Origin of the sequence: Methylorubrum populi (assembly GCA_036946625.1) — a bacterium.
Classification (GTDB): domain Bacteria; phylum Pseudomonadota; class Alphaproteobacteria; order Rhizobiales; family Beijerinckiaceae; genus Methylobacterium; species Methylobacterium populi_C.
On the sequence record JAQIIU010000002.1, the window covers coordinates 785001 to 892954 of the forward strand.

Genomic DNA, 107954 nt, shown 5'->3' on the forward strand with positions numbered 1-107954 from the left:
GGATGCGGCGGCGGGAGCCCTCCTCGATCCGGCGGGCGGATTCCCGTGTCCGGTCGGCCGAGACACGCAGGTCGCGCGCGGCCCGCGCGGTCTCCTCGCTCGCGTCGAGGGCGCCGCTCACCGCGGCGTCGAGCCGGCGCTGCGCGGCGGTGGGGTCGGCGTGCGGCAACAGCCACGACATGAGGCGCCTCCATCCGGTCATGCACGCCCCCGGATCAGTTCCCTGAGCGCCTCCGCCACCGCGTTGACGGAGGTTTGAAGCCCGGCGATGCCGTGCCGATCGGGACCGAACAGGATCACGAGAGAGCTCCCACGGTCAGGGTGAACGCGGCCGGCAGATAGGGGAACGCCTCCACCGTCACGGTGTAGGTGCCCGGGACGGTCCAACCCACCACGAGATCGCCGCCCTCGTGCTCGTGTCGCCCCCTCACCGGCCCCTCGAACGTCACCACGGCCGCCGGCAGGTCGGTCAGCGTCGCCGCCTCCCGCACGGCGATCCCGGTCTTGTCGAAGCGACCGGTGCCGGACATCTCGGTCATCAGGTTGGCGCGCGGGAAGATCGGGCCGACCACCGGGACGATCGCCATGCCCTCGCGGGTGAGCATGGCGTAGCGCGCGCCCTCCAGGCGCTGTGCGGTCGGGCCCGCCGCAGCGGCGAGGTCGAGCCGGAACCAGTCCTCGCCCTCGGCGGAGCGGCGATCGGCGCGGCCGTCGCGGTCGAGGCTCGCGAGCGAGGCCATGAAGTGCAGGTAGTCGGGACGGATCGCCCACGGCTCGGCCGTCAGGGCGCGCAGGGCGCTGGTCATTGCGGCTCCTTCGGGGGGGGCGGCTTCATCTTGCCTTCGACGTCCTGCACCGGGTGGATGTAGGCCCAGGCCTGCGGCACCCACTCGACCGCGTAGGCCTGCTGCCGGGTCATGCCGGTGGGCAGTTTCAGCGCGCCGGAGAGCAGGGCGAGGTCGATCCAGCGGCGCCAAACCGGCCGGCAGAACTGGAACACGACGAGGTGGTGCTGCCAGCGCTCGACGGAGCGGCGGAAGCCGTTGAGGGCGGCGCGCAGCGTGCGGTCGTCCATCTGGTTGTAGTCGCCGCTCAGTTCCTCGTAGAGCAGCCCCACCGCCGCCGCGACGCTGCGCTTGGCCTCGCGCACGAACGGCTCGAAGTTCGCCCCGACGTCGGTGGGCGCGCACATCTCGACGTCTTCGCCGTCGGCGAGCACCTGCACCGTGCCGGGCTCCATCTCGACGACGGCCACGCCCTCGTCGTCGGCCGGGTCGGAGCCCATCGGCCCGCCGCCGGGTTCGTCGTCGCCCTCGTCGTCGAGCTTCTTCTTGATGAAGGCGACGAGGCGGGCGGCGTTCTTCTTCCGCACCAGTTCGGCGTCGAAATACTGGTCGAGGTCGTAGAGGGTGCGCATCGCCCGCGCGAGCCATGGCTCGCCCCGGTCCTGGCCGGGCCGGCGGGGCCGGTAGAGGTGGCAGATGTCGCCGGCCGGCACGAGGGTTTCCTCGAAGCCGGTGTCGGTGATGATGCCGTCACCGGGGTGCTCGCGACGCATCCAGTAGCCGGTGCGCGCGCCGATCGCGTTGAACTGGATGCCCTGACGGATGCGGTTGGTGGCGTCCGTCTTCAGATGGTCGCAGTGGTCGCCTTCCAGCACCTGCAGCTTGATAGAACGACCGTAAGTTACTGCCTGATAAGTGCTATTTGGGGGGTGCTCTGTTCATGTCGCGTCTGTGTCGCAAGGAGCGACGCCGCAACTTCGTCGGCTGCCTTTTTGATGGCTCCGTCTGCGGGGAAAAGGTGCCCGTAGACATCGAGCGTTGTGGTCACCGACGCGTGCCCCATCATGGTCTTGATGTGCAGCGGCGAAAGGCCTTGGTCAATCAGCAGACTTGCCGCTGTGTGCCGGAGATCGTGCAGCCGGTAGAGCGGCTTGCCGTCCGGTTTCACGAGACCGGCACGCAAGATCAGCGGATGCCAATAGTCGGAGTATACCGAGCACCCCTGAAGCCCAAGGCCGGTGCCCGTGCGGATCACGAAGGCGTCTGGGGTGCGCTCGTGCTGGACGTAGCTGGGCAAGCCGCGCAGCGCCTCGGCAATTGGCAGAACAAGGGGCACCTCGCGTACGCCCGCGGCCGTTTTCGTACTCTTGATCCCGTCGAGGCGGGAGACGCTGCGGCGGATGCGCATTGTGCCACGCTCGAAATCGACGTCACCCCGCTTCAGTCCTGCGATCTCACCGCGCCGCAATCCGCCGAAGAGTGCGAGCGTCGCGATGGCGACCCGAATGCGTCGGGCCGCTTCCTTCTCGTGCGGTGCCCGTTTGCAGGCGACCTGTAGCAGGTGGCGCAGCTCGTCCTTCGACGGGATGTGGACGATCTTGCGTGCCGGTGGCAGCACAAGCTTCTTCGTATCAATTGGATTGAGCCTGAGCCATTGGCGCTCGATTGCAAAATCGAACACCATCCGGGTAGTGCGGATCGTGTGGCGCACGCTCGCGCCCGACAAGCCGGCGGTGCACAGCGCGTCGGTCACCGCCTGGATATCGGCGAGCCTGACTTTGGTGATGAGCTTTTGCCCGATGTGCGGCAAAGCGCGCCGGATTGCGATGTCGTACATTTCGACGCCAGAGCGTGAGAGTCCCGCCATCCGCTCGGCTCGCTTGCGGCAGTGCTCCAGCCAGTCAGCGGTCGCAGCCTCGAAGATGACGGAGTTGCCATCCGCGACGAACGTGCCAACTTCGATTTGCTGCTGCGTCTTCTGAAGGAATGCGTCGGCCGCCTTCTTCATGGTGAAGGTCTTGAGTGCGCGCTTCCCCCGCTCGTCCTTAAAGTCAACGACCCAAGCGCTCTTCTTTTTGCCGTCCCGCGTCCATTCTCTCTTGCGCACGCTCGCCATGAGTTAGGTTCCTCTTCCTGTCGATAGGATAGCACACCCGGCCGAGACGATCCCGGCCGGGACGGTGGGTCAGGCGGGGCCGGAGCCCGGCGGGCGGGGCGGGGTCGGGATCGCGGTGTAGGTGAAGCCGAAATCGCCCTGCGGCGGCGGGGCGTGCATCTCGGGCACGATCGGCAGGCCGAGCGCGAACCAGAGGCGCCCGGCGGCGCGCTCGCCGAAGACGTGCCGCGCCTCGGTCACAAGCTGCCGGCGGACGCGGACAGGCTCCTCCCGCGCGGCGTTCGGCAGGGGGCCGCCCATCATGGTCGGCCCCTCGGCGGTGGGGGCGCCGTAGAAGTGCCGGAACAGCACCTCGAAGCACTCGCGCTTGTAGGCGAGCACCCGGTCGCGGGCCTCCGGCTTCACGCGGGACTCGTCGATCCCGAACAGCCAGCCAGGGAGAAGCTGAAGCCGGAGGATGGTCGTCTCTTGCGGACCGCCGGGCGAAGGCATCACCATCATGGTGATACCTTCCGACAGCACCGGGTCGCGCTTCATCCGCTCATGCTGCTTGCGCCACTCGATGCCGAGCGCGTCGCAGATGGGCTTGGGGGCGACGAAGATCCCGTCCGGCCGTTCGGCCGCAAACAGGGTGTCGTCGTGGAACTCGACGGTGACGAGCTTGGTCATGGATGCACCTCACGAAATGGGCCGCCCGCACGGGATTGCGCGGGCGGCGGTCGTGAGGCTCGGCCGGGCCGTAGCGCTCTGACCGCACGGGGCGGCCGGGCCGGGTGTCAGGTGGCGGCGAAGCCCGCGCGCGTGGCGGCGGCGGTCGAGTGCTCCCGGTGGGCGTGCGCCCGGTCGAGAGCCGCGTCCGCCTCGCGCTGGTAGAAGTCGCTGCGCGCGACTTCCCAGGCGGCCCACCGCAGATGCGCCAAGGCGAGGAGTCCGAAGATCACGCGCATAGCGTGCCCTCCTCGGCCATCTCGCAGTAGCGGACCAACAGGGCGGTGCGCATCGCGGCGGGCACTTCGATACAGACCTCCCGCACCATGGCGCGGGTCAGCGTCGGGTCGCCCTGGTGTGTCACCCGCATGAGCGACTGCAACAACGCCTCGATCTGTCGTGCTCGATCGTCTGCCTTCTCCGCCTCGGCCCGAATGCTGGTGATGCAACGCCGGAGCCGGGCAATCTCCATGTCCGGCCGGGCCGCCGCCCGCCGCACCTTCGACAGCCTCGACCGCTTCGTGACGGCCTTGCCGTTCTCGGTGATGAGGGTCGGCTTCATCGGCCGCCCTCCCGCCAGTCGCAGCCGACCGCGCTCAGGACGAGGGCGGCGCGGGTCGAGGGGTTGGTGTGGATGTCGTGGAAGCTTCCGGCCGGCCCCAAGAGGGAGACCTGATCGCATCGCTGGCCAGTGAGGCGATCCGTGAGCAGGAAGCGGTCATCGCACCCGAGGTCGGCGCCAGTTGAGGTGTTGAACCGCTCGTAGCGCAGGAACCGCCGCTCGTAGAACAGCCACGTGTCATAGGCGGCAAGCAGGTCGGGGGTGACGGGTGCTGCCACAGCGGACGGCGCGCCGATGAGGGCCACGCCGCCGCCGATGAGCGGAAGCGTGGTGAGGCCGCGGAGGAAGCCGCGGCGGGAGGCGGGGATGGTCATCGGCCCGCCTCCGCGTTGGCGACGGCGTGCGACGCAATGGCAACGGCCAGCCGATCCAGCGCGAGATGCGCCAAGTCGGAGTAGGCGCGCAACGTGTCGCCGGTGCTGGCCATCGCCTCCGCAATGTCGCGGAGGGTTCCATCATCAAGGCCGGCGACTGCCTCTACGAGGTCCGGCTTTCCGAGCCGAAGTATTCCAGCCGCGATGCGGAGAGACACCAGCGGGCTTTTCCGCCCGGCCCAATCAGTGTCGGCCGGCACGAGGTTGAGCACGTCGATGGGCTCGAAGCCCATGCCAGCCATCTCCCGCACCTCGGCGTCATCCGCGCCGGCATCGCTCCCGCATTGCAGGAGCGGCGTCGGCATGGTCGGATGCATCGGCGGCTCGATCGGGCCGCGGAGGATGCGCGCGAAGACGCTGCCGTCGAGTGTGGGCCGGGTCATGCCGCGCCTCCCTCGATCCCGGCCCAGCGGGACTGCGACTCGCCGCCGACGAGCGCGGCCATCGCCGGCTCGGCGTCGCCGCCGTCCTCGAAATCGGGATCGCCGTCGATCGCGTCGAGCAAGGCGAGATCCGCCTCGATCCGGTCGGAGATGGCCTTCCGCAGTTCGAGGAGGCGCGTGTAGTCGCTGGCCGGCTCGTCGGCGCGCATGGCGCGGATCGCGGCGGATACAGGCCCGCCGGGCGCGACGAGGCGCGCGGGCGGCAACAGTTTGTGGGGTCGCATTTCGGTTCTCTGTGTTCGAACCGGCTTTCGAGGGCCGGGGCCGTCAGCCTTTCGAGGGGCCTTCAGCCATGCCAGCGGACGGCGCTGGCACCGGGAGTCTCGAAACACGCCACAGAGAACGTGCGCCGCAGCCTTCACCCGAAGGTTGTTGTATCGCCGCCCTGCGTTGCCGCTTGACGGTGCTACGGCACTCCCGGCATAGTGAGCCGGTCGCGCTCACCGGGAGGTGAGCACGCTCATTACGGGGCCGATCACCCGGCAAGGTGTTGGGCTTCCGTCTGTGGCTGTGACGCTATCCCCGGCAAGGGACCGTCACGGGAGTTTCGAGGCTCCACAGAAATCATGACACGCGAACCCCGCGCCCGGCAAGGTGTTCGGGGTTTTTGCGTTTCCGTCCTGTTCTGGTCAATTCGGTCGCACATGCGCTGTCGATGCTGACGCATCGCCCGGCCTGCGCTATCATCACCGCCTCGGGCCGCCGCCGTGCCCACCTTGCCCCGGATTTGGGGGGATTGGGGGGATGTTTCAAGCGCATGCGCGATCGTTCGGGTGATGCGTCTAGCAGTTCAAAAATCCCCCCCAATCCCCCCCAATGAAATCGGCCGCGCCCCACCTGCCCCACCTCGGTTCGAAGGTGGGGCGCCGGTAAGTCCCTGATTTCAAAGGGCGCGCCCCACCTGCCCCACCTTTCGCGCGCGTATGGAAAAATCCGCGCGGTCTCGGCGCGCCCCGCATGTGCTTCGAAATTACTCTAACCCTCGAAAAAGGTGGGGCAGGTGGGGCAGGTGGGGCAACAACAATAAAATCAGACACTTACACGCGCCCCACCTCGACTTGCAGGTGGGGCAAGGTGGGGCGCAGCGCCGTTTGCAATCCGGCCCGCGCGCCGCATATCATCCGGCATGGCCGACCGGCTCCTCACCCTCTGGCGCGATGATCGCCAATCCGCTCAGCGCGGCCCGACGCTTGCGGAGTTCCGCGAGCTTGATCGCGTGCGTGTGACGGAGGAGATCGAGGGCGAGGACGGCGAGCGCGTTCCGGCCGGGAGTGAGGGCACCGTCGTCGCGATATGGGGCAACGGCGCGGCGTTCGAGGTCGAGTTCATGCGCCCCGTCGAGACCCTGGCCGCGATTCGGCCGGACGCGCTGCGGCTTGTCGAGCGCGCCGCCGATTGACCGGCTTCATCAGCTACCCGGCGCAGTTCCGAATCGATGACGACAAGGTGCGCAAGTACCTGCTCGATCCGCACCATCGGGAGGGCGGGCCGAAATGCGCCTTCCTGCTCAGCGTCGGCTTCAGCGTGTCCGACCCGGTGACGCTGATGGCGGCACTCGCGCAGCATCCGGCTCCCGAGCGGTTGACGCGGGCCGTGCCGGTGCCGTTCGGCCTCCGCTACCACTTCGAAGGGCTGCTGCTGTGCCCCGGCGGGCGCCTCGCCAACGTCCGCACCGTCTGGCAGATGGACAGCGAGCCGGGGCTTCACGCCGCACGGTTCATCACCCTCAAGCCGCTGCCAAGGCTGCGGCTCGGCGTGTAGCCGCAACCGGCACGTCCTGCCGGTTGATCCCGAAACGCGAAAAGCCCCGCCCAGCCGAGGCCGGGCGGGGCGGTGCATTTCAAGGCATGTGCTTCAGGATGCCGGACTGCCCCGCTCCGGCGGCGGGGCGGCCGGCTCAGTCGTCGTCTTCGTCGTCGGGCGCGGCTTCGGACGGATCGCTTCCGCCATCCGCTCGTAGAGCCGCGCCGCATTTTTCGATGCCGTTGGCCACTGCGTGGAAGGCGTCATCGATCTTCTCCTGGAGCTTATCGCGCACATCAAGTTCCCGCGAGAAGCGCGCTGGGACGTTGTTGAATTCGAGGCGGATGAGGCCGACGAGTTCTGAGATAAGAAACTCGGCATCTTCTAGCGGAAGGAGCTTGCGTACCTCCACGTCGTTCTTCCGGCGCTCTCGCTGGATGCGGAGCCGCTTGAGTTCATCGTCGGCGCTGCGTGTGGCGCTACGCTCTTCAGCCCGCATGAACTGAAGGTAGCCATGGAGCAGCGGCAGGGCCGGGTAGCGGCCCCGTTCCGGCTTCGGCGCGTGCCCGCCCTTGGTCAGTTGCTGAAGGCGCCGCGGTGACAGCATGAACGCTGCGGCGGCCTCTTCCAGTGAGAGCGTGATGTCATCCAGGGGGTTCGGCATGATGCCTCCAAAGCGAAACGAAATGAGGTTTTGAAAAACCGAAAAATGCTCGAAACCCGGGGTCTCCCGCCCGCACCGGGCCTCCCCCCGGGGAAGGACCCGCCGGGTTCCATTCGTTGCCTGAATGCAACATTCGACCTCGGCCCCTCTCCGGCCTTGCTCGTCCACCCGGACAAACCGGACAAACCGGACACCTGTCCGGGTCGTCCACCCGTCCGCCGCCGGACGGACAGGACAAGGACACTAGGAGTGTCCTGTCTGTCCGGTCCCGGATGTCCGCTCAGTCCGCGTCCGGCTTGAGCCAGATGTGATCCAGGCCGTGAAGCTCGACGGAGCCGATGAGGTCTCGAGCCGTGACGGCGCGGACGAACGCCTTACGCTTGGCGTCGGCGCGCTTGGCCTCGTCCTCGCCCTCGGCGGGATAGAGGTCCGCGAACCGGGTCCGCACGCTGGCGAGCCGAACGGCGCGCACCTCGGCGCCCTCGGTGCCGAACGGCCACGCCCGAATGCCGTCGGCTTCCAGGCCGTCGAACAGCACTTGCCGGAAGACGCGGAGCGAGGCGGGCCAGCCCTGGCGCTTCAGGGCAGCGGGCTGCGCCTCACGGTCCGTTTCCCACCGGACCACGCACGTCGTGATCGGGTCACCGTAGCGGTCCTCTCCGATCTCCACCACGTCGAGGCTGTAGGGCGTCTGCATACCGATCCGCCCGCCCCGGAGCTTGCGCAGCGCCATGCGGGTGTTGCTGATGGCGCCGGCCGCATCACGATCGGCAAGCATGGCGAGCACTACGTCGGCGGCGGCCTCCTTCGCAGAGGAGCCGCGTGTGCCAGTGTCCGCCGCCTTGCCGAAATGATCCACGCCCAGGACGAAGGCGCCCGTGCGATGGCTCAAGGTCTCAAGCGCGTTCATGGCCTTCTGCGTCTCGGCCGCGCTGTTCTCGTCATCAAAGCCCGCGCCCGCCGCGATGGTGTCGATGACGATGAGGGCGAGCGGCAGGCCGTAGAGGTCGCGCATGTCGGCGGCGGCCTGCTCCGCGACGGCGGCGAGCACTTCGACGGCGCCGGACTCCACCAGCCGCGGGCACTCCTCGATCCAGGCGAAGGGGAGGTCCGCCGGATCAACCGCGGGGCCTTCCTCAGGTGCGATCGGCACGCCGCCGGGCGCCACCTTGCCGGCGACGATGCCGCGCAGGCGAATGGGGATCTCGAATGCGCCCTCGGGGGCGACGAAGAGGATGCCACCCCGCCGCATCACGCGCCGTCCGGCGAAGGGCTGGCCGGTGACGACGGAGGCAGCGAGGTCGAGGGCGCCGAAGGTCTTGCCTGCGCCCCACTGGCCGGAGAGGAGCCCCTTGCCGGTCTCGAAGATCAGGTCTCGCACCAGCCACGCGCGATCGGCGCTGGGGTCCGCGTCGCGATGCCATCGCAGGCGAATCGGCTGGCGCGTCGCCGTGGGCTCGCCCTCGCCCTCGCCCTCGCCGTCGTCGGGCCAGCGTCCGGGCCGGTCTTGCTCGGCGAGCGTCATTCGGCGAGCGCCCGCGCCGCGGCGCGCATGGCCGCATCTTGCCGCGCAGCCTCGGCGAGCATCGGCAACGTCTCGGCGGCCTTCACCGCGCAAACCGTCATCATCCGCACGGCGCGGTGCAAGCCGGTGTCGTCGCCGAGTTGAGCGTAGCTCGCGACGTGCTCGGCGTAGGCTGCGGCTCGCTCGGCTGTCTCGGCAATGAAGGAGCGGAAATCGTCGGGCGATCCGCTGGCCGGTGGCACGTTCATGTCGCGGTTCCCCGGAGAAAGGCGGTGCGGGCCGGGGCATCCCCGGCCCGGCTTCCCTCTGGCGAGGGCGTCAGGCTTCGTCGCTGCGCTCGGGCTCGCCGGGAGGCACGCGGCCCCACGCCTGGGCGTTGCCGATGGCGGCGCCGAGCTGGGCTTGGAGGCGCACGGCCTGCCGGTAGGGGATGCGCAGGCGCATGGTCGGGACGTTGCCGCCCGGCTGGCCGGGGCACAGCTCTATCCCGACTTCGATCACCGGGGGCGAGCCCGGCCCGCCGCCCAGCACGCGCGCGAAGAACGGCCGGGCATCCGGCCCGCCTCGCGGCGGGCGCGGCGGCCGGGCCTCGCCGAGATCGGGGGAGGCGCCGCGATCCCGCGACGCCTCCTGCTCTGGCGCGGCCATCAGCCGGGGCTCTTCCAGGCGCCGCGATAGTCCACCGCGCCGGCACCGCAGTGCCAGGTGACGCGGTAGCTCGTCCCGATCTTCCTGAATTCCTGCTCCACCTCGAGGCGCGGCCCCTCGAAGCCCTGAAGCGTGAGGAAGCGGATCACGGGGTAGAGCGCCGGGTCGGCGAACAGATATCAGGGCGCTACCTCCGACAGCCGGGGCTCCACCAGCACCTCCAGCTTGCCGGCGAACGGGTTGGTGTCCTCGCCCCGCGTCGGGGAGATCGGCGCGACGAGCCGGTCCGCTGCGGTCTCCAACTCGTTCGGGACGAGGATGAATTTCGGCGAGATGCCGAGCTTCGTCCGCTTGTCCAGGGCGGTCTGGTTGCGCATGGCGAGGCGGCCGGCGCCGGCCGCATCGATGGAGATCGGGCCGGTGAGCCCGAGATTGCCGTGGTCGGCATGGAAGACGGTCTTGCCGTCCGACAGCTTGGCCGCGAGCGCCGCGAGGATGAGCTTGGACTTCAACTCGCCGGTCGCGAAGCCGATGTCGCGGATGGAGCGGTCCACCGCGCCCAGATCGTCGTTGACCAGGACCTGGAACGTGACGCCGATGCCCTTGCCGTAGCTGGCGATGGCGATGGACTCGCCGCTCTCGTCCAGCGTGCCGAACTTGATCTCGCCGTGCTCGTTCACCTTTTCCAGTTCGGGGAAAGACGACAGCCGGCCCTCGTTCTGCGGCCGGAAGTCCTTCGCCGTGCCCGGTGCAGCGATGCGGGCGGCGCCGCCCTCCGCGGCCTTGAACAGGTCGAGCAGGCGCCGGTTCATGACGTTGCCGAGCATCAGCGGGAAGTCGCCCGTGCCGTGCATCCCGCCGCGCTCCATCATGCCGGTGGCGATGCGGTCGGGCCGGGCGAGGTCCACACGCTCCCCGCGCGCGCGGAGCAGGTCAGCGCCGATGTCGAGCAGGCGCTTGCCCATGAACTCGCGGGCCGCGCCCTCGGGCGCCGCCCCGCTCATGCGGGAGAACAGGGCGCCCTCGATGGACCGGGCCATGAAGTCGGGGTTGTCCAGGCTCTCGTTCTGGAAGTGGCTGCGGGCCGTGGCGCCGGTCGGGGTGCCCTCGGCGCGGCGGGCCATCGCGTCCAATGCCTGGGCCCGGAAGTCCTCGACGCTCGTGCCGCCGTCGATGGCCGCCTGAAGCACGGCCGGTCCGAGCCGGCCGCGCGTGGCGATGTCCGTGATGGTGCCGACGCGGAGCCGCTCGGCGCGGGTCTGCACGTCGAGCGCCGGGCGGTTCGCGGGCGGGTCCTGCGGGGCGCTGCGGGTCTGGATGTCGTCGTTCTCGGGTTCCATGTGTCCTCCTGCGGAGCGGATGAAGGCGTTGGGATCGGCGGGCATGGGGACGAGGCTCAGCTCGTAGGGCTCCCAATCCACGTGGGTGACGGTCCGGCGGCCCTTCGCCGGGGTCTTCTCGTCGGAGGCGTAGGCGCGGTAGCCCACGGAGACGTTGCGGATGACGCCGGCCGCGAGGTCGGCGCCGATCGACGCGACCTCGGCGCGCTCGGAGAACTGGCCGGTGACGATGAGCTCGCCGCCCTCGATCCTGGCTCCGGTCACCACGCCGATCTGGTCGGCGAGCGTGCCGGACCGGTGCGCGTTGAGGATCGGGGCGCGGCCGGAGGCGAAGCGGGCGAGCCGGATCGCCTGGGCCGAGATGGAGAGGCATTCGTCGTAGGTGCCGCCCTCGAAATAGTCGGGGCGAGAGACCGGCGTGCCGGTCGCGGCGACGGCGGTGAAGGTTCGCGTCTCGGGGTCGTATGAGCCGGCCGAGACGCTGGCGCGGCGGGTCACAAGGTCGGGGGGCATGTTACTTTCGCCTCCTGGCGAGCGAATGCTGCAAACACCTCTCCAGCAATTGATATTGCGGAGAATGCATCGCGGATGCATTGTTCATGTCGATCAAGACCTGCAAATAAAAGCAGGGATCAACAAAAGGGGTGCAAGGTGGCCGAAGCTCTTCCTTCGCTGCCGATCAGCGCGCGAGCGCGGCGTAGCTCGCCAAGACGCGGCGGCGGTCGAGTGGTTCGAGGCGCATCAGGGCGGCCAGCGCGTCACCGGCCCGGCCGGCGTCGCCTTCGGCCGCGCGGAGTTCCGCTTCCGCCGCTCGGCCTCGATCCCCGCAGCACAGCCGAAGGATAGCCCGCAAGCCGCGGAGCCGGGCGACGCGTTCGGTCTCGGCGAGGCCGGGGGCGAAGGGGCCCCACTGGTCCACCGACGCGAGGCCGGACACGTCAGGCCGCCGGGCGATGGATCGCGGCGGCCTCGGCGGCAGCGAGCCACGAAGTCAACGAGGACTCGCGCGCGCAGACGGTACGCCCGATCTTGAAGGTCGGAATTTCACCTGTCAGGGCGCGGTGCCGCACCTGCCTCGGCGTCATCCGGAGATACTTCGCGATGGCTTCGACGCCGTTCAGAAGGTCGGTTGTCGTTGTGTCGCTCACTGGTTTTCCCTGTCGCTCATGTTGCAGCCATGTTGCATGCGCGCGCCGGTCCGCTTTGTCGGTCTGTGTAAAATCAATGGCTTGGCGCGGCGGGGACGGCTCTCGGACCGCCACATGAAAAAGCCGCCCGAAGGCGGCTTTCGCATTTGAAGACAATGACTTACGCGGTGGCCGCGATTTCCCTATTAAGCACCTGCAACTGCAGCGGCACGGTGAGGCCGTCGGACAGGAGGCGGGTGCGCAGGCGGGTGAAGCTCTCGCCGCCCTCGACCATGCCGGTGACCGCGATGGCCTGCAGCCCGTAGAAGTCGTGCGCCCCGACCGAATCGGCCTCATCGGTCCAGGCCAGGAACAGGCTCTGCAGGGCGGCGCGGAACGCCGCGTCCTCCTGCCGAACCCGCTTGGCCTGCTCCTCGCTTAAGCCCGCGACCGGGCGTGCCGCGATCGAGCGCGGCACGATGCCGGTGCCGATGCGCCCGAAGCCCCAGATCGAGACCTCAAGGCGATCCTTCTGCACGTTGACACCGGCGAACAGGATCAGCGCGCCGTGCGAGACCGTGCCGGACAGGTAGTCGTCGCGCCGGGCGTAGACGTCCTTCCACTCAGGGACGTCGACACCCTCTTTCCACGTCCGGGCAAGCTGCGTGTTGAAGAACGCCCGCAATGCTTCCGGTCCCCGCTTCAGCGCCCGCGCGAACTTCGCGACCGTCTCCCTGATGGTCTGCTTCGGGGCGTAGAGCTTGGACGCCTGCCCGCCCGCGTGCTCGTTCGACACCGCCAGGGTGCCGCAGCACCGGCACAGCGCCCGCCGCACCCCGTGCGCCAGGGGCGCCCACTGCTCCGGCACCTGCTTCTCACCGCAGCAGGTGAACGGCCTGGTCTGGCGCCACTCGATCCGGCGGAGCGCCGCGAGCCGCTGCGCCGGGCTCCACGGCCGCTCGCAGGCGACGCACTCGTAGCGCGCCGAGGCGGTGATGATCTTGCCGTCCTCGTCCTTGTCGAACCTGACCTGCTCCCACTCCATCGCCTGCCACGCCGAGCAGTGCGGACAGCAGACGAAGGGCTTGCGCTGGTCGCTTTCCTCATAGCTCGCCTCGATCGCCGAGCGCCCGGCCACGGTCGGCGAGCACGCGAGCACGGTCAGGCTGTTGGCCTTGAACTCGGCCTGCCGCTCCTCGGCGAGGTCGATCGGCGGGCCCTCGCCGCCGGCCGAGAGCGGATACTTGTCGATCTCGTCGCAGACGAAATCAGTATCGTTTCAGAGCAATGACTTAGGTCGCTATGTCGCGCCCTTGTCGCGCAGGATCACCCCGCCAAGTCGCGTCCGATCTTCGTCATGGCGTTCTGCACGGCTTCCGGATCTTCGAAGAGATGACCGTAGCGGTCGAACGTCATGCTGATCGAGGCGTGGCCCATGATGGCCTGAATGCGCTTGGGTGGAAGCCCGGCCTTGATGAGGAGGCTGGCGCAGACGTGCCGCAAGGCATGGAAGTGGTAGCGCTCGCGCGGCTGCACGGTCTGGCCCTTCCCAGCGGTGAGGATGCGCCGCTGGAGCCGGTGCCAACTGCGATCGATGGCAGCCGGCTGCACCATCGTTCCGCGCTCCCCGGCGAACACGAGGTTGCCAGAGTTTGCCCGGGAAGCCAGCTTCCACGTCTTCAGTTCGACGGCGAGGCGCGGCGCCAGGGGGACGTCGCGGATACCGGCGGCCGACTTGGGCTCATCGACGTGCCCGAGGTTGTCGGCGGCAACGCGGACGCGGATGACACCCGACTCGAAGTCGATATGGTCCCACCGCAGGGCGCGCAGTTCGCCCTGGCGCAGCCCGGCAAACACCGCCGTGTGCAGCATGGCGCGGAGGTACTTGGCGACGCCGCCCCGGCCGGTCACGGTGCCGCTGGCGTCGAGCATCCTCCGGATCTCGATCTTCGACGGGATGTCGATGCGCACCGTCTTGCGGCCAGGGATGTGCAGATCCTCGTCCCTCAGCACGTTCTTGCCGACGAGCCCCTTATGCACCGCGTGTTTCAGGGTGAGGCTCAGGCATCCCGCAGCGTTGCGCAGGGTTTGGAAACCACGCGGAGCCTCCTTGTCAAAGGCCAGTTCATCGACCCACGCTTGGAGCGACCGGAAGGTCAGATCGGTCAGCCTGCGCTTGCCAAGTTGCGGCCGAACATGGTTCTCGACGGTGCATCGGAAGTTCCGCACCGTCCGCGCGCGGATGCGATCCCTGGCCTGAACCCGCGCATCGCAGTTCGTCAGCCAGAGGTCCAGGGCCTCGCCGACCGTGACGCTCTGCGAGGCGGCGACGTGGGTGCCGGCCTCTATCTCGGTTTCCACCTTGGTCCGGTAGCGGTCGGCATCCTTCTTCTTGTCGAAGGTCTTGAGCCGCCGCTTTCCGCCCTGGTCGGTGTAGCGGACCACCCATGCGACCTTCGTTTCGTTCTTGTGGGTCCATTCGCGCTTTGCGACGCTCGCCATGGTCAGGCACTCCTCTCGGGGGCGGCGGGGACGGCGGTGTAGGTGAAGCCGAATGCGCCCTGGCGCCCGCCGTCGCGCATCTCGGGGACGATCGGCAGGCCGAGGGCGAACCAGAGCGAGCCGGCCGCGCGGGTGCCGAAGGTCTGGCGGGCTTCCTTGACGAGGCCGTGCCGCACGGAGACGGACTCCTCGCGGACGGGGCTGGCGGGCAGGGTGTGGTCGTGATGACCATCCCTTTCGCCGGGCGCTCCGAAGAACCGCCGGAACAGGGTGGCGTGGCACTCACGCTGGTAGGTGAGCACCAGGGGGCGGGCCTCCGGCTTCACCTGATTGGCCGAGATGCCGAACAGCCAGCCGGGCAGGAGGTCGAGTTGCAGGCAGGTGGCATCCTGCGAGCCGCCCGGCGAAGGCATTGCCATTATGGCAATACCCTCAGCCAGAATGGCGTCGCGCTTGGTCCGGCGGTACTGCGCCGACCAATCGAGGCCGAGCCGGTCGGTGATGGGCTTGAGCGCGACGCGGACCTCGGCGCCGTCGCGGACAGCGAACAGCGTGTCCCCGTGGAAGGGGACGGTGACGAGTTGGGACATGAAGGGATTCCTCACGGGAGGGGCCGCGTTGAGGGCGTCGCGGATAACGTCGGATTTTCCGATGTTTCGGAGCGGCGGCAGTGAGGCCCGGCCGGGCGGGGCGAGCGTTCCAGGCAGGAACGGTGGGCCGACGCGGCGGCCGGGCCGAGAGGATCAGCGGGAAAGGACGACGCGGCCGGTGGCGATGTCGGTCTCGATGCGATCCAGGCAGGCCGTCACGCGCCGGCTGTGGGCTTCTGAGGCCAGCCATAGGCGGCGGGCTTCCTCGGCGTGATGGCAAGCCCGCCAGAGCAGGGCGCGGGTGCGGAGGTAGGTCAGCAGGGTCATGACCGCTCCTCCAGGGTGAACCGCAGCAGGTCGGCCCGGATGCCGGCCAGCATCACCAGCTCGCGGTTGTCGGTCCAGTTCGTGCCGTCGTCGCCAAGGTAGTGCTCCAGCACCTGCAGCTTGTAGAGGACCATCCACGGCACGGCCGCCGGTGTTGTGGTGATGAGGCGAGCCAGTTCGTCCTCACGGTCGCTGTGCGTGAACGGGATCTCCTCGTCATCGACGCCGAGCAAGGACTGCGCGCGGCTGCGCAGCCACTCGGCGAACAGAGCCGTGAACCGGTCGTATGCGGCGTCCTTGCGCGCTTTCCTCTCGGCCGCGATCGTGTCACCGATCGCCTTGATCTGCGCGGGGGAGGCCGGCGCTCCCGGCTCGGGCGTGAACGGCGCGCCGCGATGGATGCCGGGACGCGGGCCGAAGGGCGGGGTGGTGTCGAGACGTGCCATGGTTCCCTCCTTCACGCGGCGCGGGCGACGACGGTGCCGGTCTCGGCATCGGTCGCGGTGGTGGCGGGGAGCGGCGCGTCGAAATCGACGGTCAGGCCCATCTCGGCGAAGTGCCGTTCCAGCGCGGCGCGCAGGGCGGCGATGGGATCGGCGGTTCCGCACAGGGGCGGGTTCGTGGTATGCTGGTTTCCAACCTGAGACATGGGTGACCTCTCACGCTTCGGGTGAGGCCCCGGCCGGCGCTGTAACGCCTGTCGGGGCCGTTTTGTTTGTGTTCCTCTGGGAGGCCATGGCCTGCTCAAGATGAAACACGATTTCGCTGTTCATGGAGCGGCGGTTTGACTTCGCCATTTCCGCGATAGTCGAGCGCATACCTTCGGGAAGACGGACGACGAACTTGTCGGGCTCCCGCAAGGGGTGGGGTTGCATTGGCGATTTGTCCCTGAACGGTGATCGCAGGATCAAAGTGGCACTGTGCCATCTGCCTGTCAACGATAAAAGTGGCATCGTGCCACCATTCAAGAAGTGGCTCCGTGCCAGTATGGATGCGGCATGGCCGACGAAACACCCGCCCGAGAACAAGACAAGTTCGTCCTCCGCCTGCCGGATGGCATGCGCGACCGCCTCAAGGCCGAAGCCGAGGCGAACGGTCGATCCATGAACGCGGAGATTATTGCGAGACTTCAGGTAAGTCTCAGCACGCAACACTATTTTGATTATAGCCTAGATACACTTCATAAGTTCGCAAACAATATGAACCCAGGCGAGCTACCAAGAGAAGAGTGGCAAAGGCAATTCGATAGTTTTGCTGGATTTTTTCGGCGGTTGGCCGGAGATATTGAGAAAATTGCGGAAAAGGTTGAAGCTCATTACGGCGAAAACGGAAAAGACAGCAAAAAATAACCGAAGTAGTCCCTTGTCTCGCCAAATGCCCTCTACAAGGGGATTTTATAAGAAAGCGCCGGCCGCGCCCGCCTGAGAGGTTGGGCCGCCGGGCTTCGTGGATCGCCTTGCGGGTCAGACCGAGGTTGGCGACCGTGGCCTTGGCGTTCCCATTGGAAACGCCAGCACCAGGGCCGTCACGACCCGAGGCGACCTCGCCCCGATCTTGTGCCGCGTCGTACTCGTCTGCGAGGCGGCGCTTGGCCCGTTTCCCATCTATTTTTGGCACGCCATTTATTCATTGACGCCTCTGTTTTCTGGCGTTACGAAAAACCCATGGCGATCACCTTTCACCCCGCGAAGCGAGACCAGACCCTCCGGGAGCGGGGTATCGACTTCGCGAGCGCGGCGCTCGTGTTCGCCGGCCCGTGCGTCACCATCGAGGATGATCGCCACGACTACGGCGAGACCCGCCTCCTGACGGTCGGGTTCCTCGCGGGCCGCATGGTCATCGTGTGCTGGACGCCGCGCGGGGATGATCGCCACGTTATTTCGATGAGGAAGGCCAATGACCGCGAGCAAAAGAAGTATGGACCGGCCCTCGACTGAGGGCCTTGGCGAGACTGATCTTGCCAAGATGGACGCCCACGAGATCACGACTGAAGAATACGAGGAAATCCCCGAACTGACCGATGAGATGATGGCGCGCGCGGTGCCGGGCGACGGGGCGGAACTCGCGCGCCGCAGCCGCGGACGGCCTCGTGCGGACAGCCCGAAGCAGCAGGTGACGTTGCGGCTCGATGCCGACGTGATCGACGCCATGCGGGCGAGCGGCCCCGGCTGGCAGGTGCGGGCGAACGAGGCGCTGCGGGACCGGTTCAAGCGGTGAGCCGGCCCCGCCATTCGGCGTAGGCGCGTCAGGCCGCGACCCGCACCTGCAGCACCGCCTCGGGGCTGGCGTCCGGCCGGCGCTCGACCGGGATGCCGTCCTCGGCGACGGCGCGGATGATGGCCTCCTCCTCGCGCTCGATCGCCAGCATCTCGGCGGCCAGGGCTTCCAGGCGCTCGGCGCGGCCCTCGGTCGGGATGGCGCGGTCGTCCTTCGCCTCGGCGTCGATCTGCGCTTCCAGGGCCTTCAGCATGGCCGGGCCGTGCAGCCACGCCGTGAGGCCGACGGCATCGAAGTTGAAGCCCGCCGCCGCGACCTGATGGTGGCCTCCATCCGTCCACACGGGGTGTTGCGAGTGGTAGGCGAGGTGCGGCCAATCGGGCTTGTTCTCGCCCCGCAGCAGCGGCGCCACGTCGGGGCGGCCGGCAAACGCCATGTGCTCGATGAACGCCTTCGCGGCGGCCTTCGCCTCGGCGGCCGGGATCGGGGCGCGCTCGATGCGGCCCGCCTCCTGCCGGATCTCGGCGACCCTCTTGCGCAGGCGGCCGATGGCGTCGAGCGGCTTCTCGTTGCGGGCGAGCTTCGGCGCCGGGCCGGCGAACGGCTCGATCATGTCGCCCGCGTGATCGACGCGCCATTTGGCGATGCTGGTGACGAGACCGTTCAGCGGTTGCCAACGGGCCTGCACCCGGCCGTGGCGCTCTTGAAGCGCGGCTACACGCTCCCGCGATGCCTGCAACTGCTTCTGCGCGACGACGTACACTTTGTCGTCTCGCCGCAGTTGCGGGTGACGCTCCATCTCTTGAATGTGCGCGCGGATACGGTCGCGCTCGACCCTCTCATCCAGAAACGACTCATGCGATGCGTTGACCGCCGCGTTGAGTTCGTCGTTCGTCATCTCCAATTCGTCGATGAATTGGGCGACGTGCTTCGGAAGCTGGCCGGGAAGCTGTCCGCGATCCTCGTAGGGCTGCTCGAATGCATGGGCCAACCCGCCGCCCGATCCGGTGGCGTCGTGAAATCCGCTCGTCATGGCGATGCTCCGGTGTGCGTTGGCCAGCGAGGCGGGCGTGTGCGACGGCGCTGGCGGGTGGGGGCGGTCAGGGCCACCGGCCCGGCCGGTTCGAGGCCCGCATGGCGGTCAGCACGGCGTCGCGGGGGTCGGCGGTGCGAGGTGCCGCCGCCTCGATGGGCTCGGCCGGCTCGGGGAAGACGGCTGAGAGCCCGATGGAGCGGCGGCGGCGGTTGTCGTCTCGGTAGTGCGCCACGCGGACCTTGGCTTGCTCATCGCCGGCCCGCGCCTGGCGATAGTCGAACGCGAAGATCTCGTTGAAACGGGCATCGACTTCCTGCTCGGCGGCAGGGGTTTCGGACCAGTGGCCGCCGCCCCGGATGGTGTGCATCAGCGTGTCGATGCGCGCGCGATGCGGTGCGCTCCGCCTCGGTGCGAACCTCGTAGCTCATCGTCCGGTCCTCGATACGGGCTCCAGGCCCTTGGCGCGCAGCTCGCGTTCCATGCTCGCCCGCGACGCCGTCCGCTGATGGTCCGCCTCGCTCATGGGCAACGGCGTGTGGCTGTTGATCTCGCCGACCGCATCCTCGGCAGCGACGATGTATTCGAACAATGCCGTGCGGATCTGCTCGATGTTCTTGCCCTGAGCCAGCATGTCCGTTGCCAGCCCGGCGGGAATGCTTGGGTCTTTCCGGCGCGCGATGGCCATGATCTCCATGGCGGTGCCGACGATGCTGATGCGGGTCTTGGCCACGTCCAGGCTCACGCCCTCGGCGAGAAGGCTGGCCGCCATGTGCGGCACCCCGCAATCGGTGCAGAGCGCGGCGATGGCTGCGGCTTCGTCGGCGTCGTAGTCGGCCACGGCTCAGTGCTCCCCGATCCGGGTGTTGCGGTCGCGGGCGAGGTCGAGCGGCGCCGTGCCTTCCGCACCATCGAGGCGGAGCCGGTCGCCGAGGGCGCGGAGCGCGTCGCCGGCCGCGGACACGCGCGGGTCGGGGGAGCGACGGGCGGCATCGGCCAGGGCTTGCGGCAGGTAGGCGAGCGAGCGGGCAGCGGGGGGAAGATCGTCGAACATCCCCAGAGGATGCGCCTACCGGCCGGCGCGGGGGAGTGGACAAAACCGGACACCGGGGGTGGACAAACCGGACACCTCCGCGCCGGCCGGGGCTCAGACGGGCGATTCCGGCTCGTCAGTCTCGAGCCTGCGGTCGCGCGGGGCGGGTGGCGCGTCGTTGTCCCGATCCGGCATGAGGCCCCGGCGCCATGCGGCGCGCAGGCTGGTCGTATCGAGGCACGATGCGGGCACCGCGGCGGTCGCGGAAGTCTTCGCGGGAGCCTTGGTGTCAGCAGACTTTTGTGTCGTCATAGTCAGTCTCCCGTCAAGCAATCGAGATCGATTGTCCTGTCTACGTGATGTTCAGGCTGGCGATTTCCAATCAGGCTCGTCCGGCTCGCCCATCTCGTCAAGATGTTCGCGGACGTACTTGGCGAGCACGCTGGTTAGAACGCGCTCGTCGGCCTTGCCGGTGGCAGGGTCAATCCGGATCTCCTCCGCCATCAGGATCGACACGCGCGCCGGCCAAGCGATCCAGGCATCGCGATGGACGCGGCCTTGCTCGAAGAAGTCCCGATGGGCCTCGGCCCGGTCGATCACCTTCCCGCGCTTGATGTCCAGTTGGAGTTCGGCTGCCAGCGCGAGGCAGGTTTCCTTCAGCGTCAGCGCCTCGGCCCTCGTCATGGTCCGGCCATCAACGGTGACCGTGTTGGGCGCCTCATCGGCCTCCACGTCCGCGGTTTCGCCTGCATCAGCATTTCGTGCATCAGACCGTGCATCAACTGATGCACGACTTGATGCACGGGGTGATGCACGCTGCGGCGTCCGGGCCTTCTGAGCGGGCTCCGATTGCCCCTTGCTGCGGCCGGAGCGGGTCAGGTCGATGTTGGCGGCGCGGTCCGCTAACACCTCGGAAAACCTCACTTTTCCGCGATAGCTGCGGACCGCGCCGCTCTTGGCCTGCCGGGACAGCACGCTGCGGTCAATGCCAAGCCGGGTGGCCGCTTCGGCGATCGAAATCAGGGGGTCGGACGGGGAATCGTGCATCAAGTCGTGCATCAGTTTTGAACCCTGGCGCTAGAAATGAACGGGGCCCCGCCCACCCGTATAGGTCCGACGGTCCCAGGGGCTCTGACGGTTCAGGGGCGGGGTCAGGGTGCCGCCCCCGGCACATCGGGGGAGATCCGATCCCGGTACTCGTCGATCACCAGGAAGGCCCGATGTGCCTCCTTCGGGTCGATGCCGTCGCGGACCACCAGCGTGTTGAAGTCGATGAACAGCATGGCGAGGCGCTGCCACTCGGGCATGTCGTGCAGTTCGCTGAAGCAAGCGCCGACGTGGGAACTGTAGCGACGGCTCCAACCGGTCCTGTCCGGCCACGGTCCGACCTCCACCCGACCCCGCGTCTCCGAGTGCTCGTATCCAGCGGGCGTCCAAGCGATCATGCATTCAAGCTGCCTCATCGCTGTCATCCTCTCAACGCTTGGTCGATGAAATGTCGCCGAGCGCCGTTCTCGTCTTTTAGTTCGGGACCATCCGGCCAAGACCACTTACCATCCGGTGACACAAGATAAGTGTCGCCGCCGTTGATGATTCCGTCCGGCGTGACCGGGTACGTTGTGGCTCCAAGTACGGACAGACCATCGGCAGTATCCTCGCCATATGGCTGAACGATCCATGCGATGACAGGATCGAAGCCTATCCAAAGCTCTTCTGGCTTGGTGTCCGCGGTGACTGGCCTATCGTCCGGAGGAGAAATGTAGCCCACCCGATATCCGAGCGGTGCCGCGACGACGGTGGGCTCCAGCGTCCGGATCGTGTTCTTGGTCGGAGGCATTCGGCGGCTCCTGTAAGGGTGACGGATGACGCATGGTGACGGACTTTTCCATATAGGTCGCTGTCCATGTGCGCAGGCGCGCGATCATGTGTGCGCGATCATGTGTGTCTGCGCGCGCGTTGCGCCCTCGTTAGGGAAATGCGTCACCATGCGTCATCCGTCACCCTTTTTGGACCGATCACTCGGCGGCCGCCGCCCGTCCGAAGTCGCCGTAATCGTCTTGCACAACTCTGATGTAGGGTCGTTCATTCTTCCTCCTCTTGCCGGCTTCCCAGCCCAACCGTTGCAGAGACGCGATGATGCGACGTTGTTCCGAAACACCGATCTTCGGAAGATCGATGTGAAGTCCTTCGCGAGCTACCTCCGTCACCGTCACGCGGCTCTTTCCGATCAGATAGACTGAAATCGCCTCCTCCCAGGCGTCCGCCTCGAACCTGGCGTCCTGCTCCGGCCGGATATGGCGTTCCTCGAACGCGGCATCCGGCCACCAGCGCGTGCCCTCGCGGTAATGCGCCACCGCCTCCGCGAAGAGCTGGTCCCTGTCACGGGTGAGCGCATCGGTGTCGATCCGGCTGACCTTCACGGGCCAGTACCGACGCCCGCCGGTCTCGTCGCGCAGGTAAGCCGATTTGTTGGTCGTGCCGATGAAGACGCATTGGCGCGGCTGGATGACCTCTTTGCGCCCGTAGCTTGGTCGGTAGCGCTCCACCGGGCGGCTGATGAAAGCCTTCAGCGCGGCGTCCTCGACCTTGGACATGGCGCTCATCTCGGCGATCTCGATCAACCACTTGCCCGGCAGGTGCTGCGCCACGTCCTTCCCGGTCGTCACGTCCGGCAGGTTGTCGGAGAACCACTGCCCGCCGAGGATGGCGCACGCGGTCGACTTGCGAGCGCCCTGCGGCCCCTCCAGCACCATCATGTAGTCGGCCTTGCAGCCGGGCTCGAAGATGCGGGCCACCATGGCAATCAAGAACATCTCGCCGATGCCCGACGTGTAGGCGGTAGCCTCGGCGCCGAGATAGGTCGTGAGCCACGACCCCAACCGCTCGCGGGCATCCCAGCGCAGGCTGTCGAGGTAGTCACGCAGGGGATGGAACGCGCGCTCGTGGGCCCGCATGTCTACTGCCTGATGCGCCACATCCTTGCCGAGACGCTGCAAGCCGCCCCGCTGCAACCATTCCTGCGCTCGGCCGACGTCGTTGTCCGTGGCGGGCCGGATTGCGATGGGCTCGGTGACGCTGCCGCCGGGGTCATGGCGTCGGCGAAGTCGCGCCGGATCTCGTCGCCGCCGATGGCGTGAGCATAGACGCGCAGGGTCATATCGACCTTGCTGTGGCCGATCCGCTTGGCGACCTCGGGCAGCGGCATCTGTAGAGCGATCCACGCGCTGGCACAGAAGTGCCGGAGCGAGTGGAAGTGCGGCACCTCGGCGTCGCCCTCCACGAGCCCGGCGCGGCGCAGCAGGGGGCGCCAGGACTGATAGTGGAACGGCGCCGCCTGGACCCGCCCGCCGGCCGTGGTGGTGAAGAAGAAGCCGTCCGGGTTCGGGCGCCGATGGTGCTCGGCGTAGTCCCGCAGCAGGTCCACGAGATGGCGAGGAAGGGCCACCTTCCGAACGCCGGCCTTCGTCTTAGGTCGCTTCACCTCGCCGAGCACGGTGACGCTCTGGTCCACCGTCAGCACGCCGGCGTCGAGGTCGAGGCGCAAGGCCGCGATCTCCCCGAACCGCAGGCCGCAGAATGCCGCAAGGTGGACGAAGCATCGGAGCATCGCGTGAGTCTGCGTCCGGAAGCCGTGAGGGCGGGCCTCGATCGCCTTCAGCAGTTCGCCGATCTCGGCCGTCGAGAGCACCCGCACCGGCTCGCTCTCGACCGTCTTCATCTCGGCGATGTAGGGGCGGAAGACGGGCTTCATCGCGTTGCCGCGGCGGAGGCACAGGTCTTCGATCTGTCGATAGTACTTGAGGTACTTCCGTCGGGACACAGGGCCGAGCTTTGCTCGCTTCATCCCGTCATGTACCCGGTCGATGTCCGCCCATTTCAGATCGGCGAATATCAGACTGCCGATCGTGGGGACCAGATATTTATCGACCGCGATCTTGACGGAGCGGATGTGCATGCGGCCGCACACCCCTTCGCGCGCGCCATCCTCCAACGTCTTGAGGTAGTGGGTCGCGGCCTGGGCGACCGTGACCCTCGCGTCGGGGCTTATGGCGGTGCCGTCGTCGAGCTCGCGCTCGATCCGGCGGCGGAAGGCGTCGGCGTCCTTCTGCCGCGCACGAGGGCGCGCAGCAGGTCGGGCTCGGTGCGGTTGACCTTGTCGTAGAGGGCGGGCAGCGAGACGGTCAGGTCTTCGGCTTCGCGCGCAGCGGCGTGCAACGACGAGCGCAGGCCGAGAGCGACGAGCATCGTCAGCCTGACGACAGTGGAGAACAGCAACTCCCGCGTGTATTGCCGCTGGCGATGCTGCTCGAACACCTCGTCGATCCAGCCGGCCGGCAGCGCGTGTTCCAAGGCCGTGCGGGCCATCAGGCTCGTCGGCGCATAGTTCTCGAACCGTTCAATGACGGCAGACCAGACTGGATCGGATCCTTGCAATGCTTCGCTCATTGCAAGGATATAGTTAATATAAACGAACCTTAAAAGGCATACGTCTATAAGCTCTACGTCGTCGAGCACTCCGGCGACACGCGCGGGATCGAATTCTACAGCGACTTCATCGGCATCGCGAACGGCGATCCGATCTCCAAGGCCCTCGCGTCGCGCGGCATCACGGACGCGGAGCCGAGGCCGCAATCCGGCGGGATCACGGCCGACCAGTTCAACGACCGCTTCAGCGCCGCGCCGCCGAACAGCCAGTGAGTAGGATCGAGCGCAATGGCTGATGATGTGCTCAAGGCGTTCGTCGTGTCCCTCGGCTGGAAGGTCGACCGGGAGGGCGAGCGGCGCGTTACGGAGACGATCAAGGGCGTCACCCTCCAGGCCGGGCATCTCGCGACTGCGTTCGGGGCTATGGCCCTGGCCGTGTCCGTCGCCGTCGCGAAGGTCGCGAAGAGCTTCGATACGCTGGAATTCGTGAGCCGGCGGACCGGAGCGTCGGTTCAGAACCTTCGCAGCCTGCAGTATGCCTTCTCACAGATCGGTGGTTCGTCGGAGCAAGCGACTGGCGCCATCGAGAGCTTCAGTCGGTCGCTGCGCACGAACCCCGGCATCCGGAAGTTCATCACCGACCTAGGCGTAGCCACGACCGAGGGGGGCAAGGCCCGCGACAGCGTGGACGTGCTGGTCGATAGCATCGACGCCATCCGCAAAAAAAATCCGCATTATGTCGGAAGCCAGTATGCGGAGTTGCTCGGCATCGACGAGGGCACCTACGAGATGCTCTCGCGGCAGCTCGAAGAGTTCAAAGCCTATCAGGCCGAGTACGGGCGGATCGCGGCATCCATCGGCCTTGACAACGAGAAGGCGGGAAAGGCCGGCGCGAGCTTCCAACGCTCGCTGACATCCCTGACGACGCTGGCGACCACGTTCGCGCAAAAGCTCCTGATCGACCTCGCGCCGGCCCTGGAACGCGTCGCGAAGGGGTTGCTCGGCTGGATCGAGGCACGCCCGCAGGAAATCGCGGAGTTCTTCGCCAGCGTCGGCCGCGGGATCGACACCTTCACCAAGAGCGTCGAGAGCGGCGATCTCGCCAAGACACTGGAGAACATCGGCAACAAGCTCTTCCTCGTCGGGAAGGCCATCGAGCGCGTCATCTCCCTGCTGGCGAAGCTCGGGTTGATCGGTAGCGGCGACAGCGTGCTCGGGCGCGTCTTCAACCACATGTTCGGCACCGACAAGGACGTGACGCAGCAGGTCGAGCGGGATCTGAACTGGGAGCGAGAAGCCGAGAGGCCCGGGTTGCTTCGGCGCGGATACGACGCGATCCGGCGCAAGATTGGGCTCAGCACCAGTGAGAGCGGCGCGTCGGGCGCATCAGGCGCCCGACAGTCTGGAGGGGCGCCGGATGCCGAGATGACGTCAGCCGGCCCAATCCTTGACCTGATTGCAAGGGCTGAGGGGACGACCAAGCGAGGCTACAACGACTCGTTCAATCATCAGGTCGGCGGCACTCTTACTGACAAGACGCTTGATGAAATCGACAGTATCCAGTCCGGCATGAAGGGCTCGTCGGCGATCGGCCGATATCAGTTCATGCGCAAGACGCTCAACGGGCTCCGAAAAGAAATGGGCCTCACCGGCCAAGAAAAATTCGATGGCGCTCTACAAGACCGTCTCGCGACGCGCCTTTATCAGCGCCGCATGGCCCAGGCCAAACGAGAGGGAAGCACGCGCGGCGCCATCCTGAAGGCCTTGGCACAGGAATGGGCCTCGTTCCCAACGGAAAGCGGTCAGGGTTATTATCCGGGCCAGCGGGCGTCTATCACCCCTGAGCAGGTTATGGGCGCTGTGGAGACTCAGCAGCAACAGGCCGTGCAGCCGAAGGGCACGAGCAGTGTGCCTGCCTATAAGCCGCAGAGCTTCCCCAAGATGGAAATGCCCGGCGGTGCAATGACGGCGGACCGGTTTAACTCGATTTTCAATAACTCTGCCCCGATGGGTCACTCGACATCGAACGCCACGACCAACGACAATCGCAGCATCAGCATCAGCAATACTGTGAACCAGCAGGGCGGCGACGGCCGATCGGACACGCAGCGGTGGGAGCGGGCAATGGACCGTTACTCGGGAACCGCACTACGGGATGCTCAGACCGCCATTCGCTAGCGACAACCGGATCGACACCGGACGCCCACAACCACGGGGCTCGTTTCGCCGACCGTGCCAACCGCAACCAGGGTGTCGCCGCGCCTCCATGTGAACGAGCAGTTTCCCATGCCGGTGCCTGCGCACGCCTCCATCTCGGGCCGACCGCGGCACCGGTCGTCATCTTGCTCGCATCTATCCGCGCCGGGCATCGTCACGGGAGACCATCCGAGCGCAATCAAGCTGCGACGGGCCTCTTCGTAGCCGGTGTTTTTTGGGAACGTTGGAGCCCTCTCTGCTCCGAGGCAGGGCGATACGGCCAGAATGGCGGCGAGGGCGAGAGCGGCGCGCATCATAGTGTCCTAATCAGGAATGATCGGTTCAACGTAACAGCGGCAGTACCCCTGCGGGCAGGCCGTGCAGATACCCGCATGACCGTAGGGCGGTTCCCTGCGGTACGAGAACCGCTTTCCGTTCCGTTCGGCACAGACCTCGCAGACATCTCCGTCCCCGACCGTTCGCCAGATGTAGAACTTGCAGCCGACGTACTCGGCACGGTCACGGTTGAAATTGAAGATCTTCAGGCTCTTGTCGCGCATCAGCGCGACCGCGCCCTCAGGATCGTCCTTCCAGAGCTTTCGGGGTATGCGATCGAAGGCGGTCGGATCGATGCCCTCGGGCATCGGGATCGCAACGGAGTAGCGCACCGGTTGCGCCTGCCCCTTCTCTTGCGGCTCAGGCTTTCGGCGGAAGGGCCACCACATCTCAGAGACCGTCCTTCAGGCGGCAGAGTTAAATGTCGAGCAAGCGAGCTTAGGGGTCGAGATCCGTGCCCCTCTTACGCGCCTTGCCAGCAAGAATTGATTTGTTTTCATCCCGATGAAAACTTCTCTGCTTCTCTATCTTGGGCTTGTGGCGCATCAGCTCCTCATACAGATCGGAGCGAAGCTTGGGGAGATTCGAACCCTCAAGAGCATTCAAGTAATAAAGAACAGTCTCCGCAACCTCTTGCTCCGTTGGTTCAGGAGGAAAGTGCTTTTCTAATACTTGCACGATTTCAGTGTTCATAGACCGCCCGCTATACATCGCGGCACGAGCGATCCTCTCTCGCAGGCCGGGCGGCATGCGAACTTGAAAGCGGTCGGCAAGCTGGCTCGGGTATTTGTCCTCGTCGTCCATGTGCCGCTGATACCAACTTGCACCCAAAAATCGATGGGTGCCACTTGCACTCACGCGAGCGCCGTGTCACACAATGAGGGCAACTTGCACCCACGGAGGTCGGATGTACCCGAGCCAAGTGGCCGACCGGTTCAGCGTGAGAATGCCCGATGGCATGCGCGACCGGATCGCGGCGGCGGCCAAAGCAAACAGACGTTCAATGAATTCCGAAATCGTCCATCACCTCGCGCAGGCGTTTGGTGAAGGCGAAACACCGACGACGGGGCAAAGCTGCCAGGCGACCCCCGCCGTCGGTTCCTCCGATCCCGCCTGCCAGGGCGGTTCCGAAATCCACGGATGAGGAAGATCCGCAGATGACCGACAATAGCATGGGAAGGGGACTAACGCCCTTCGTTTTTGAGGACCGCACGTTGCGCGCCCTCAACCGCAACGGTGAGCCGTGGTTCATCGCTGGCGATGCTGCAACGTTCCTCGGGCACGCGACCGCCAGGATCTCATCCGCTCGCTCGACGACGACGAAAAGGGTAGGCACTCAGTGCCCACCCTTGGCGGAGAGCAGGATGTCTCGGTGATTTCCGAGGCGGGCCTTTACCGGGCTATCCTACAGCGCCGGGCCACTTCCACGGTCCCGGCCGAGACGCGAGAGTTCATCGCCCGCTTCCAGCGGTGGGTGTTCCACGATGTGCTCCCGGCCATCAGAAAGACCGGCAGCTATTCGGTCCCGTCCGCTCCGGCGATCGACGTCCGCGACATCGGGCAGCTTTCCAAGATCGCCCTCCAACTGATCGAAGTGAACCAGGAGTTGGAGCACCGAGCCGTCGCGGCGGAGGAAAAGGCGGCGCAGGCCGAGGCAAAGATCGAGGCCGACAAGCCCAAGACCAGCTTCTTCGACCGCTTCATGAATGCCGATGGTGTCTACGGCCTCCAGAATGCGGGCCGCATCCTGATCGAGCCGCCGAACAAATTCATCGGCTGGCTCAAACAGCAGTTCCTCTTCTATCAGGGCGGCGATCTCGTGCCGCGGGCGCAGTACCGCACCATGGGCATCTTCGAGGTCAAGGTGACGATGGTGGACGACAAGGCGCGTCACCGCACCTACGTCACGCCAAAGGGACTCAAGTACCTCGCGAAGAAGCTCGGCAAGGACATCCCCGGCCTGGAAGGCGCGTGATGGCCGACCCGCACCTTGTTGATGTCGATGCTAACGGCGTGGATGCCGAGGGCAACGACTACCGCTATCGGGTTCAGCCGCACGTCCTCGCGGCCGGGTTGATGGTGGAGCAGCCGGTGATGCTCCGCTTCCCGGATGGTCGAATCGCCTCAGGCATGAGGCCGATGTTCACCGAAAAGGGCATCGCTTACGCCCGCGACGGACTGGCAGCGGAGCGTGCTGGGCACAAGCCCGGCCAAGCCTGAATCAAAACGGCCCGGCGGGAAGGTAGGAGCTTTCGCCGGGCCTCAACCCTCAAGATCGATGGAGCCGATCCCGATGGCCTACAACGCCAATAGCACAGTCGTGTCCGAAACTCACGGCCCCGTGACCGCTGCAATCCGCGCGATGCGCGTGGAGCCCGAGCCGGCCCCGCCCGCTCGGCGCCTCTTCCTCCGCGCCCTCGCGGCCCTGCCGGTAATCGGTATGGCGGTTGGGGTGGCGGCTCCGGCCATGGCCGCGCCGGTCCTCTCCGATCACGAGACCCGCTTCCTCGGCCTCATCCCGTGGTTCGCCCGAGTCGTCCCGGAGGGAGCGCGACCCGACTGGCCCCGGTGATGACCGCGGCGGGCACCGGCCATCCGAGCCTGCCGGGCTACGCACTGCGCGTGCTGGACGGCAACCATCTGCCCGGCAGCGACAAGCGCCTGAAGCCTCTGCGCGCGCATCGCGGCGCCGCCCTGCCGGGGCAGACCCTGGTCGTCTACGATCCCGATACCGGCCTGGCCGTCGATCTGGTGGCGGCCGAAGATGCTTATGCCGACGAACGGGCGCTGGCCCGGGCCCTCCTGGACGCTGCCGCGCCCGGTCAGGTCTGGGTCGCCGATCGGCACTTCTGTGTCCGGACCTGGCTGCAGGGTCTGGTTGAGGCAGGCAGCCACTTCGTGGTGCGTCGGCACGGCAACCATCCCCGCCTGGGCGCGCAGGGGGATTGGCAGGCGTGCGGCTCCTGCGAGACCGGCACACTGTGTGAGCAGAGCATTACGCTGGAGGGGAGCGGCGATGCGTGGCGGCGCATCGCGCTGAGCTTGACGGCGCCAACGACGGAGGGAGACCGGACGATCTGGCTGTGGAGCAACCTGCCGGCGAGCGTCAGTGCGGCGCAGATCGCGCAGGTGTATCGGCGACGCTGGCGGATCGAGGGTCTGTTCCTGCAGATGGAACGGGTGCTGCACAGCGAGGCCGGTCGCCTGGGTCGTCCGCGGGCGGCCCTGCTGGGGTTTGCCGCTGCCGTTCTGGCCCACAACGTGCTGAGCCTGCTGAGCGCGTGCATCGAGCAGGTGCACGGGCCCGAGCCGCGGGTCTCGGTGTTCCACCTGAGCCGTCAGATCGGTGCCGGCTACGAGGGGCTGATGGTGGCGCTCGGACACGGCTCTGTGTTGACGGGCCAGGAGGATGCGGCGAGCGTCGCGGCCCGCTTGCTCGCCTTGGCGGAGCGGGTCGACCCAGGGCGGATTGCAACCAGCCCGCGTGGTCCCAAGCGCAAGGTCGACAAGCCCTATGTAGCGGCGGCTACGGCCCGAAAACACGTCGCCACCGCCAGGGTCCTCGAAAAGGCCAAGCTAATGGCTAAGAAAACACCTTAAAAGGCATGGCTTATAGACGCCGTCTGCCGCGATGCGCTGGATCAAGGCGTTTGATCGTTCGCCCTGATAGGCCGGGTCGAATGCGGCCTGCTCGACGCTTTTCTCGTTGATCTCGACCTTGCCGCCGGGGAGCAACATCGGGTTGAGGAGGCACCGGCCCTCAATGCCCTGGATGGTCTGGACCGGCCTGCCGATGAGGCCGGTGTTGCTATTCAAGACGACCCGCGAGCCCGGCACGGTGCTGTCGTTCTTCACGACCTGAAAGGTGTTGTTCTGGATGCTCCACGACGCGCCTGCGCCTTCACACACTTCCCGCAGGAGGTCTTTCGCCATGCCGAAGGCGATGTAGTTGCGGGGGAATTTCTTGCCCCCGAGGTCCTCGATATGCCCGATCGCGATCCCGTACTGCCGCATGGCCTTGGTGGCGAGGTCGATCCGGTCCCGATAGGTGTGCCCGGCCGCAAGTGCCTGATTGACCGTGGCGTAGTTGCGCGCTCGCTCTCCGCTGCGCGCCAGCACATGCAGGTAGGTGTCGGTCACGTCTTCCCGTCCGGACCGGGCCTGAATAATTTCGCCCCTGAAGATGATCCTGGTCTCGCCGCCATAGCCGGCCGCAAGCGTGATCCGCTTGAACTCCTGCATGAACGCCTTGGCGTTCGACGGGGCGGGATTCGTGACGATGACGTTGCAGACGTTCGGCTTGCTCGTGTCGCCCTGCTGAACGCTGAAACGGATGCGCAGGCCGCCCGCCACGTCGCCCGTGTTCACGGCACTGCTGAACACCTCCCGATCGTCGGCGTACAGATTCACGCTGCGCAGGTACTGCTCGCCCATCGCCGTCAGGTCGTCACGAAGTAGAGGTGCGAGGTGGTGCCGAGGCCGTCGAACGTCGGGTATTCGCCGGCATCGCGGTCGCTCGTCACCACCAGGGAGCCCGGCCAGCTCATGTGCGCGTGCTGCGCGAGGAGATCGACGCCGGGGATCAGCGGCACGCCCGCCAGTAGAAGCGCTCCGCCCTGGTCGCCGATGTCGAGCGTCCAGCCACCCTCGTCGGCGTCGTTGAACATCAACCGCATCCGATAGGGCACGCCGCCGAGCGTGATGGAGAAGGACTGCGCCTTGGGCGTCAGCGGGATCTCGACGATGGCCATTAGGGACCGCCCCAGAAGTTGTCCGTGCCGCTCGTCGCGGGCGCCGTCGTGCGGGGGGCACTCATAAAATCTTCTGGAATGTTGATGGAGGAGGAGATGCCGTCGAGGCCAAACGAGCCGTTGCCGAGCGTACCGCCATCAGCGCTGAAGGCGCCCGGGTTGAAATTCGGATTGGCGGCGCCAGCAAACGATTGATCGCCGATCTCGGCAGCTCGCTTCTCACCGCTGTTCTGCACCGATCCGGTCGACTCAGGGCTGGCTTGCGAAGCGCCGACACCCGCGGTGCTCGTTCCAGCCCCCGCCGTCTTAGTCGAGACGATGATAATTTGCTGGAGCCGGACGGCGACGGCTAGCACGTTCTCTGTCCGGGCCTCGGTCGTAACTCCGAGGTCGGCGATCAGCATGTCCTTGTATCGACGCTTACCCGAAAAGACCGTGAAGGGGCGGCGGCTAGCCTGGATGCGCCGGAGAGCGTCGTAGACAGCCCGCGCATACCCTGGATCGCCGTGGGAGCTATTCGAAAAGCCGCACCGCATCTCGACTTCGGCCGGAAGCAGGAAAGCGTGATCCGTAATCGCCGCGCCGGCCTCGACCGGGTGCTTGGTGATTAGCAGGCTATCGCGGTGATTTTCTTCCAGAACCACATCGGGAATGATGCCACCGATGGATCGGTCTGACGTCGAAATCAACGCGTAGGTGAGTTCGCCGAGAAGGGACATCAGAACAACCGGCGTATCATGTGGCGATACAAAATCGTTGACACAGACGTATCACCGTGCGATACGTGGTCCGTTCAGACGCGAGCGGCCACGTGGCGATCCAGAGCTTTCATGACAGCCTGACCGAGACGGTGGCGAAGGGCCGGCGCCCGAAGGGCTTCCCGGCCGACCTGTTCAAGGCGACGCAGCGCAAGCTCGCCGCCCTGAACACCGCCGAGAGCCTAGAAGACCTCCGCTCGCCGCCCGGCAACCGGCTCCACGCCCTGGAGCGCGACCGTGCCGGCCAGCACGCAATCCGCATCAACGACCAGTTCCGGCTCTGCTTCGTCTGGACTGAAGCTGGCCCGGAGCGGGTCGAGTTCACCGACTACCACTGACTGATCGCCGCCACGCTACCGACACGGATGTCACAGCGATGACCGAGACACCGACCCTTGCCGAACTACGCGCCCTCGACCTCACCCAGATCGAGGAGATCGCGAGCCCCATCCATCCTGGTGAAATCCTCCGGGGGGAATACCTCGTGCCGCTCAACCTATCGGCTGGCGCCGTCGCCCGCGCATGCGGCGTGCCGCGCACCCGCATCGAGCGGATCGCTACCGGGGAGACCGGGATCTCGACCGATACCGCCCTGCGGCTTGGGCGGTACTTTGGCACCACACCCGCGTTCTGGCTCAATCTCCAGCGTCAGTACGAAATCGGCGTCTTGGATCGCGAGATCGGAGCAGAGATTGCTCAGATTACCCCGCTTGAGCGTGAGGCGGCCTAAGCAGAGTTGGCGAGGGCGACGGTTCAGGAGTGGGTGTCGCTGCTGATGTGGCCGCCCTCGCCTCACCGCCGAGGCGGTGTCCGCCGAAGGCTATTGCCCCCGACGGACACGAGGTTGCCTGCCGGAACAGACCGTGGCTTTCCAAGGCTTTCCAGGCCGGGCCTAAGCGGCGCCTGCCTTACCTTGCTACGCCGGGCCTTTCCTGACCGTGACATGCCATGACAGGCCCTGCCTGCCATGCCGCACCTAGGGGCGCCAGGCCCAGCCTTGCCATTCCTTGCCTGCCGAGCCACGCCTGACCGTGCCTCGCCGTGATCCCCGCCGACCGGATGAGGCATCCGATCTCGCGCAGCGCTGTTTGGGTCGCGCTCCACCTTCGTCAGCAGTTGGAAGCCGGCCGATCCGAGTCCCGCCAAGCCGCGACTGACCACGGCCCGCCGTGCCTTGCCTGCCTCATCTCGCCTTCCGAAACAGGCCCCGCCAAGCCTCGCCTCGACATGCCTGCCTCGCCAGACACCGCCTTGCCATTCCTTATCTGGCCACACCGTACCTGCCTCGCCGTGTTCCCCGCCAGCCGAGGGAGGCACCTCGACTTCGCGCTACTCTACTAAGCCGGCCGCGCCTCGCGCCGCCTGACCTCGACTTGCCCCGCCGCAGCGGGCCAGACCGGGCTATGCCTTGCCTGCCGTGCCTACGCCGCCGCGTTGCCCCGCGGCGCCGCCTTCTCAAGATCGTCCGCCAGTTTCTCGACCGGCGCAAGAGCGCAGCCGGCGTGCTCTGCGGCCGAGCGGTAGCGACTGAGCCACGCCCGCAGCGCCATGGCGGCCTGCCGGCAGTGTTCGGTCATGTGTGCCGGGTCATTCTCGTCGGTAAGGATGTATCCGCCCCCAGATCGCCGGCCTTCCACGGGCGAAAGGACCAGCGGCATCGCCGTCTCGCGGACCTGGATCGACCTGCGCCCGCCGTTGACGACCTGCACCGTGAACGACACCCGGAGGTCACGGGCGAATTCGCGAGCTTGCTCGACCTGATAAGCCAAGGCCGCCGCCGCCCGATCCCACTCGAACCAGCCGAAAGCGGGATGATCCTTCCCCTTGTGCCGGACCTCTTCGAGGAACAGCTTCGGGTTGAAGTGGCCGTTGTGACGGACCGCGAACTCGCGGACGATCTCTTGCCGGGCGGCCTTGCTGAGCCCCGCCATCACGCGGCCCTCCGCGCGACCTCGGATCGGTAGAACTCCATCAGGTCGGTGGTGTCGGCATCGGCGAACTCGGGATCGGCCAAGGCCGCTTCCTGCGCGGCCCGACCATGATTGGCGACGAGGTCGTCCCACTCCTCGTCTTCGTCGCCCTCGCCGAGCACGCGGAAAGATCCGAAGGAGCCCTTACCCCTCTCCTGCCGGAAGTCTCCGACGCCGATCAGGACGCCCGCGTTGCAGAGCAGCGTCGCGACCGCCGTGACGGAAAGCTGCGGGACGATGAACTGCACCTCGATCTCCGCGCCCCACCGCGGCAGGAAGCACCGCGTCCGCACGTCCGGCGTCTTGGCGATGTCGGCCGACCGAACCACGTCCATCCGCAACTGCGGCGTGCCGTAGAGCGGCGCGAAGTCGCCCGGCATGAATAGGAGCTTCTGCGCCGACGCTTTGGTGACGCCGGGGGTCTCCAAAGCCGCGGTGCACATGGCGCCCTTCACCGCCACCACGCGAAGCCCGAGCGCCGTCGGGCCGCCCTTCAGGATCTCGGCGCTGTCTCGAAACTCGGCATAGGGGTCGTGCTTGATCTCGACCCGCTCGGCCTTCGTCTTCTTGCGCCCGCCAGCCAGCAGGATCTGCTTCACCTTCGCTGGCATCCGGTTCTGAAACATCGGCGTCTGGCCGATGATGCGAAGTTTGGTAGAGCCGCGCCGCAGCGGCGTGATGCTGATTTCGGCGGTGTCTGCGGTCTTTGCCTTAGCCATGATGGCTGCCTCCTCGGCGCCGGCCCGCCAGGGCCCGGAACGCGAACGGGTGGTCGACTTGCGACCGCCGACGCCGAGAAGCTCGGAAACGGGGTCGCGTTCTGCCGGCCCTGGCGGGGCCGGATCTCGGGGTGGTGAGGCGTCAGCGTGCAGGCTGCGCGGGGACCGGGGTGGCGGTGTAGGTGAAGTCCATCCGCCCCTGCCGATCGCCTTCCCGCATCTCGGGGACGACAGGCAGGCCGAGCGAGAACCAGAGGCTTCCGGCCGCCTTCGCGCCGAAGGTCTGCCGCGCCTCGGTCACGAGCGAGCGGCGAACGGGGACCGGCTCCTCTCTTGCCGGGTCGATCCGTACGGGCGCCTCGTCGCGCGGAGCGAAGAAGCGCCGGAACAGGGTGGCGTGACACTCGCGCTGGTAGGTCAGCACGAGGTCGCGGGACTCCGGCTTCACCTGATTGGCCGAGATGCCGAACAGCCAGCCGGGCAGGAGGTCGAGCGGCAGGCAGATCGCCTCCTGCGAACCGCCGGGCGAAGGCATTGCCATTATGGCAATACCCTCAGCCAGAATGGCGTCGCGCTTGGTCCTGCGGAACTGTGCGGACCAGTCGAGGCCGAGCCGGTCGGTGATGGGCTTCAGCGCGACGCGGATCTGCGTGCCGTCGCGGAGAGCGAACAACGTGTCCCCATAGAAAGGAACGGTGACGAGTTGGGACATGGGGGATTCCTCACGAGGGAGGCTACCCGCACGGGGTTGCGCGAGCGGCGGTCGTGAGGCCCGGCCGTGACGTAAGCGCCAAGGCGGCCGGGCCGGGAGGATCAGCGGGAAAGGACGACGCGGCCGGTGGCGATGTCGGTCTCGATCCGGTCGAGGCAGGCGCCGACGCGGCGGCTGTGCGCCTCGGAGGCGAGCCAGAGGCGGCGGGCTTCCTCGGCGTGGTGGCGGGCCCGCCAGAGCAGGGCGCGGGTGCGGAGATAGGTCAGCAGGGTCATGACGCGGCCTGCTTCTCGAAGCCCGCGTAGTACGTCTAGTGGAGCTTCCGAATCAGGTCGTAGAGGTGGTTGATCGCGTAGTTGAGCCCGTCGTTCTGGTCTTCGGTCAGAACATGGATGTGGTAGCCCGTGAGACCTGTGCGCTGGCGCATGTGTTCGGCCATGAAACCCTCGGCCATCTGCACCGTGTCCTCGGCGGCCGTGTTCATCAGCGCCGCCATGTACTTGAGATCGCAGACCGACGATTCGAGGTCTCGGAAAGCGCTGGCGAGCTGGGCGTCGCTGATGCGCGACCCGGTGGAGGCGGCAGTTCCGCCCGGAGGCGGGTTCGTGGTATGCTGGTTTCCAACCTGAGACATGGGTGACCTCTCACGCTTCGGGTGAGGCCCCGGCCGGCGCGGGAACGCCTGTCGGGGCCGTTTTCGTTTCACGGGCCATCCGCTCGCGGACAGCTCGGATGATCTCGGCATTGACCGAGGTACAGTTCTCTGCAGCCGCACGTATGAGAAAGCGGCCAGCGTCTTGTGGCAGACGGAGCGTCCGCCTACTGATCGGCTCGGGCTCTTGCATTTGCCCCTCTTTGACACGACAACCGTGTCAGGTGGCAAGCTATGGTGACACCATTGTCGTGTCAACAGGGACGATGGCTGAAGACGACGATTTCACCCGCATCACGCTTCGCATTCCCAACTCGCTTCATGCGCGGTTGAACGAGGCGACTGCGAAGAAGCGATCCATGAACGCGGAGATCATCGCGCGGCTGGAGGATAGCTTCGTTTCGGGCCAGCGCTTCGCGGCCGGCGTCGGAAGCGTGACGGAGATCTTGGCGAGCGTCATCCAGCGCGTAGCGGACGACATGCGGCGAGAAGGCAAGTCGCCGGAGGAGTTCAGCGCTTGGATGCGGAGCTTCCCCGACTTCGCGCCGCATATGCCGCCGCCAGAGACGGAAACGCCTCGGTCCAAGTAACTACCAAAACCGCTTGCCCCTCTCGGTTTATGTAGCTACAAAGCCCCATGCTGATGGTGTGGGACGAGATGAAGCGGGCGGCGAACCTCCGCAAGCACGGGCTCGACTTTGCCGATGCCCGCGACCGTTTCGATTGGGAGTCGGCCCTGGTCGAGGCTTCGCGGCCGAGCGCAACGGGCGGCAACCGTTATCTCGCCGTTGGCTTCCTCGACGGACGGCTCTGCGCGCTCGTGTTCTCGCTTCTCGGAACCGAGGCCGTCTCGGCCATCAGCCTCCGCCCTGCCAGCCGCAATGAGAGGACGCGCTATGACGAAGCGTAAGGCATCCCTGCCGCCCCTGAGCGACGCGGAAGAAGCCGCGATCCAGGCCGGCATCGCGAACGACCCCGACAACCCCGAGATCTCGGCCGAGCAGTTCGCCCGAATGCGCCCGGCGAGCGAGGTCTTGCCGGCGGCTCTCTATGCCGCCCTGTCGAAGGGCGGACGGCCGCGCTCCCCGAACAAGCGGGTGCAGGTGACGCTGCGCCTCGATCCCGACGCCCTGGCGGCCTTCCGGGAAACCGGGCCGGGATGGCAGGGACGGATCAACGAGGCGGTGGTGCGCAGCGCTAGGAAGCTCCGGCAGGCCAAGGCGGGGGGATAACCCCCATCAGGGATTAGCTGGCTTTCGGGATCGGACCGATGGGGCCGTTGGGCGCGCAGTTAGTTTCGAGTGTTGCCCTCGGCCGCTGCCAAATACCGTCCCCGAGGGCATTCCGCGAGTTGTGCCGACCGCGCCCGCCTGAGAGGTTGGGCCGCCGGGTCTCTGTGCCACTGTGGACGCCGCCGCGACACTACAGTGAAAACGGAACTCCTGGCCCATGCGTTGGTGACCGCTCGCCTCTGACCTCCTTGATGACGTGAGAAACCGAAACGAGGTCACCCGCCTTATCGTACTTGTAGACGTATTTAACCAAGCATTCCAAGGCGAATCCCGAAGACAAGACGAATTGGCCGCTGCGAAATCGCTCGATCCACGCCTTGTCTTCGATAGCCGCGAGAATTGTATCTTTGCCGTGCTTGAACTCCCACTTCGTGTCTCCCAATAAGTCAGGGCGCCGAACGAGTAGGACCATGCTCATCTCGCCCTCCGAAGTTACACCTTCGGCTTCAACGAGATAATCGCTCGGCTTCTTTCGCTCTGAGATGTTCGCCTCATAAGTCTCTTCATCGCTTTTCAGCAGAAGTCGATCTTGTGGGCCGAGTTCGCGCTTTGCGTCTTGAATTTGATCAAGCGGCTTGACGAGTGCTTCCAATTCGATAGTTGCGGGGCGTGGCAGGTGCCGAACATCAATTTCGCCGACGATTCGCTGAAGATCGTCCCGCAATTGAACCAATCGCTTTGCCTCCTGCTGATCGGCGCGGGCGTCGAGGTATTCGAGTGTCCGGTACTTTGCTTTCACCAGCGCAGCGCCGGCCCCCTTTTTCCAGTCGCCCGATTTTAGTATCTCATCATCAAGCTGTCGAAGCTTGCTGCGTGTCCAGGCTGTGATCGATGCCGCCTCGACATCCTCCAGCACCATGAGCGGCTGTATCTCCGGGTCAAGCGCGCCGATCAGAAGGCGATCCAGCGCCTCGAACCCTTCGAGCACCGTCACCAGGGCGTGAAACACCCTCGTCGGATTGGCGACTCCCTTGGCGAAATCAATGGTCACTCCAAGGTCGGCATCGGCCGGTTTCATCGGTGGGGTCTCGAAATAGGTCAGCCGGAGCACCATAGCCGAGCTTCAACTTCCGGCGAGAGTCTAATTCAACGGCACACAGGAGGCGCCAACGCCCAAATCGCTCTTACGCCGCGACCCGGACCTGCAACACCGCCTCGGGGCTGGCGTCCGGCCGGCGCTCGACCGGGATGCCGTCCTCGGTGATGGCGCGGATGATGGCTTCCTCCTCCCGCTCGATCGCCAGCATGTCGGCGCGCAGCGCTTCCAGGCGCTCGGCGCGGCCCTCGGTCGGAATGGCGCGATCGTCCTTCGCCTCGGCGTCGATCTGCGCTTCCAGGGCCTTCAGCATGGCCGGGCCGTGGAGCCACGCGGTAAGGCCGAGCGCGTCGAAGTTGGTGCCGGCCGCGATCACGGTGTGGCGGTTGCCGTCCGTCATCACCGGCTGCTGGTACATGCTGGTCAGGTTCGGGAAGTCCGGCCGGCTCTGTCCCGCCAGCAGGCCCGACACGTCGGGGCGGCCCGAGAACGCCATGTGCTCGATGAACGCCTTGGCGGCGGCCTTCGCCTCGGCCGCCGGAACCGGGGCGTTGTGGATCTTGGTCGCCTCCCGGCTCAACTCGGCGAGCCGGGTCCGCAGGCGGGTGATGGCGTCGACCGGCTTCTCGTTGCGGGCGAGCTTCGGGGCAGGACCGGCGAACGGCTCGATCATGTCGCCGGCATGGTCGGTGCGCCAATCGTCGATGCGCTTGACGAGGGCGACCAGGGTGCCGGCGCGCGAACTGGCGCGGGCCACCCGGTCGTTCAACGTCGTGATGTGCTCGCGGGTGGCCTCGACCAACTTCTGCGCCCGAACGACGATTTCCGAGCCGCGGGGGATGCGCGAGTTCTGGGAAAGCTGGTCGACCTGAGTCTTGGCCCGCCACAGTTCGTCGCGCTCATGCAGCACGGCGTCGTGCGCGCTGCTGTAGGCCGCGGTCGCGTCGTCGGCGTCGAGCCAGCGCGCAGCCGCGGACCCGCATCGGCCCGAGGTCGAACGAGAACCGGGCCACGATGCCGGCGGCGCGATCCCGCTCGGCCTCGGCGATGCTGATGCCGGTGATACGGGGTTCAGCCATGGGCCTTGCTCTCCCGGCCGGCGGCCTCGCGCTCGGCGAGCCAAGCGGCCACGGCGCCGCGTCGGGCGCAGACGGTCTTGCCGACTTTGAAGGTCGGCAGTCCGTGCGCCTCCTTCAGGTGCTCGGCTTGCCGCTGTCGCCAGCCGAATGCGGCGGAGATGGCGGGCATACCGTAGAGGACATCATCCGGGGTCGGGGGGCGGTCGGTCATCGCTTTCCTCATGCGTAAAATCATGCGTAACGGAAGTGCCCGTGAACGGCGGGGAATGGCCGTAAGTCGTTGATTTACTTGGGTTCGATCGGGCTCGGCCCTCACCCATAGAAAAAGCCGCCCGGAGGCGGCTAAGTCGTTGGCAGATCATGCTATATCGGGCGAACAGTGATAGCCCCACCCGGAAACTGCTTGTGCGTCAGGGTGCGCCGGCATCCCGCGACTTGGCCTCGCCGAACAGTTCGAGGAGCTTCTTCGAGTCCCGGATCATCGGTGCGAGCCGGTCCTTCGAGAAGGTCTCGGCCGCATCGTCCTTCGGCAGCACCGCCAGGATGGGGCAGGGGTCCAGATGAATGAACCGCCCGAGGATGTTCTCGATGACGGTCGTCTTCAGGAGCTGCGTGCACGCCATCAGTGTGATCTTGCCGACGCCGGGCTCGGTCGCCCACAGCATCGGCCCGCGCGCCACCTCGACCTTCGCGGTGATGAACTTGCCGCCGTTCGAGCTTTCCTTACTCAGCCGCCGGAAGCTTTCGGCCCACTCCACCACGTCGAGGTTCGGCGGCGGGGTCATACCCTTGCGCCACGAACGCCTAAGGCTGGCTGTGTCGAGATAGGTCGAGGTCGGAGGGCTCGCCGAGTTCGGTGAGGAGGGTGTTGACATAGGCGGCCAAGACCTGGGTCAGCTCGCGGGCGTCGATCTTGAGTTCATCGGCCATCTCGATCGACACGCGCGCCGGCCACGCGATCAAGGCATCTCGGAAGGCCCGGCCCTCCTCGAAGAAAGCGGCCTCGGCGGCGCCGCGGTCGACGAGCAAGCCCTGCTTCACCGCGTGGTCCTGCTTCCGCAGCAGGCCGAGGTAGTTCTCCTTGCGCTGAGCCGCGAGGTTCAGCGGGAGGTTCGGGTTGTCGGGATCGAACTCGACGGGATCGGCTCCCGCCTCGTTCACCGATTCCGACGCGGGCGGGGTCGGGCGCGGCGAGGCGGCGGGGCGTGTGGGCTTCCCAACCGGCTCGTCCTCTCGCGGAATGGCCCGCACCGGTCGGTGGGCGACGCCGCCGTGATAAGTCGCCGGCCGCTGGTCGAGGTTCCACTCCGAGGCATCGACGTCGACGAGGCCCGCCTCAGTCATCGTGAGGAGGCCCTTCTGCTTCCACTCGGTGACGGTCTTCTTCGAGACCCCGCGGCGCCGGGCGAACTCGGCTTGGCTGACGAAGGCGGCGGGTTTCGGATCGGCCATGTCGAGCGTTACCCGTTACCCACCGCGTTACCCGGTTTTCGGACCCTGGCGTTAGAAAAAGCCGGGGCCCCGCCCACCCGTATAGGTTCGGGGGCTCCAGGGGCCTGACGGTTCAGGCGGCTCGCCCCCGCCCGAACGACAACGAGGGGCCAGCCAGACCGCGGCGCAGTCGAGCGCGTCGCTTCTCGAAGCTGTCCCGCTCCTCGTCCATCTGCTGCTTCATCTCGTCTGCGGCCCGCCAGACGCGGCGGATGGCGAACGCCATAAGGCCGACGATGATGAGCGCCGAGCCGGCCGCTATGGCGATGATGGCGGCGGCACACGTCGTCATGCTCGGCTCCTACCTGCCTCCGCCTGCCTGTCGAGGTGCGCCTCGATCCGTTTGCCCGGCATCGTGCCTTGCAGGGCGGTCACTCCGCCGAACCTGGCGCGCCGCCACCGGTAGGGTCGGGCGCCAGTTCATCGGGCTGTGCGGCGCGCCGGGCATCCACGTGTTGACCAAAGCCTGCCGCTCACCGGCAGCGCGTTCACCAGCATGGCGCTGGTCCTGGGAAGAGCTTCGATGCAGATGGCTGCTTGACCGTTTGTAGTCGAAACACTACAGTACGACATGCCGACGATCCGCCGCACCGCCCGCTTCTCAACTTGGATCGCCAGCCTGCGCGACGTGAACGCCGTGGCGCGGATCACCAAGCGGATCGACCGCCTCATGCTCGGCAATGCCGGCGACGTGAAACCGGTCGGCGAAGGCGTGAGCGAGATGCGGATCGACTACGGCCCCGGCTACCGGGTCTACTTCACGCAACAGGGGCGCGAGACCGTCGTGCTGCTGTGCGGTGGGGACAAGAGTTCGCAGGACCGAGACATCCGTGACGCGAAGGCACTGGCGAAGGAACTCTGACGATGCCGCTGGAAACACACCCCTACGATACCGCGGAGCACCTGACTACGCCGGAGCACATCGCGGTCTACCTCGATGCTGTGCTGGAGGACAACGACCCGGCCTTACTTGCCCATGCCCTCGGTGTGATCGCGCGGGCTCGCGGCATGGCACAGATCGCGCAAGAGACCGGACGATCGCGGGAACAGCTCTACCGGACCCTATCCGACAAAGGGAACCCGCAACTTGATACGCTGATGGGTGTGCTGAAGGCGATGGGCCTGCGGCTGAGCATTCAGCCGACGGAAGCACGGGCTTGAAGCGCTGACCGATGCCTGGGCGGTGGCGGGTCAGTCCCCGCCACCCCCGTCGCTGCCTGAGCATGACGCCCCGCTGTCCGAGTAGGACGACGGGCCGGAGCAGTGCGCCTGGCTCACGTGATCCGACCCGACGTAGCTCGGCGAAATCGGGCTCAGCGGACTGAGCAGCATGCCCGAGGGCGAGGCCGGGTCCATCACGCTGTCGTTCGATGCCGTCCGGGGCGAGCCAGGGGCGCCGAGGAGACGGGCGCGCCGCAGGCGGTTCTCCTGCTCCGCGCGACGCTGCCGCTCCTCACGGCGCTTGCGGCTGAAGATGTCGAGCAGGCCCATGGCGATCGTCTCCCGCCTCTACTGCCGCACCGGTGCGTCGTCGGGCGCGTCCGGCCGCTCCATCCAGTGCGTCGCCCGCCAGCCCTTCGGCAGACCGCTCCACTCGGGCTTGCGGTTGCCCATGCTGTCGCCGCTGTCCCACCAACAGTCGGGGTAGCGCTCACCGACGAAGCGGTCGCCGTCCGCGAGCCAGATCTTGCCCCACAGGTCCACCTTGCGGTCCTTCGGGGCGGTCTCGATGTCGTTCCAGTCCGGCATGGTGAGACCTCGCGAATACTTGCGTTATCCGCGCTTTTACTGTTGACATCTAAAGTATTCGTCTGTATAACTACAAGCATAGGCAGAGACGGAGACAGCAAGTGTTCAACATCATCGACACCGCGAAGAACAACAAGGTGGCCTTCGCCAAGGTCTCGGAGCGGGAAGCCCACAAGCGGGTGGACCTCCTGAACGGATCCTACCAGACCACCCGGTTCAAGGCGATGAAGATCTGAAAGGGAGGGGCTTCGGCCCCTTCTTCCATTTGGGCAGGGCGATTGAACCAAAAGGCCAGTATCGTTTTTCTTATTATTATATTTGCCCTGTCTTATCCAACGACTGCATGGTGCCTGCCCCGCCAGACGAGACCATTGTCAACTACAGCACGCTCAAACTCCACATTTCTGTTGATTTACACAGATGTGTGGAGTATGTTATCCCTCATGAACGCGAACGAACTCCGCAAGCTCCTCGCCTCCAAGGGCTGCACCTTCGAGACCCACCGTGGCGGGTCGGGCCATCTCACGGTGCGCCGGGGCGATAAGGTCAGCCAGTTGCCGATGCACGGCAGCCGGAAGGAACTGGGACCGAAGCTCGCGAACCGCATCCTCAAGCAGTTGGACCTGAAATGAGCCAGGGATACCGCATCGAACTGGAGCAGGACGGGGATACGATCCTCGTCACCTGCCCCGCTCTGCCGGAGGTCAACACCTTCGGCGACAACGAGATGGAGGCGTACGCTGTCGCCTCGCAGGCAATCGAAGAGGCGCTGGCGGCCCGCATCGGCGATGGCAAGGACATCCCCGCGTTCGAGGATGGCCCCGGCATCGCTCCTCTTGCCCTACTGACCCGCCTGAAGGTCGTGCTCTACCGGGAACTCGCTGCGGCTGGCCTGACACGCGCCGACCTGATGCGGCGTATGCAGGTCAATCGCGAAACCGTGGACCGCCTGTTCCGGCTCGACCATGCGTCACGTCTGGATCAGATCGAGACTGCCATGCGAGCCCTGGGCCGCGAGGTTGATTTTCAGGTTCAGAATGCCGCCTGAGCAGCGCGTTTCGCGCATGCGTCCGCAGGACTGGTGATGCGCCGGCTCTCGGGGGCTTGCATCACCTGTCCGATCAGCCCCGTCCACATGGCTCCGATCACGCGGATGAGCGACCGGGCTGCTCTACGCCGACATGAAAGGTGAAGCCCAATCGTCCCCTGTTATGGGACGGTCTAGAGGACCAGCCTACACAGTGAAGAAGCGGTGCTACCCGTCTCCGTCGCGGCTCCACGTCGATCCCATCAGGGAGAGTTAAGCGGGGACGTTCGGCATATACTAGCGCAGGGCCACTTGCGCAATGTCGAGCACGAGCGGTTGCCGTCGCCCAAACAGGCTGATCCCCACCTTCAAGCGGATAGCCTCGGGAACTTCCGGACGTGCGCTCGGCAGGATCTCCTCGACGACCGCCGGGAAGCTGGCGAACGAACCGTCGATCACGAGCACGCTCTGCCCCACGCTGATGCCGAGCGGCTGCACCACCTCGTCAGCGGCCAGGGCATCGGCCAGCCGCTGAAGCTCGACGGGATCAAGCCGCGCCGGACGGTAAACCAATCCGCTGACGTTCCCCTCGGGCCCGCCCTCCGGCTCCAGATGCGAGACGATTTCGGCGATAGTCGATCCGCCACGCCTCGACGAGGCGACGCGCGATCGACAGGCTGGTGAAGACGTGCTCGTTCAGGCACTCGTCGCGGAAGCGCCCGTTCAGGCTCTCGACGAAGCCGTTCTGCTGGGGCTTGCCCGGCGCGATGTAGTGCCAGGCCACGCCGCGCTCCTGCTGCCAGCCCAGGATCGCGTGCGAGGTCAGCTCGGTGCCGTTGTCAGAGACGATCAGCAGCGGCCGGCCGCGGTACTCGATCAGGCGGTCGAGTTCGCGCACCACCCGCCGACCCGAGAGCGAAGTGTCGACCGCCAGCGCCAGGCACTCGCGAGTGTGATCGTCCACGATGACGAGCACGCGGAAGCGCCGGCCATCGGCGAGCACGGGATGCGGATGCGGGCGTCGCCCCGAACAGCCGCGCCGATCGCTTTGTCGAGCGATGGCAGAAACTCGGTGAGGCCAGCCAACGCCAGTACGAGGCGGGCGATCTGTCCGGCTATAAATCCACGGGGTGCATGATGGGCGACATGGCGAACAGCCTGAAACGCGATCCGCAACTCGAATCCCTCCTTGCCAACCGCAAGCGGGAACTCGGCATCGCTTTCGACTCAGGTCGCCATCTCGGCGACGAAATCGCCTTCCATGCCGGGATCGATCTCGGACGAGGACGCGGCATCGGGATTTGAAACCGTCCTATTCACCGTCTTTTCTACGCTATAATTCGACACATCACGACGACACACAAATAACTGTTGCATAACTGAGATCATTCTTCCCGACTGGTCTGGAAACAACCAGCAGGAAGCAGAGAATCCATGCGCGAACCAGAGCGTATCGTCCGTTTCGAGACCGTCAAATCGCTGACGGGACTGTCCCGGTCCGCGATCTACCGGAAGATCAGGGAGGGCACCTTCCCCACCCAGCTCAAGGTCAGCGCCAACGGCGCGGGCTGGCACGCATCGGAGATCAGCCGCTGGGTGGCAGACCCTGCCGGATGGCGACCACGCGGCGAGTTCGACTTCGATGACTTCTGATCGCGGAGACGAGAGCGGGAAACAGAGACCGGCGAACGACAACCGCTCGCCCGATGGGTCGGATGCCGGGAACGAGGCCGATGCATCCGAGCGGCTGGATGCGGTCGTGCTGACCGTCGCCCGGCTGATCGGCAGGCGCATGGCGCGCGAGGATTTCGAGAAGGCCATGCACGCCGCCAATGACAACGCGTCGAAAGCAGACGACGGACAGGAGCCATCTTGATTCTCCTCTTTAGTACGGATATAGTCCGTACATGAAGGAGATCGTTATGGCCCAGACACTTCCCAATCGCGACGACCGCATCGAGTTGCGCACCACTCGCGACGAAAAGCGGCTTCTCGCCGCCGCCGCCGCCCATGAGCGGCTGGACGTGACCAGCTTCATCATGCGCGCTGTCCTTCCCGCTGCGCGCGATGTGGTCGACAACGCTGAACGCATCTCGCTTTCGGAGCGGGATTCCCTGCGCGTGCTCGACCTTCTGGAAAACCCGCCCGCCCCGACGCCAGCACTGCTTGCCGCAGCCCGCCGCCGTATCGCCCGAGGCGGACAGAGTGCTTGACTGGCGCGAAGAACTCATCGGACGCCACCATGACCGCAAGGCGTTCGATTGCGGTACGCCGGAACTGAACGAGTATCTGCGTCGGCACGCCCGGCAGAACCACGAGGGCGGAGGCTCCAAGACCTTTGTGGCGGTGGCTCCATCCGCGCCCGAAACCATTCTCGGCTACTATTCCATCAGCCCTGCCTCGATTGCCTTCGCAAAAGTCCCCGCCTCGTTGACCAAGGGGCTTGGGCGTTACGAGGTCGCCGTGTTCCGGCTCGCCCGTCTGGCCGTGGCGCTTCCGCTACAGGGTCAGGGGCTTGGCGGCGATCTTCTGCTGGCAGCGGGAGCGCGAGCCTTGGCCGTGGCGGCGCAGGTCGGCGGGGTGGCGCTGGCGATCGACGCCAAGGATGAGAAGGCGGCGCGCTGGTACGAGCGTTTCGGTGCGATGCCGCTGCTCGACGGCAGCCCGCTCAGCCTGATCCTGCCGTTCAGAACCATCATCGACGCTCTCGACGCCGTGCAGAGCGAATAACCGATCAGAAAAGGACGCTCCATGCTTCGCATCGCCCTTTACGCCCGCTATTCGTCGGAGAACCAGCGCGCCGCTTCCATTGAGGACCAGTTGCGCCAGTGTCGCGAGCGGGCGGCGCGCGAGGGCTGGACCGTGGTGGAGACCTATTCCGACCGGGCCGTCTCGGGGTCTTCCATGATCCCGCGGGCATCCAGTCTTTGCTTGCCGACGCGCAGGCGGGGCGCTTCGACGTGGTGCTGCCGAGGCGCTGGACCGCATCAGCCGCGATCAGGAGGATGTCGCTGTCGTGTTCAAGCGCCTGCGCTTCGCGGGTGTGTCCATCGTCACCCTGTCCGAAGGCGAGATCAACGAGCTTCATGTCGGCCTGAAAGGCACCATGAACGCGCTGTTCCTGAAAGACCTCGCCCTCAAGACCCATCGCGGCCAGCGCGGGCGCGTGGAAGCGGGAAAGGCTGGCAGCGGCAGGGCCGCCTACGGCTATCGCACCGTCCACCAGCTCGACGCCAATGGCGAGCCGATCCGGGGCGAGCGGGTGATCGTCGAGGAAGGAGCAAAGATCGTGCGCCGCATCTTCCGCGGCTATGCCGGCGGCAGGAGAGCCAAGGAGATCGCATTCCAGTTGAACCGCGAGGGTGTCCCCGGTCCCCGAAATCGCCCGTGGATCGACGCCACCATTCGCGGCAACGCCGCCGCCGGCACCGGCATTCTCAACAACGAGCTTTATGCCGGTGTCCTTGCATGGAACCAGCAGCGCTTCATCAAGAACCCTGAAACCGGCACCCGCGTCTCCCGCGTGAGCTCGGAAAGCGTATGGATCAGGACTGAGGTTCCGCACTTAAGGATCGTGGACGACGCACTATGGCAGGCCGTGCGCGAGCGGCAACGCGACATCTCCGCCCTGTTCGGCCCCCACCTTGCCAACACCCGAGAAGGTCGTGCCAAGAGGCTGCATCTGACCAACCGGCCCGTAACCCTCCTGTCCGGCCTGCTCACCTGCGGTTGCTGCGGTGTGCGGTGGACGGATCAGCATGGTGATGACCGACCGCTATGCCTGCCGCAATCATCTGCGCAAAGGCATCTGCGACAACGGCCGCACCATCCGCCGCGACGAGATCGAGGCGCGCATGCTGGCGGGGTTGAAGGAGAAGCTGGTATCGTCGGAGACTGTTGCGGAGGCCGTGCGCGCCTATGCCAAGGAAACCAACCGACTGAACCGTGACAGGCAGGCGCAGGCGGAAGCGGACCAGAAGATCGACCGCGCCATCGCCAGGATCATGACGGCCATCGAGGATGGCCTGTATCAGCCTTCCATGAAGGCGCGGATGGCCGAGCTTGAGCGCGACCAGGCCGAGATCGTCGCCCGCATGGCGAAGGCTCCCGCCGCCATCCCCGACGTGCATCCCAACATCGCCGACCTCTATCGCCGGAACGTCGAGCGGTTCACCGAAGCCCTCACTGACCTGGACGGCGGCCGGCAGGCGGCCGAGGCGCTGCGCTCGCTCATCGGCGAGATCGTGCTCACCCCTGGCTCGAAGCGAGGCGAGGTCATTGCCGAACTACGCGGGGAACTCATGGGCATCCTTGCCTTCGCTACCGATCAGAAGGCCAAGCAGACCATCCATTTCATGCTGCCAGTTGCATCTTGTGGGTGATCGAGACGAGCTTGACGCCGTTCTTGGCGAGCTTGCGGACGTAGAACTCCAGCTCGAAGTGATCGCGGAAGAAGCGCGAGAAGCTGTGGACGACCACTACGTCGAACGGCGCGGGCTTCGACGTGTCGGCCTCGATCATGCGCTGGAACTCGGGGCGGCGGTCGTTGGTCGCCGATGCACCCGGCTCGACGAAGGTCTCGACGAGTTGGTAGCCTCGCGCTGAGCAATATGCCTCGCCCTGCCGCTTCTGGTCGGGGATGGACACGTCATGCTCGGCCTGCCGCGCTGTCGAGACGCGGAGATAAAGCGCGGCGCATAGAGGAATGGTGGAAGCGGCAACAGACATGCCCGGTCTCCTTCAACGGAGCCAAGACCGAGCGGCTTGGCCTCACAGATGCGCAGCGGGCGCACCGTCTTGTTACTCAGCGGCTTCTCGAATCGTCCCCACGATCCACTCATTCAGGCTCTTACCCGCCGCCGCAGCAGCGATGACAGCGGCGGCATGGTCGTGGGGATCGAGGCGGACGTTGAACTTACCGGAGAACTTCCGACGCGGCTCGATCCCCTTTTCGCGGCACATTTCGAGATAGACGGAGAGCGACTTGCGGCCCTCCTCGATCAGATGCTGAACGCTTTCCGCATAGAAGTCGGCGCCACCATTCAGGCCGACAAACTCACCACGCAGCATCTGGATTTCAGGATCGAAGGCGATCACAGCCTTTTCACCATTGATTTCGACGACGTTTTTCATGGCCTCACTCCGTGTTCGTCTAGCCACTTCCGAACGCTGGCAACCGCACCCTTGTCGGTATCGGGAGACGGGTGCGGTCGATAAAAGACCCGCACCTCGCCAAACAGGAATACGCCGATGCGCGAGCCTTCCCGTTCGCTGACCTCAGCGCCGAGAGCTACAAACAGTGCTTCGATGTCGGCCCAGCGGATCGAGCCGCTGACGGGTCGAGCGAAGATCGCTTCCAGCGTAGTTCTATGCCGCTTCTTCACGAGCCGGATGGTATCGCTTTATGGTACTGTTTGCAAGCCGTTCTGCCGCCATGTTCGATCCTTCAGGCGTTCGGTCCGAACAGCTCGTCGAAGAGGTCGCCGAACCACCGCTCGAACACGTCGATCTCGGCAGTCGTGACCGGGACGGGATCGGGCCAGTCGTCCGTCACGGTCCATGTGGTCATGTCGTACTTGGGAGGCCGACCCATGGTCACGGGGTAGCCGAGTAGCACTTCAAGCTGCTCCGATGCCGTGGGCGGCCAGATGCGGCGGGAGCGAGGCGGGACACCGGCTTCGTCGTCCTCTTCGCCGTCAGTCATCGAAGTCGAACTCGCCGCGAATGCGGGGCGCCCACCGGGTGGGATCGGCGATCCAACGGCTGATGTCCGACTCGCGCCAGCCTGCGCCATTGGTGCTGATCCTGAGCTGGACGGGGAACGTCCCCTCGGCGATCTTACGGTAGATGGTGGACCGGGAGAGGCCGGTGCGGGAAAGAACAGTCCTGAGCCGGACGATACGGTCTGGTTCGCGCATGGCTGCGCTGCCTCCTGCTGGCGACGTGTGGGTTCAACGAAGCCAGTCAGGGCAGGGTTTTTGCGTTGTGCAAGAGTGTTTTAGATGTCGTCGCAATATAGCGAAGAGTAGAGGGTTTTAGCGTAGAACTAAATTCCGATGCCTCTTCCGCGACCGAGGCCGATACCGGCATGGAAGGCGATCTCGTCGCCAAGACGGCGGCCCGAGTCGAACGAGATGCCGAGTTCGCGCTTCCTGTTGGCAAGCAGGGATTCGAGCTGCGGATCGCGGTGGAGACCGTCGAGCATCTCGCCCATCTGCCGGCGGGTCGCCTTGGATTCGATGATGTCACCGGCCTGGTACTGGCGTTGACTGGTTCGGTCGAGCTTCTGCCAGCGTTCCACGAAGCGGTCGGCGAGTATGGCGGGGTTGTTGCGGATTTCGGTTTCGAGCTGGAGGGCGCGGATGGCTCGATTGACCCGCCCCGACCCGGCCTCGGCGGGGAGGTCGGTATCCTTCTTGTAGGCTGCCTCGGCATCCCGCCAGCCGTAAGGTCGCACCTCCTCGAAAGCGTCGCGTGCCCGGTTCAGCGCCGTTACCTGCTCCGGGCTCGCCTTGCCGCCGGCCTCCTGCGCGGCGAAGATCGCATCGATGGCGCGGGCATGGCGCGCCGCTCGGCATAGGGCTGCGGGTGTCGAGGCCCGGCGTCGCCAGAACATGCGTGCGGTCCACCGTCATGCCCTGCGCCTTATGGATCGTCGCGGCATAGCCGTGGTCGATGCGGTCGTAGTCCTTGAGGTCGAAGGCGACGCTGCGCCCGTCGTCGGTCCGCACGGTCATGCTCTGCGGACTGACCTCGACGATGGTGCCGAGCGTGCCGTTCTTCACGCCGAGCCCGCGTTCGTTGCGCAGGAACATGACGCGGTCGCCGGAGGCGAAACTCCGCTCGCCGCGCTCCACCGTGACACGCACGTCTTCGCCGAGATCGCCGCCTTCCCGCATGAGAGTGCGTGCGCCTTCGTTCAGGGCGCGGACCTCGGCGTTGGTGTGAGCGAGGATGATGCGGCTGCGGTCGGACGCTGCTTGGCGGTCACGGTCCCAGCGCTCGATCAGTTCGCCCCGCGCATCGTCGCGCGTCGCCGCCGCGTGTACCATGCCGTGCGTCCCATAGACATGGATCGCCAGACCGGTGCGGCCGGTGGCGAGGTCGTGCGTGGCCTCGCGCTGCCAGTCCTCGCGCTGGCGGCGGACTTCGCCGATCTCCGCCCCGCCGTGACGCTCATGGATCGATCGAAACGCTGCACCCGCCTCGATCGACTGCAACTGCTGGGGATCGCCAACCAGCACAACCTTGGCGCCGGCGTCGGCGGCATGGGACAGCACGCGCTCCAACTGCCGCGTGCCGACCATGCCGGCCTCGTCGATGACGAGCACGTCGCGGGCGGTGAGCATGTCGCGGCCCTGCGCCCAGCCATGCTCCAGACTGGCGATGGTGCGGGACGCGATGCCCGATCCGCCCTCTAGCTGTTTGATCCCAGGGTTTGATGGTGCACTCTTCACGTTGGAGTGGAGGGACGCGCTATGGGCCAAGTTCTTCACGGCAGCGCCACCACGACGGAGGCAGTCCGTCGAGCGATCCAGCATAGTCAAGCGAGCCTGAGGGCGCTCTCGAAGCGCTACGGGATCAACCGGAAGACGGTCGCCAAGTGGCGGCAGCGGACCTCGGTCGCCGATCAGCGCACGGGTCCGAAGGATCCCCGCTCGACGGTGCTGTCACAGGAGGACGAGGCGGTCGTCGTCGCCTTTCGCCGCCATACGCTCCTGCCGTTGGACGACTGCCTCTACGCGCTCCAGGCGACGATCCCGCACCTGACCCGTTCGTCGCTGCATCGGTGCCTGCAGCGCCACGGCATCAGCCGACTGCCGGAGGTCGACGGTGACAAGCCCAAGCGGTCACGCTTCAAGACCTGCCCGCTCGGCTATTTCCACATCGATCTGGCCGAGGTTCACACAGCCGAAGGGCGACTCTACCTGCTCGTCGCTATCGACCGCACGACCAAGTTCGCCTTCGTTGAGCTCCACGAGAAGGCCACGCGGCGGGTCGCAGGTGACTTCCTCCGCCATCTCATCGAGGCCGTGCCTTACAAGGTGCACACGGTGCTCACCGACAACGGCACCCACTTCACCACGCCCGGCAACGTCGCCTCGGCCGCTTCCGTCATCAAGGAGGCGATTGTAGCCGGCGAGACCTTCCGAGCCCACAGCTTCGAACTTGCCTGCGCCCGCAACGATATCGACCATCGGCTGACCAAACCGCGCCACCCCTGGACGAACGGTCAGGTCGAGCGGATGAACCGCACGATCAAGGACGCGACGGTCAAGCGCTACCATTACGACAGCCACGCGCAACTCCGTGCGCACTTGGCCGACTTTGTCAGCGCCTACAACTTCGCACGCCGTTTGAAGACCCTGCGCGGCCTCACGCCCTACGAAGCCATCTGCAAGGCATGGTCCGCTGAGCCCGGCCGCTTCAGGTCAAACCCGCTCCACCAAATGCCGGGACCAAACAGATAGCAGTGCGGGTCTGTGGGTGACGGCGGCTTGGGGAAGCAGGCGTTCGACATCGGCGAGCATAGGCCGCAGGTCGACGAGCCCAGCGTCGAGCTCCCGTCCGAGGACCGATGCAGTCAGACTGAGCAGGCCTTCAAGCCGCTGACGCGCCTCCGCCGCATCGGCTAGCGGTCGCCACACCCAATATTGCGCAGCCATCTGCATCGAGACGACGCCCGCTCGCTCAAGCGAGTAGTCGTAAGTCTCCTTCTCAACCTTCGGGCGTTCGGCGACAAATCGGCTGATAACGTGACGGGTAAGGCGAAACAGCCCCTGGAACGTAACGGCAGGTCGGCGCTCGACTGTGGTCGACTCCCAATGCCCGTGTGGCAACGCGATCGGTGTCGGAAGAGATCTCAGCCGGTGGATGTAAGCGGAGCGCAATCCGTAGGCTTGGCGAAGCGCTGCATCGAGTTCGAATCAAGCAATCGGGTGAACGCCAGCGTCAGGCTGGCGAAAGTAGTCGGCGTCGACATGTGCTTGAACAAAGGCGCGATAGCGTCGCGCAAGCGCGACATGTTCGTTCTCGAGGATGGCCGCCCGGATAGCTTCCGCCTGGAATGAACCAGTATCGGCCAAGGCGGCATCGATCGCGTGCCGCTTGCGGTCGTCGAGATCAGACCAAGCCGGTGCAAAGCCGTCGAAGTCCTGAGCGAGTGACTCTAAAGATGAAACGATGAGAGTGTAGGCGAGTGCGAGATCGTCTGGGATGCGGTGCAGGCCGGCGACGAAGGTCCGCATGGCGTGCATGGCGCCGAGATAGCTTCGTCTTTCAAGCGCGAGCAGCGCATCAACAAAGGTGAGGAATGCATCGGCCTGCTCGTCTGAAATGTAGATTGAACGGTCAAAGAAGCGAGCCACAAACTTCTCGGGCGCCTCGTAGGATGAGAACCCCGGACGCCCTCCAGTAAGGGCGCGAACCGTATCGGGGTCACGGGCGAAGACGCCGCCAAGCCCGAATGAGGCGACTACGGCGAAGTCGTCGAGAAATGGTCCAACGGTATGCGATACTAACACGCCGGGCGCGGGGTCGGCAGCCTCGATCCGCTCCTCCAATTCATAGACGAGGGCGAGGTCTGCTGGTCCGGAACTGGCCGACCGCAGCGTACCGGCGCCCGTAACGATGTCGCGCTCGTAAGGCAGGCGAACGTTGGCGTAGATCACGCCGGTCAGCTGATTGGTTCGGCCGACCCCCCGTTCGTAAAGTTTTCCGGTGTTGATCTGAAGCACGTTTCAGTTTCGCTCCTGTTCGGCCGCTCAACCGGGATTTGCTGCGGACGCGCCGACCTGTCCCGTGGTGACCGCCCTTTCGAGTTGGTGAGCTTCGGCGACGCCGATTTGAACGAGTCGGGCGAGTACGCCGTCGATCCGGGGGCGCAAAGGTGCGGACTCCCGGATTAGCGCCTGATCCGACCCGAGGACGCTCTCGAGCCACCGTGTTACTCGTGCTCCAAAGCCGTGGTCGCTCCACAATATGCTGTTGGTTGGCTGCCGACGCAGCCAGACCTCCGCGCTGTCGAGCAGGAACGGGAGGTGTTCGGCGCGCGGTGAGACCTCGAGCAGACTCATGGACAGCAGCGCGGTGAATGGGACTGATCCGTCAGCGATCATGCGAGTGAGCAGCGGAAAGAAGGTGTCGACCCGATCGACCCCTTTCGGCAGCAGATAGCAGCGCGTCTCAGCGAAAGGACTGTAGCGGCAGAAGAACAGCGGTGCGATCGCTGGGCCGATCCGGGACTCGACCGACATGGTGGTGCGATCCTCTTCCCGCCGCCAGCCGGTCGTCTGCACCATTCGGCCCACAATTTGCGTGCGTAGGGCAAGAGCGGTGTCCAAATCGAGCCCGCGATCGTTGAAGAAAGCCTGATCCAAGGCAGGAACCAGCTCCTCGGCAATGTCGAAGAACGACCGATCTGGGACGTCGATCGCCGCGGCGACGAACGCGATAGCCTCGTCGCGAGACATGCGAGTGCAGGCTTCCGCCACGAGCGGGACGTAGGCGTCATTCCATGCATCGCTGCGGCCGTCGATCTCAGCCTGCTGCTCGAGCCCTGCGCCATTAGCTTCGGCCGTCCAAAGCGCATAGGCTTTGACAAAATCCAAGATCCATGCGCGACGCTCGGCTTCGCTTTCGCGAGTTAACTGACGGACCCATATAGCCGCGGTCTGAGAGCGCAGTTGTTGGACCAGAGGCCGTACGCGTCCCCTCACGGACGAGGCCGGGAGATTGCCGCCGATTGCAGCCGGGTGGCGTAGATGGATGAGCCGGGCTGGAAGCTCTGGCCATGTCGGCTCGGGCGCGTCCCCCTCCATCCATCCGAGCTCGGCAGCGATAGCCTGAGCGACAGCTGTGCGGTGCTGCTCGTCGGCCACCAACTTCACCTCGTCGGGCGTATTCCAGCGATGGTCCGCCCGCACTTGGGCGCGAAGCGCGCAGCGGAGCAGCGCCGGGATCATCCGCGGTTCCAATTCTCCTATAAGGGACAGGCCTGCCCCAATGCCGTGAGCGGCGGACACGTCGTCGCGCCCGGCGACTGCGAGCAGGGCGGAGCGCGGATCGCCCCTGCCGCGGTGCCAGAGATGAATAATTCCGAGGGTCGCGATAGCGACCGGATTGAACCGAATTCCGTCGCGAAAATTCGAGGTCGCGACATTGGGCTTACTTGAGAAGGCGTCGGCAAAAACGTCGCGCACCCATACCTCATGGTCGTCGAGCAACGCGTCTGATGCGTCGCGCGCCACGATAAGCGCAGCCGAGACGATAGCGTGAGTTCGCGGTCGGGCGGCCTCTCCCTCTTCACTTGGTTCGGCTTGCAGCCGTTGCGCATAGGCGACCGCGTGCGCTGCAAGCTCGGAGCTGGACTGATCCGGATGCTCGAGCGCATTCTGGATTGCGGCGTCGACCCCGAAATCCAGCGTCTGGCTCGCTCGGTCACGCTGAAGAGCTTCTAGGTGCCGGGCCTCTTCGGGCGGAGATACGTAAGCCCGGCCTTGAGGTGTTTCCAACCAGTTGGCGGGGTTTGTCACGTTCAGCGCGTAGCGCGCCATGAATCGAGGGTCGGCGAAAGTGTCACCGCCCTCCGGCTCGCCGAGCTGCGTGGCGGCCACAGTCAGCAGGTCGCGCACGGCTTCGCGATGCTCATCATCAAGCGCAAAGGTGCCAAGTAGAGCTTCCAAAGCGAACCTCCGCGATGGGCGCTTAGCGAGGTCCTCCAAGCGTGTAGCGCCGGCTGGCTCCTTGGGCCCGATCGAGCCGAAGCCAAACAGGTCGATATTCGGCATCCCATCGTGCGTCTGCCGCTCGCGGTCGAGCGAGAGCAGCTCGGGCGAGCCTGCGAACGGGATCGCAGCCGCCTTGGTTTTAGGCCAGTGCGAGATGATTAAGTCGATCGCAACGAGCAGGAAAGAGGCGGGTGAGCCGTTGGGATCGAGTACATCGGCGAGAACTTGCTCTGGCGGATCACCGCGTTCGATCCGCGCGTGCCCCCAAGCTTCAAGCGCCATCAAACCAGACTCGACTGCATAGCCGTCATGCATCTGCCGAGACCAAGCATAGGAGTGGCGCCACGGGAAAAGGCGCGGCCCGGAAGCAAGCGCGAGTGTGTAGCCGTCCTCGCCCGGTTCTATGCCGCGCGTACGGCTGCGGATCGCGTGTGCGACCAGTTCACGAATAAGGAGCAAGCCTTGGTCGGGTGCTGCGTTCAGAAGCTCCAAGAACGGACCTTGCGCCGGCGAAGCCGGCAAGAAGTCCTTGTCGAGGAAGTTGAAGGTGTCGTCGCGAAGGTCGGATTGTCGGCGACGTCGCGTCTCGGGTTTCGGGACAAGGCCGAATAGCGTGAGCTCGACGAGTTCTGCGGGTGCCGCCTGGGCGAGTGCACCCCGGAACTTCATAATGTCGCGAATCGTCTGCTCAGGGTTCCGGCGCGCGAGCTGCCGACGCAGATAGGCCTTAGCCCGGTCGGGACTTCGCGCCGCCATCAGCAAGAAGGCTCGGCGCATGTCGCTCGCGAGATCGGCGAGATCATGAAAACGCAGGTCGGCGAAACGCGGTGGATCGGGCTTGAACGGGCTGTGATCCTGCGCCTCTTCGATCTCTTCCAGCCAGTCGGCAAGCGCACTCGCCAACTCGGGCGTGAGCGGATCGGAGACGAACATCGACACCGATAGGCTCTGGAAGAGCTCAGTCACATCGCCGAGGACATCGAGCGGAAGATCGGCTCGGCGACGCAGCAGCCAGCGCGTCAGCCTTGCCCATGAGCCATTCACTGGTGCCAAGATGGAGCGAGGCACGGCCGACGCGTCGCCGCCATGACGCACGATCATGTCGGCCATAGGTTCCGACTCGACCGCAAGGGCTGTCCGGATCAACTCCCTTAGGAGCGTGCCGCTAGTGGCCAATAACTCGTCGGCCGCCTGGTCGAGCAGCGCTTCCGCCTTTTCGGATCTAAGAGATGCCAGTAGGGACCAGCGTCGCCAGGATGGATGGGCACTTGGCACGCTTAATCTGGCAAGGTAGTCGACCCATCGGCGGCCATCTTCGGCCCGCTCGAGCGCGAAGCGCGCACCCAGTTCGATGCCTCGCGCGAGCGATGTCGGTGCCGGCAGGGATAGCGTAAGCAGGCTCATCTGGTCGGGCACGTCCCGCAAACGTGCGGCGACGGCCCACTCGCGAAGGACATCGTGAGCGAAGGTCACGCGATCTGGAACCAACTCACGAAGTGATCCACTGCCGACCAGAGCGTCGACGGTGCTCGTATCGGCCCGTATGTCCAGCGGATCGCGCCCAGCGAGTGCTGCGTCGGCCAGATCAGCAAGAAGGCGGGCCCGGTCGCGTCGGCCCAGCTGCACGCCATCCCCCGTCGTCCACCAGCGCTCGATCAAGTCGACCTCGGTCTGGAGCTGATCGAGCGATCCGTCCACCTCGAGCAATCGGGAGAGGCGGAACAGGTTGCGAGCGAGGGCACGAGCTGGCTGCTGGTCGGCGAGCAGTGCGCGGAGGCTGGGTGCCGTCGCCCGCAACTCCGCCACCTCGTCGCCCGTGAGTTCATCAACCAGGACCGGCGGGGCGACGCCAAGGGCGGCCAGCGCGTCGCTGGGCAGCCAATTTGGTTCGTCGACGTCGAACGTCGATCGCGCCGTAGCGACGACATGTAACCCCGGGACGGCGGCCGCGGCTCTGACCAAGTCGCTGATCGTCGTGCGCTTGGCGGGGTCGTCCACGAAGTCGAGGCTATCGATGAACAGAACGCCGCCGCCATCGCTCGCTAGATCGGCGAGGAGCTCTTCAGGACCGGTCGTCACACTCAGGGCCGACTTGAACGCGAGCCAGCCACCAGGGATGGTGCGATGTGGTGTGAGCACGACCGCGCGAGCTTCAGCGAGCGTCTGTTCCACGAGCAGGCCGAGAAGTCCAGATTTGCCGACCCCGGGGCCGCCGCGGATTTCGACGTAGCGACCGCGGTCCATGGCCGTCCGTAAAGCGGCCACTCGAGAGGCTCGGGCGAGGCTGACGCCCGCTATCTTGCCTTTCAGGTCTGCGGCGGCGAGCCGGGCCTCCTCCGCCAGCGTCTCACGTGCCGCTTGGCTGCGCCTTGGCCCAGTGACCCGGAATCCGTCCTGATCAGCAAGCGCGGCGACCAGGCGCGCTCGGTCAAGGTCTCCACCGGACGCAGCAACGCGAATCGTCGTTTCGATCAGCGTCTTCCACAAGGCTGCGGCGCGGGGCACGTCGTCGGCGTGCAGGACATGGCGCGCCCGCTCAATCGCGAGTTCGGCTGACTGGGAGCCCGGCGCATCGAAGTCGAAGGTAAGGATCTGAAAGCGTCGCAGCGCGTGCCAGATTGTGTCGTCGTCAGAGGGGCAACCAGCTGCCGCGAAGTGCGTGCGAACGGCCGCGACAAAGGTGCGCATGTCATCATTGGCGACACCGCGCCGGCCGAGCCGGCCCATGAAGACATCCGCCGTTTCGAGTTCTCGCGCCCAGCGCAGTACATCTTGATAGGGACCGGCGATCTTCGCCGAGGTTTTATCGGTCGCGACCGCAAAGTGATGTCTCAGATTTGTACGGTCGAGCGTCGCTATGGCGTGCCCGAGCTGATGAAGAACATCTCGGAAAACGGGGTCGCTCGGTGCAAAGGTTATCGTCCGCTTGATTTGTACTTCGAGCGTCCGATCGAGACCGTCCTGGCCAACGCCGTACACAATGACGTCGTCAAGCGGATGGCCTTCACCGGCACGTTGGAGAGCGACCCGGGCAATTGAGGCACCCGGTAAACCCCGCGGGTCGGCCTCCGCCAAGACGGTCAGAAGATAGTGCGCACCGACCTGACCCTCGAATAGTGCGCCGGCGGGTCCGCTTGCCGCGGGGCTCGCGGGAGCGGGCGCCGCGGCGGAGTCAATCGGCATCGTCCGCCTCGGGCAGCTCGTATCGCGTGAACAGAACATCCGCACCGTTCAGGCCAATCTCGACAACTTGGTTGATGAGGTCGGGTTCGGCCTCAGCCACATCGAAATAGCTGTCGAGCAAAGCGCGCTGGCGGGATGGCGCAACTTGCGGGAGGATGATGATCAGGCCGGCATGTAGCTCCTGTTTTCCGTAAAGTTTGCGGAAATCTGCCGCGTTGTTGGTGACGAACGTGTAATCGCCTTCGACAATCCGCGGCATCAGGTCCCAATCGGCCTCGCCGCTCAGTCCGAGCCAGTTTACGTGGTAGGCTTCATGGCCGCGCGCTTCGGCCACGTCGACCAGCGACGTATGCAGGCACTCGTCAACAAGCAGCTTCACGCCGAGTGACGGCGGGCGCTCGCCGTGGGACCCGGGTCAGGCTTCAGGGTGGAGCGTGATCGCGACCGCACCTTGGCACCGCGGTCGGCCAAAGACTTGGGCCGTCCGCGGCGAGGATGGGCGGCGACCCACATGCGGGCCAGGTCGAGGTGACGCTCCTCAAGTTTGGGATAACCTTCGAGGATCTCGCTCGCGTCCACGCCCTCGTCCAGCATTGTCGCGATCAGTCGGACGGGGATGCGCGTTCCCTTGAAGACCGGCTCGCCCCCCATCACTGCCGTGCTGCAGGTGACAGCCGACTCTGCGGTTTCCAGGTGGCGAGCGCGTTGGGCGATTTGCTTGCGCGCCTCCTCAACATCTACAATCAGATAGGTGTCCGCCTTGACTCGTTTCGCCTCTGGACGGGCGTCGATTTCTGCGAACAGCCTCTGCCGGCGCTCTTGGGAAAGGATGGCGCCGATAGCGTGCCAAAGTTTCAAGCGCAGGACGTCGCCGGATGTCAGCTTGCGCGCCGCCCGCTTTTGGGTGTGGCGCTCGGCAGCGTTCACGATACGCTTGTCGATGGCGTTGTGAACTGCCTTGACGGCTACGCCGCTGATTGCCGCCGCTTCTGCTGGGGTGTACTCACGCGCTGCGCTGGCCATATTCATTCTCCGCTAGGAGAACATATATGTCAGAAGCTGCTATTTGAGAAGCGGGGTCGGTACACGCGTGCATTCTCACCGGCGGTGCGGACGTGCGTCCCCCCTTCGGCCCACTTCCCAAGGTCCGGAACAGCGTAGCGCACGAGCTTGCAAAACTCGTAGAACGGCAGCCCGCCTCCGGGGGTGCTGCTCAGCCCTGAGAATCCGCACAGCCAAGCTACGCCTCAAATCAGGCCCAGGCTCGCCTTATAGCTGGGCGGGAACAGGGGCACGGCAGCGTCAAGCAACTACGTCGCGGTTAAGCCGCATAGATACAGCTAATCCAAATCCGCGATTGCCCGCCACTCCTTCATTCGCCACCGTCACCACATGGTCCGACCGACGTCCATCATCTCTACCAGCGGCGCCGGCGTGTCGCTCGAGGCCCGCATCGCCGCGACCTACCTGGCCGCGACGCTCGCGCGGGCCAGCGGTCCGGGCGACGACGCCGCCCACGTCGTGACTCGGGTCGAATTTCAGCGCTCCGAGCCCGCCGCAGGCTTCGACGACCTGCACGTGCACCATGCGGCTCCGTCCGGCGGCGTCTCTACCACGTACACGCAGATCAAGCGCACCTTGACGGGCGCACGCAGCGAGGAGGCGTTCCGGCGACCGATCGCGGATGCGGCGCGCCTGCTCGCGGAAGGCGGTCACGACGCCGCGAGCTTCAGGATCGCGGCGTCGGAAAGCGCGATCAGCGCCCGGGACGTGGACAGGGCGCGTGACGCGGCGCGGCTGTCCCGAGACGCCACGGACTTCTGGACGCGCTGGGAGGCGCCTGGCAACTCGAGCCCGACCGAGCGCGGATACACCTCGGCCGTCGCATGGGTCATCGAGCAGGAGACGGGTCAGGCCGACCCGGAGACCGCCTGGAAGGTGATCGCCCGTATGCGGGTCGTCGTCATCGACGCTGACCAGGGCGGCAGCCAGACCAAGGCTCGTGCCGTTGATCAGCTCCAAGGCACCCTCGCGTCAGGTGACCGCGGCGAGGCAGTGGACGTCTACGAGGCGCTTTGCGTGTTCGCGGAGGACGCCGCGAAGGTCGCGGGTGGCGTGGACCGGGCGAAGCTGCTCGGCGAGCTCTCGCCACGCTTCCGGTTGCTCCCGTCGCCGTCGGCACGCGCCGATGTGGAGCGGATCTTGGCGGACGGCGACGCGGCGCTGGCCGGAATCCGGGACGACGTCGCAGGCGTGACACTGTCGCGGATGACGCTCTACGACCAGCTCGAGGAGGTCCTGACGCAAGCCAGTGGACTGCGGTTGGGTGGGGATGCCGGGACCGGGAAGTCGGCGGTCCTGCGCCGGCTTGCGGAGCGACGGCGGGCAGACGGGGCCGGAGCGCTGGTGCTGAAGCACGACCGGACGGGCGCGCGGACATGGGCGGAACACGCGCGGACCCTGAACGTCGAAACGCCGCTCGCGCACCTGGTGGCCGAACTGGCCGCCTCCGGATCCGCCGTCCTCGTCATCGACGGCTACGACCGGATCGCGGACGCTGGGCGCGGCGAGCTCGTGCGCGAGGTGTGCCATGCGATCGTCGGCTCACCCAGCCACCTACTGTGGCGTTGTATCCTGTCGAGCCGCGACTCCGCGGGACCGGAACCCACGCTCGACCTCCCGTTGGTGGGCGAAGCGGTTCCATGGACCGTCGGTGTCCCCGATGACGAGGACCTTGCCTTCCTCTCGGAGGCGTTCCCATACCTCGGCGACCTTCTGACGAGGCGCGGCTACGCGGACCTCAACCGGAACCTCTTTTTCATCGACCAGATGGCGCGCAACCCCTCGGTCGTGGGTGCGTCATCGGAACTCGACCTGATGCAGAGCTGGGCCCGGCGGGGCGCGGCGGAGACGCCGAGGCATCCAACACGGGACGCGACGCTTCGGGCGCTCGGCGAACTGCGCCTGCACCAGCCCTACGGACCGCTGACTAGGTGTTTGATCCCAGGGTTTGATGGTGCACTCTTCACGTTGGAGTGGAGGGACGCGCTATGGGCCAAGTTCTTCACGGCAGCGCCACCACGACGGAGGCAGTCCGTCGAGCGATCCAGCATAGTCAAGCGAGCCTGAGGGCGCTCTCGAAGCGCTACGGGATCAACCGGAAGACGGTCGCCAAGTGGCGGCAGCGGACCTCGGTCGCCGATCAGCGCACGGGTCCGAAGGATCCCCGCTCGACGGTGCTGTCACAGGAGGACGAGGCGGTCGTCGTCGCCTTTCGCCGCCATACGCTCCTGCCGTTGGACGACTGCCTCTACGCGCTCCAGGCGACGATCCCGCACCTGACCCGTTCGTCGCTGCATCGGTGCCTGCAGCGCCACGGCATCAGCCGACTGCCGGAGGTCGACGGTGACAAGCCCAAGCGGTCACGCTTCAAGACCTGCCCGCTCGGCTATTTCCACATCGATCTGGCCGAGGTTCACACAGCCGAAGGGCGACTCTACCTGCTCGTCGCTATCGACCGCACGACCAAGTTCGCCTTCGTTGAGCTCCACGAGAAGGCCACGCGGCGGGTCGCAGGTGACTTCCTCCGCCATCTCATCGAGGCCGTGCCTTACAAGGTGCACACGGTGCTCACCGACAACGGCACCCACTTCACCACGCCCGGCAACGTCGCCTCGGCCGCTTCCGTCATCAAGGAGGCGATTGTAGCCGGCGAGACCTTCCGAGCCCACAGCTTCGAACTTGCCTGCGCCCGCAACGATATCGACCATCGGCTGACCAAACCGCGCCACCCCTGGACGAACGGTCAGGTCGAGCGGATGAACCGCACGATCAAGGACGCGACGGTCAAGCGCTACCATTACGACAGCCACGCGCAACTCCGTGCGCACTTGGCCGACTTTGTCAGCGCCTACAACTTCGCACGCCGTTTGAAGACCCTGCGCGGCCTCACGCCCTACGAAGCCATCTGCAAGGCATGGTCCGCTGAGCCCGGCCGCTTCAGGTCAAACCCGCTCCACCAAATGCCGGGACCAAACATCCATCACTTGTTCCCTGCGGTCCCAACGCATCATTTCGATGCATGCCACGAGACCTTGATGGAGCATCCCTCCTACCGCGATCGCAACAATCTCGGTCCCGCAACCGCGCGTACCGAAGCACGAGAAGCTTTCAACTAAACGTGCCGTTTGGCAGGAGAGTCACCGAGCGCGGCCTGCTCCTCTATAGGCTGCAGGTGCTGGCTGGCGGTCTCGATGACGGCAGAATTCAACCGAATCAAGGCTGGCTTGACCGCACGAGACCATTGCCAAAATAGCGGGACGTCCAACGTGTAATCCGGCGCAAGCCGGATTAGCTTACCCGTCTTAACATGAGGTTCGGCGAGGATTTCCGGCACAAGCGCCCATCCAAGGCTTCGAAGAACCCCGTTGGTGATTGCTGTTGTGGAAGGCAATTGGTGGAAGGGGTATCCGCTCTCGTATTGAAAATTCGCCGACAGCCAGTTTGAATGAAGCGCGTCCTTGTTGCCGTAAACCAAAGCTGGGGCTTTGCTAACCGCTTCAGGCGTCAATCCGTCAGGCATCCACCTGACGCGAAATTCTGGCGAGCAGACCGCGATGTATCTTAGGGCACCGAGCGGCCGGGAATCGCAACCAGTCACCGGATCATCGTCGGCCGTGACCGCAGCGGTGACGAGCCCTTTTCGAAGCCATTCGGCGCTATGGTGCTGGTCGTCGATGACGAGATCATACAGCCAGGACCAATCCGGGGACAGCGCTTTTAGGAACCACGTTTCCACGCTGTCTGCGTTCACCGCTATGCGGATGAAGCTTTGCTTTACGGGGCTATTCTCTATCGAGAGCTGGCGTTCAAGGGAGCGTTGCAGAAGACTGACGCGTTCAAAGTGCATAGCGACCATAGCCCCGGCCTCGGTGGCTTGGCAGGGTTTCTCACGGATAATCAGTGGAATACCGAGTTGGTCTTCCAAAGCTTTCACCCGCTGAGAAACAGCCGAAGGTGTGATGTGCAACGCACGGGCGGCCTTTTCAAAAGCGCCCGATCGCAAGACGGCGCTGACCGCTTCCATCTGTCCATAGTCCATCATTAGCGCTTCTTCACTCCATTGAAGTTATTTAACTTTAATAACTCAACGCGTTTTTTGTAAGGTGCCTTGGACGGTTCGGAGAGAATAATGATCGCCTTTTTCCCTGGCTTTTTTCTCGGCATCAGCCTGATCGCTGCAATTGGCGCGCAAAACGCTTTCGTTCTGCGGCAAGGTCTCCAACGCCGGCATGTATTTGCTGTTTGCTTGACCTGTGCAGCCTCAGACGCGATTCTCGTTACCGTCGGCGTGGCCGGATTCGGGTTTTTGGTCACTGCTGTGCCATGGCTCGAGACTGCCATGACCATTGGGGGCGCGGTGTTTTTAGCCCTTTATGCAGTAAAAAGTTTTGGGGCGGCGTTTTCCGATAATTCCTCCCTCAGCCCCTCAGATGTGAAGATTGCCAGCCTGTCCAGCACGATCGCTGCCGCCTTGGCGTTCACCTGGCTCAATCCGCACGTCTATCTTGATACGGTCGTGTTGCTCGGTTCCATCTCCACCAATTATGGGGATGATCGCTTGATGTTCGCCATCGGTGCCATCACGGCTTCCTTTGTCTTTTTCTTCTCATTGGGGTTGGGTGCCCGACTGCTCACGCCGCTGTTTTCCAGCCCCCAATCCTGGCGAGTTCTGGAATTTGTGGTCGGCGTCATCATGACCGCCCTGGCTCTCAAGCTGATCCTGCGGGTGGCAAGCTAGGGTTTCGCTGAGCCGATGGAGGCATGCCAGCATGCTGGGGCGCATCGAAAGGGGCGGCGACGCATGACACCCTGCCGGAAACGTTCTCTCCAGGGCAAACAGCTAAGAGTCTGTCCGACGACATATTGATACGCTGGAGTGGGTTGTGGTGGAAGGCAGCCTCGGTCTGGGAGCTTGCGATGTGGACACAGGAGAACCGGGCCCGCTACGACCGCAGTGCCCTGCGCTATCCGAGTGATCTGACCGATGAGGAGTGGGCGCTGATCGAGCCGCTGATTCCGCCGGCCAAGCCGGGCGGCGGCAAGCGCAGCGTGGACATCCGCGCGGTGGTGGACGGGCTGATGTACGTGCTCAGCACCGGCTGCCAATGGCGCGCGATCCCGACGGACCTGCCGCCGCGCTCGACCGTGCACGGCTATCTTGATCTGTGGGACTACGACGGCACGCTGGCGCGCATCCACCACGCGCTGTTCGTGGCCTGCCGCGAGCGGGCGGGCCGGGCGGCCAGCCCGAGCGCGGCCATCCTCGACAGCCAGAGCGTGAAGGGCGCGGAAAAAGGGGGCGGGCGATCGACCCGTCGGGCTACGACGCAGGCAAGAAGATCCGGGGCAAGAAAAGGCACATCCTCGTCGACACGCAGGGCTTCGTGATGCACGCCCTGGTGCATCCGGCCAGCGTGCAAGACCGCACCGGCGGCGTGTGGGTGATGGCGAGCTTGTTTGGCCTCTACCCGTTCCTGCTGCGGCTGTATGCCGACGGCGGCTACCAGGGACCAGCGTTCAAGGCTGGTCTGCGCCGGGCCTGCCGCCGGCTCAAGCTCACGATCGTCAAGCGGTCCGATCAGGCCCAGGGCTTCGTCGTGCTGCCCAAGCGCTGGATCGTCGAGCGGACCTTTGCCTGGCTCAACCGCTGCTGGCGTCTGGCTAAGGACTGGGAATGCCGGAGCAGAACGGCGCGCGCCTTCCTGCTGCTCGCCTCCATCCGCCTCATGACGCGAAAGCTCTGCCAGAAAACAATATGATCTCGGACGGGCTCTGAGAGCCATGCCTTTTAAGGTGTTTTCTTAGCCATTAGCTTGGCCTTTTCGAGGACCCTGGCGGTGGCGACGTGTTTTCGGGCCGTAGCCGCCGCTACATAGGGCTTGTCGACCTTGCGCTTGGGACCACGCGGGCTGGTTGCAATCCGCCCTGGGTCGACCCGCTCCGCCAAGGCGAGCAAGCGGGCCGCGACGCTCGCCGCATCCTCCTGGCCCGTCAACACAGAGCCGTGTCCGAGCGCCACCATCAGCCCCTCGTAGCCGGCACCGATCTGACGGCTCAGGTGGAACACCGAGACCCGCGGCTCGGGCCCGTGCACCTGCTCGATGCACGCGCTCAGCAGGCTCAGCACGTTGTGGGCCAGAACGGCAGCGGCAAACCCCAGCAGGGCCGCCCGCGGACGACCCAGGCGACCGGCCTCGCTGTGCAGCACCCGTTCCATCTGCAGGAACAGACCCTCGATCCGCCAGCGTCGCCGATACACCTGCGCGATCTGCGCCGCACTGACGCTCGCCGGCAGGTTGCTCCACAGCCAGATCGTCCGGTCTCCCTCCGTCGTTGGCGCCGTCAAGCTCAGCGCGATGCGCCGCCACGCATCGCCGCTCCCCTCCAGCGTAATGCTCTGCTCACACAGTGTGCCGGTCTCGCAGGAGCCGCACGCCTGCCAATCCCCCTGCGCGCCCAGGCGGGGATGGTTGCCGTGCCGACGCACCACGAAGTGGCTGCCTGCCTCAACCAGACCCTGCAGCCAGGTCCGGACACAGAAGTGCCGATCGGCGACCCAGACCTGACCGGGCGCGGCAGCGTCCAGGAGGGCCCGGGCCAGCGCCCGTTCGTCGGCATAAGCATCTTCGGCCGCCACCAGATCGACGGCCAGGCCGGTATCGGGATCGTAGACGACCAGGGTCTGCCCCGGCAGGGCGGCGCCGCGATGCGCGCGCAGAGGCTTCAGGCGCTTGTCGCTGCCGGGCAGATGGTTGCCGTCCAGCACGCGCAGTGCGTAGCCCGGCAGGCTCGGATGGCCGGTGCCCGCCGCGGTCATCACCGGGGCCAGTCGGGTCGCGCTGCCGCGCACGAGGGCGCGCAGCAGGTCGGGCTCGGTGCGGTTGACCTTGTCGTAGAGGGCGGGCAGCGAGACGGTCAGGTCTTCGGCCTCGCGCGCAGCGGCGTGCAACGACGAGCGCAGGCCGAGAGCGACGAGCATCGTCAGCCTGACGACAGTGGAGAACAGCAACTCCCGCGTGTATTGCCGCTGGCGATGCTGCTCGAACACCTCGTCGATCCAGCCGGCCGGCAGCGCGTGTTCCAAGGCCGTGCGGGCCATCAGGCTCGTCGGCGCATAGTTCTCGAACCGTTCAATGACGGCAGACCAGACTGGATCGGATCCTTGCAATGCTTCGCTCATTGCAAGGATATAGTTAATATAAACGAACCTTAAAAGGCATAGCTCTGAGAGCCTGTTTGAGCTCCTCCGCCGGCTGTCCCCATCTGTCTCGTGTGTCAACACGCATTCCGCCTGGCGGGGCGGAGTGGAGAGCAGATGTGGACGGACCGACATCGGACGCGTCATGAGGCGCGTCTGAAGGACATGGTGCTGCAAGCAGGCTTGGACGAGGTGGCTCGCTTCTTGGAACGAGCCGATCCGCCCAGCCGTCAGGATGCGACGCCCGTGCGCCGGGCGCTGGCGGGGATCGCCTGGCACCTGCGGACGGGCGGAGGGTGGCGGGCGCTGCCGGCTGGCTTTCCGCCCTGGCGCACGGTCTACGGCTGGTTCCGGCGCTGGATCGAGAAGGGGCTGTTCGAGAGCCTGATGCGCGCTCTGGCGCGCCGACAGCGGCGGCGCTGTGGGCGTCGACCAGAACCACGGCTGGCCATCATCGACACGCAAAGCATCAAGTGCCTCGGGGTGCGCGGACCGCGCGGCTACGATGGCGCCAAGAAGCTGGTCGGCCGCAAACGCGTGGCGCTGGTGGATGCCGAAGGACACGTCCTGGCGCTCGCCGTCGTGCCGGCCAACGGGCAGGATCGCGACACGCTGCCGGCCCTCAATGACGGCAAGGAGCCATGGCCCAGCCTGCGTCTGGCCATCCTCGATGGCGCCTTCCATCCTCGATGGCGCCTTCACGGCCGAGCGCTGCCGGGAGTGGTGCAACCTCCACGGCATGCGCCACCACGTCGTCGAGAAGGACCCGGATCAGAGGGGCTTCGTCGTGCTGGAGCGACGCTGGGTCGTGGAGCGGACCTTCGGCTGGCTCAGCCACTGGGGCGGCTTGCTGCGCGAGCGCGCCGGTCGCCTCGATGTCGCCACCGGTCGCCTGGCCTGCGTCGCCTGCCTCGTGGCTGCCAACGCACTCAACAATCCCGCATGAAACAGAGTTCTCAAACAGGCTCTGAGGGCTATGCCTTTTAAGGTTCGTTTATATTAACTATATCCTTGCAATGAGCGAAGCATTGCAAGGATCCGATCCAGTCTGGTCTGCCGTCATTGAACGGTTCGAGAACTATGCGCCGACGAGCCTGATGGCCCGCACGGCCTTGGAACACGCGCTGCCGGCCGGCTGGATCGACGAGGTGTTCGAGCAGCATCGCCAGCGGCAATACACGCGGGAGTTGCTGTTCTCCACTGTCGTCAGGCTGACGATGCTCGTCGCTCTCGGCCTGCGCTCGTCGTTGCACGCCGCTGCGCGCGAAGCCGAAGACCTGACCGTCTCGCTGCCCGCCCTCTACGACAAGGTCAACCGCACCGAGCCCGACCTGCTGCGCGCCCTCGTGCGCGGCAGCGCGACCCGACTGGCCCCGGTGATGACCGCGGCGGGCACCGGCCATCCGAGCCTGCCGGGCTACGCACTGCGCGTGCTGGACGGCAACCATCTGCCCGGCAGCGACAAGCGCCTGAAGCCTCTGCGCGCGCATCGCGGCGCCGCCCTGCCGGGGCAGACCCTGGTCGTCTACGATCCCGATACCGGCCTGGCCGTCGATCTGGTGGCGGCCGAAGATGCTTATGCCGACGAACGGGCGCTGGCCCGGGCCCTCCTGGACGCTGCCGCGCCCGGTCAGGTCTGGGTCGCCGATCGGCACTTCTGTGTCCGGACCTGGCTGCAGGGTCTGGTTGAGGCAGGCAGCCACTTCGTGGTGCGTCGGCACGGCAACCATCCCCGCCTGGGCGCGCAGGGGGATTGGCAGGCGTGCGGCTCCTGCGAGACCGGCACACTGTGTGAGCAGAGCATTACGCTGGAGGGGAGCGGCGATGCGTGGCGGCGCATCGCGCTGAGCTTGACGGCGCCAACGACGGAGGGAGACCGGACGATCTGGCTGTGGAGCAACCTGCCGGCGAGCGTCAGTGCGGCGCAGATCGCGCAGGTGTATCGGCGACGCTGGCGGATCGAGGGTCTGTTCCTGCAGATGGAACGGGTGCTGCACAGCGAGGCCGGTCGCCTGGGTCGTCCGCGGGCGGCCCTGCTGGGGTTTGCCGCTGCCGTTCTGGCCCACAACGTGCTGAGCCTGCTGAGCGCGTGCATCGAGCAGGTGCACGGGCCCGAGCCGCGGGTCTCGGTGTTCCACCTGAGCCGTCAGATCGGTGCCGGCTACGAGGGGCTGATGGTGGCGCTCGGACACGGCTCTGTGTTGACGGGCCAGGAGGATGCGGCGAGCGTCGCGGCCCGCTTGCTCGCCTTGGCGGAGCGGGTCGACCCAGGGCGGATTGCAACCAGCCCGCGTGGTCCCAAGCGCAAGGTCGACAAGCCCTATGTAGCGGCGGCTACGGCCCGAAAACACGTCGCCACCGCCAGGGTCCTCGAAAAGGCCAAGCTAATGGCTAAGAAAACACCTTAAAAGGCATGGCTCTGAGATCGCCTCACAGAACCGTCTGATCTGGTTGAGCGTGATGAGGCTGGCAGCAAGGCTGGTGAAGGCTTCGTAGATGTCGGCTCGGCGCTCGTATCGGATGGGCAGGCGGCGGAAGCGGTTGAACCAAGCGTGGGTGCGCTCCATGACCCAGCGGTGGCGGCCGAGCCTTTCACTGCTCTCGATGCCCTTGCGGGCGATGCGGGGCACGATCCCGCGCGCCCGGCATTCCTGCCGACGCGCCTTGGCGTCGCAGGCCTTGTCGGCATGCAGCTTGTTGGGGCGTCGGCGCGGTCGGCCGCGCCGGCCCGTGCTCAGCGGCGGGATGGCATCGAGGGTCGGCGCCATCTGCGGGCTGTCGTGCCGGTTGGCACCCGTCAGCCTCAGGCCGACCGGCGTGCCGCGGGCGTCGGTGACGAGGTGGCGCTTCGTGCCCGGCTTGCCCCGATCCGTCGGGTTCGGGCCGGTGGCAGTCCCCCCTTTTTAGCCGGGACAGAGGCACTGTCCAGGCTCGCCCGCCGCCAGTCGATCTCGCCGGCCGCGTGCAAGCGCTCCAGCAGCACCTGATGCAATTGCGCCCACACGCCGGCCTCCTGCCAATCGCGCAGGCGGCGCCAGCACCTCATGCCGCAGCCGCAGCCCATCTCGGCCGGCAGCATCTCCCACGGCAGGCCCGACCGCAGCACGAACAGGAGGCCGCTGAGCGCGGCACGGTTCTCGATCGGAGGCCGGCCCCCTTTCGGGCGCGGACGGGGCGGCGGCAGGAGCGGGGCGAGCGCGGTCCAGAGAGCGTCGGGAAGCAGAGGTCGAGCCATACCCGACCAACGCCTCACACTCCAAAGCGTGCCGTTCTGTTAGGCGCTCCAATTCGTTGGACGACCTCTTCGTGCATACGTTGCAAGATGTCTATTACGCGGAGCGGCAGATCACCAAGGCTCTGCCGAAGATGGTCGGGAAGGCGACGCATGCCGGGCTGCGAGACGCATCTGCGCGAGACCGAGGGGCAGATCAAGCGCCTGGAGCAGGTGTTCGAGATGCAAGGCCACAGGCCGAAGGCGGTCGATTGCCCCGCCATCGACGCATCGTCAAGGAAGCCAAATCAAACACTTTCGACCAGCGCTCCTCTCGCAATGACCCGTCATGTTGGGGTCGCGCAGCGAAACCCGAAGATTCACCCGTGAGGCACGATGGACGTCGAGCGTCGCGGCCTCATGGGCTGCACGCTTCGCGCGCCCCTTCGGGTCCGCGTTCGCCTGCGGTGCCCCGGTAATGACGACGGAGGGGGCCGGCGGATCGGCATCCTGAAGGCTTGCCGCGTGAACCTGCATTCGCGGCCCTGGCCACGTGTGGGCGACGAACATCATCCGAACTCGGTTGGCACGAGCGCTGCATCGGCCCTTGCCGCCGCCCTCGGGCGGTGGGCGGGGCAACGGCGCCTCGCGATGCGGACGGCGCGTGTCCGGACAACCTCCCCGCATGAGCGGCCCCGACCCAGCCGGCGCGGTGCGCCGTCGAGCCCAACGAGCACGCCGATGGCTTCCTTCAAGACCGTCATGAAGTCGGGGCACCCCCCGACGCTGTTCGCCGCCTTCCTCTACTTCGATTTCTGTTTCGCGATCTGGGTGCTCAACGGCGCCATGGGTCCGTTCATCACCGAGACCTACGGGCTCACGCCGGCCCAGACCGGATTCATGATCTCGCTGCCGATCCTGGCCGGGGCGATCATGCGCTTCCCGCTCGGCGTGCTCGCCCAGTACATCGGCCGCAAGAACGCGGCGCTGACCGAGATGAGCGTCATCGTCCTGGCGATGGCCTACGGCTTCTTCTTCGTCTCCTCCTACAACGACGTGCTGGCCATGGGCGTGCTGCTCGGCATCGCCGGCGCCTCCTTCGGCGTGGCCCTCTCCCTCGGCTCGGGCTGGTTCCCACCGGAGCACAAGGGGCTGGCCATGGGCATCGCCGGCGCCGGCAATTCGGGCACCGTGCTCGCCGTTCTGTTCGCGCCCCCGCTGGCCCAGGCCTATGGCTGGCAGGCGGTCTACGGCTTCGCCGGCCTCGTGATGATCGTGCCGCTCCTCGTGATGATCCTCCTCGCCAAGGAGCCGCCGGACTGCCACGGCCAGAGCTTCAAGGAGCACATTTCCTGCCTGTTCACGCGGGACGGCTGGGCCTTCTCGCTGATCTACATCGTCACCTTCGGCGGCTTCATCGGCCTGTCGAACTTCCTGCCGACCTTCTTCTACGAGCAGTTCGCGGTGACCAAGGTCGAGGCCGGGCGCCTGACGATGCTGGCTGCCCTGATGGGTTCGGGCATCCGTATCCTCGGCGGCTCCTTCGCGGACCGGATGGGCGGCATCCTCGTGCTCTCGCTGGTTCTGCTCGCGGCGATCGGCTCCTTCCTGGCGCTGACCGCGACGCCCGCGCTCGCGGTGACGACGGGGCTGTTCATGCTCTGCTTCGCCGCGCTCGGCGCCGGCAACGGCGCGCTGTTCCAGCTCGTGCCCTTGCGCTGGCCGACCAACACGGCGGTCGCCGGCTCGATGATCGGCGAGATCGGGGCGCTCGGCGGCACGATCCTGCCCAACGTGATGGGCTTTTCGAAACAGCATACCGGCGGCTTCGCCACCGGCTTCGTGGGCTACGCCCTGTTCACCGGCGTGGTGCTCGGCTGCCTGTTCCTGTGGCAGCGCAAGTGGGTCGGCGCCTGGGTCGGTCCGCGCGGCAAGGTGCTCGACCAGCCACCCGAGGCGCAAACCCGCGCCGGCGACGGCCGGATGGAGCCCGCCGCCGCCTGAGCGGTGTCCGACGGTACGCTTCAACGGGGGCCCGCGCGGCCCCCGTTCCCGTTTGCGGCGGCTCATACGCCATCCGGTCGATGAGTTCGGCCTGTCCTGCGTCCTTGCGAGGCGAAGCCGTGGGCAAACCAGGGCGCGCCCTTTCCGGACCTGTCGCGCCCTGGATCGCCTCGCGGCCGCTCGCGAGGACGGAGGGGGGCGAAACCCGAGGCGATCGATCGGAAACGGTCTCAGAGCCCGTCGCGCGTCACCGTCGCGAAGGTGAGGAGATCGACGCTCGCCGCGCCGCCGCGCATGAGCACGCGGGCGGCGGCGTTGCCGGTGGCGCCGGTGGTGGTCACATCGTCGACGAGCAGCAGGCGCCGCCCCGCGATCCGCGCTTCGTCCGGTACCCGGAAAGCGCCCTGAAGGTTCTCCGCGCGCTGGTGGCGCGTCAGACCGACTTGCGGGCGGGTCGCCTTCACCCGGGCCAGGGCGCGCAGGTCGCAGGACGTGTTCGACAGCCGGCCGATCGCGCGGGCGAGCAGGGCGGACTGGTTGAAGCGCCGCCGCCACAGGCGCAGGCCGTGCAGCGGCACCGGCACGAGCAGGTCCGCCTCGTCGAGAAGCTCGCGCCCGGCCGCGGTCATCATGCGAGCCATGGTCCGGGCGAGGTCGAGGCGGTCGCCGTATTTGAGCCGGTGAACGAGGTCACGCGCCGTGCCCACGTAGATCGCCACCGCGCGGGCCCGCCCGTAGGCGGGCGGTTCGGCGATGGCGCCGGGCGAGAGCAACGGTCCGATGCCGAGATCGAGGGCGAAGGGCGTGCCGAGCCGCTCGCAAAAGGGCCGCTCGATCAGGCGAAGGCCGCTCCAACAGGCGGCGCAGAGGGCGTGGGGATCGCCGGTCGCCGCACCGCAACCGACGCAGGTCGGCGGGTAGACGACGCCCAGCGCCGAGGATGCGGCTCGGCGCAGTCCCTCCCGAAGAGCGGGAAGGCCGGGCGCGGACATCGCAGCGGCGAGCGGGCCGGAGCGATCGCCTCAGTGAACGGTCGATCCCTGTCCCTGCGCGTCCTGTTGCGCCGCCTTGTCCCGCTTGCTCGCCCGGTGATGGCCGATGGCGCAGCCGGCCGCGGCACCCGCCACGCCGTGCCCGGCCATGTGCCCGGCGATGCCGCCGACCATGGCACCCTTCAGGCAACCCTTCGCCTCCGCTGTGCTGGCAAGCGCGACGGCGGCGAGGATCAGAGCGGCGCGGATCAGAATCCGTGTCATCTTCAATCTCCTCAGATCGACGGGCGAAAAACGGGAACTTGCGAATTCCGTTCCATGACAGTTTGCCGCTGAAGGTTAATATAAAGTGCCGTCTCGCGAAACCGTGCCCGAGCCGCGATCGCACCCTGGCATCGCACCCTGGCCGAGAGACCGCCGGAGCTCCATCTGCCCAAGCCGATGAACGAGTCAGCGCCCCTGTTCGATCCCGCTCTGATCCGCCGCCGGATCGCGCGCGCGCGGGGCACCGGCTATGCCGGCTTCCTGCTCGACCGGGTGCTCGACGATCTGGAGGATCGGTTGGCCTCCGTGACGCGCCCCTTTCCCCTGGCCCTCGATCTCGGCACGCCGTTGCCGACGCTGGCCGGACGGCTTCTCGGAAGCGGCCGGGTCGGCCGGCTGGTCCGCCTCGGTCCCGTTCCGGAAGCGGGCGGCGCGCTCGTCGGCGATCCCGAACGGCTGCCCTTCGGCGCCGGCGCGGGGTTCGATCTCGCGGTCTCGGCCCTGGCGCTTCAGCACGTCAACGACCTTCCGGGCGCCCTGGTGCAGGTGCGCCGGGCGCTGAAGCCCGACGGCCTGTTCCTCGCCGGCCTGCTCGGCGGCGCGACCCTGACCGAGCTGCGCCAAGCCTTCCTCCAGGCCGAGAGCGAGACGGAGGGCGGCGCGAGCCCCCGGGTCGCGCCCTTCGCGGAACTGCGCGACCTCGGCGGCCTGCTCCAGCGGGCGGGCTTCGCCCTGCCGGTGGCGGATGCCGACACGGTCACCGTGCGCTACGGCGACCCGTTCGCGCTGATGCGCGACCTGCGTGCCATGGGGCTGACCAACGCCCTCACCGCACGCCGCCGCACGCCCCTGCGCCGTGCGACGCTGATGCGGGCCGCCGCGATCTACGCCGAGCGCTTCTCCGATCCCGACGGACGATTGCGCGCGACCTTCGAGATCCTGTGGCTGTCCGGCTGGGCCCCCCACGGGAGCCAGCAGAAGCCGCTGCGACCCGGCAGCGCCAAGGCGCGCCTCGCCGACGCGCTCGGCACCGCCGAGCACAGACTGGCGCCTGAAGGCGACGCGTGATGAAGGAGCCGGGCCCCCGCCATCCCATCACGATCGCGCCCCATGCCGGGCCCGTGCGGGTCCGTCTCGGTGGACGGGTCATCGCCGAGACCGAGCGGGCGCTCGAACTGCGCGAGGCGGGCTACGCGCCGGTCCTCTACATCCCGCGCGAAGACATCGCGGCGGGCGTGCTCTCGCCGAACCCGCATCGGACGCATTGCCCCTACAAGGGCGAGGCCTTCCATTTCGACCTTTCCGCCGGACATGAGCCGCGATCGGCAGCCGCGTGGTCCTACGAGAACCCGTTCCCGGCCGTCGCCCGCATCCGCGGCCATATCGCCTTTTATTCGAACCGGGTCGACGCGATCGAGTCATGAGGCGTCGACCCCGCCCCTGCTCACCGCGGGGCGGTGCCGATACCGGAGGCTTCAACCGGCGCCGTCGTGCTTCCGGATTGCTTCGCCATTCGGCTCGCAATGACGGTGTGGAGCCCCCTTTTTCCGCCCCTTGCCGTCATTGCGAGGCGGAGCCGAAGCAATCCAGATCGCGACGCTCACGGACTCCGCGCACTCTCTCCCGAATCCATCGGCCGGATCGACCGAAGACGCACAACGGCGGCGGACCGTCTCAACCCTCCACCTGGGACCAGAATCCGAACTTGCGCCCGTGGGCCTTGCGCAGCCGCGCGACGTAGTCCTCGTGGCTCGGGCTCAGTTCGCCGGGTTCGAGGCCCGAGGCGAGTGCGCCGAGGCTCAGGAGGTGGCGGGCACCGTGGCCGTAGGCGGCGGAGCGCCCGCGCTCCAGGATGTCGTCGACGAGCGACCGGTAGAGGATGCTCGCCGCCAGCGGATGATCCGGCTCCAGCGCCTCGGCGGCCGGCGCCAGCAGTTCCCAGATACGGCCCGACCACTCCGTGCGCCGGTCGAGCACGAGCCGGGCGGCGCGATCGAGGTTCGGCCAGCGGACGAGGAAGTACAGGCCGCCATGCGGGTCCTTCCGGCTCGCGGCATGGGTGAAGGCGCGTTCCAGCGCCTCCTCGTCCTCGAAATCGGGCAGGCGGGCGAGATAGTCGCGCAAGGATTGCGGATCGAGGCCCTGCTCGAAGCGCGCCCAGCGCAATCCTTGAGCCTCGTCCTTGCGCCCGAGGGCGTCGAGGATGCGGACCTCCACCGCCTCGCGCTCGCGTTCCGGCCTGGACGGCTCGACCATGCCGGCGATCAGATCCTCGCGGGTGACGATGACCGTCCGCTGTCCCTGGTCGCGCCGGACCCAGTCGAGCGCTTCCTCGGCCCGGCCGGCTTCGAGCAGGCGCTCGGCCACGGCCGCGAGGTCGGGGTGATGGGGCGACATCTCCAATTCGATCGCGATGAAGGCGTCGGCATCGCCGCGGGCGTCGGCGATGACCTGACGAAGGCGGTTGAGGCGCAGGCGGTGATAGCGCCGCTCCCACTCCTGTCCGGCCCTGTCGAACGCCGAAGATCCCTTCTTCTTCCCGGTCGAGGCAGGGAGCGCGGCCAGCGCCTCGGTCAGCGATGCGTCGATGGGCGCGAGCGCGTCCTTGGGCAGCTTCGGCAGCAGATCGATCAGCAACCCGGTGACGTGGCCGAAGCCGTCGCGGTCGAGTTGGCCGAGGGCGCACGCGGCGAAACGGATCGCGGCCTCCGGCGGAAGCCCCGCGGCGAGGCCCTCGGCGGCTTCCGAGGCCGCCTCGTAGACGTCGTTCACCTGCCCGCTCGAATCGTCCACCCGCTCCAGCGTGGCGTCGGCGGTCCGAAGGAAGCGCAGCAGCCGGTCGAGCGCCATGGCGGCGTCGAGGGGTTTCAGGTCGGCGAGGATGGTGGCCAGGGTCGCGTCGAGATCGGCGGCGAAGGCACGGCGCTTCTGCCAGTCGATGAAGCCGCGCGCCTTCTCCAGGGCGGAGAGGCGGCGGTCGATCAGGGCGGCCACGGTATCGGGCCCCTGGAGGGCGGCCAGCGCCGCGCTCACCCGCTTCTTGAAGGCGGCGCTCTGGCCGACCTCTTCGAGGATCAGTGCGATCAGCCGCTCCCGGCTCAGGGCGGCGAGGTTTTCCGCGCTCGGCGTCGTGCTGCGGGATTTGCGCGGCTTGCCGGCTGCCGACGCCTTCGCTCCCGCCGCCTCCCCGGTCGCCGTCTTCGCCCTGCGCGCCATCGTTCCCGTCTCCTCCCGGGCTCGGGCCCGGGTCAGGGTCCGAGCAGATCGATCAGGAAGGGAATCAGCGGCAGATCGGCCGGCGGCATCGGCAGGTCGCGCAAGGTCCCCGGACGCATCCAGCGCAGCGCCTGCGCCTCGCGCGGCTGCGGAAACCCTTCCCAGCGCCGGCAGATGTAGAGCGGCATCAGCAGGTGGAAATCCGGGTAGGCGTGGCTGGCGAAGGTCAGCGGCGCGAGGCAGGGCTCCTCGACCGCGATGCCGAGCTCCTCGGCGAGTTCGCGGATCAGCGTCTCCTCCGGCCGCTCGCCGGGCTCGACCTTGCCGCCGGGAAACTCCCACAGGCCGGCGAGCGTCTTGCCCTCCGGGCGCCGGGCCATCAGCACCCGCCCGTCGGCATCGACCAGGGCCGCTGCGACGACGAGCACGAGCTTGAGGGGCATCGCGCTCATCGGCCGATCGCGAACACCGCCTCGACCTCCGCCGAGGTCTCGATCGCGCCGGCCTCGACCGGCACGGCGGTGCGGCCGCGCGGTGCCGCGGCCTTGGCCATGGCGAGGCCGTAGGGCATCGGACGGGGCGCCTCGGCGCGCGGCGGCGCGTCGATCGAGAGGACGGAACCGAGCTTCACCCCGCTCGCCTCGGCGATGCGCTCGGCCTGGGCCCTGGCATCCTTGACGGCGGCGACCTGCACCGCCACTTCCGCCGCCGCCGGATCGCGCAGGCCGAAGCCGATGCCCTGGATCCGGTTGGCGCCGGAATCGAGGGCGCGCCGCATCAGCTCGCCGAGCTTGCCCATCTCCGCCAGGTGTACCCGCACGCGGTTGCCCGCGGTGTAGCCGTCGTCCCGCTCGCCCGTGGTCCCGTCGGACTGGCGGATCGTCCTCGTCCGCGGCTGGAGGGTGATCGAGGAGGTGCCGATATCGGCCTCGGCCACGCCCATCTCCCTGGCGGCGGCGATGATGCCGGTGGCGGTCTGGCTCGCCGCGTCGAGGGCGGCGGCCGGGGTGGCGCCGCGGCTCTCGACCCCGATATCGACCGAGGCGAAGTCGGGGGCGATCTCCTGCGAGGCCCGGCCGATCACGCGGATGCGGCCGGCCTCGTCGTCGGCCGCGGCCGGGGCGCTCGCGATCGTGAGGACGAGGAGCGGTGCGGCGAGGAGGCTGGGCTTCACGAGCGGTAATCCCCGTTGATGGCGACGTAGGCCTTGGTGAGGTCGCAGGTCCAGACGCGGGCGCGGCCCTGGCCGAGGCCGAGTTCGACGCGCACCGTGATCTCGGGCCGCCGCATCACGGCGCTGGCCGCCGCCTCGCTGTAATCGGGATCGCGCGCCCCCCGCACGGCGACGCGCACGTCGCCGAACCAGATCGCGAGGCGGTCGCGGTCGGCGGGCTCGCCGGCCTTGCCGACCGCCATGACGACGCGGCCCCAATTCGCGTCCTCGCCGGCCACGGCGGTCTTCACCAGCGGCGAGTTGGCGATCGACAGGGCGATGCGGTGGGCGGACGGATCGCTCTCGGCGCCCTCGACCTCGACGGTGACGAGCTTGGTCGCGCCCTCGCCGTCCCGGGCGACGAGCTGCGCCAGTTCGACCAGGAGATCGTCGAGCGCCGCGCGGAAACCGGCGAGGCTCGGATCGTCGGCCCGCGTCACCGGGGCGTGGCCCGCCGCGCCGGTGGCGAAGAGCAGCAGCGTGTCGGAGGTCGAGGTGTCGCCGTCGACCGTCACGCAGTTGAACGAGGTCCGGGTGCCCGCGCTCAGCAGTTCCTGAAGCACGTCCTGCGGCAGCGCCGCGTCGGTGAAGGCGAAGGAGAGCATCGTCGCCATGTCGGGGGCGATCATGCCGGCGCCCTTAGCGATGCCGTTGATCGTGACCGGCACGCCGCCGATCTCGACCCGGCGGGTGGCGAGCTTGGGGAAGGTGTCGGTGGTCATGATGGCTCTGGCCGCCTGCGCCCAGGCCTCGGCGCCGCCCTCGGCGCGCGCGGCGCAATCGGCCAGCACGCCCTCGAACTTGCGCGCGTCGAGGGGCTCGCCGATCACGCCGGTCGAGGCGATCATCACCGCCTGCGGCGCGCAAGCGGCCGCCCGGCCCGCGATCTCGGCGGTGAGCGCCACCGCCTCGCGGCCCTTCAGGCCGGTAAACGCGTTGGCGTTGCCCGAATTGACCACGAGCGCCCGCGCGCCCTTGCCCGCCTGCAGCGCGTCCCGGCACCAATCCACCGGTGCGGAGGGGCAGCGCGAGCGGGTGAAGACGCCCGCGACCGTGGTGCCCTCGGCCAGGGCCACGTAGAGCACGTCGGTGCGGTTCCTGTAGCGGATGCCCGCCTGGGCGGTGGCGAGGCGCACGCCGGGGATGTCCGGCAGGGCAGGCGTGGTGGTCGGCGCCAGCGGCGAGATTTCCGTGGATGACATCGGTCGTCGGCTCCGTCTCGTTCCCGTAACCCGACCCATCGGCCGCATCGGGAGGGGCGCCCTCGCACGCGGACGCGACACCGGCATGAAACCGAAGCGTCGAGGGGCGTCGTCCCAGGGCGTTCTCTTGCGCCGGTACGGGCCCACGTCAACACGCGCAGCGGAGGATCCAGGGCTGCGAACTCGGGTCAACGTGATCGGCTTTTCGGATGCGGCGTCACTCATTGGAACACCTGACGGCCGTCAGTCCGGGGCCGCGCGGCGGAAACCGGAATCCACCCGCGATACGCCGCCGAAGCAGGGCATCGAGACCGGTCGTGGGTTGCACGCCTCCGGTGCGCCCCTTCGGGTCCGGGTTCGCTTGTCGGCGCCCCGGAATGACGGCGATGAGGGGAAGGAGAGCATCTGTCAGAGCCTGTTTGACTGCAGTGATCCCATCTCGCCCCTCATCCTGAGGTGCCGCGTGAGCGGCCTCGAAGGGTGTTCCAGATCCCGCGCGATTCCTGGAGCGCCCTTCGAGGCCTCCGCTCCGGCACCTCAGGATGAGGGTGGGGAGGGGAGTAGGACCTTCCCTCGCCTTGCCGTTGCCTGACGAAGACACGTTGGTCGGTCAAACAGGCTCTCAGAGCATCAACCGGAGTTCGGAGCCCCGGCGGAGGATCGGAACCGCACCGGCGCCGTGAAGCATGATCGGCGGCGCGGGCCTGTTCAATATAACGAATATGTATGAAGCGGGGCCGCTTGAATGTGTTCGGCCGCTTGCGTAACTTGGAATGATGCAGCGCAAACAAGTTCGGGAAGAAGTCAGGCTCGACCGTGATTCCGCTGGCGAAGGCGGAAACGAGAGCCTGTCCGTTGCGACGCGCAGTTGCTACGGTGTTCAAGTCCTGATCGCGGGCCGCAGCAAGCAGTGGCGCGACGAGATCAATGGACAGATCCGGCGGGCGGGCTACAGCGCGATCACCGTCGAATCCGCCGTCGACGCCCTGACGGTCCTCGTGCTCGGCCTGCCGGTCGATGTCCTCGTGACGGATGCGGAATTGCACGGGTCCCTCGGCTTCGGCGAGCTTGCCGCGGAGGCGCGTGCGCTGCGGCCCAATCTCGGCATCGTCGTCGCCTGCGATCCGGATATCGGCGACGGCGCCGACCTGATGCCGTCGAACGCGATCCTCGTGCCGCGTCCCGGCCATGAGGATCGCATCGTGCTGACCGTGCGCGAGGCCCTGGCCGCCCGCGCGGCCTGACGTTCCTGACCCTGAGACCGCGACGATCCGGCCCGTACCGTGCCGCCGCCTCGGCGTGGCATCCCTTTTTCGCGGAAGGGATGGGCGCCATGACGATTCGCCGCCGGGCTCGCTCTCCTCTCCCTTGGCGGCTCCCTTGGCGGCGCGCGTGCCGCAGGGGGCGGGCCGGCCGCGGCCTTCGACACCGCTCCCATCCCCACCCTCATCGTGAGGGGCCTCGAAGGGGGCTCCGGATCCCGCGCGAGATTCCCGGAGCCCCTTCGAGGCCTCCGCTGCACTCCGGCGCCTCAGGATGAGGGGCGAGATGGATCCCGCAGTCAAACAGGCACTGAGCCGTGGAAACGGAACCTCCGGCCATCGCGGCCGGTTCGGCACCAGCATGCGACGAGGCCGAAACGAGCGGGATTTTTCGAGATGACCGAGGTGACCTACCACATCGTCGAGCATGACGGCGGCTTCGCCTACAAGGTCGGCGACGTGTTCTCCGAGACCTTCCCGAGCCGCCAGGAGGCGCTGGAAGCGGCGCAGGCGGCCGCCGCCGAGCAGCAGGTGCCGGGTTCGACCGAGGGTATCCGCTATCAGGACGGGCGCGGCCAGTGGCACGACGAGACCGCGCAGGGCAGCGACCGGCCGATAGCCAAGGTCGCCGAGGATTGAGGTTCCTCATCCGTCGAGGGTGATGAGCCCGACGCTGCCGCCGGCTGCGGCCGTGTTCACCGTCAGCGTCCGCTCGGTGGCGAAGCGGGCGAGGTAATGCGGGCCGCCGGCCTTCGGGCCGGTGCCCGACAGGCCGGTGCCGCCGAAGGGCTGGCTGCCGACGACCGCACCGATCATGTTGCGGTTCACGTAGACGTTTCCGTGCGGCAGCGATGCCGCGATCCGCTCGGCGGCCTCCTCGATCCGCGAGTGGATGCCGAGCGTCAGCCCGTAGCCGCCGGCCCGGATCCCCTCCACGACCTTCGTCAGGCCGTTCGCCGGGTAGCGGGCGACGTGGAGGATCGGGCCGAACACCTCTTCCCGCAGATCGGAGACGCCGCCGATCTCGAAGATGTGCGGCGCCACGAACAGGCCGCCCGGAGACCGGCTCGCGAGATGCACGCGCGCCGAGGCCGTCATCGTCGCGACATGCGCGTCGAGCCGCGCCTTCGCGCGCGCGTCGATCACCGGGCCGAGATCGGTGGCGAGGTCGCGCGGATCGCCGACCGTCAATTCCCGTGCGGCGCCGGCCACCATCGCGATCATCCGGTCGGCCACATCCTCCTGCACCAGCAGCAGGCGCAGGGCCGAGCAGCGCTGGCCGGCCGAACGGAAGGCGGAGGTGACGACGTCGTCGGCCACCTGCTCCGGCAGGGCCGTGGCATCGACGATCATCGCGTTGATGCCGCCGGTCTCGGCGATCAGCGGCAGGATCGCGCCTGTGCGATCAGCGAGGGTCCGGTTGATCGCCCTCGCCGTCGCCGTGGAGCCGGTGAAGACGACGCCCCCGAGGGCCGGATGGGCGATCAGGGCGGCGCCGGTCTCCGGGCCGCCGGGGACGAGATGCAGGGCACCGGCCGGCACGCCGGACCGATGCAGCAGGCGCACGGCGAGATCGGCCACGAGCGGCGTCTGCGGCGCCGGCTTGGCGACGACCGCATTGCCCGCCATCAGCGCCGCGGCGACTTGGCCCGTGAAGATCGCGAGCGGAAAATTCCAGGGCGAAATCGCGACGAACACGCCGCGGCCGGTGAGGCGCAGGGTGTTCGCCTCGCCGGCCGGCCCCGGAAGCATCTGCGGTTCCGAGAACAGGCCGCGTCCCTGCGCCGCGTAGTAGCGCAGGAAGTCGACGGCCTCGCGCCACTCCGCGACGGCATCGTCCAGGGTCTTGCCGGCCTCGGCCTGCAGCAGGTGCAGAAGACGGCCGCGCTCGCGCAGGAACGCGTCGGCCGCCCGCTCCAGGCAGGCGGCGCGCTCTGAAGCGGGCGTCGCGGCCCAGGCCGGGAAGCCGCGCGAAGCGGCCTCCATGGCGCGCGCGGCCGTGCCGTCATCCGCCTCCGCGACGCTGCCGAGCGGTCCGCCGTCGATCGGGCTCAGAACCGGCCGCACGCGACCGGCTTGAGCGGCGCCCTCGATGAGCGGTGTGGCCTCGGCAGACCCGGCGGCGGCACCGATCTCGTCGGTGAGTCGCCGGAGCGCCGCGCGATCGCCGAAGGCGAGACCCGGCGCGTTGCGGCGCTCCTGCCCGAACAGGTCGCGCGGCATGGGAATCCTGGGATGACGGGCGAGCGCGGGCGTCTCGATCAGCGCCTGCGGACGGGCGAGCAGATGCGGGACCGGCACGGCGGGGTCGGCGGCGCGGGCGACGAAGGAGGCGTTCGCCCCGTTCTCCAGCAGGCGGCGCACGAGATAGGCGAGCAGTTCGCGATGGCCGCCGACCGGTGCGTAGACCCGCTGACCGAGTGCGGGAAAGCGTTCGGCGAGCCGCTGGTAGAGCGCCTCGCCCATGCCGTGCAGGCGCTGGAACTCGAAGCCGGGCTCCTCCGCCGCGGGACGGTCGAGCAGGCCGGCGAGGCCGAGCACGCCCGCCACCGTGAGAGCGTTGTGCGTGGCGAATTGCGGGTAGAGGCGCGGGCGGTGGGACAGCAGCCGCCGGGCGGCGGACAGGTAGTTCAGGTCCGTCACCGCCTTGCGGGTGAAGACGGGATAGTCGCTCAAGCCCTGGATCTGGGCGAGCTTCACCTCGGTGTCCCAGTAGGCGCCCTTGACGAGCCGCACCATCAGCCGCCGGCCGTGTTGCTCGGCGAGGGCGGCGACGTGATCGATCAGCGGCAGGCAGCGCTTCGAATAGGCCTGGATCGCGAGGCCGAACCCGTCCCAGCCGGCGAGCGCCGGATCGGCCAGCACCGCCGCGAACACGTCGAGGGAGAGTTCGAGCCGCTCGGCTTCTTCCGCGTCCAGGGTGACGTTGAGGTCGTGGGCACGGGCGTCGCGGGCGAGGTCGAGGACCACCGGCACCAGTTCGGCCATCACCCGTTCGGCCTGCGTCGGTGCGTAGCGCGGGTGGAGCGCCGAGAGCTTGATCGAGATGCCGGGCCGGGCGGGCAGGGGGGCGTTGCCGGCCTCCCGGCCGATCCGCGCGATGGCGCGGGCGTAGGCCCGGCGGTAGCTCTCGGCGTCGGCGGCCGTGCGGGCCCCCTCCCCCAGCATGTCGAAGGAGTAGCGCGAGTGCCGGGCGGCCCCCGAACCGGCGCGCTTGAGCGCCGCGCCGATATCCTCGGCGAGCACGAACTGCCCGCCCATCACCCGCATCGCCCGGTGCGCCGCCGTCCGCACCGCGGGACGGCCGAGGCGGCGCACCATGCTCCCGAGCGTCGCCTCCGGCGTGTCCTCCGGACCGACGATGCGGGCACCGAGGCCGAGCGCCCAGGACGCGGCGTGGGCGAGCCCGTTCTCCGAGCGCACGACGTGGCCCGCGAAGTCGCCCTCGCGCAGCTTGTCGGCGATCAGCCGATCGGCGGTCGCGGCATCGGGCACCCGCAGCAGCGCTTCGGCGAGGCTCATCAGCGCCAGCCCCTCGCGGGTGGTCAGCGCGTATTCGCGCAGCAGGGCCTCGACGGCGCCGTGGCCGGCATCCGCGCGGATCGCGTCGATCAGGTCGGTGGCGAGCGCATCGACGGCCGCCTCCGCCGCCGCCGGGAGGGGCGCCTCTCGCAGCAGCATCTCGCCGAGAGCCGCGTCGTCCGGAGCGTAGGGAGCCTGGAAGGATGGGACAGACATGGGGAGAGTCACCTCGGAGACGAGCGCGATCATCGCGGCACACGATGCCTCTGTCTGCCGTCGAGCGGCCTTCCTCCCTCACAAAAGCGACGACGCGTCATCGCAGCGGCGACGCCGGCTGCGCAACGCGGACGGCTGCAAGCCCTCGATGGGCGGATCGGTTTCAAACTCCTCGTCCGCTTCGGCTTCGAAAGCCTCCAGGGCCTGTTTGATTGTGGAACTCCCATCCTCCCCCCCCTCATCGTGGGGTGCCGCGAAGCGGCCTCGAAGGGGGCTCCAGGTCCCGCGCGATCCCTGGAGGATCCTTCGAGGGCGACGCTGCGCGCCGCCACCTCAGGATGAGGGGGGAGGATGGGACCGGGCGGTCGTGGCTCCTCGCGAGTGACCGCTCATGTTCCGTCTATCGGTCAAACAGGTGCTCAGGGCCGCGTGCCGGGCGGGGCGATGTCGAGGGGTTGGGTTTCCGGCGGTGAAGCGGGCTCGGCCTCCAGGCGCGCGCGCCGCGCCGCCTCTTCCGCCTCGCGCTTGCGAGCCGTCGCCTCGGCGGCCTGCTGCGCCTTGATCCGGGCCTGGCGTGCCGCCTCCTCGGCAGCGGCGCGGGCGCGATCCATCTCGATCCGGGCGCGGCGGCGCTGACGCTCGCTCTGGTCGGCGTCGAACAGCTCGATCTTCTCGAGTTCGCGCTGGAGCACCAGGGCGGCGAGGCCGGTGGTGAGCGGTGCGGTATCGAGACGGCGCTCGGGCCCGGTGAGCGGGCCGGTAAAGCCGAGCTGGACCGATGGCGCCGCGCCGGACCAACCCTTCGGCACCGCCGCAGCGGTCAGGGCACCGCGGGCGTCGAGGCTCTGGCCGGGCAGATCGACCTGCAGCGTGCCGTTCCAGCGCGCGGACCCGAGATCGATCGCGAGCGGGCCGGTGCGCAGCGTGCCGCCCGACAGGGTGAAGCCCGCGGAGACCGGCCCCCGGGCCCGCAGCGGCCCTGCGGACAATTCTTCCGAGACGAGGACCTGAAGCCGGCCCTCGCGCAAGGGATCGTCCTCGGCGAGAGCCTTGCCGAGCGCCCGGTCGAGCGCACCGGCATCGGCGGAGGGCAACGTCAGGTCGGCCAGCCGGATCTCGCCGCTTCCCGAAAGGTCGCCGGCCAGAGCGGCGGCGCTCGCCCCCGTCGCACCGAAGCGCAGAGCGCCCGAGAGCCGGCCCGTGACCGGTCCGGAGCCGATCAGGCCGGCGAGATCGACGCCGTCGAGCCTGCCCTCACCCGAGGCCGAGGCCCCGCCGCCCGAGCGGGCCAGGGTGACGCTGCCGTCGATCCGCCCCTTGCCCAGACCGGCGGAGAGATCGCGCAGGCTCAGGGCATCGCCCTCCCGCACCAGCGTCAGCCCCGCGGCTTCGGCGGTGAGACCGCGGCCGAGGTCGAGTTGCCCGACCTTGAGGTTCAGCGTGGCGCGCGGCTGGACCGGGGCAGGCGTGAAGCGTCCGCCGGCATCGGCCGGCAGCACCGTGGCCGCGGCGAGCGCGGGCAGCGAGAGGCGGCCGAGCGTCGCGGCGCCGGTGAGCGTGCCGTCCGGCGCGCGGTCGAGGGCGGCGGACAGATCCGTGCCGGCCGCCTGACCGCGCAGGTCGGCATGCGCGTTCGCGCCCCGCCGCGACAGCGCCAGCGCGAGCGAGGCCGGCATCGGACCGGCGGCCGTCCCGGCGCCGCCGGCGAGGGTCAGGAACGGCGCGAGATCGGGTGTCTCCAACCGGATTTCGCCGCCGGAGGCCGGCGCATCGAGGGCGTCGAGCAGGATCGGACGGGGCGTCGAGAGGGTGAGGCCCGCGAGATGGCCCTCGACGCCGAGGGCCAGCGGCGGGGTGCTCCCCGAGCCGATCCCGGCCGGCCGCGTACCGGTCAGCGTCAGGCGTCCGGGCCGGCGCAGATCGGCGATGTCGTCGCGGCCGAACCAGCGGCCGGTCCTCTGCGTCGCCAGCGTCGCGTCGAGGCGGTCGATCCGGCCCGAGCGCGTCAGCAGGGCGAGATCGAGGTCGCCCTCGCCAGCCCGGCCCTTGGCGCGCGCGCGCAGCGCATCCGCCTCGCCCGATTCCCGCTCCAACGTCAGGTCGAGGGCCAGTCCGCTCTCGCGAAAGCTCCGCGGCACCAGGCGAGCCTCGGGCAGGAAACCGCGTTCCAGCAGGGCGAGCAGCGGCGCGGCCTTGTCCGCCGTCACGCGGCCCTCGATCCGGCCCGAACCGTCCGGCGCGATCCGTCCGGCGAGCTGCGCGCTCGCTCCGGCGAGATCGGTGATGTCGAGGGTGTCGACCACGAGGCTCGCGCCGTCCGATTGCAGGCTGACCGCGATGGTGCCGTTGCCGGAATGCGCGCCCGACGGCCCGTAGCGCACGTCGCGCGCCTTCAGGGTCAGGCCGAGATCGTGCCGGCTGAGACCGTTCATGAGTTCGCCGATCGGCGGCAACGCGGCGACGTCGATGCCGCTCGCGGCGAGCTGCGCATCGAGCCGGCCGCGCCCGCCCGCATCGGCCCGGGCATAGCGGGCGTTGCCGGTGACGCGTGCCTCGCCCAGGGTGAGCCGCAGGTTGCGCAGCGACAGGTCGGTGCTCGCCGCCGAAAGGTCGGTGCCGAGTTCGAAGGCGCGCCCGTCGAGGATCGCCGCGAGGGTTTCCTCCGCCCCGATCCGGCCGAGATAGCGCCCGAGTCCCTCCGAATTGCGCGCGGCGACGTCGAGATGCCCGGAGAAGCGCGGAGAAGCGGACAGCTCGGCCTCCCCGGTCGCCGACACGCTCGCGGCGCCCGGCGCCGTCCCCTCGAAGCGCCGCAGCACGAGACCGCCGCCGCGGTCGAAGGTGCCGCGCAAGGTCACGTCGGCCCAGTCGTCGAGGCCGAGCGCCACGCTCTCGGCGGCGAGGTCGAGGTCGAGCAGCATCGGCGGCGTCAGGGCGCCCGAGGCGAGCCCTTGCGTCAGCAGGGCCCGCCCGCCGGAGGAGAGCAGCAGCCCGTCGAGATCGAGGCGGCGGGTGCGCAGGTTCAGGCCGAGCCGGCCCGCGCGCAGGTCGAGGCGGCCGCTGCCCGAGAGCCGCGCCGCCTTGCCGCCGGGATCGAGTTCGAGCTCGACCGTCCTGGCGTCGATGACGGGCCCGCGCGCGTCGAACTTGCCGGCCATGGTCAGCGGCAGGACGGCGCCGGCCGGCTGGACCGGCGGGCCGACCGTCAGCCTGGCCGAGCCCTCCGCCTCCGGCACGAGGCCGCGCCGCGAGGCTTTGTCCGAGAGAGACTCCGCCGGCTTGAGGGCAATGCGGGCGTCCACCTCCAGCTTCGGCACGGTGTCGCCGCCGCCCGTGAGCTTCATCGAGAAGCCGCCGTCGCCCGCCGCCGCGCTGGTCGCGAGGTGGAAGGGACTGCCCTTCACCGTTCCCTCGACCAGCCACGGGCCGGCGAGCGCGGGCGCCCGCAGACGGAGATTTTCCGCCGTCAGTTGCTCCTGGGGTGGTTGCTCCTGGGGTGGTTCCCCCGCGCGCCTCGTGGCGATCGAGAGCCGGCGGATGCGCAGGTCGTCGATCACGATGTCGCGGCGAACGGATCGCGGGTCGGCCGGCAGCAGCAGCGCGTCCTCGGAGACCGGCACGGTCAGCGCCGCGCGCCCGACCGAGGTCTGGACGAAGCGCATCTCGCCCTTGAGCAGCGGGGCCAGCGCGATCTCCGCATCGACGCCCTGCGCGTCGAGGTTCGGCCCGTCCTCCGTGCCGAGCCGGAGGCGGGCGAGGCGCAGGTGCGGCGAGGGGAGCAACCGCAGGTCGACGGCGCCCTCGCTGCGGGCGCCGGCACCGAGGGATTCGGCGAGCGTGCGGTCGATCAGCGCGCGGTGGGCCGACCAGTCGATGAAGGGCGGCACGGCCAGAGCCGCCACGAGGAGCAGGACGACGGCGCCCGCGAGCGCGGTCAGGATATCACGCACCGTTATCGCTTCCGCCTGGCCTGCGGGCCGCAGGACTTCCTTCGCGTTCGCCGCCCCTCTCCACGGCTCGAAGGCGGAAAGGAGTCTCGAACGACGCGTTCAGGCGGCCATAGCACGGGCAAGCCTCGACCCGCATCCCGAGCTCGAGCCGCGCTCAGCGTCGGGGCGCGTAAGCCGGTCCCGAAGGCGGCGGCACGTTGAGCGGCGCGCGCTGGATCTGATTCCGGACCGCGCTGTTCTCCAGGGTCTGCCGCTGCTCGAAGTTGCGGTTCTGGTTCCGGTACTCGAAGGTCTCGTTCTGCCGGCTCGTCGCCCCGCGGTTGCCGGGGCTCTGCGCCAGGGCCGGCGCCAGGCCGGCCAGCACGATCACGAGGGCGAGAGACGGGGCGCGCATGGCCTCGTATCCTTCATCCGTCTGCGTTTCAGGTCTCCCCCGAGTGACGCGTGAGGGGGACCGCCGGTTCCGGATCGGGTCTCGACGCCGTTCGCCTTTTGGTCCAGGGATGCGTCATGATGAACGAGCCCCGGAAACAGCCGGACGCCGCCCGGCCGCACCCGTCCGACGACGGCGCCCCCGCGCAAGCCTCCATCGCCGCCCGCGCCATGGCCGCCCTGCGCCCCGAGGGCGCCTCCTACCTCGCGGGCCTCAACCCGGAGCAGCGCCGCGCCGTGGAGGCGACGGAGGGGCCGGTGCTCGTGCTCGCGGGCGCCGGCACCGGCAAGACGCGGGTGCTGACGACGCGGATCGCCCACCTGATCGCGACCGGCAAGGCGCGGCCCTACGACATCCTCTCGGTGACCTTCACCAACAAGGCCGCCCGGGAGATGAAGCACCGCATCGGCGGGCTGATCGGCCCGGCGGGCGAAGGCATGCCCTGGCTCGGCACCTTCCACGCCATCGGCACCAAGATCCTGCGCCGCCACGCCGAACTCATCGGGCTGAAATCCGACTTCACCATTCTGGGCAGCGACGACCAGCTCCGCCTGATGAAGCAGGTCATCGCCGACCGGAACATCGACGAGAAGCGCTGGCCCGCCCGTTCGCTCGCCCACGCCATCGACGGCTGGAAGAACCGCGGCCTGGCGCCGGAGCAGGTGCCGCCGGGCGAAGCGCAGGCCTTCGCCTTCGGCAAGGGCGGCCAGCTCTACGCCGCCTACCAGGCCCGGCTCGCGACCCTCAACGCGGTCGATTTCGGCGATCTCCTGCTGCTCTGCCTCAAGCTGTGGCGCGAGAACCCGGACATCCTGGCCAACTACCAGGACCGCTTCCGCTACATCCTCGTGGACGAGTACCAGGACACCAACGTCGCCCAGTATCTCTGGCTTCGGCTGATCGCACAGGCGCGGAAGAACGTCGCCTGCGTCGGTGACGACGACCAGTCGATCTACGGCTGGCGCGGCGCCGAGGTCGACAACATCCTGCGCTTCGAGCACGACTTTCCCGGCGCGACCGTGGTGCGGCTGGAACGCAACTACCGCTCGACCGGACACATCCTCGCCGCCGCCTCCGGGCTGATCGCCCGGAACGAGGGGCGGCTCGGCAAGACCCTGCGCACCGAGGACGCCAAGGGCGAGCCCGTCACCGTGACCGGCTCCTGGGATTCGGAGGAGGAAGCGCGTCAGATCGCCGAGGCGATCGAGTCGCTCCGGCGCCAGGGCCATTCGCTCTCCGAGATCGCGGTGCTGGTTCGGATCTCGGCGCAGATGCGCGAGATCGAGGATCGGTTCGTGCAGGTCGGCCTGCCCTACCGGGTCATCGGCGGCCCGCGCTTCTACGAGCGGGCCGAGATCCGCGACGCGCTGGCCTACCTGCGCGTCACCATGAACGGGTCGGACGATCTCGCCTTCGAGCGCATCTTCAACACGCCCAAGCGGGGCTTGGGCGACGCGACGCTCCAGACGCTGCACGCCTATGCCCGCGCCGACCGGATCCCCCTCCTGGCCGCGGCGCGGAAGCTGATCGAGACCGACGAGTTGAAGCCCCGCGCCCGCTCGATGCTGCGCGGCCTCGTCGAGAGCTTTTCGCGATGGGCGCGGCTGGTGGAGTCGAAGCCCCATCCGGAGGTCGCCCAGACGATTCTGGAGGAATCCGGCTACACCGAGATGTGGCGGAAGGACCGCTCGGCCGATGCCGCCGGGCGGCTCGAAAACCTGAAGGAATTCGTCCGCTCGATGGAGGAGTTCCCCGACATGGCGGCTTTCCTCGAACACGTCTCCCTGGTGATGGAGGCCTCCGAGGCGGAAGGGGCCGACCGGGTGTCGCTGATGACGCTGCACGCGGCCAAGGGACTGGAGTTCGACACCGTGTTCCTGCCCGGCTGGGAGGACGGCCTGTTCCCCAACCAGCGCGCCATCGACGAGAGCGGGCGTGCGGGGCTCGAAGAGGAACGGCGGCTCGCCCATGTCGGGCTCACCCGCGCCCGCAAGCGCGCCAAGCTGTCGTTTGCGGTCAACCGGCGCATCCACGGCCTGTGGTCCTCGACCATTCCCTCCCGCTTCATCGACGAGCTGCCGGCGGACGCCGTCGACGTGGTCGAGGCGCCCGCCCACTTCTCGGCCGGCGCCTCCCGCTTCGACCGCAACCCGGCCCCGTTCGGCTCCTCCTACGGCACGCCGGGCTGGCAGCGGGCGCAGGCCAACACCTCGGGCGGGTTCGGCAGCGGATTCGGCCATGGGCGCGGCGGCGGCCGCTCGGGCGGCCCACAGCAGATCGAGGGCGAACTCATCGCCAAGTCGACCGGCGCGCCCTCGGCCTTCGACCACGGGAGCCGCGTCTTCCACACCAAGTTCGGGCCCGGCACGGTGGCCGGCATCGACGGCAACAAGCTCACCGTTGACTTCGACAAGGCCGGCCGGAAGATGGTGCTCGACAGCTTCCTCCAGCCCGGCTGAAGCGTCCCGTCGGCGGCCCTCCGCCGGCCGCCGATCGCCCGAGGAGGGCATCGCCCGCGATGGCCATGGATGGATCGCCTCGATCCGCCGGCTGCGCCGAGAGGCGCCAGGGTCATCGCTTCTTTGCAAGCCTGTCACGCCCCCGTCGCCCGCGCCTGCAAGGTTCGCGGAGCGGGCGAAGCGTTGCCGTAAAGCCGCGCTCCACAGCCATCGCGTCGTGCCGTGGAACCGACTCGGGGGCGTTGGCTTTGCTCTTGCGTACAGATGAGCGAAGGTCGGCGTCGTCTTCGCCGAATCGAAGGAGCGATCAAGCGGTCGAGATTGGTTGAAAAAGCGAGTTTGCCGAAGTCACGCACGAGTCAAGGTGGAGTGTTGATCCATGAAGAGACGACGCGCACGGCTTGAACTGGTTGAGGACCGACCGATCCGGATGCATCGGACCCGCTTCGACGAGGAACGTAACCCCGCACCGATCCAGCCCCTGACGGAACGACAAGGTCAGTACCTCGACGCCCTCGCGTCATCTTCACAAGTCATCGTCCTTGGGCCCGCCGGAACCGGCAAGACCTTCATCGCCGGCACCCGCGCCGCGGATCTTCTTCGCCAGCGCCGGATCGCCAAGGTCGTGATCACCCGCCCCAACGTCCCCTCCGGCCGCTCGCTGGGCTACTTCCCCGGCACGCTGGAGGAGAAGATCGCCCCCTGGGTCGCGCCGCTCACCGAGACCATGAAGGAGCGCATGGGGGCGGCGGCCTTCGATATCGCGGTCAAGGCCGGCGACATCGAGGTGGTGCCCTTCGAGGTGATGCGCGGGCGCACCTTCAAGAACTGCCTCGTGATCCTCGACGAGGCGCAGAACACCACCACCGCCGAAATCAAGATGTTCCTGACCCGCATCGGCGACGATTGCCAGGTCATCATCAACGGCGACATATCCCAGACGGATCTGCGCGAAACCTCCGGGCTCCGCACCGTGATCCATCTCGTGAAGAGCCGGATGATGGCGATCCCGATCGTGGAGTTCACCCTCGACGACATCGTCCGCTCCGGCATCTGCGCGGAATGGGTCAAGGCGTTCGAGGAGGCGAGCCTGTAGCGCACACCGCGACGGTGCCGGTTCGGCACCGTCGCGGCCCTGGATTGCTTGCGCCGAGCCTCGCAATGACGGAGAGGCAGACCAGAACCGTCATTGCGAGCGTCAGCGAAGCAATCCAGATCGCGACCTCTCCGTATCCGACACCGGCCTTAGCCCTCAGGCGGCAACGCCTTTCGCACGGACCGGCCCGACGCTCTTGCCCTCCAGCCGCTCGCGCAGGCGCTCGACATCCTCGAAATTGTTCGAGGTCAGATCGGTCACGTCGCCCTCGACCAGCGCGTCGACGTGGCGGCAGCGGCGGCGGTGGCTGCCCGCCGGGCAGGAGCAGCGCAGATAGGGGCCGTCCGTCTGCTCCTCCAGCGTGATCACGTAGCGGTTGCCCGTGCTGCCGCGCAGGGCGAAGCGCAATTCCCTCTCCGGACGCGGATCGACGATGCCCGAAGCCCGCAGCGCCCGGGCCGAGGTCGAGCGGGTGAAGTCGTGCCGCGGACCGGTGACGGCCCGGATCGGCGTCAGCCCGAGGCCGCGGGCGAGGTCGGCGACATCGGCCGCGCCGGTCTCGCGCAGGGCCGCGAGCGCGATCTCGGCGCAGGCATAGGCATCCTCGCCGGCATCGTGGTGCTCGAAGCGGATGCCGAGGCGGCTCGCCACCCTGGCGAGGCCGTGACCGGCGGGATCGGGGAAGATGCGCCGCGCGATCTGAAGCGTGCAGTGGCCGGCCATGTCCGCCACCGGCTCGCCCCAGGCGGCGAGCGAGGCGGCGAGCACGCCCATGTCGAAACCGGCATTGTGAGCGAGCATCGTCCCGCCCGTCAGGTCGGGCAGGAATTCGGCCATGGCCTCGGGAAAAGTCGGCGCATCGCACACATCCGCGGGCAGGATGCCGTGGATGCGGATGTTGCCCGGCGAGAAACGCATCTGCGGCGGGCGGATCAGCCGGGATTCGCGCCGTACCACGCGGCCCCCCTCGATCCAGGCGAGCCCGACCGCGCAGGCGCTGTCGCGCCGCTCGTTGGCGGTCTCGAAATCGATCGCGACGACGCTCATGGGCGACAGATTAAGAGGCGGTCCACCTTTCCCGCAAGGCGCAGCCCGCGCTACGCCGACATCGCCCCGCGGCAGTAGGATGGCCCTGCCCCCGCACGCCCTGCCGCAGGCGAAGTCGCCGATGATGCCGGGCCGACCCTCGTCAGTCGGGCCTGCCGAGGAGACGGTCGAAGAGCGCGCGCACCGCACCTCGCTCCTCGTCGAGGCGGGCGGTGAGCGCCTTGGCGTCGGGCAGGCTGGCGGCCCGCGCGAGGCGGGCGAGGGCCACGGGGGAGGCTTGCGTCGGGTCGCCCTCCACCATCAGGCGCTGCCACTGGTGCACGTCGTCGAGCAGCCGGTAGGCGCCGGCGAGACGCTCCGCCTCCTCGGCACCGATCCATCCGGCTTTCGCCGCGTACGAAAAGACGTCGGGCGCGTCACGGCCGATCAGGTCGGGGTGGGCCTGCGCGTGGCCGAGCATCAGGCTCTGAGCGAGAAAGTCGAGGTCGAGCAGTCCGCCGGGGCCGAGCTTCAGGTCGAGGGGGCCGCGGTCGCCCTTCTCGCGCTCGACCGTGGCGCGCATCGCGCGCACCGAACTCTTCACGTCGGCCGGGTCGCGGAACTGCATCAGGGCGGCGCGGATGACGGCCTCGGCCTCCTCGGCGAGGCTGGCGTCGCCGGCGATGACCCGGGCGCGGCTCAGCGCCATGTGCTCCCACAGCTCCGCCTCCTCCCGCTGATAGGCGCGGAAGCTGCGGAACTGCGCCGCCACCGCGCCCTGGCCGCCGCCGGGGCGCAGGCGCAGGTCGATCTCGTAGAGCAGGCCGCGCCGGGTCGGTGCGGTCAACGTCGCGACGAGGCGCTGGGTCAGCCGGTTGTAGGCGACGGCCGCGTCGAGCGGCTTCGGGCCGGCGCTGGTGCGGTCCTCCGGATCGAAGTCGTAGAGCACGACGAGGTCGAGGTCGGATTCCGCCGTGAGCTGGCGGGAGCCGAGCCGGCCGTAGCCGAGCACGACCATGCGGCCCCGCGGCACCGCCCCGTGATCCGCGAAGACGATTTTCGAGACCGCCTCCAGGGCGGTGGCGACGGCGGCGTCGGCGATCGCCGAGAACGCGGCCCCCGCGGCCCGTGGCGTCAGGATGCCGGAGAGGAGCCGCGCGCCGGTGAGGAAGCGCAACTGCCGGGCGGCGTCGCGGCTGCGGTCGAGAAACCCCTCGTGGCTGTCGGGCCGGCCGAGCAGCGTGCGGTAATGCGCGGCGAGCGCCTCCGCGTCCACCGACGGGTCGCCGAAATCCGGGTCGATCACCGCGTCGAGCACGTGCGGCGAGAAGGCGACGGTGCCGGCGAGCCGCGGGGCGCTGCCGAGCAGGTCGGCGAAGAGCAGCCGCAGCCGCTCGTGTTCGCGCAGGATGGTCAGCAGCTCGACCGCCGCCGGCATGCGGCCGAAGGCCCGGTCGAGATTCGCCAGGGCCGCGTCCGGATCGGGCGTACCGGCGAGCGCCTTCAGCAGGGCGGGCACGAGTTCGGTCAGCACCTCGCGGGCGCGGGGGCTGCGCACCGCCGCGCGCCGTCCGAAATGCCAGCCGCGCACGGTGTCGGTGACGCGTTCGGGATCGCGAAAACCCAGGCTGCGCAGCGTGGAGAGCGTCGCCGGATCGTCGGCAGCGCCGCTGAAGACGAGATCGCCGACCTCCGAGGACAGGTCGGGACCGGCCTCGAACAGCAGCGCGTAATGCGCCTGCACCCGACGGGCCTCTCCGAGCAGGGCCGCCTCGAAACCGGCGAGATCGGGAAAGCCGGCGAACCGGACGAAGCGCTCCAGCTCGGTCCGGTCGGTCGGCAGGCGCTGGGTCTGCTCGTCGCGCACCATCTGCAGGCGGTGCTCGACCGTGCGCAGGAAGGCGTAGGCCTGCCTCAGTTCGTCCCGCGCCTGCGCCGAGATCCAGCCGTCCGCGTGCAGGCTCGCCAGCATCGGCACGGTCGAGCGCCCGCGCAGCATCGGGCGCCGGCCGCCGAAGACGAGCTGCTGGGTCTGGACGAAGAACTCGATCTCGCGGATGCCGCCACGGCCGAGCTTGATGTCGTGGCCGGCCACCGCCAGCGCCTCGTGGCCGCGCACGGCGTGGATCTGCCGCTTCATCGCGTGCACGTCGGCGATCGCGGCGAAGTCGAAATACTTGCGCCAGACGAAGGGCGTCAGGTCGGCGAGGAAGCGTTCGCCCGCCGGAATGTCGCCGGCAATGGCGCGGGCCTTGATGAAGGCCGCCCGCTCCCAGTTCTGGCCCGTGGTCTCGTAATAGACGTAGGCCGAGGCGAGGCTCATCGCCGTCGGCGTCGAGCCGGGATCGGGGCGCAGGCGGTAATCGACCCGGTGGACGTAGCCGTCGCGGGTGCGCTCCTGCAGCAGCTTGGCCACGCCCTGCGCGAGCTTCGTGAAGAACGGCGTCGGCTCGAGGCCGTCCCTGAGCGGGGCGGCCTCGGGATCGAAGAAGACGATCAGGTCGATGTCGCTCGAATAGTTCAGCTCGCGCCCGCCGAGCTTGCCCAGCCCGAGCACCACGAGGCCGGAGCCGGTCTGCGGGTCGTCGGGATCCTTCGGGCGGAACCGACCGGCAGCCGCGGCCCGAAGGAGCAGCGCATCGACCGCCGCGGAGACCGAGGCGTCGGCGAAGTCGGACAGGGCGGCGGTGACCCGCTCCAGCGGCCAGACGCCGCCGAGATCGGCCAGGGCCACCAGAAGGGCGTGCTCGGCCCGGTTCGAGCGCAGGCCCTTGCCGACCGCGTCGAGATCGGGGGCGGCTCCCGCCCCCGCACGACCGGCGGCCCGCTGCGCGGCGATCAGCCGGGTGTCGGCGGCCTCCGGCGCCTCGCCGAAGAGCCGGGCGAGGCGCTCGGGATCGCGGGCGGCGAGCGACCAGAGGAAGGGCGAGTGGTCGGCGAGCGCGGCGAGGAGGTCGAGGGCCGGGCCTTCGCGCAGCGCGGCCGGCAGGGCTTCGGCGATCTCCTCGACGCGATCGCGCGCCGCGTCCGGCTCCGACAACGGCGGGGCCTGCCCCAGCCGCTCGGCCAGCGGTCCGGTGCCGCCGCCCCGGGCACTCTGCTCGTCAACGTACCTGCCCATGCCGTCCCTTTGCCGATTCCGTCGCATCCGCATCGCCGTCGGGTGGCGGTGATGCCCATGAAACGCGCAAATCGGCGCCTGCCAAGGGGGCAGGACGGCGGCTCAGGCCGCGCGCAGGGTGGCGACGAAGGTGCGGACGGTCTCGGCGAGGCTGTCGCACTCTCCGGCGAGATGCTCGGCCGCGTCGAGGCCGGCGGTCGCCGCGGCACCGGTGCGGTCGGCGGAGCGGGCGAGACCGTCGAGGTTGTCGGAGACGGCGCCGGTGCGAAGCGCGGCGCGCTCGGCGTTGCCGGCGATCGCGCCGGTGGTCCGCTCCTGCCCTTCGACCGCAGCCGCGACGGAGCGGGTGATGGTGCCGAGTTCCTCGATCGTCCCGCCGATCCGGCCGATGGCGGCCACCGCCTGTCCCGTCTGCTCCTGGACGGCCAGGATCTGCGCCTCGATCTCCTGCGTGGCGCGGGCGGTCCGGGCGGCGAGGGCCTTCACCTCGCCCGCCACGACGCCGAAGCCCCGGCCCGCCGCGCCGGCCCGCGAGGCCTCGATGGTGGCGTTGAGCGCCAGCAGGTTGGTCTGCTCGGCGATGGTGCCGATCAGCAGCACGATCTGGTTGATGCGCTGGGCGGACTCGGCCAGGGCGCGCACGGTCTCGTCGGTCTGTCCGGCCTCCTGCGCGGCCCGGTTCGCCACGTCGGCGGCGCGAGTCATGTGACCGCCGATCTCGCGCGCGGAGATCGACAGCGTGCCGGCGGCGGCGGCCACGCCCTGGACGGCGGCGGCGGTCTCCTGCGAGGCCGAGGACAGGGCGGCGGTGCGCTGGGCCGCCTCGCCCGCGGCCGCGGAGAGATCCTGCGAGGCGCAGCGGACGCGGTTGGCGGACTCGGCGGCCTGCCGCACGAGGCGGTTCACGCTGCTCTCGAAACGCTCGGCCAGCGCGTCCGCCGATCGGCGGAGGGCAGCCTGCGCCTCGATCTCGGTCGCGCTCTGCCGGGCGTGGGCCTCGCTCTCGGCGATACGGGCGGTCTCCGCCGCGGCGAGCGCACGGGCGGAGACCGTGAAGAGCGAGGCGAGCTGCACGCTGAGCCAGGACAGGACGGCGGTTTCCAGCACCACGATCACCGCGTGGAGCAGCACCCGGCCGAGATCCGACCCGTCGGGATAGACCGCCGCCGGCAGGAGCAGGTTCAGGCCGAGATGGTGGAGCGCGGTCGCCCCGGCGGCGGCCAGCAGCACCCTCCAGTCGCAGTAGGCGGACAGGACCGCCAGGGCGGCGAAGAAATACATGTGCAGATCGAGTTGCCAGGAATGTCCCGCGGCGGCGTCGAGCAGCAGCGACACCATGCCGACGACCGCCACCGCGACGGTCAGGCGCGTGGCAAGCCCGTTGCCGGCCAGTCGCCACATCGCCGTCGCCGCTCCGGCGAGACCCAGCCCGATCACGCCTTGCGCCGCGACGGAGTTCCCGAGGGCGAGGGCGACGCCGAGATTGAGCGGCAGGTGCAGCCAGAGCAGGGCGATCAGGCCCTGGCTCACCGAGCGGCGCAGGCCGTCGAGATCGCGCGGGTGTGGGGCGGTCATGGCAGTCGCTCTTTGGCAGGCAGACAGAGGCCGAGGCCTCGCGGGTCGAACAGAACGAGGGCGCCGGCCGTCCGAAGGCGTTCGGCAAAGCCCGGGGCGGAGGATCGGGTGACGACGAGGCCCGGCAGACGGCCGAGACCCAGCACCGTTCCGCCCGCCGCGGCCGCGGCGTCCAGGCTTCGGGCGGAGTTCCACCAGGGCGGGAACAGGGCCGCGACGGGCCGATCCGGCGCGGGCGCCGGCAGGGCGAGCCAAGCGGAGCCGATCAGGCTCGCGGCGAGCAGCGCCGAGGGCAGCGACCAAGGTGCGATCGAGACGGTCGCCGCAACGGGAACAGCCGCTCGCGGCTCGCTGCGAACATCCGCGAGCACCGGATCTAATCTCGGGTCCAAGTTTGAGCAGGACAAGTCTGGGCAGGACATGGATTAAACATGACGAACGGACGTTAAATGCGCGTTACAGGAGATGACCGGGTGGCAAAATTCTTGAGTTGAATCGAAGCCAAATCCATGAAAGCAGTTTGCAGGAAACGGTGCCGAACCCGGCCTACCCTGCGACGGGGCGGACTTTTCCTCCGTGCCGCCCGTTCTCGGCAGGGGAGCCGAGCCGCACCTCCCTCGTTGACACGGCGTGTCTCTCGCGGAAATCCGACCCGAACGTCGCGCGCGGCGTGACGCTGTCGGCGATCGGGTCTTTCATAAACCACTCCGAGCCGCATTCGGAGCGAGAACCTCGTGTGATCCCACCGGCAGGCGACGCAGCGATCGAGGAAGAAAACGAATCGATGACCCTTCCGCACCTGATTCCCATCGCCGAGGCCGCCGCGTTCACGCTGGGCTGCGCGGTGATCGGCAGCCGCCGGTTCGACCCGCGACGGCTGGGTCTGGCGCTGTCCTTCACGATCGTCGTGCTGCTGCTGGTCCTCCTGGTCGCCGCCCTGCCCTACAGCCCGCAGGCGGTCCTGATCGATCCCGACGGCGCGCGAAACTTCCTGAACTGACGCAGCCGGTCAGGCCGGCACGACGGGCAGGGCCAGTTCGGCCGCCAGCCCCGGCGCATTGTCGGCGAGTTCGAAGCGGCCGCCGTGCAGCCGGGCCACCGCGTTGACGAGGCTCAGGCCGAGCCCGAAGCCGGGGCGGGTGCGGGCCGCGTCGAGGCGGACGAAGCGGTCGAGCACGCGTCCGCGCTCCGCTTCCGGAATGCCGGGGCCGCGATCGGCCACCCGCAGGCGGACGAAGCCGCCGCTGCGCGCGGCGCTCACCGCGATCTCCGGCGACGGCGCGACGCCCGAGGCATCCCCGTACTTGATGGCGTTGTCGATGAGATTGGCGAGGGCTTGGCCCACCAACTCGCGGTTGCCGTCGAGATCGAGGCCCGGCTCGGTCTCGACGCTGAGGCTCAGGCCCTTCTCCTCCGCCAGCGGCTCGTAGAGTTCGGCGACCTCGCGGGCGACCTCGCCCGCATCGAACCGGCGAAACGTCTCGCGGGCGCTGCCCGCCTCCAGCCGGGCGATGGTGAGCAGGGCGTTGAAGACGCGGATCAGCCCGTCGCTGTCCTCGATCACGCCCTCGATCGCGCCGCGCAGTTCGTCCGGCGTCCCGGCGGTACGCAGGGCCTCGTCGGCCCGGTTGCGCAATCGGGTCAGCGGCGTCTTCAGATCGTGGGCGATGTTGTCGGAGACCTCCCTCATGCCGCGCATCAATTCGCCGATGCGCTCCAGCATCAGGTTGAGGTTCTGCGCGAGCCGGTCCAGTTCGTCCCCGGTGCCGGAGACCCGCAGGCGGCCGTCGAGATCGCCGGCCATGATGGTGCGGGTCGTCTCGGTCATGTCGTCGACGCGCTTGAGGACGCGGCTCGCCACGAACCAGCCGCCGAGCACCCCGAGCAGCACCACCAAGGCCAGCGAGGAGCCGAAGGTGTTGCCGATGGCCGCGCGCAGGCGGTCGCGCTCCTCGGTGTCGCGGCCGACCAGGAGGCGGAAGCCGCCGGCCAGGGTGAAGACCCGCATGATCGCCCGGTGCTCGGCCTGATCCGCTTCGGAGCCGCGCCCGTAGCCGCCCTCGTACTGGCCGGGCCGCGCGAGGATGCCGGCGGGCACCCGGCTGACGTTGCCGACGATATGCTCGCCCGCAGGCGTGGTGACGAGGTAGAGCGAGGCGCCGGGCTCCCGGGCGCGCCGCTCCACCACGGCGATGAGGCGGCGCAGGCCGCCCGCGGTGTACTGCTCGGACAGTCCGTTGATCTCGGCATCGATGGTCGAGACGATCTGGTCGTCGAGCACCCGCCGCGCGTTCCAGGCGACGTAGCCGAGCCCGAGGGAGGCCAGCACGGCGAACAGCACGAGATAGGCGAGCGACAGCTTGAAGGCCGTCGTGCGAAAGATCTTTCCCAGACGCGCGAGGAGCCCGTCCTGCACCGGGGCGGGGAGTTCGGTCACGGGTGCCGCGGCTCGTCGGGCCGGATGACGTAGCCGGCCCCGCGCACCGTATGGATCATCGGGTGCTCGAAGCCGCGGTCGATCTTCGCGCGCAGCCGCGAGACGTGGACGTCGATGACGTTGGTCTGCGGGTCGAAATGGTAATCCCAGACGTGCTCCAGCAGCATCGTGCGGGTCACGACCTGCCCGGCGTGGCGCATGAGATATTCGAGCAGCCGGAACTCGCGGGGCTGGAGCACGATCTCGCGGCCCGCCCGGGTGACGCGGTGCGACAGGCGGTCGAGTTCGAGGTCTCCGACCCGGTAGGCGGTGGCCTCGCTCTGGCCCGGGGCGCTCGCCCGGCGGCGGGCGAGCGCCTCGGTGCGGGCGAGCAGTTCGGAGAAGGCGTAGGGTTTGGGGAGATAATCGTCGCCGCCCGCCCGCAGCCCCTTCACCCGGTCGTCGACCTGTCCCAGCGCCGAGAGGATCAGGACCGGCGTCGCGATGGCCTGCTCGCGCAGGGAGCGCACGAGCGAGAGCCCGTCGAGCTTCGGCAGCATGCGGTCGACGATCAGCACGTCGTACGCGCCCTCGCGGGCGAGCGCGTAGCCGTCGAGGCCGTCGCCCGCCTGATCGACGGCGTGCCCGGCTTCCCGGAACGCCTTGACCAGATAGGCGGCGGCCTCGCGGTCGTCCTCGATGATGAGCAGGCGCATGACGCCGTTCAGATAAGCGCGGCTTCTCAGGAGCGCGAGGCGCTCACCGCGAGTTCCGGCTTGTGGTTGAGGGTCTGGAACACGACGCAGTAGCGCTCGGTCAGCTTGAGGAGCTGGTCGAGCTTCTCCTGGGGCGCCTCGGTGTCGAGGTCGAAGGTCAGGCGGATCGCCCGGAAGCCCACCGGCGCCTCCTTGTCGACGCCCAGCGTACCCCGGAAATCGAGGTCGCCCTCGGCGCTGACCGTCCCGGCCTTCAGCGGGATTTCGAGGGCGGTCGCCACCGCCTTCACCGTGACGCCGGCGCAGGCGACGAGGGCTTCGAGCAGCAGGTCGCCGGAGCACAGCTCGGCGCCCGAGCCGCCGGTCGCCGGGTGGAGTCCCGCCACCGCGAGCGCGCGGCCGGTCTCGACCTTGCAGGCGATGCCGGTGTCGTCGAGCGAGCCCTTGGCCTTGAGGGTGACGACGGCGGCGTCCGGCGTCTCGCGGTACCTGTTCTTGAGCGGGGCCTGGAGCGCGCGCAGGGCGGTGGCGTCCATGGGGGATGTCCTCCGTTTCTTCTCGAGCATCGTCCCGAAAGGTGGCTGCCGGCTTGTCTGATAAAGACGATGCACAATCGAAAACCGAGAGCCTCGTCCTGGATCCGATAGCCAGGACGCGGCTCTCGTGCGGTCGGGCTTAGCGGTTTTCAGCCCGGCGCGACACCTCGGAACGAACGGCCGCCGGCGCGTGCCGGTGCACGGGATGCGGCGCCCGGGCGCAGCGAAGGGTCTCGTTCGTTTCGTCGACCGAGAAAGTCGCGAAAGAGAACGGCTGAGTTGCGCACGACCGGGCGGTGCCGCCGCCGGCCGAACATGCTAACGGGACGGCCATGTTCGACCCCGTTCCCGTCCTGGAAAAGATCGTCGCCTCCCTCGACCGCGACGCCCGCGAGCCGACGAAGCTGCGGGGGCTTCTGGTGCCCGAGCTCCGCAAGGTGATCGAGGCCGGGCACAAGGAGGCCGAACGCCTCCTCCTGAGGGAGCGCGACGGCCTCGCCTGCGCCGAGCGGCTGAGCCGCCTCACCGACGCGGTGGTGCGGGCGATCTACGACGCGGTGGTCTGGCGCCTCTATCCGAACGACAACCCTTCCACCGGCGAGCAGCTCGCGATCGTCGCCACCGGCGGCTACGGACGGGGCACGATGGCGCCGGGCTCGGACATCGATCTCCTGTTCCTGCTGCCCTACAAGCAGACCGCTTGGTCGGAGAGCGTCGTCGAGGCGATGCTCTACGTGCTGTGGGACCTGAAGCTGAAGGTCGGCCACGCCACGCGCTCCGTCGAGGAATGCCTGCGCGAGGGCCGGGCCGACATGACGATCCGCACGGCGCTGCTCGAAGCCCGGTTCCTGTTCGGCTCCCGCAGCCTGTTCGAGGAAATGGTCACCCGCTTCGATTCCGATCTGGTGATCGGGTCGGCCTCCGAATTCGTCGACGCCAAGCTGCGCGAGCGCGACGCCCGCGTCGCCAAGGCCGGCGCCTCGCGCTACCTCGTCGAGCCCAACGTCAAGGACGGCAAGGGGGGCCTGCGCGACCTCAACACCCTGTTCTGGATCGCCAAGTACACCTACCGGGTGCGCGACCAGATCGAGCTGGTCCATGCCGGCCTGTTCACGCCCGACGAGTACCGCCTGTTCGAGCGCTGCGAGGAGTTCCTGTGGCGGGTGCGTTGCCACCTGCACTTCATCACCGGGCGCCCCGAGGAGCGGCTCTCGTTCGGGCTCCAGCCGAGAATCGCCGAGCGGCTCGGCTTCGGCGCCCGCGGCGGCCTCTCGGGCGTCGAGCGGTTCATGAAGGCCTACTTCCTGATCGCCAAGGATGTCGGCGACCTCACCGCCATCGTCTGCGCCGAACTCGAGGCGCGCCACGCCAAGCGCACGCCGGTGCTCGACCGCTGGATCGGCCGCTTCCGCGACCGCTTCCGCGCGACCTCGATGGAGGCGGAGGATTTCTGGATCGACAACGGGCGGGTCAACATCCGCGGCGAGGACGCCTTCGAGCGCGATCCGGTCAACCTGATCCGCCTGTTCTGGCTCGCCGACCGGCACAACCTTCCGGTCCACCCCGATGCGGCGCGGCTGGCCAACCGCTCGCTCCGGCTCATCACCCACGCGGTGCGCAACGACGGGGAAGCCAACCGGCTGTTCCTCGACATTCTGACCTCGAAGAACGCGCCGGAGACGATCCTGCGGCTGATGAACGAGGCGGGCGTGCTCGGCCGGTTCGTCCCCGATTTCGGGCGCATCGTCGCGATGATGCAGTTCAACATGTACCACCACTACACGGTGGACGAGCATCTCCTGCGCTCGCTCGGCGTGCTCGCGGCGATCGATTCCGGCCGGGTCCGCGAGGAGCACCCGCTGGCCTCGCGGCTCATCGACACCATCCACAACCGCCGCGCGCTCTACGTCGCGATCCTGCTGCACGACATCGCCAAGGGACGCCCGGAGGACCACTCGATCGCGGGCGCGGCCATCGCCCGCAAGCTCGGCCCGCGCTTCGGCCTGAGCCAGGCCGAGACCGAGACGGTGGCGTGGCTGGTGGAACACCACCTGCTGATGTCGATGACGGCGCAGAGCCGCGACCTCTCCGACCCGAAGACGATCGAGCGGTTCGCGAGCGAGGTGCAGAGCCTGGAGCGGCTGAAGCTCCTGGCGATCCTCACCGTCGCCGACATCAAGGCGGTCGGCCCCGGGGTCTGGACCGCCTGGAAGGGCACGCTGCTGCGCACCCTCTACGACGAGACCGAGGTCGTCCTCTCCGGCGGCCACTCGGAGATCGCCCGCACCGACCGGGTGCGGCTGATCCAGATGGCGCTGCGCGAGCAGCTCTCGGACTGGACCGCTGAGATGTTCGACGCCTACGCCGGGCGCCACAACCAAGCCTACTGGCTGAAGGTGGACGGAACCCGCCACTTCAAGAACGCCCGCTTCCTGCGCACCGTCATGGAGGAGGGCCGCACCAGCGCCACCACCTACGAGACCGACCCGGTGCGCGGCGTGACCGAGCTGACGGTCTACTCGCCCGATCACCCGCGCCTGCTCGCCATCATCACCGGCGCCTGCGCGACGACGGGCGGCAACATCGTCGACGCGCAGATCTTCACCACGACCGACGGCTTCGCCCTCGATTCGATCTTCATCTCCCGCGCCTTCGAGCGGGACGAGGACGAGTTGCGCCGCGCCGGGCGCATCGCCACCGCCATCGAGCGGGCGCTGAAGGGCGAGATCAGAATCGCCGAACTGGTGGCCGACAAGCACCCGAAGGAGCCGCCCAAGACCTTCCTCGTGCCGCCGGACGTGTCGATCGACAACGCGCTGTCGAGCCGCGAAACGGTGGTGGAGATCACCGGCCTCGACCGGCCGGGCCTGCTCTACGAGCTGACGACGGCGCTGAACCGCCTCAGCCTCAACATCACCTCGGCGCACGTGGCGACCTTCGGGGAGCGGGCGGTCGACGTGTTCTACGTGACCGATCTCACCGGCACGCGCGTGATGCAGCCCGACCGCCTCGCGACGATCCGCGGCGCGGTGATGGAGGTGTTCGCCACCGATGTCGCCGCCCTGCGCGCGGAAGGGCTCGACGCCCTGGTCGATTCACCCCCGCCGCGGGAACTCTGAGCGTCACAGCCGGGGTCGCGCTTGATTTCGGGGATTGCCCGAATGATATCAGCGCCGACCCCCGAACCCCTTCGAGACGTGATCGATCGCACGATGATGGCTGACGACATGGAGAACCAGGCGCGGCACGACGGCGCCGAGGCGCCCCCCGCAGCGGAGGCGGCGCAGGCGGCTCTCAGGACTGCCGGCGCGGATGCCGAGGCTCTGGCTGCCGCGATCGCCGAGCGCGACGAGTTCAAGGACCGCCTGCTGCGCACGCTCGCCGAGATGGAGAACCTGCGCCGCCGCACCGAGCGCGAGGTCGCCGATGCGCGCACCTACGCCGTGACGGGCTTCGCCCGCGACATGCTCAACGTCGCCGACAACATCCGCCGCGCCCTCGACAGCGTGCCGGCCGATGCCCGGGCGGGCGCCGAGGGCGCCCTCAAGGGCCTGATCGAGGGCATCGACCTCACCGATCGGGATCTGGCCAAGACGCTGGAGCGCCACGGCGTGAAGGTGGTCGATCCCGACGGCCAGCGCTTCGATCCGAACCGCCATCAGGCGATGTTCGAGGTGCCGAACGCGGAAGTCCCGAACGGCACCGTGGTCCAAGTGGTCCAGACCGGCTACGTGATCGGCGAGCGGACGCTGCGTCCGGCGCTGGTCGGCGTGTCGAAGGGGGGCCCGAAGCCCGAGTCCAACAAGGACAAGCCCGCCGACGCGGCGTGATCGTCGCCGGGCCGGAGCGATCGGTGTGCCGGCGTTTCCGGTGGTCGCGTGACGTGCGCGTGACATGGATTTGTCGAAAGCATCCATGCCCGCCGCCGTCAGGTTCGGCTCGATCTCATACCAAGCGGCGCTGATCCCGACCGGTGGCCGGGATCGGCGCGTCCGGCGGATGGCCGCCGCCCCGCAGTCGCGGGGGCAGCCGGCAATGAGTGATCCTCATCGCCGGCTGGTATCAGCCGAACAGCATCGCGTAGAATCGGGGCGAATGGTTCGTCAGGCTCAGCCCTCGCTCGCCGAGCCGCCGCGCGACCTGGGTTGCCCGAACGACGGCCTCGTCCGCCGAGAGGAGCCTGTCGACGACCGGACCTGCATCGGGGCCGGGCTTCCTCGCGCCGGCCGCGCGGCACTGTCTGCCGTAGGCGTCCCGGGCACGGACGAACCGCGCCCCGGCCTCGTTCCGCTGGCGTTCGGCAAAGGTCGGCAGGCCGGTTTCCTGCAACGTCAGGGCCCAGGTCAGCGGCATCTTGCTCTCCGTTCAAGCAAGCCCACCGCGCGAGGAACCGTCGGAAGCCCGTCGCGCCGTTCACGGACGCGTATAGGGACTTCCGACCTTCGCACCCGTACGGGAATTCGGTCAAATTTTATCGATACGGGGTTTTCGCTCGACCGACGCGGCGCCTCGACCGGCTTTCTTCACGCGGCCCCGTCCGACCCGGATGCACCGACTGGTTTCGCCTGTTTTCGACCGACACGAAGCAACCGCCATCTCGTCCCGGTCGATGCGGACGACCGGCGCCGGATCATTCCGCCGCCTGTCGCGTCGTCTCCCGGAACGGGTGAGCCGGGTAGGTGCCGATGATGCGCAGTTCCTTCGAGAAGTAGCGCAGTTCTTCGAGCGCCCGGCGCAGGCCGTCATCCTCCGGATGGCCGTCGACCTCGGCGTAGAACTGGGTCGCGGTGAACTGGCCCTCGACCATGTAGCTTTCGAGCTTCGACATGTTGACGCCGTTGGTCGCGAAGCCGCCGAGCGCCTTGTAGAGCGCCGCCGGGATGTTGCGCACGCGGAAGACGAAGCTCGTCACCGTCGGTCCGTTGCCGGGCTCGCTCTCGGCGGGCTCGGGCGAGAACACGACGAAGCGGGTGGTGTTGTGCGCCTCGTCCTCGACGTCGCGCTCCAGGATGTCGAGGCCGTAGATCTCCGCCGCCATGGCCGGGGCCAGAGCGGCGCGGGTCGGGTCCCGCGCCTCCGCCACCTCGCGGGCCGCGCCGGCGGTGTCGCCGGCCACCACCGCCCTGAGGCCGAGGCGCCGGATGATCCGGCGGCACTGGCCGAGCGCGTGGACGTGGCTGTGCACGCTGGTCAAACGCTCGGCCTTCACGCCCGGCAGGACCATCAGTTGGAAATGGATCGGCAGGAAGTGCTCGGCGACGATGTGCAGCCGCGAGGTCGGGATCAGGTGATGGATGTCGGCGACGCGGCCGGCGATCGAGTTCTCGATCGGGATCATCGCGAGCGCCGCCTTGCCCTCGTTCACCGCGGCGAACGCGTCCTCGAAGGTCGCGCAGGCCAAAGCGGTCCAGCCGGGATAGGCCTGCGAGCAGATGATGTGCGAGTTGGCCCCGGGCTCACCCTGGTAGGCAATCGTGCGATCGGTCATCGGTCCGGCGATCTTCAGTTCAGGCGGCGGATGGCGAGCAGCGTGCGGGCACGCTCCAGATCGGCGGGGGTGTCGACCCCGAGCGGCAGGTCGTCGACGATCACGGCGTCGATGCGCATGCCGGCCTCCAGCGCGCGCAACTGCTCCAGCTTCTCGCGCCGTTCGAGTTCGCCCTGCGGCAGGCGCACGAAGCGGGCGAGCGCCCGCCGGCGATAGGCGTAGAGGCCGATATGGTGGAACAGGGGCCCCTCCCCCCAAGGCGCCCGCGCGCGGGTGAAAGCGAGCGCCCGCAGGCGGTTCGGGCCGACGGTGTGGCCGATGATCTTGACCACGTTCGGGTCGTCCATCTCCTCGGCCCGGTGGATCACCGCGCAGAGCGTGGCGATATCGACCTGCGGGTCGGCGAGCGGGGTCACGGCCGCGGCGATGATCGCCGGGTCGATCGTCGGCAGGTCGCCCTGGACGTTGACGACGACGTCGTGATGGCCGTCCGGATCGACGATCTCCAGCGCTTCGGCCAAGCGGTCCGAGCCGGACGGATGGTCGGGCCGCGTCATCACCGCCAGCCCGCCCTGCGCCTCGATCGCCGCGACGATGTCGTCGGTGTCGGTGGCGACCACCACGGGGCCGATTCCCGCCTCCACGGCGCGGCGCCAGACATGGACGATCATCGGCTCGCCCGCGATGTCGGCGAGCGGCTTCGACGGCAGGCGGGTGGCGGCCAGACGGGCCGGAATCAGAATCAGCGGGTCGGACATCAATTCGGGCGCAGAAAGGCGCGTCGGGCGCGGGTTCGCGGGTGGGGCATCTAGCAGCCGCGTTCCGGCTTGTCATTTCCGCTTCCGCCGCCCCCGGTGCGGCAGGGCTGCAACGC

Annotated in this window: 125 protein-coding genes and 10 pseudogenes (1 of these 135 only partly in view); 47 read left to right on the forward strand and 88 right to left on the reverse strand. The window is 67.8% G+C overall.

The features are described 5' to 3' along the window. The 10 genes and pseudogenes from PGN25_05545 to PGN25_05590 form a co-directional block, all read right to left on the reverse strand. Positions 1 to 181, reverse strand: partial view of a hypothetical protein gene (locus PGN25_05545; protein MEH3117074.1) — the 5' portion only. It extends 116 nt beyond the left edge of the window; only the first 181 of its 297 coding nucleotides appear in the window; its start codon is at positions 179 to 181; its stop codon lies beyond the left edge, outside the window. Positions 182 to 296: 115 nt separating this feature from the next. Further along, the gene (locus tag PGN25_05550; protein ID MEH3117075.1) at positions 297 to 806 is read right to left on the reverse strand and encodes a hypothetical protein; all 510 of its coding nucleotides are present in this window, start codon (positions 804 to 806) and stop codon (positions 297 to 299) included. A 29-nt stretch (positions 807 to 835) separates the two neighbouring features. Next, positions 836 to 1672, reverse strand: a pseudogene (locus tag PGN25_05555) (phage portal protein). A 14-nt stretch (positions 1673 to 1686) separates the two neighbouring features. Further along, entirely contained in the window at positions 1687 to 2901 is a 1215-nt protein-coding gene (locus tag PGN25_05560) for a site-specific integrase (protein MEH3117076.1), read from the reverse strand. Positions 2902 to 2970: 69 nt separating this feature from the next. After that, positions 2971 to 3570: a phage P22, antirepressor protein gene (locus PGN25_05565; GenBank protein MEH3117077.1), complete on the reverse strand. Its 600-nt coding sequence runs from the start codon at positions 3568 to 3570 to the stop codon at positions 2971 to 2973. Between the two features lie 107 nt (positions 3571 to 3677). Continuing rightward, the gene (locus PGN25_05570) at positions 3678 to 3848 is read right to left on the reverse strand and encodes a hypothetical protein (protein ID MEH3117078.1); all 171 of its coding nucleotides are present in this window, start codon (positions 3846 to 3848) and stop codon (positions 3678 to 3680) included. Further along, a complete protein-coding gene (locus tag PGN25_05575; GenBank protein MEH3117079.1) occupies positions 3839 to 4171 on the reverse strand; it encodes a hypothetical protein in 333 nt (110 codons plus the stop codon). The genes PGN25_05570 and PGN25_05575 overlap by 10 nt, the downstream gene beginning before the upstream one ends. Beyond that, the gene (locus tag PGN25_05580; GenBank protein MEH3117080.1) at positions 4168 to 4545 is read right to left on the reverse strand and encodes a hypothetical protein; all 378 of its coding nucleotides are present in this window, start codon (positions 4543 to 4545) and stop codon (positions 4168 to 4170) included. Before PGN25_05580 ends, PGN25_05575 begins: the two co-directional genes overlap by 4 nt. After that, entirely contained in the window at positions 4542 to 4910 is a 369-nt protein-coding gene (locus tag PGN25_05585; GenBank protein MEH3117081.1) for a hypothetical protein, read from the reverse strand. Before PGN25_05585 ends, PGN25_05580 begins: the two co-directional genes overlap by 4 nt. A 74-nt stretch (positions 4911 to 4984) precedes the next feature. Further along, positions 4985 to 5272 (reverse strand): hypothetical protein, encoded by a 288-nt coding sequence (locus PGN25_05590; GenBank protein MEH3117082.1) that lies wholly within the window; start codon positions 5270 to 5272, stop codon positions 4985 to 4987. 902 nt (positions 5273 to 6174) lie between these two features. On the opposite strand from PGN25_05590, the gene PGN25_05595 reads away from it, so the two are divergent. Together PGN25_05595 and PGN25_05600 are read left to right on the forward strand one after the other, a co-directional pair. Further along, positions 6175 to 6447 (forward strand): DUF4926 domain-containing protein, encoded by a 273-nt coding sequence (locus PGN25_05595; GenBank protein MEH3117083.1) that lies wholly within the window; start codon positions 6175 to 6177, stop codon positions 6445 to 6447. Beyond that, positions 6444 to 6809, forward strand: coding sequence for a hypothetical protein (locus PGN25_05600; GenBank protein ID MEH3117084.1), 366 nt, complete (start codon positions 6444 to 6446; stop codon positions 6807 to 6809). The genes PGN25_05595 and PGN25_05600 overlap by 4 nt, the downstream gene beginning before the upstream one ends. A 136-nt stretch (positions 6810 to 6945) precedes the next feature. On the opposite strand, the gene PGN25_05605 is transcribed toward PGN25_05600, so the two are convergent. The 15 genes and pseudogenes from PGN25_05605 to PGN25_05675 form a co-directional block, all read right to left on the reverse strand. Beyond that, complete coding sequence (locus PGN25_05605) at positions 6946 to 7455, reverse strand: hypothetical protein (protein ID MEH3117085.1); 510 nt, start codon at positions 7453 to 7455, stop codon at positions 6946 to 6948. A gap of 280 nt (positions 7456 to 7735) precedes the next feature. Then, on the reverse strand, positions 7736 to 8980 hold the full coding sequence (locus PGN25_05610) for an AAA family ATPase (GenBank protein ID MEH3117086.1): 1245 nt from the start codon (positions 8978 to 8980) through the stop codon (positions 7736 to 7738). Further along, entirely contained in the window at positions 8977 to 9228 is a 252-nt protein-coding gene (locus PGN25_05615) for a hypothetical protein (GenBank protein ID MEH3117087.1), read from the reverse strand. Before PGN25_05615 ends, PGN25_05610 begins: the two co-directional genes overlap by 4 nt. A 70-nt stretch (positions 9229 to 9298) precedes the next feature. Next, on the reverse strand, positions 9299 to 9628 hold the full coding sequence (locus PGN25_05620) for a hypothetical protein (GenBank protein ID MEH3117088.1): 330 nt from the start codon (positions 9626 to 9628) through the stop codon (positions 9299 to 9301). Further along, on the reverse strand, positions 9628 to 9777 hold the full coding sequence (locus tag PGN25_05625; protein ID MEH3117089.1) for a hypothetical protein: 150 nt from the start codon (positions 9775 to 9777) through the stop codon (positions 9628 to 9630). Before PGN25_05625 ends, PGN25_05620 begins: the two co-directional genes overlap by 1 nt. Before the next feature lie 30 nt (positions 9778 to 9807). Then, complete coding sequence (locus PGN25_05630; GenBank protein MEH3117090.1) at positions 9808 to 11481, reverse strand: Mu-like prophage major head subunit gpT family protein; 1674 nt, start codon at positions 11479 to 11481, stop codon at positions 9808 to 9810. A gap of 166 nt (positions 11482 to 11647) precedes the next feature. Then, positions 11648 to 11905, reverse strand: coding sequence for a hypothetical protein (locus tag PGN25_05635; protein ID MEH3117091.1), 258 nt, complete (start codon positions 11903 to 11905; stop codon positions 11648 to 11650). Between the two features lies 1 nt (position 11906). Then, positions 11907 to 12116, reverse strand: coding sequence for a DNA-binding protein (locus PGN25_05640; protein MEH3117092.1), 210 nt, complete (start codon positions 12114 to 12116; stop codon positions 11907 to 11909). A 193-nt stretch (positions 12117 to 12309) separates the two neighbouring features. Then, positions 12310 to 13359, reverse strand: a pseudogene (locus PGN25_05645) (phage terminase large subunit family protein). 62 nt (positions 13360 to 13421) lie between these two features. Further along, positions 13422 to 14597, reverse strand: a complete 1176-nt coding sequence (locus PGN25_05650; protein ID MEH3117093.1) for a tyrosine-type recombinase/integrase — start codon at positions 14595 to 14597, stop codon at positions 13422 to 13424. 2 nt (positions 14598 to 14599) lie between these two features. Further along, on the reverse strand, positions 14600 to 15187 hold the full coding sequence (locus PGN25_05655; GenBank protein ID MEH3117094.1) for a phage P22, antirepressor protein: 588 nt from the start codon (positions 15185 to 15187) through the stop codon (positions 14600 to 14602). A gap of 153 nt (positions 15188 to 15340) precedes the next feature. Beyond that, positions 15341 to 15514 carry a hypothetical protein gene (locus PGN25_05660; protein ID MEH3117095.1) on the reverse strand — a complete coding sequence of 58 codons (174 nt, stop codon included), beginning with the start codon at positions 15512 to 15514 and terminating at the stop codon, positions 15341 to 15343. Further along, on the reverse strand, positions 15511 to 15960 hold the full coding sequence (locus PGN25_05665; protein MEH3117096.1) for a hypothetical protein: 450 nt from the start codon (positions 15958 to 15960) through the stop codon (positions 15511 to 15513). Before PGN25_05665 ends, PGN25_05660 begins: the two co-directional genes overlap by 4 nt. Before the next feature lie 11 nt (positions 15961 to 15971). After that, positions 15972 to 16163, reverse strand: a complete 192-nt coding sequence (locus PGN25_05670; protein ID MEH3117097.1) for a hypothetical protein — start codon at positions 16161 to 16163, stop codon at positions 15972 to 15974. 10 nt (positions 16164 to 16173) lie between these two features. After that, positions 16174 to 16389 (reverse strand): Arc family DNA-binding protein, encoded by a 216-nt coding sequence (locus PGN25_05675; GenBank protein MEH3117098.1) that lies wholly within the window; start codon positions 16387 to 16389, stop codon positions 16174 to 16176. A 123-nt stretch (positions 16390 to 16512) separates the two neighbouring features. Between PGN25_05675 and PGN25_05680 the strand changes: the two genes are divergently transcribed. From PGN25_05680 to PGN25_05690, 3 genes are all read left to right on the forward strand, one after another. Then, on the forward strand, positions 16513 to 16863 hold the full coding sequence (locus tag PGN25_05680) for an Arc family DNA-binding protein (protein MEH3117099.1): 351 nt from the start codon (positions 16513 to 16515) through the stop codon (positions 16861 to 16863). Between the two features lie 315 nt (positions 16864 to 17178). Then, positions 17179 to 17451: a BrnT family toxin gene (locus PGN25_05685; GenBank protein MEH3117100.1), complete on the forward strand. Its 273-nt coding sequence runs from the start codon at positions 17179 to 17181 to the stop codon at positions 17449 to 17451. Next, entirely contained in the window at positions 17432 to 17731 is a 300-nt protein-coding gene (locus tag PGN25_05690; protein ID MEH3117101.1) for a BrnA antitoxin family protein, read from the forward strand. The genes PGN25_05685 and PGN25_05690 overlap by 20 nt, the downstream gene beginning before the upstream one ends. Before the next feature lie 28 nt (positions 17732 to 17759). On the opposite strand, the gene PGN25_05695 is transcribed toward PGN25_05690, so the two are convergent. From PGN25_05695 to PGN25_05740, 10 genes and pseudogenes are all read right to left on the reverse strand, one after another. Then, entirely contained in the window at positions 17760 to 18764 is a 1005-nt protein-coding gene (locus PGN25_05695; GenBank protein ID MEH3117102.1) for a hypothetical protein, read from the reverse strand. A gap of 67 nt (positions 18765 to 18831) precedes the next feature. Beyond that, a complete protein-coding gene (locus PGN25_05700) occupies positions 18832 to 19134 on the reverse strand; it encodes a hypothetical protein (GenBank protein ID MEH3117103.1) in 303 nt (100 codons plus the stop codon). A gap of 57 nt (positions 19135 to 19191) precedes the next feature. Further along, complete coding sequence (locus PGN25_05705; GenBank protein ID MEH3117104.1) at positions 19192 to 19605, reverse strand: hypothetical protein; 414 nt, start codon at positions 19603 to 19605, stop codon at positions 19192 to 19194. Between the two features lie 3 nt (positions 19606 to 19608). Next, entirely contained in the window at positions 19609 to 19818 is a 210-nt protein-coding gene (locus tag PGN25_05710; GenBank protein ID MEH3117105.1) for a hypothetical protein, read from the reverse strand. Between the two features lie 342 nt (positions 19819 to 20160). Further along, positions 20161 to 20856 carry a hypothetical protein gene (locus PGN25_05715; GenBank protein ID MEH3117106.1) on the reverse strand — a complete coding sequence of 232 codons (696 nt, stop codon included), beginning with the start codon at positions 20854 to 20856 and terminating at the stop codon, positions 20161 to 20163. Positions 20857 to 20948: 92 nt separating this feature from the next. Continuing rightward, a complete protein-coding gene (locus PGN25_05720; GenBank protein ID MEH3117107.1) occupies positions 20949 to 21104 on the reverse strand; it encodes a hypothetical protein in 156 nt (51 codons plus the stop codon). 161 nt (positions 21105 to 21265) lie between these two features. After that, positions 21266 to 21634, reverse strand: a complete 369-nt coding sequence (locus tag PGN25_05725) for a hypothetical protein (GenBank protein ID MEH3117108.1) — start codon at positions 21632 to 21634, stop codon at positions 21266 to 21268. 178 nt (positions 21635 to 21812) lie between these two features. After that, positions 21813 to 22793: a virulence-associated E family protein gene (locus PGN25_05730; protein MEH3117109.1), complete on the reverse strand. Its 981-nt coding sequence runs from the start codon at positions 22791 to 22793 to the stop codon at positions 21813 to 21815. Then, complete coding sequence (locus PGN25_05735) at positions 22754 to 23617, reverse strand: site-specific integrase (protein ID MEH3117110.1); 864 nt, start codon at positions 23615 to 23617, stop codon at positions 22754 to 22756. Before PGN25_05735 ends, PGN25_05730 begins: the two co-directional genes overlap by 40 nt. Before the next feature lie 287 nt (positions 23618 to 23904). Beyond that, positions 23905 to 24162, reverse strand: a pseudogene (locus tag PGN25_05740) (IS4 family transposase). A 348-nt stretch (positions 24163 to 24510) separates the two neighbouring features. On the opposite strand from PGN25_05740, the gene PGN25_05745 reads away from it, so the two are divergent. Then, the gene (locus PGN25_05745) at positions 24511 to 26400 is read left to right on the forward strand and encodes a hypothetical protein (GenBank protein ID MEH3117111.1); all 1890 of its coding nucleotides are present in this window, start codon (positions 24511 to 24513) and stop codon (positions 26398 to 26400) included. Positions 26401 to 26741: 341 nt separating this feature from the next. Here PGN25_05745 and PGN25_05750 read toward each other — a convergent pair whose 3' ends face one another. Together PGN25_05750 and PGN25_05755 are read right to left on the reverse strand one after the other, a co-directional pair. Further along, on the reverse strand, positions 26742 to 27143 hold the full coding sequence (locus PGN25_05750; GenBank protein ID MEH3117112.1) for a hypothetical protein: 402 nt from the start codon (positions 27141 to 27143) through the stop codon (positions 26742 to 26744). 49 nt (positions 27144 to 27192) lie between these two features. After that, positions 27193 to 27558, reverse strand: a complete 366-nt coding sequence (locus PGN25_05755; GenBank protein ID MEH3117113.1) for an Arc family DNA-binding protein — start codon at positions 27556 to 27558, stop codon at positions 27193 to 27195. Positions 27559 to 27661: 103 nt separating this feature from the next. On the opposite strand from PGN25_05755, the gene PGN25_05760 reads away from it, so the two are divergent. The 5 genes from PGN25_05760 to PGN25_05780 all read left to right on the forward strand — a co-directional run bounded on the left by PGN25_05760 (position 27662) and on the right by PGN25_05780 (position 30354). Next, positions 27662 to 27898 (forward strand): Arc family DNA-binding protein, encoded by a 237-nt coding sequence (locus PGN25_05760; protein MEH3117114.1) that lies wholly within the window; start codon positions 27662 to 27664, stop codon positions 27896 to 27898. Between the two features lie 99 nt (positions 27899 to 27997). Then, complete coding sequence (locus tag PGN25_05765; GenBank protein ID MEH3117115.1) at positions 27998 to 28729, forward strand: phage antirepressor KilAC domain-containing protein; 732 nt, start codon at positions 27998 to 28000, stop codon at positions 28727 to 28729. Beyond that, positions 28729 to 28974: a hypothetical protein gene (locus PGN25_05770; GenBank protein MEH3117116.1), complete on the forward strand. Its 246-nt coding sequence runs from the start codon at positions 28729 to 28731 to the stop codon at positions 28972 to 28974. The genes PGN25_05765 and PGN25_05770 overlap by 1 nt, the downstream gene beginning before the upstream one ends. Before the next feature lie 73 nt (positions 28975 to 29047). Continuing rightward, complete coding sequence (locus tag PGN25_05775; protein MEH3117117.1) at positions 29048 to 29326, forward strand: hypothetical protein; 279 nt, start codon at positions 29048 to 29050, stop codon at positions 29324 to 29326. Next, positions 29326 to 30354, forward strand: coding sequence for a transposase (locus tag PGN25_05780; GenBank protein MEH3117118.1), 1029 nt, complete (start codon positions 29326 to 29328; stop codon positions 30352 to 30354). Before PGN25_05775 ends, PGN25_05780 begins: the two co-directional genes overlap by 1 nt. On the opposite strand, the gene PGN25_05785 is transcribed toward PGN25_05780, so the two are convergent. The 3 genes from PGN25_05785 to PGN25_05795 are packed head-to-tail and all read right to left on the reverse strand — an operon-like array spanning position 30331 to position 32224. Beyond that, the gene (locus tag PGN25_05785; protein ID MEH3117119.1) at positions 30331 to 31188 is read right to left on the reverse strand and encodes a hypothetical protein; all 858 of its coding nucleotides are present in this window, start codon (positions 31186 to 31188) and stop codon (positions 30331 to 30333) included. The genes PGN25_05780 and PGN25_05785 overlap by 24 nt on opposite strands. 5 nt (positions 31189 to 31193) lie before the next feature. Further along, the gene (locus PGN25_05790; protein ID MEH3117120.1) at positions 31194 to 31505 is read right to left on the reverse strand and encodes a hypothetical protein; all 312 of its coding nucleotides are present in this window, start codon (positions 31503 to 31505) and stop codon (positions 31194 to 31196) included. Further along, positions 31505 to 32224, reverse strand: a complete 720-nt coding sequence (locus PGN25_05795) for a hypothetical protein (GenBank protein ID MEH3117121.1) — start codon at positions 32222 to 32224, stop codon at positions 31505 to 31507. Before PGN25_05795 ends, PGN25_05790 begins: the two co-directional genes overlap by 1 nt. Positions 32225 to 32289: 65 nt before the next feature. Between PGN25_05795 and PGN25_05800 the strand changes: the two genes are divergently transcribed. Continuing rightward, complete coding sequence (locus PGN25_05800; protein ID MEH3117122.1) at positions 32290 to 32601, forward strand: type II toxin-antitoxin system RelE/ParE family toxin; 312 nt, start codon at positions 32290 to 32292, stop codon at positions 32599 to 32601. 38 nt (positions 32602 to 32639) lie between these two features. Beyond that, positions 32640 to 32993: a HigA family addiction module antitoxin gene (locus PGN25_05805; GenBank protein MEH3117123.1), complete on the forward strand. Its 354-nt coding sequence runs from the start codon at positions 32640 to 32642 to the stop codon at positions 32991 to 32993. A 691-nt stretch (positions 32994 to 33684) separates the two neighbouring features. On the opposite strand, the gene PGN25_05810 is transcribed toward PGN25_05805, so the two are convergent. The 5 genes from PGN25_05810 to PGN25_05830 form a co-directional block, all read right to left on the reverse strand. Next, the gene (locus tag PGN25_05810; GenBank protein MEH3117124.1) at positions 33685 to 34194 is read right to left on the reverse strand and encodes a hypothetical protein; all 510 of its coding nucleotides are present in this window, start codon (positions 34192 to 34194) and stop codon (positions 33685 to 33687) included. Then, complete coding sequence (locus PGN25_05815; GenBank protein MEH3117125.1) at positions 34194 to 34952, reverse strand: hypothetical protein; 759 nt, start codon at positions 34950 to 34952, stop codon at positions 34194 to 34196. The genes PGN25_05810 and PGN25_05815 overlap by 1 nt, the downstream gene beginning before the upstream one ends. 142 nt (positions 34953 to 35094) lie before the next feature. Then, positions 35095 to 35664, reverse strand: a complete 570-nt coding sequence (locus PGN25_05820; protein MEH3117126.1) for a phage P22, antirepressor protein — start codon at positions 35662 to 35664, stop codon at positions 35095 to 35097. A gap of 101 nt (positions 35665 to 35765) precedes the next feature. Then, complete coding sequence (locus PGN25_05825) at positions 35766 to 35939, reverse strand: hypothetical protein (GenBank protein ID MEH3117127.1); 174 nt, start codon at positions 35937 to 35939, stop codon at positions 35766 to 35768. 35 nt (positions 35940 to 35974) lie between these two features. Beyond that, positions 35975 to 36298 carry a hypothetical protein gene (locus PGN25_05830; GenBank protein MEH3117128.1) on the reverse strand — a complete coding sequence of 108 codons (324 nt, stop codon included), beginning with the start codon at positions 36296 to 36298 and terminating at the stop codon, positions 35975 to 35977. Between the two features lie 284 nt (positions 36299 to 36582). On the opposite strand from PGN25_05830, the gene PGN25_05835 reads away from it, so the two are divergent. The 3 genes from PGN25_05835 to PGN25_05845 are packed head-to-tail and all read left to right on the forward strand — an operon-like array spanning position 36583 to position 37548. After that, on the forward strand, positions 36583 to 36906 hold the full coding sequence (locus PGN25_05835; protein MEH3117129.1) for an Arc family DNA-binding protein: 324 nt from the start codon (positions 36583 to 36585) through the stop codon (positions 36904 to 36906). 47 nt (positions 36907 to 36953) lie between these two features. Then, the gene (locus PGN25_05840; protein ID MEH3117130.1) at positions 36954 to 37226 is read left to right on the forward strand and encodes a BrnT family toxin; all 273 of its coding nucleotides are present in this window, start codon (positions 36954 to 36956) and stop codon (positions 37224 to 37226) included. Next, entirely contained in the window at positions 37213 to 37548 is a 336-nt protein-coding gene (locus tag PGN25_05845) for a BrnA antitoxin family protein (GenBank protein ID MEH3117131.1), read from the forward strand. Before PGN25_05840 ends, PGN25_05845 begins: the two co-directional genes overlap by 14 nt. Positions 37549 to 37738: 190 nt before the next feature. Here PGN25_05845 and PGN25_05850 read toward each other — a convergent pair whose 3' ends face one another. From PGN25_05850 to PGN25_05880, 7 genes are all read right to left on the reverse strand, one after another. Then, complete coding sequence (locus PGN25_05850) at positions 37739 to 38662, reverse strand: hypothetical protein (GenBank protein ID MEH3117132.1); 924 nt, start codon at positions 38660 to 38662, stop codon at positions 37739 to 37741. Positions 38663 to 38732: 70 nt separating this feature from the next. Continuing rightward, positions 38733 to 39554 carry a hypothetical protein gene (locus PGN25_05855; protein MEH3117133.1) on the reverse strand — a complete coding sequence of 274 codons (822 nt, stop codon included), beginning with the start codon at positions 39552 to 39554 and terminating at the stop codon, positions 38733 to 38735. Continuing rightward, entirely contained in the window at positions 39544 to 39723 is a 180-nt protein-coding gene (locus tag PGN25_05860) for a hypothetical protein (GenBank protein MEH3117134.1), read from the reverse strand. Before PGN25_05860 ends, PGN25_05855 begins: the two co-directional genes overlap by 11 nt. After that, the gene (locus tag PGN25_05865) at positions 39716 to 39934 is read right to left on the reverse strand and encodes a DNA-binding protein (GenBank protein MEH3117135.1); all 219 of its coding nucleotides are present in this window, start codon (positions 39932 to 39934) and stop codon (positions 39716 to 39718) included. The genes PGN25_05860 and PGN25_05865 overlap by 8 nt, the downstream gene beginning before the upstream one ends. Before the next feature lie 199 nt (positions 39935 to 40133). Beyond that, positions 40134 to 40508: a phage terminase large subunit family protein gene (locus tag PGN25_05870; GenBank protein MEH3117136.1), complete on the reverse strand. Its 375-nt coding sequence runs from the start codon at positions 40506 to 40508 to the stop codon at positions 40134 to 40136. 19 nt (positions 40509 to 40527) lie between these two features. Continuing rightward, positions 40528 to 41175 carry a hypothetical protein gene (locus tag PGN25_05875; protein ID MEH3117137.1) on the reverse strand — a complete coding sequence of 216 codons (648 nt, stop codon included), beginning with the start codon at positions 41173 to 41175 and terminating at the stop codon, positions 40528 to 40530. A 112-nt stretch (positions 41176 to 41287) separates the two neighbouring features. Beyond that, positions 41288 to 41506: a hypothetical protein gene (locus tag PGN25_05880; protein ID MEH3117138.1), complete on the reverse strand. Its 219-nt coding sequence runs from the start codon at positions 41504 to 41506 to the stop codon at positions 41288 to 41290. Positions 41507 to 41785: 279 nt separating this feature from the next. On the opposite strand from PGN25_05880, the gene PGN25_05885 reads away from it, so the two are divergent. After that, entirely contained in the window at positions 41786 to 42076 is a 291-nt protein-coding gene (locus PGN25_05885) for a type II toxin-antitoxin system RelE/ParE family toxin (protein MEH3117139.1), read from the forward strand. 2 nt (positions 42077 to 42078) lie between these two features. After that, positions 42079 to 42375, forward strand: coding sequence for a putative addiction module antidote protein (locus tag PGN25_05890; GenBank protein ID MEH3117140.1), 297 nt, complete (start codon positions 42079 to 42081; stop codon positions 42373 to 42375). A 30-nt stretch (positions 42376 to 42405) separates the two neighbouring features. On the opposite strand, the gene PGN25_05895 is transcribed toward PGN25_05890, so the two are convergent. Further along, a complete protein-coding gene (locus tag PGN25_05895; GenBank protein MEH3117141.1) occupies positions 42406 to 42705 on the reverse strand; it encodes a hypothetical protein in 300 nt (99 codons plus the stop codon). An 18-nt stretch (positions 42706 to 42723) separates the two neighbouring features. Beyond that, positions 42724 to 42963 carry a hypothetical protein gene (locus PGN25_05900; GenBank protein ID MEH3117142.1) on the reverse strand — a complete coding sequence of 80 codons (240 nt, stop codon included), beginning with the start codon at positions 42961 to 42963 and terminating at the stop codon, positions 42724 to 42726. Positions 42964 to 43064: 101 nt separating this feature from the next. On the opposite strand from PGN25_05900, the gene PGN25_05905 reads away from it, so the two are divergent. The 3 genes from PGN25_05905 (at position 43065) to PGN25_05915 (ending at position 44011) form a co-directional block, all read left to right on the forward strand. Beyond that, positions 43065 to 43199 (forward strand): hypothetical protein, encoded by a 135-nt coding sequence (locus PGN25_05905; protein ID MEH3117143.1) that lies wholly within the window; start codon positions 43065 to 43067, stop codon positions 43197 to 43199. 207 nt (positions 43200 to 43406) lie between these two features. After that, on the forward strand, positions 43407 to 43595 hold the full coding sequence (locus tag PGN25_05910) for a type II toxin-antitoxin system HicA family toxin (protein ID MEH3117144.1): 189 nt from the start codon (positions 43407 to 43409) through the stop codon (positions 43593 to 43595). Next, on the forward strand, positions 43592 to 44011 hold the full coding sequence (locus tag PGN25_05915) for a type II toxin-antitoxin system HicB family antitoxin (GenBank protein MEH3117145.1): 420 nt from the start codon (positions 43592 to 43594) through the stop codon (positions 44009 to 44011). Before PGN25_05910 ends, PGN25_05915 begins: the two co-directional genes overlap by 4 nt. 276 nt (positions 44012 to 44287) lie before the next feature. Here PGN25_05915 and PGN25_05920 read toward each other — a convergent pair whose 3' ends face one another. Together PGN25_05920 and PGN25_05925 are read right to left on the reverse strand one after the other, a co-directional pair. After that, complete coding sequence (locus PGN25_05920) at positions 44288 to 44563, reverse strand: hypothetical protein (protein MEH3117146.1); 276 nt, start codon at positions 44561 to 44563, stop codon at positions 44288 to 44290. Further along, positions 44538 to 44987: pseudogene (locus PGN25_05925) on the reverse strand (integrase core domain-containing protein). The gene PGN25_05920 and the pseudogene PGN25_05925 overlap by 26 nt, the downstream one beginning before the upstream one ends. A 29-nt stretch (positions 44988 to 45016) precedes the next feature. On the opposite strand from PGN25_05925, the pseudogene PGN25_05930 reads away from it, so the two are divergent. From PGN25_05930 to PGN25_05965, 8 genes and pseudogenes are all read left to right on the forward strand, one after another. After that, positions 45017 to 45295: pseudogene (locus PGN25_05930) on the forward strand (hypothetical protein). A 129-nt stretch (positions 45296 to 45424) separates the two neighbouring features. Continuing rightward, positions 45425 to 45643 carry an AlpA family phage regulatory protein gene (locus tag PGN25_05935; protein MEH3117147.1) on the forward strand — a complete coding sequence of 73 codons (219 nt, stop codon included), beginning with the start codon at positions 45425 to 45427 and terminating at the stop codon, positions 45641 to 45643. Further along, positions 45633 to 45866 (forward strand): hypothetical protein, encoded by a 234-nt coding sequence (locus tag PGN25_05940; protein ID MEH3117148.1) that lies wholly within the window; start codon positions 45633 to 45635, stop codon positions 45864 to 45866. The genes PGN25_05935 and PGN25_05940 overlap by 11 nt, the downstream gene beginning before the upstream one ends. Before the next feature lie 31 nt (positions 45867 to 45897). Next, complete coding sequence (locus PGN25_05945; protein MEH3117149.1) at positions 45898 to 46203, forward strand: DUF1778 domain-containing protein; 306 nt, start codon at positions 45898 to 45900, stop codon at positions 46201 to 46203. Next, on the forward strand, positions 46196 to 46720 hold the full coding sequence (locus PGN25_05950; protein MEH3117150.1) for a GNAT family N-acetyltransferase: 525 nt from the start codon (positions 46196 to 46198) through the stop codon (positions 46718 to 46720). Before PGN25_05945 ends, PGN25_05950 begins: the two co-directional genes overlap by 8 nt. A gap of 21 nt (positions 46721 to 46741) precedes the next feature. Beyond that, positions 46742 to 46837: pseudogene (locus PGN25_05955) on the forward strand (resolvase). Positions 46838 to 47006: 169 nt separating this feature from the next. Next, positions 47007 to 47939, forward strand: coding sequence for a recombinase family protein (locus PGN25_05960; GenBank protein ID MEH3117151.1), 933 nt, complete (start codon positions 47007 to 47009; stop codon positions 47937 to 47939). Continuing rightward, positions 47899 to 48372, forward strand: coding sequence for a DNA resolvase (locus tag PGN25_05965; GenBank protein ID MEH3117152.1), 474 nt, complete (start codon positions 47899 to 47901; stop codon positions 48370 to 48372). The genes PGN25_05960 and PGN25_05965 overlap by 41 nt, the downstream gene beginning before the upstream one ends. Here the strand turns inward: PGN25_05965 and PGN25_05970 are convergent. From PGN25_05970 to PGN25_05995, 6 genes and pseudogenes are all read right to left on the reverse strand, one after another. Continuing rightward, positions 48368 to 48718, reverse strand: a pseudogene (locus PGN25_05970) (recombinase family protein). The gene PGN25_05965 and the pseudogene PGN25_05970 sit on opposite strands and share 5 nt — an antisense overlap. A gap of 72 nt (positions 48719 to 48790) precedes the next feature. Beyond that, positions 48791 to 49123: a type II toxin-antitoxin system HicB family antitoxin gene (locus PGN25_05975; GenBank protein MEH3117153.1), complete on the reverse strand. Its 333-nt coding sequence runs from the start codon at positions 49121 to 49123 to the stop codon at positions 48791 to 48793. Continuing rightward, on the reverse strand, positions 49120 to 49374 hold the full coding sequence (locus PGN25_05980; GenBank protein ID MEH3117154.1) for a type II toxin-antitoxin system HicA family toxin: 255 nt from the start codon (positions 49372 to 49374) through the stop codon (positions 49120 to 49122). The genes PGN25_05975 and PGN25_05980 overlap by 4 nt, the downstream gene beginning before the upstream one ends. A 62-nt stretch (positions 49375 to 49436) precedes the next feature. Then, positions 49437 to 49694 (reverse strand): hypothetical protein, encoded by a 258-nt coding sequence (locus PGN25_05985; protein MEH3117155.1) that lies wholly within the window; start codon positions 49692 to 49694, stop codon positions 49437 to 49439. Next, the gene (locus PGN25_05990; protein ID MEH3117156.1) at positions 49687 to 49908 is read right to left on the reverse strand and encodes an AlpA family phage regulatory protein; all 222 of its coding nucleotides are present in this window, start codon (positions 49906 to 49908) and stop codon (positions 49687 to 49689) included. Before PGN25_05990 ends, PGN25_05985 begins: the two co-directional genes overlap by 8 nt. 128 nt (positions 49909 to 50036) lie before the next feature. After that, positions 50037 to 51411, reverse strand: a pseudogene (locus PGN25_05995) (AAA family ATPase). Between the two features lie 57 nt (positions 51412 to 51468). On the opposite strand from PGN25_05995, the gene PGN25_06000 reads away from it, so the two are divergent. Next, positions 51469 to 52461, forward strand: coding sequence for an IS481 family transposase (locus PGN25_06000; GenBank protein MEH3117157.1), 993 nt, complete (start codon positions 51469 to 51471; stop codon positions 52459 to 52461). A gap of 456 nt (positions 52462 to 52917) precedes the next feature. Here the strand turns inward: PGN25_06000 and PGN25_06005 are convergent, their stop codons facing one another. Genes PGN25_06005 through PGN25_06020 form a run of 4 tightly spaced genes read right to left on the reverse strand, consistent with a single transcriptional unit; the run spans position 52918 to position 59925 of the window. Then, a complete protein-coding gene (locus PGN25_06005) occupies positions 52918 to 53727 on the reverse strand; it encodes a hypothetical protein (GenBank protein MEH3117158.1) in 810 nt (269 codons plus the stop codon). A gap of 27 nt (positions 53728 to 53754) precedes the next feature. Further along, positions 53755 to 58902 carry a hypothetical protein gene (locus PGN25_06010; GenBank protein MEH3117159.1) on the reverse strand — a complete coding sequence of 1716 codons (5148 nt, stop codon included), beginning with the start codon at positions 58900 to 58902 and terminating at the stop codon, positions 53755 to 53757. Then, complete coding sequence (locus tag PGN25_06015; GenBank protein ID MEH3117160.1) at positions 58892 to 59281, reverse strand: DUF5615 family PIN-like protein; 390 nt, start codon at positions 59279 to 59281, stop codon at positions 58892 to 58894. The genes PGN25_06010 and PGN25_06015 overlap by 11 nt, the downstream gene beginning before the upstream one ends. Beyond that, positions 59278 to 59925: a DUF433 domain-containing protein gene (locus PGN25_06020; GenBank protein ID MEH3117161.1), complete on the reverse strand. Its 648-nt coding sequence runs from the start codon at positions 59923 to 59925 to the stop codon at positions 59278 to 59280. Before PGN25_06020 ends, PGN25_06015 begins: the two co-directional genes overlap by 4 nt. Positions 59926 to 60336: 411 nt before the next feature. Here PGN25_06020 and PGN25_06025 point away from each other — a divergent pair, with 411 nt between their 5' ends. Both PGN25_06025 and PGN25_06030 read left to right on the forward strand, forming a co-directional pair. Beyond that, positions 60337 to 62031 (forward strand): hypothetical protein, encoded by a 1695-nt coding sequence (locus PGN25_06025; protein ID MEH3117162.1) that lies wholly within the window; start codon positions 60337 to 60339, stop codon positions 62029 to 62031. Then, positions 61953 to 62936, forward strand: a pseudogene (locus PGN25_06030) (IS481 family transposase). The gene PGN25_06025 and the pseudogene PGN25_06030 overlap by 79 nt, the downstream one beginning before the upstream one ends. A 140-nt stretch (positions 62937 to 63076) precedes the next feature. Here the strand turns inward: PGN25_06030 and PGN25_06035 are convergent. Continuing rightward, positions 63077 to 64006: a LysR family transcriptional regulator ArgP gene (locus PGN25_06035; protein ID MEH3117163.1), complete on the reverse strand. Its 930-nt coding sequence runs from the start codon at positions 64004 to 64006 to the stop codon at positions 63077 to 63079. Positions 64007 to 64093: 87 nt separating this feature from the next. Here PGN25_06035 and PGN25_06040 point away from each other — a divergent pair, with 87 nt between their 5' ends. Together PGN25_06040 and PGN25_06045 are read left to right on the forward strand one after the other, a co-directional pair. Next, positions 64094 to 64702, forward strand: coding sequence for a LysE/ArgO family amino acid transporter (locus PGN25_06040; protein ID MEH3117164.1), 609 nt, complete (start codon positions 64094 to 64096; stop codon positions 64700 to 64702). A gap of 179 nt (positions 64703 to 64881) precedes the next feature. Then, positions 64882 to 65723, forward strand: a protein-coding gene (locus tag PGN25_06045; GenBank protein ID MEH3117165.1) for an IS5 family transposase whose coding sequence is annotated in 2 segments (ribosomal slippage) — positions 64882 to 65272 and positions 65272 to 65723 — 843 coding nt in all. Because the reading frame shifts where the segments join, the coding sequence is not laid out codon by codon here. 29 nt (positions 65724 to 65752) lie between these two features. On the opposite strand, the gene PGN25_06050 is transcribed toward PGN25_06045, so the two are convergent. Then, complete coding sequence (locus PGN25_06050; GenBank protein MEH3117166.1) at positions 65753 to 67063, reverse strand: IS4 family transposase; 1311 nt, start codon at positions 67061 to 67063, stop codon at positions 65753 to 65755. Positions 67064 to 67832: 769 nt separating this feature from the next. On the opposite strand from PGN25_06050, the gene PGN25_06055 reads away from it, so the two are divergent. Beyond that, complete coding sequence (locus PGN25_06055) at positions 67833 to 68108, forward strand: transposase (protein ID MEH3117167.1); 276 nt, start codon at positions 67833 to 67835, stop codon at positions 68106 to 68108. 151 nt (positions 68109 to 68259) lie between these two features. Next, positions 68260 to 69570 (forward strand): IS4 family transposase, encoded by a 1311-nt coding sequence (locus PGN25_06060; protein ID MEH3117168.1) that lies wholly within the window; start codon positions 68260 to 68262, stop codon positions 69568 to 69570. On the opposite strand, the gene PGN25_06065 is transcribed toward PGN25_06060, so the two are convergent. Next, positions 69547 to 70397, reverse strand: a protein-coding gene (locus PGN25_06065; GenBank protein ID MEH3117169.1) for an IS5 family transposase whose coding sequence is annotated in 2 segments (ribosomal slippage) — positions 69547 to 70067 and positions 70067 to 70397 — 852 coding nt in all. Because the reading frame shifts where the segments join, the coding sequence is not laid out codon by codon here. The two genes, PGN25_06060 and PGN25_06065, sit on opposite strands and share 24 nt — an antisense overlap. A gap of 56 nt (positions 70398 to 70453) precedes the next feature. On the opposite strand from PGN25_06065, the pseudogene PGN25_06070 reads away from it, so the two are divergent. Next, positions 70454 to 70661, forward strand: a pseudogene (locus PGN25_06070) (DUF892 family protein). A 453-nt stretch (positions 70662 to 71114) separates the two neighbouring features. Continuing rightward, complete coding sequence (locus PGN25_06075; GenBank protein MEH3117170.1) at positions 71115 to 72377, forward strand: MFS transporter; 1263 nt, start codon at positions 71115 to 71117, stop codon at positions 72375 to 72377. A gap of 230 nt (positions 72378 to 72607) precedes the next feature. Here the strand turns inward: PGN25_06075 and PGN25_06080 are convergent, their stop codons facing one another. Together PGN25_06080 and PGN25_06085 are read right to left on the reverse strand one after the other, a co-directional pair. Beyond that, positions 72608 to 73369: a ComF family protein gene (locus PGN25_06080; GenBank protein ID MEH3117171.1), complete on the reverse strand. Its 762-nt coding sequence runs from the start codon at positions 73367 to 73369 to the stop codon at positions 72608 to 72610. A 30-nt stretch (positions 73370 to 73399) separates the two neighbouring features. After that, a complete protein-coding gene (locus tag PGN25_06085; protein ID MEH3117172.1) occupies positions 73400 to 73633 on the reverse strand; it encodes a hypothetical protein in 234 nt (77 codons plus the stop codon). A 177-nt stretch (positions 73634 to 73810) separates the two neighbouring features. Here PGN25_06085 and PGN25_06090 point away from each other — a divergent pair, with 177 nt between their 5' ends. Both PGN25_06090 and PGN25_06095 read left to right on the forward strand, forming a co-directional pair. Then, complete coding sequence (locus tag PGN25_06090) at positions 73811 to 74701, forward strand: methyltransferase domain-containing protein (GenBank protein MEH3117173.1); 891 nt, start codon at positions 73811 to 73813, stop codon at positions 74699 to 74701. Beyond that, positions 74701 to 75057, forward strand: a complete 357-nt coding sequence (locus tag PGN25_06095) for a DUF427 domain-containing protein (GenBank protein ID MEH3117174.1) — start codon at positions 74701 to 74703, stop codon at positions 75055 to 75057. The genes PGN25_06090 and PGN25_06095 overlap by 1 nt, the downstream gene beginning before the upstream one ends. 250 nt (positions 75058 to 75307) lie before the next feature. Here the strand turns inward: PGN25_06095 and PGN25_06100 are convergent, their stop codons facing one another. From PGN25_06100 to argJ, 4 genes are read right to left on the reverse strand one after another with little or no spacing between them, the layout of a single operon-like run. After that, positions 75308 to 76849, reverse strand: a complete 1542-nt coding sequence (locus tag PGN25_06100) for a hypothetical protein (protein ID MEH3117175.1) — start codon at positions 76847 to 76849, stop codon at positions 75308 to 75310. A 32-nt stretch (positions 76850 to 76881) separates the two neighbouring features. Further along, positions 76882 to 77301, reverse strand: coding sequence for a (deoxy)nucleoside triphosphate pyrophosphohydrolase (locus PGN25_06105; protein MEH3117176.1), 420 nt, complete (start codon positions 77299 to 77301; stop codon positions 76882 to 76884). After that, entirely contained in the window at positions 77298 to 78023 is a 726-nt protein-coding gene (locus tag PGN25_06110; GenBank protein MEH3117177.1) for an SIMPL domain-containing protein, read from the reverse strand. The genes PGN25_06105 and PGN25_06110 overlap by 4 nt, the downstream gene beginning before the upstream one ends. Continuing rightward, positions 78020 to 79264, reverse strand: coding sequence for a bifunctional glutamate N-acetyltransferase/amino-acid acetyltransferase ArgJ (gene argJ / locus PGN25_06115; GenBank protein ID MEH3117178.1), 1245 nt, complete (start codon positions 79262 to 79264; stop codon positions 78020 to 78022). The genes PGN25_06110 and argJ overlap by 4 nt, the downstream gene beginning before the upstream one ends. A gap of 773 nt (positions 79265 to 80037) precedes the next feature. Between argJ and PGN25_06120 the strand changes: the two genes are divergently transcribed. Together PGN25_06120 and PGN25_06125 are read left to right on the forward strand one after the other, a co-directional pair. After that, positions 80038 to 80508, forward strand: coding sequence for a histidine kinase (locus PGN25_06120; protein ID MEH3117179.1), 471 nt, complete (start codon positions 80038 to 80040; stop codon positions 80506 to 80508). Between the two features lie 414 nt (positions 80509 to 80922). Then, positions 80923 to 81165, forward strand: coding sequence for a DUF2188 domain-containing protein (locus PGN25_06125; protein MEH3117180.1), 243 nt, complete (start codon positions 80923 to 80925; stop codon positions 81163 to 81165). A gap of 6 nt (positions 81166 to 81171) precedes the next feature. Here the strand turns inward: PGN25_06125 and putA are convergent, their stop codons facing one another. The 3 genes from putA to PGN25_06140 form a co-directional block, all read right to left on the reverse strand. After that, a complete protein-coding gene (gene putA / locus PGN25_06130) occupies positions 81172 to 84264 on the reverse strand; it encodes a bifunctional proline dehydrogenase/L-glutamate gamma-semialdehyde dehydrogenase PutA (GenBank protein ID MEH3117181.1) in 3093 nt (1030 codons plus the stop codon). A gap of 419 nt (positions 84265 to 84683) precedes the next feature. Then, positions 84684 to 88214 carry an AsmA family protein gene (locus PGN25_06135; protein ID MEH3117182.1) on the reverse strand — a complete coding sequence of 1177 codons (3531 nt, stop codon included), beginning with the start codon at positions 88212 to 88214 and terminating at the stop codon, positions 84684 to 84686. A 154-nt stretch (positions 88215 to 88368) separates the two neighbouring features. Further along, on the reverse strand, positions 88369 to 88608 hold the full coding sequence (locus PGN25_06140) for a hypothetical protein (protein MEH3117183.1): 240 nt from the start codon (positions 88606 to 88608) through the stop codon (positions 88369 to 88371). A 116-nt stretch (positions 88609 to 88724) separates the two neighbouring features. On the opposite strand from PGN25_06140, the gene PGN25_06145 reads away from it, so the two are divergent. Both PGN25_06145 and PGN25_06150 read left to right on the forward strand, forming a co-directional pair. Continuing rightward, positions 88725 to 91106 (forward strand): UvrD-helicase domain-containing protein, encoded by a 2382-nt coding sequence (locus PGN25_06145; protein ID MEH3117184.1) that lies wholly within the window; start codon positions 88725 to 88727, stop codon positions 91104 to 91106. A gap of 379 nt (positions 91107 to 91485) precedes the next feature. Further along, on the forward strand, positions 91486 to 92202 hold the full coding sequence (locus PGN25_06150) for a PhoH family protein (GenBank protein MEH3117185.1): 717 nt from the start codon (positions 91486 to 91488) through the stop codon (positions 92200 to 92202). Positions 92203 to 92358: 156 nt separating this feature from the next. On the opposite strand, the gene PGN25_06155 is transcribed toward PGN25_06150, so the two are convergent. From PGN25_06155 to PGN25_06170, 4 genes are all read right to left on the reverse strand, one after another. Continuing rightward, positions 92359 to 93249, reverse strand: coding sequence for a 3'-5' exonuclease (locus tag PGN25_06155; protein ID MEH3117186.1), 891 nt, complete (start codon positions 93247 to 93249; stop codon positions 92359 to 92361). 142 nt (positions 93250 to 93391) lie between these two features. After that, the gene (locus tag PGN25_06160) at positions 93392 to 96349 is read right to left on the reverse strand and encodes a bifunctional [glutamine synthetase] adenylyltransferase/[glutamine synthetase]-adenylyl-L-tyrosine phosphorylase (protein ID MEH3117187.1); all 2958 of its coding nucleotides are present in this window, start codon (positions 96347 to 96349) and stop codon (positions 93392 to 93394) included. Positions 96350 to 96451: 102 nt separating this feature from the next. Beyond that, on the reverse strand, positions 96452 to 97924 hold the full coding sequence (locus tag PGN25_06165) for a methyl-accepting chemotaxis protein (GenBank protein MEH3117188.1): 1473 nt from the start codon (positions 97922 to 97924) through the stop codon (positions 96452 to 96454). Then, positions 97921 to 98295 carry a hypothetical protein gene (locus PGN25_06170; protein MEH3117189.1) on the reverse strand — a complete coding sequence of 125 codons (375 nt, stop codon included), beginning with the start codon at positions 98293 to 98295 and terminating at the stop codon, positions 97921 to 97923. Before PGN25_06170 ends, PGN25_06165 begins: the two co-directional genes overlap by 4 nt. A 413-nt stretch (positions 98296 to 98708) precedes the next feature. Between PGN25_06170 and PGN25_06175 the strand changes: the two genes are divergently transcribed. Further along, complete coding sequence (locus tag PGN25_06175) at positions 98709 to 98924, forward strand: hypothetical protein (protein ID MEH3117190.1); 216 nt, start codon at positions 98709 to 98711, stop codon at positions 98922 to 98924. A gap of 9 nt (positions 98925 to 98933) precedes the next feature. Here PGN25_06175 and PGN25_06180 read toward each other — a convergent pair whose 3' ends face one another. The 3 genes from PGN25_06180 to PGN25_06190 are packed head-to-tail and all read right to left on the reverse strand — an operon-like array spanning position 98934 to position 101592. Beyond that, entirely contained in the window at positions 98934 to 100361 is a 1428-nt protein-coding gene (locus tag PGN25_06180; protein ID MEH3117191.1) for an ATP-binding protein, read from the reverse strand. Continuing rightward, positions 100358 to 101056 carry a response regulator transcription factor gene (locus PGN25_06185; protein ID MEH3117192.1) on the reverse strand — a complete coding sequence of 233 codons (699 nt, stop codon included), beginning with the start codon at positions 101054 to 101056 and terminating at the stop codon, positions 100358 to 100360. Before PGN25_06185 ends, PGN25_06180 begins: the two co-directional genes overlap by 4 nt. Positions 101057 to 101082: 26 nt before the next feature. After that, entirely contained in the window at positions 101083 to 101592 is a 510-nt protein-coding gene (locus PGN25_06190) for an OsmC family protein (protein MEH3117193.1), read from the reverse strand. A gap of 296 nt (positions 101593 to 101888) precedes the next feature. Here PGN25_06190 and PGN25_06195 point away from each other — a divergent pair, with 296 nt between their 5' ends. After that, complete coding sequence (locus PGN25_06195) at positions 101889 to 104711, forward strand: [protein-PII] uridylyltransferase (GenBank protein MEH3117194.1); 2823 nt, start codon at positions 101889 to 101891, stop codon at positions 104709 to 104711. A 93-nt stretch (positions 104712 to 104804) separates the two neighbouring features. After that, positions 104805 to 105422 (forward strand): nucleotide exchange factor GrpE, encoded by a 618-nt coding sequence (grpE, locus tag PGN25_06200; protein ID MEH3117195.1) that lies wholly within the window; start codon positions 104805 to 104807, stop codon positions 105420 to 105422. A 232-nt stretch (positions 105423 to 105654) separates the two neighbouring features. Here the strand turns inward: grpE and PGN25_06205 are convergent, their stop codons facing one another. The 3 genes from PGN25_06205 to PGN25_06215 all read right to left on the reverse strand — a co-directional run bounded on the left by PGN25_06205 (position 105655) and on the right by PGN25_06215 (position 107838). Beyond that, complete coding sequence (locus tag PGN25_06205) at positions 105655 to 105945, reverse strand: hypothetical protein (GenBank protein ID MEH3117196.1); 291 nt, start codon at positions 105943 to 105945, stop codon at positions 105655 to 105657. Between the two features lie 277 nt (positions 105946 to 106222). Then, on the reverse strand, positions 106223 to 107080 hold the full coding sequence (locus PGN25_06210; protein MEH3117197.1) for a prephenate dehydratase: 858 nt from the start codon (positions 107078 to 107080) through the stop codon (positions 106223 to 106225). A 14-nt stretch (positions 107081 to 107094) separates the two neighbouring features. Then, positions 107095 to 107838, reverse strand: a complete 744-nt coding sequence (locus tag PGN25_06215) for a 3-deoxy-manno-octulosonate cytidylyltransferase (protein MEH3117198.1) — start codon at positions 107836 to 107838, stop codon at positions 107095 to 107097. Between the last annotated feature and the right edge of the window lie 116 nt (positions 107839 to 107954).

Coding starts and splice junctions, on each gene's coding strand:
- PGN25_05550 (MEH3117075.1), bottom strand. CDS start 806: ATGACCAGCGCCCTGCGCGCCCTGACGGCCGAGCCGTGGGCGATCCGT.
- PGN25_05560 (MEH3117076.1), bottom strand. CDS start 2,901: ATGGCGAGCGTGCGCAAGAGAGAATGGACGCGGGACGGCAAAAAGAAG.
- PGN25_05565 (MEH3117077.1), bottom strand. CDS start 3,570: ATGACCAAGCTCGTCACCGTCGAGTTCCACGACGACACCCTGTTTGCG.
- PGN25_05570 (MEH3117078.1), bottom strand. CDS start 3,848: ATGCGCGTGATCTTCGGACTCCTCGCCTTGGCGCATCTGCGGTGGGCC.
- PGN25_05575 (MEH3117079.1), bottom strand. CDS start 4,171: ATGAAGCCGACCCTCATCACCGAGAACGGCAAGGCCGTCACGAAGCGG.
- PGN25_05580 (MEH3117080.1), bottom strand. CDS start 4,545: ATGACCATCCCCGCCTCCCGCCGCGGCTTCCTCCGCGGCCTCACCACG.
- PGN25_05585 (MEH3117081.1), bottom strand. CDS start 4,910: ATGCCGACGCCGCTCCTGCAATGCGGGAGCGATGCCGGCGCGGATGAC.
- PGN25_05590 (MEH3117082.1), bottom strand. CDS start 5,272: ATGCGACCCCACAAACTGTTGCCGCCCGCGCGCCTCGTCGCGCCCGGC.
- PGN25_05595 (MEH3117083.1), top strand. CDS start 6,175: ATGGCCGACCGGCTCCTCACCCTCTGGCGCGATGATCGCCAATCCGCT.
- PGN25_05605 (MEH3117085.1), bottom strand. CDS start 7,455: ATGCCGAACCCCCTGGATGACATCACGCTCTCACTGGAAGAGGCCGCC.
- PGN25_05610 (MEH3117086.1), bottom strand. CDS start 8,980: ATGACGCTCGCCGAGCAAGACCGGCCCGGACGCTGGCCCGACGACGGC.
- PGN25_05615 (MEH3117087.1), bottom strand. CDS start 9,228: ATGAACGTGCCACCGGCCAGCGGATCGCCCGACGATTTCCGCTCCTTC.
- PGN25_05620 (MEH3117088.1), bottom strand. CDS start 9,628: ATGGCCGCGCCAGAGCAGGAGGCGTCGCGGGATCGCGGCGCCTCCCCC.
- PGN25_05630 (MEH3117090.1), bottom strand. CDS start 11,481: ATGCCCCCCGACCTTGTGACCCGCCGCGCCAGCGTCTCGGCCGGCTCA.
- PGN25_05650 (MEH3117093.1), bottom strand. CDS start 14,597: ATGGCGAGCGTCGCAAAGCGCGAATGGACCCACAAGAACGAAACGAAG.
- PGN25_05655 (MEH3117094.1), bottom strand. CDS start 15,187: ATGTCCCAACTCGTCACCGTCCCCTTCCACGGGGACACGCTGTTCGCT.
- PGN25_05660 (MEH3117095.1), bottom strand. CDS start 15,514: ATGACCCTGCTGACCTACCTCCGCACCCGCGCCCTGCTCTGGCGGGCT.
- PGN25_05665 (MEH3117096.1), bottom strand. CDS start 15,960: ATGGCACGTCTCGACACCACCCCGCCCTTCGGCCCGCGTCCCGGCATC.
- PGN25_05670 (MEH3117097.1), bottom strand. CDS start 16,163: ATGTCTCAGGTTGGAAACCAGCATACCACGAACCCGCCCCTGTGCGGA.
- PGN25_05675 (MEH3117098.1), bottom strand. CDS start 16,389: ATGCAACCCCACCCCTTGCGGGAGCCCGACAAGTTCGTCGTCCGTCTT.
- PGN25_05680 (MEH3117099.1), top strand. CDS start 16,513: ATGGCCGACGAAACACCCGCCCGAGAACAAGACAAGTTCGTCCTCCGC.
- PGN25_05685 (MEH3117100.1), top strand. CDS start 17,179: ATGGCGATCACCTTTCACCCCGCGAAGCGAGACCAGACCCTCCGGGAG.
- PGN25_05690 (MEH3117101.1), top strand. CDS start 17,432: ATGGACCGGCCCTCGACTGAGGGCCTTGGCGAGACTGATCTTGCCAAG.
- PGN25_05695 (MEH3117102.1), bottom strand. CDS start 18,764: ATGACGAGCGGATTTCACGACGCCACCGGATCGGGCGGCGGGTTGGCC.
- PGN25_05700 (MEH3117103.1), bottom strand. CDS start 19,134: ATGCACACCATCCGGGGCGGCGGCCACTGGTCCGAAACCCCTGCCGCC.
- PGN25_05710 (MEH3117105.1), bottom strand. CDS start 19,818: ATGTTCGACGATCTTCCCCCCGCTGCCCGCTCGCTCGCCTACCTGCCG.
- PGN25_05715 (MEH3117106.1), bottom strand. CDS start 20,856: ATGCACGACTTGATGCACGATTCCCCGTCCGACCCCCTGATTTCGATC.
- PGN25_05720 (MEH3117107.1), bottom strand. CDS start 21,104: ATGCCCGAGTGGCAGCGCCTCGCCATGCTGTTCATCGACTTCAACACG.
- PGN25_05725 (MEH3117108.1), bottom strand. CDS start 21,634: ATGCCTCCGACCAAGAACACGATCCGGACGCTGGAGCCCACCGTCGTC.
- PGN25_05745 (MEH3117111.1), top strand. CDS start 24,511: ATGGCTGATGATGTGCTCAAGGCGTTCGTCGTGTCCCTCGGCTGGAAG.
- PGN25_05750 (MEH3117112.1), bottom strand. CDS start 27,143: ATGTGGTGGCCCTTCCGCCGAAAGCCTGAGCCGCAAGAGAAGGGGCAG.
- PGN25_05755 (MEH3117113.1), bottom strand. CDS start 27,558: ATGGACGACGAGGACAAATACCCGAGCCAGCTTGCCGACCGCTTTCAA.
- PGN25_05760 (MEH3117114.1), top strand. CDS start 27,662: ATGTACCCGAGCCAAGTGGCCGACCGGTTCAGCGTGAGAATGCCCGAT.
- PGN25_05770 (MEH3117116.1), top strand. CDS start 28,729: ATGGCCGACCCGCACCTTGTTGATGTCGATGCTAACGGCGTGGATGCC.
- PGN25_05775 (MEH3117117.1), top strand. CDS start 29,048: ATGGCCTACAACGCCAATAGCACAGTCGTGTCCGAAACTCACGGCCCC.
- PGN25_05780 (MEH3117118.1), top strand. CDS start 29,326: ATGACCGCGGCGGGCACCGGCCATCCGAGCCTGCCGGGCTACGCACTG.
- PGN25_05785 (MEH3117119.1), bottom strand. CDS start 31,188: ATGGGCGAGCAGTACCTGCGCAGCGTGAATCTGTACGCCGACGATCGG.
- PGN25_05790 (MEH3117120.1), bottom strand. CDS start 31,505: ATGGCCATCGTCGAGATCCCGCTGACGCCCAAGGCGCAGTCCTTCTCC.
- PGN25_05795 (MEH3117121.1), bottom strand. CDS start 32,224: ATGTCCCTTCTCGGCGAACTCACCTACGCGTTGATTTCGACGTCAGAC.
- PGN25_05805 (MEH3117123.1), top strand. CDS start 32,640: ATGACCGAGACACCGACCCTTGCCGAACTACGCGCCCTCGACCTCACC.
- PGN25_05810 (MEH3117124.1), bottom strand. CDS start 34,194: ATGGCGGGGCTCAGCAAGGCCGCCCGGCAAGAGATCGTCCGCGAGTTC.
- PGN25_05815 (MEH3117125.1), bottom strand. CDS start 34,952: ATGGCTAAGGCAAAGACCGCAGACACCGCCGAAATCAGCATCACGCCG.
- PGN25_05820 (MEH3117126.1), bottom strand. CDS start 35,664: ATGTCCCAACTCGTCACCGTTCCTTTCTATGGGGACACGTTGTTCGCT.
- PGN25_05825 (MEH3117127.1), bottom strand. CDS start 35,939: ATGACCCTGCTGACCTATCTCCGCACCCGCGCCCTGCTCTGGCGGGCC.
- PGN25_05830 (MEH3117128.1), bottom strand. CDS start 36,298: ATGTCTCAGGTTGGAAACCAGCATACCACGAACCCGCCTCCGGGCGGA.
- PGN25_05835 (MEH3117129.1), top strand. CDS start 36,583: ATGGCTGAAGACGACGATTTCACCCGCATCACGCTTCGCATTCCCAAC.
- PGN25_05840 (MEH3117130.1), top strand. CDS start 36,954: ATGCTGATGGTGTGGGACGAGATGAAGCGGGCGGCGAACCTCCGCAAG.
- PGN25_05845 (MEH3117131.1), top strand. CDS start 37,213: ATGACGAAGCGTAAGGCATCCCTGCCGCCCCTGAGCGACGCGGAAGAA.
- PGN25_05850 (MEH3117132.1), bottom strand. CDS start 38,662: ATGGTGCTCCGGCTGACCTATTTCGAGACCCCACCGATGAAACCGGCC.
- PGN25_05860 (MEH3117134.1), bottom strand. CDS start 39,723: ATGGCTGAACCCCGTATCACCGGCATCAGCATCGCCGAGGCCGAGCGG.
- PGN25_05865 (MEH3117135.1), bottom strand. CDS start 39,934: ATGACCGACCGCCCCCCGACCCCGGATGATGTCCTCTACGGTATGCCC.
- PGN25_05870 (MEH3117136.1), bottom strand. CDS start 40,508: ATGACCCCGCCGCCGAACCTCGACGTGGTGGAGTGGGCCGAAAGCTTC.
- PGN25_05875 (MEH3117137.1), bottom strand. CDS start 41,175: ATGGCCGATCCGAAACCCGCCGCCTTCGTCAGCCAAGCCGAGTTCGCC.
- PGN25_05880 (MEH3117138.1), bottom strand. CDS start 41,506: ATGACGACGTGTGCCGCCGCCATCATCGCCATAGCGGCCGGCTCGGCG.
- PGN25_05885 (MEH3117139.1), top strand. CDS start 41,786: ATGCCGACGATCCGCCGCACCGCCCGCTTCTCAACTTGGATCGCCAGC.
- PGN25_05890 (MEH3117140.1), top strand. CDS start 42,079: ATGCCGCTGGAAACACACCCCTACGATACCGCGGAGCACCTGACTACG.
- PGN25_05895 (MEH3117141.1), bottom strand. CDS start 42,705: ATGGGCCTGCTCGACATCTTCAGCCGCAAGCGCCGTGAGGAGCGGCAG.
- PGN25_05900 (MEH3117142.1), bottom strand. CDS start 42,963: ATGCCGGACTGGAACGACATCGAGACCGCCCCGAAGGACCGCAAGGTG.
- PGN25_05910 (MEH3117144.1), top strand. CDS start 43,407: ATGAACGCGAACGAACTCCGCAAGCTCCTCGCCTCCAAGGGCTGCACC.
- PGN25_05915 (MEH3117145.1), top strand. CDS start 43,592: ATGAGCCAGGGATACCGCATCGAACTGGAGCAGGACGGGGATACGATC.
- PGN25_05935 (MEH3117147.1), top strand. CDS start 45,425: ATGCGCGAACCAGAGCGTATCGTCCGTTTCGAGACCGTCAAATCGCTG.
- PGN25_05940 (MEH3117148.1), top strand. CDS start 45,633: ATGACTTCTGATCGCGGAGACGAGAGCGGGAAACAGAGACCGGCGAAC.
- PGN25_05945 (MEH3117149.1), top strand. CDS start 45,898: ATGAAGGAGATCGTTATGGCCCAGACACTTCCCAATCGCGACGACCGC.
- PGN25_05975 (MEH3117153.1), bottom strand. CDS start 49,123: ATGAAAAACGTCGTCGAAATCAATGGTGAAAAGGCTGTGATCGCCTTC.
- PGN25_05985 (MEH3117155.1), bottom strand. CDS start 49,694: ATGACTGACGGCGAAGAGGACGACGAAGCCGGTGTCCCGCCTCGCTCC.
- PGN25_05990 (MEH3117156.1), bottom strand. CDS start 49,908: ATGCGCGAACCAGACCGTATCGTCCGGCTCAGGACTGTTCTTTCCCGC.
- PGN25_06000 (MEH3117157.1), top strand. CDS start 51,469: ATGGGCCAAGTTCTTCACGGCAGCGCCACCACGACGGAGGCAGTCCGT.
- PGN25_06010 (MEH3117159.1), bottom strand. CDS start 58,902: ATGCCGATTGACTCCGCCGCGGCGCCCGCTCCCGCGAGCCCCGCGGCA.
- PGN25_06020 (MEH3117161.1), bottom strand. CDS start 59,925: ATGGCCAGCGCAGCGCGTGAGTACACCCCAGCAGAAGCGGCGGCAATC.
- PGN25_06035 (MEH3117163.1), bottom strand. CDS start 64,006: ATGATGGACTATGGACAGATGGAAGCGGTCAGCGCCGTCTTGCGATCG.
- PGN25_06040 (MEH3117164.1), top strand. CDS start 64,094: ATGATCGCCTTTTTCCCTGGCTTTTTTCTCGGCATCAGCCTGATCGCT.
- PGN25_06050 (MEH3117166.1), bottom strand. CDS start 67,063: ATGGCCCGCACGGCCTTGGAACACGCGCTGCCGGCCGGCTGGATCGAC.
- PGN25_06055 (MEH3117167.1), top strand. CDS start 67,833: ATGGCGCCTTCCATCCTCGATGGCGCCTTCACGGCCGAGCGCTGCCGG.
- PGN25_06060 (MEH3117168.1), top strand. CDS start 68,260: ATGGCCCGCACGGCCTTGGAACACGCGCTGCCGGCCGGCTGGATCGAC.
- PGN25_06075 (MEH3117170.1), top strand. CDS start 71,115: ATGGCTTCCTTCAAGACCGTCATGAAGTCGGGGCACCCCCCGACGCTG.
- PGN25_06080 (MEH3117171.1), bottom strand. CDS start 73,369: ATGTCCGCGCCCGGCCTTCCCGCTCTTCGGGAGGGACTGCGCCGAGCC.
- PGN25_06085 (MEH3117172.1), bottom strand. CDS start 73,633: ATGACACGGATTCTGATCCGCGCCGCTCTGATCCTCGCCGCCGTCGCG.
- PGN25_06090 (MEH3117173.1), top strand. CDS start 73,811: ATGAACGAGTCAGCGCCCCTGTTCGATCCCGCTCTGATCCGCCGCCGG.
- PGN25_06095 (MEH3117174.1), top strand. CDS start 74,701: ATGAAGGAGCCGGGCCCCCGCCATCCCATCACGATCGCGCCCCATGCC.
- PGN25_06100 (MEH3117175.1), bottom strand. CDS start 76,849: ATGGCGCGCAGGGCGAAGACGGCGACCGGGGAGGCGGCGGGAGCGAAG.
- PGN25_06105 (MEH3117176.1), bottom strand. CDS start 77,301: ATGAGCGCGATGCCCCTCAAGCTCGTGCTCGTCGTCGCAGCGGCCCTG.
- argJ (MEH3117178.1), bottom strand. CDS start 79,264: ATGTCATCCACGGAAATCTCGCCGCTGGCGCCGACCACCACGCCTGCC.
- PGN25_06120 (MEH3117179.1), top strand. CDS start 80,038: ATGATGCAGCGCAAACAAGTTCGGGAAGAAGTCAGGCTCGACCGTGAT.
- PGN25_06125 (MEH3117180.1), top strand. CDS start 80,923: ATGACCGAGGTGACCTACCACATCGTCGAGCATGACGGCGGCTTCGCC.
- putA (MEH3117181.1), bottom strand. CDS start 84,264: ATGTCTGTCCCATCCTTCCAGGCTCCCTACGCTCCGGACGACGCGGCT.
- PGN25_06140 (MEH3117183.1), bottom strand. CDS start 88,608: ATGCGCGCCCCGTCTCTCGCCCTCGTGATCGTGCTGGCCGGCCTGGCG.
- PGN25_06145 (MEH3117184.1), top strand. CDS start 88,725: ATGATGAACGAGCCCCGGAAACAGCCGGACGCCGCCCGGCCGCACCCG.
- PGN25_06150 (MEH3117185.1), top strand. CDS start 91,486: ATGAAGAGACGACGCGCACGGCTTGAACTGGTTGAGGACCGACCGATC.
- PGN25_06155 (MEH3117186.1), bottom strand. CDS start 93,249: ATGAGCGTCGTCGCGATCGATTTCGAGACCGCCAACGAGCGGCGCGAC.
- PGN25_06160 (MEH3117187.1), bottom strand. CDS start 96,349: ATGGGCAGGTACGTTGACGAGCAGAGTGCCCGGGGCGGCGGCACCGGA.
- PGN25_06165 (MEH3117188.1), bottom strand. CDS start 97,924: ATGACCGCCCCACACCCGCGCGATCTCGACGGCCTGCGCCGCTCGGTG.
- PGN25_06175 (MEH3117190.1), top strand. CDS start 98,709: ATGACCCTTCCGCACCTGATTCCCATCGCCGAGGCCGCCGCGTTCACG.
- PGN25_06185 (MEH3117192.1), bottom strand. CDS start 101,056: ATGCGCCTGCTCATCATCGAGGACGACCGCGAGGCCGCCGCCTATCTG.
- PGN25_06190 (MEH3117193.1), bottom strand. CDS start 101,592: ATGGACGCCACCGCCCTGCGCGCGCTCCAGGCCCCGCTCAAGAACAGG.
- grpE (MEH3117195.1), top strand. CDS start 104,805: ATGATGGCTGACGACATGGAGAACCAGGCGCGGCACGACGGCGCCGAG.
- PGN25_06205 (MEH3117196.1), bottom strand. CDS start 105,945: ATGCCGCTGACCTGGGCCCTGACGTTGCAGGAAACCGGCCTGCCGACC.
- PGN25_06210 (MEH3117197.1), bottom strand. CDS start 107,080: ATGACCGATCGCACGATTGCCTACCAGGGTGAGCCCGGGGCCAACTCG.
- PGN25_06215 (MEH3117198.1), bottom strand. CDS start 107,838: ATGTCCGACCCGCTGATTCTGATTCCGGCCCGTCTGGCCGCCACCCGC.